This window comes from Streptomyces sp. NPDC020958, assembly GCF_055562175.1.
The window spans coordinates 286187-400437 of sequence record NZ_JBVHFU010000002.1 but is presented as its reverse complement, the minus strand read 5'-3'; the positions used below and the strand labels follow the sequence as shown (position 1 = coordinate 400437).

General features: G+C 71.4%; 96 protein-coding genes, 2 pseudogenes and 2 riboswitches (2 of these 100 running past the window's edge). Of the genes and pseudogenes, 52 read left to right on the top strand and 46 right to left on the bottom strand.

The window, feature by feature from the left end; translation table 11 throughout:
- From atpD to ACZ3KP_RS07635, 3 genes are all read left to right on the top strand, one after another.
- On the top strand, positions 1-208 hold the 3' portion of the coding sequence (atpD, locus tag ACZ3KP_RS07645) for a F0F1 ATP synthase subunit beta (RefSeq protein WP_467497255.1). 1229 nt of this gene lie to the left of the window's left edge; 208 of the gene's 1437 nt are visible here — the last part of the coding sequence; its start codon lies beyond the left edge, outside the window; the stop codon is at positions 206-208.
- A gap of 111 nt (positions 209-319) precedes the next feature.
- On the top strand, positions 320-694 hold the full coding sequence (locus ACZ3KP_RS07640; RefSeq protein WP_132888912.1) for a F0F1 ATP synthase subunit epsilon: 375 nt from the start codon (positions 320-322) through the stop codon (positions 692-694).
- A 122-nt stretch (positions 695-816) separates the two neighbouring features.
- Positions 817-1263 carry a DUF2550 domain-containing protein gene (locus tag ACZ3KP_RS07635; RefSeq protein WP_467497252.1) on the top strand — a complete coding sequence of 149 codons (447 nt, stop codon included), beginning with the start codon at positions 817-819 and terminating at the stop codon, positions 1261-1263.
- 8 nt (positions 1264-1271) lie between these two features.
- On the opposite strand, the gene ACZ3KP_RS07630 is transcribed toward ACZ3KP_RS07635, so the two are convergent.
- The 4 genes from ACZ3KP_RS07630 to ACZ3KP_RS07615 form a co-directional block, all read right to left on the bottom strand.
- Positions 1272-3098, bottom strand: coding sequence for a glycosyl hydrolase family 18 protein (locus tag ACZ3KP_RS07630; RefSeq protein WP_467497250.1), 1827 nt, complete (start codon positions 3096-3098; stop codon positions 1272-1274).
- Between the two features lie 155 nt (positions 3099-3253).
- Positions 3254-3826: a cob(I)yrinic acid a,c-diamide adenosyltransferase gene (locus tag ACZ3KP_RS07625; RefSeq protein WP_366893424.1), complete on the bottom strand. Its 573-nt coding sequence runs from the start codon at positions 3824-3826 to the stop codon at positions 3254-3256.
- 13 nt (positions 3827-3839) lie between these two features.
- Positions 3840-4589 carry an ABC transporter permease gene (locus ACZ3KP_RS07620; protein ID WP_467497247.1) on the bottom strand — a complete coding sequence of 250 codons (750 nt, stop codon included), beginning with the start codon at positions 4587-4589 and terminating at the stop codon, positions 3840-3842.
- A 13-nt stretch (positions 4590-4602) separates the two neighbouring features.
- Positions 4603-5388 (bottom strand): ABC transporter ATP-binding protein, encoded by a 786-nt coding sequence (locus tag ACZ3KP_RS07615; protein ID WP_467497245.1) that lies wholly within the window; start codon positions 5386-5388, stop codon positions 4603-4605.
- A gap of 81 nt (positions 5389-5469) precedes the next feature.
- Here ACZ3KP_RS07615 and ACZ3KP_RS07610 point away from each other — a divergent pair, with 81 nt between their 5' ends.
- The 4 genes from ACZ3KP_RS07610 to ACZ3KP_RS07595 all read left to right on the top strand — a co-directional run bounded on the left by ACZ3KP_RS07610 (position 5470) and on the right by ACZ3KP_RS07595 (position 10316).
- The gene (locus tag ACZ3KP_RS07610; protein ID WP_467497243.1) at positions 5470-6111 is read left to right on the top strand and encodes a TetR/AcrR family transcriptional regulator; all 642 of its coding nucleotides are present in this window, start codon (positions 5470-5472) and stop codon (positions 6109-6111) included.
- 147 nt (positions 6112-6258) lie between these two features.
- On the top strand, positions 6259-7107 hold the full coding sequence (locus ACZ3KP_RS07605) for a 3-hydroxyacyl-CoA dehydrogenase family protein (RefSeq protein WP_132888919.1): 849 nt from the start codon (positions 6259-6261) through the stop codon (positions 7105-7107).
- A 150-nt stretch (positions 7108-7257) separates the two neighbouring features.
- Positions 7258-7581: an STAS domain-containing protein gene (locus tag ACZ3KP_RS07600; RefSeq protein WP_053753244.1), complete on the top strand. Its 324-nt coding sequence runs from the start codon at positions 7258-7260 to the stop codon at positions 7579-7581.
- A gap of 245 nt (positions 7582-7826) precedes the next feature.
- Positions 7827-10316, top strand: a complete 2490-nt coding sequence (locus ACZ3KP_RS07595) for an ATP-binding protein (RefSeq protein WP_467497240.1) — start codon at positions 7827-7829, stop codon at positions 10314-10316.
- Between the two features lie 205 nt (positions 10317-10521).
- On the opposite strand, the gene nucS is transcribed toward ACZ3KP_RS07595, so the two are convergent.
- Entirely contained in the window at positions 10522-11193 is a 672-nt protein-coding gene (gene nucS, locus ACZ3KP_RS07590; RefSeq protein WP_358987176.1) for an endonuclease NucS, read from the bottom strand.
- A gap of 278 nt (positions 11194-11471) precedes the next feature.
- Between nucS and ACZ3KP_RS07585 the strand changes: the two genes are divergently transcribed.
- Positions 11472-11864, top strand: a complete 393-nt coding sequence (locus ACZ3KP_RS07585) for an SCO5389 family protein (protein ID WP_046734776.1) — start codon at positions 11472-11474, stop codon at positions 11862-11864.
- 105 nt (positions 11865-11969) lie between these two features.
- On the opposite strand, the gene ACZ3KP_RS07580 is transcribed toward ACZ3KP_RS07585, so the two are convergent.
- Complete coding sequence (locus ACZ3KP_RS07580) at positions 11970-13010, bottom strand: LLM class flavin-dependent oxidoreductase (RefSeq protein WP_467497237.1); 1041 nt, start codon at positions 13008-13010, stop codon at positions 11970-11972.
- A 221-nt stretch (positions 13011-13231) separates the two neighbouring features.
- On the opposite strand from ACZ3KP_RS07580, the gene ACZ3KP_RS07575 reads away from it, so the two are divergent.
- A complete protein-coding gene (locus tag ACZ3KP_RS07575) occupies positions 13232-13573 on the top strand; it encodes an ATP/GTP-binding protein (protein WP_467497235.1) in 342 nt (113 codons plus the stop codon).
- Positions 13574-13593: 20 nt separating this feature from the next.
- On the opposite strand, the gene ACZ3KP_RS07570 is transcribed toward ACZ3KP_RS07575, so the two are convergent.
- The 7 genes from ACZ3KP_RS07570 to mce all read right to left on the bottom strand — a co-directional run bounded on the left by ACZ3KP_RS07570 (position 13594) and on the right by mce (position 23509).
- Positions 13594-14478, bottom strand: a complete 885-nt coding sequence (locus ACZ3KP_RS07570; protein WP_467497233.1) for an ABC transporter permease — start codon at positions 14476-14478, stop codon at positions 13594-13596.
- Positions 14475-15731, bottom strand: coding sequence for an ABC transporter ATP-binding protein (locus tag ACZ3KP_RS07565; RefSeq protein ID WP_467497231.1), 1257 nt, complete (start codon positions 15729-15731; stop codon positions 14475-14477). Before ACZ3KP_RS07565 ends, ACZ3KP_RS07570 begins: the two co-directional genes overlap by 4 nt.
- Before the next feature lie 119 nt (positions 15732-15850).
- The gene (locus ACZ3KP_RS07560) at positions 15851-16627 is read right to left on the bottom strand and encodes an ABC transporter permease (protein ID WP_467497229.1); all 777 of its coding nucleotides are present in this window, start codon (positions 16625-16627) and stop codon (positions 15851-15853) included.
- Position 16628: 1 nt separating this feature from the next.
- Complete coding sequence (locus ACZ3KP_RS07555; RefSeq protein ID WP_467497227.1) at positions 16629-17585, bottom strand: ATP-binding cassette domain-containing protein; 957 nt, start codon at positions 17583-17585, stop codon at positions 16629-16631.
- 281 nt (positions 17586-17866) lie between these two features.
- Complete coding sequence (locus tag ACZ3KP_RS07550) at positions 17867-18802, bottom strand: coiled-coil domain-containing protein (RefSeq protein ID WP_132888928.1); 936 nt, start codon at positions 18800-18802, stop codon at positions 17867-17869.
- Between the two features lie 195 nt (positions 18803-18997).
- Positions 18998-22846 carry a polarized growth protein Scy gene (gene scy, locus ACZ3KP_RS07545; protein ID WP_467497225.1) on the bottom strand — a complete coding sequence of 1283 codons (3849 nt, stop codon included), beginning with the start codon at positions 22844-22846 and terminating at the stop codon, positions 18998-19000.
- 222 nt (positions 22847-23068) lie between these two features.
- Entirely contained in the window at positions 23069-23509 is a 441-nt protein-coding gene (gene mce, locus ACZ3KP_RS07540; RefSeq protein ID WP_132888930.1) for a methylmalonyl-CoA epimerase, read from the bottom strand.
- Positions 23510-23658: 149 nt separating this feature from the next.
- Here mce and ACZ3KP_RS07535 point away from each other — a divergent pair, with 149 nt between their 5' ends.
- Positions 23659-24867, top strand: coding sequence for an acetyl-CoA C-acetyltransferase (locus ACZ3KP_RS07535; protein ID WP_467497222.1), 1209 nt, complete (start codon positions 23659-23661; stop codon positions 24865-24867).
- A gap of 28 nt (positions 24868-24895) precedes the next feature.
- Positions 24896-25852 carry a methylmalonyl Co-A mutase-associated GTPase MeaB gene (gene meaB / locus ACZ3KP_RS07530; RefSeq protein WP_360524074.1) on the top strand — a complete coding sequence of 319 codons (957 nt, stop codon included), beginning with the start codon at positions 24896-24898 and terminating at the stop codon, positions 25850-25852.
- A 78-nt stretch (positions 25853-25930) separates the two neighbouring features.
- On the opposite strand, the gene ACZ3KP_RS07525 is transcribed toward meaB, so the two are convergent.
- The 5 genes from ACZ3KP_RS07525 to ACZ3KP_RS07505 form a co-directional block, all read right to left on the bottom strand.
- Positions 25931-26407 (bottom strand): MarR family winged helix-turn-helix transcriptional regulator, encoded by a 477-nt coding sequence (locus ACZ3KP_RS07525; RefSeq protein WP_358985269.1) that lies wholly within the window; start codon positions 26405-26407, stop codon positions 25931-25933.
- Positions 26408-26499: 92 nt separating this feature from the next.
- Positions 26500-27297, bottom strand: coding sequence for an AIM24 family protein (locus tag ACZ3KP_RS07520; protein WP_467497219.1), 798 nt, complete (start codon positions 27295-27297; stop codon positions 26500-26502).
- Positions 27294-27944 carry an AIM24 family protein gene (locus tag ACZ3KP_RS07515; protein WP_360567336.1) on the bottom strand — a complete coding sequence of 217 codons (651 nt, stop codon included), beginning with the start codon at positions 27942-27944 and terminating at the stop codon, positions 27294-27296. The genes ACZ3KP_RS07520 and ACZ3KP_RS07515 overlap by 4 nt, the downstream gene beginning before the upstream one ends.
- A 1-nt stretch (position 27945) precedes the next feature.
- Entirely contained in the window at positions 27946-28578 is a 633-nt protein-coding gene (locus ACZ3KP_RS07510) for an AIM24 family protein (RefSeq protein WP_358985359.1), read from the bottom strand.
- A 76-nt stretch (positions 28579-28654) separates the two neighbouring features.
- Entirely contained in the window at positions 28655-28981 is a 327-nt protein-coding gene (locus tag ACZ3KP_RS07505; RefSeq protein ID WP_467498059.1) for a DUF6191 domain-containing protein, read from the bottom strand.
- A 134-nt stretch (positions 28982-29115) separates the two neighbouring features.
- On the opposite strand from ACZ3KP_RS07505, the gene ACZ3KP_RS07500 reads away from it, so the two are divergent.
- A complete protein-coding gene (locus ACZ3KP_RS07500; RefSeq protein WP_360524086.1) occupies positions 29116-29460 on the top strand; it encodes a DUF3817 domain-containing protein in 345 nt (114 codons plus the stop codon).
- Positions 29457-29750 carry an MTH1187 family thiamine-binding protein gene (locus tag ACZ3KP_RS07495; protein ID WP_358985281.1) on the top strand — a complete coding sequence of 98 codons (294 nt, stop codon included), beginning with the start codon at positions 29457-29459 and terminating at the stop codon, positions 29748-29750. The genes ACZ3KP_RS07500 and ACZ3KP_RS07495 overlap by 4 nt, the downstream gene beginning before the upstream one ends.
- A 46-nt stretch (positions 29751-29796) precedes the next feature.
- Here ACZ3KP_RS07495 and ACZ3KP_RS07490 read toward each other — a convergent pair.
- A pseudogene (locus ACZ3KP_RS07490) lies at positions 29797-30366 on the bottom strand (ArsR/SmtB family transcription factor); the annotation flags it as partial.
- Positions 30367-30388: 22 nt separating this feature from the next.
- Here ACZ3KP_RS07490 and ACZ3KP_RS07485 point away from each other — a divergent pair.
- From ACZ3KP_RS07485 to ACZ3KP_RS07470, 4 genes and pseudogenes are all read left to right on the top strand, one after another.
- A pseudogene (locus ACZ3KP_RS07485) lies at positions 30389-30948 on the top strand (MFS transporter); the annotation flags it as partial.
- A 10-nt stretch (positions 30949-30958) separates the two neighbouring features.
- Positions 30959-31468 carry a MarR family winged helix-turn-helix transcriptional regulator gene (locus ACZ3KP_RS07480; RefSeq protein ID WP_132888941.1) on the top strand — a complete coding sequence of 170 codons (510 nt, stop codon included), beginning with the start codon at positions 30959-30961 and terminating at the stop codon, positions 31466-31468.
- Positions 31469-31534: 66 nt separating this feature from the next.
- A complete protein-coding gene (locus tag ACZ3KP_RS07475) occupies positions 31535-31873 on the top strand; it encodes a DUF3817 domain-containing protein (protein ID WP_358985293.1) in 339 nt (112 codons plus the stop codon).
- Positions 31874-31956: 83 nt separating this feature from the next.
- A complete protein-coding gene (locus ACZ3KP_RS07470) occupies positions 31957-33657 on the top strand; it encodes an acyl-CoA mutase large subunit family protein (protein WP_467497214.1) in 1701 nt (566 codons plus the stop codon).
- A 70-nt stretch (positions 33658-33727) separates the two neighbouring features.
- Here the strand turns inward: ACZ3KP_RS07470 and ACZ3KP_RS07465 are convergent, their stop codons facing one another.
- Positions 33728-34360, bottom strand: coding sequence for a TetR/AcrR family transcriptional regulator (locus ACZ3KP_RS07465; RefSeq protein ID WP_358985299.1), 633 nt, complete (start codon positions 34358-34360; stop codon positions 33728-33730).
- Positions 34361-34545: 185 nt separating this feature from the next.
- On the opposite strand from ACZ3KP_RS07465, the gene ACZ3KP_RS07460 reads away from it, so the two are divergent.
- The 10 genes from ACZ3KP_RS07460 to ACZ3KP_RS07415 all read left to right on the top strand — a co-directional run bounded on the left by ACZ3KP_RS07460 (position 34546) and on the right by ACZ3KP_RS07415 (position 50040).
- Positions 34546-35517 (top strand): tetratricopeptide repeat protein, encoded by a 972-nt coding sequence (locus ACZ3KP_RS07460; RefSeq protein WP_132888945.1) that lies wholly within the window; start codon positions 34546-34548, stop codon positions 35515-35517.
- Between the two features lie 635 nt (positions 35518-36152).
- On the top strand, positions 36153-36800 hold the full coding sequence (locus ACZ3KP_RS07455; protein ID WP_467497211.1) for a DUF6230 family protein: 648 nt from the start codon (positions 36153-36155) through the stop codon (positions 36798-36800).
- Between the two features lie 148 nt (positions 36801-36948).
- On the top strand, positions 36949-37500 hold the full coding sequence (locus ACZ3KP_RS07450; protein ID WP_467497209.1) for a DUF6114 domain-containing protein: 552 nt from the start codon (positions 36949-36951) through the stop codon (positions 37498-37500).
- A complete protein-coding gene (locus ACZ3KP_RS07445) occupies positions 37490-38875 on the top strand; it encodes a hypothetical protein (protein ID WP_467497207.1) in 1386 nt (461 codons plus the stop codon). Before ACZ3KP_RS07450 ends, ACZ3KP_RS07445 begins: the two co-directional genes overlap by 11 nt.
- Before the next feature lie 277 nt (positions 38876-39152).
- Positions 39153-40088: an FG-GAP repeat domain-containing protein gene (locus tag ACZ3KP_RS07440; protein ID WP_467497205.1), complete on the top strand. Its 936-nt coding sequence runs from the start codon at positions 39153-39155 to the stop codon at positions 40086-40088.
- Between the two features lie 146 nt (positions 40089-40234).
- A complete protein-coding gene (locus ACZ3KP_RS07435; protein ID WP_467497203.1) occupies positions 40235-44677 on the top strand; it encodes a polymorphic toxin type 27 domain-containing protein in 4443 nt (1480 codons plus the stop codon).
- A 17-nt stretch (positions 44678-44694) separates the two neighbouring features.
- On the top strand, positions 44695-45108 hold the full coding sequence (locus ACZ3KP_RS07430; protein WP_467497201.1) for a hypothetical protein: 414 nt from the start codon (positions 44695-44697) through the stop codon (positions 45106-45108).
- A gap of 247 nt (positions 45109-45355) precedes the next feature.
- Positions 45356-49246, top strand: a complete 3891-nt coding sequence (locus ACZ3KP_RS07425; RefSeq protein WP_467497199.1) for a hypothetical protein — start codon at positions 45356-45358, stop codon at positions 49244-49246.
- 18 nt (positions 49247-49264) lie between these two features.
- Entirely contained in the window at positions 49265-49657 is a 393-nt protein-coding gene (locus tag ACZ3KP_RS07420) for a hypothetical protein (protein ID WP_467497197.1), read from the top strand.
- A complete protein-coding gene (locus ACZ3KP_RS07415; protein WP_467497195.1) occupies positions 49654-50040 on the top strand; it encodes a hypothetical protein in 387 nt (128 codons plus the stop codon). Before ACZ3KP_RS07420 ends, ACZ3KP_RS07415 begins: the two co-directional genes overlap by 4 nt.
- A gap of 80 nt (positions 50041-50120) precedes the next feature.
- On the opposite strand, the gene pyk is transcribed toward ACZ3KP_RS07415, so the two are convergent.
- The 3 genes from pyk to pta all read right to left on the bottom strand — a co-directional run bounded on the left by pyk (position 50121) and on the right by pta (position 54942).
- On the bottom strand, positions 50121-51548 hold the full coding sequence (pyk, locus tag ACZ3KP_RS07410; RefSeq protein ID WP_467497193.1) for a pyruvate kinase: 1428 nt from the start codon (positions 51546-51548) through the stop codon (positions 50121-50123).
- An 80-nt stretch (positions 51549-51628) separates the two neighbouring features.
- Positions 51629-52858, bottom strand: coding sequence for an acetate kinase (locus ACZ3KP_RS07405; protein ID WP_467497191.1), 1230 nt, complete (start codon positions 52856-52858; stop codon positions 51629-51631).
- Positions 52855-54942: a phosphate acetyltransferase gene (pta, locus tag ACZ3KP_RS07400; protein ID WP_467497189.1), complete on the bottom strand. Its 2088-nt coding sequence runs from the start codon at positions 54940-54942 to the stop codon at positions 52855-52857. Before pta ends, ACZ3KP_RS07405 begins: the two co-directional genes overlap by 4 nt.
- Positions 54943-55132: 190 nt before the next feature.
- Here pta and ACZ3KP_RS07395 point away from each other — a divergent pair, with 190 nt between their 5' ends.
- A complete protein-coding gene (locus tag ACZ3KP_RS07395) occupies positions 55133-56158 on the top strand; it encodes an ATP-dependent 6-phosphofructokinase (RefSeq protein WP_358985329.1) in 1026 nt (341 codons plus the stop codon).
- A 37-nt stretch (positions 56159-56195) separates the two neighbouring features.
- On the opposite strand, the gene ACZ3KP_RS07390 is transcribed toward ACZ3KP_RS07395, so the two are convergent.
- From ACZ3KP_RS07390 to ACZ3KP_RS07380, 3 genes are all read right to left on the bottom strand, one after another.
- A complete protein-coding gene (locus tag ACZ3KP_RS07390) occupies positions 56196-56909 on the bottom strand; it encodes a helix-turn-helix domain-containing protein (RefSeq protein WP_467497187.1) in 714 nt (237 codons plus the stop codon).
- Positions 56910-57008: 99 nt separating this feature from the next.
- Complete coding sequence (locus ACZ3KP_RS07385) at positions 57009-57692, bottom strand: response regulator (RefSeq protein ID WP_467497185.1); 684 nt, start codon at positions 57690-57692, stop codon at positions 57009-57011.
- A complete protein-coding gene (locus tag ACZ3KP_RS07380; protein WP_467497183.1) occupies positions 57689-59314 on the bottom strand; it encodes a sensor histidine kinase in 1626 nt (541 codons plus the stop codon). Before ACZ3KP_RS07380 ends, ACZ3KP_RS07385 begins: the two co-directional genes overlap by 4 nt.
- A 130-nt stretch (positions 59315-59444) precedes the next feature.
- Here ACZ3KP_RS07380 and ACZ3KP_RS07375 point away from each other — a divergent pair, with 130 nt between their 5' ends.
- The 5 genes from ACZ3KP_RS07375 to ACZ3KP_RS07355 all read left to right on the top strand — a co-directional run bounded on the left by ACZ3KP_RS07375 (position 59445) and on the right by ACZ3KP_RS07355 (position 65033).
- Positions 59445-60845: a cation:dicarboxylate symporter family transporter gene (locus ACZ3KP_RS07375; protein WP_467497181.1), complete on the top strand. Its 1401-nt coding sequence runs from the start codon at positions 59445-59447 to the stop codon at positions 60843-60845.
- Positions 60846-61049: 204 nt separating this feature from the next.
- Positions 61050-61823, top strand: a complete 774-nt coding sequence (locus ACZ3KP_RS07370; RefSeq protein WP_132888960.1) for a DUF2127 domain-containing protein — start codon at positions 61050-61052, stop codon at positions 61821-61823.
- A gap of 29 nt (positions 61824-61852) precedes the next feature.
- Entirely contained in the window at positions 61853-62281 is a 429-nt protein-coding gene (locus ACZ3KP_RS07365; protein WP_467497178.1) for a MerR family transcriptional regulator, read from the top strand.
- Positions 62278-62613: a thioredoxin family protein gene (locus ACZ3KP_RS07360; protein ID WP_467497176.1), complete on the top strand. Its 336-nt coding sequence runs from the start codon at positions 62278-62280 to the stop codon at positions 62611-62613. Before ACZ3KP_RS07365 ends, ACZ3KP_RS07360 begins: the two co-directional genes overlap by 4 nt.
- A 179-nt stretch (positions 62614-62792) precedes the next feature.
- On the top strand, positions 62793-65033 hold the full coding sequence (locus tag ACZ3KP_RS07355; RefSeq protein WP_467497174.1) for a HelD family protein: 2241 nt from the start codon (positions 62793-62795) through the stop codon (positions 65031-65033).
- On the opposite strand, the gene ACZ3KP_RS07350 is transcribed toward ACZ3KP_RS07355, so the two are convergent.
- From ACZ3KP_RS07350 to ACZ3KP_RS07330, 5 genes are all read right to left on the bottom strand, one after another.
- Complete coding sequence (locus ACZ3KP_RS07350) at positions 65030-66025, bottom strand: hypothetical protein (RefSeq protein ID WP_467497172.1); 996 nt, start codon at positions 66023-66025, stop codon at positions 65030-65032. The two genes, ACZ3KP_RS07355 and ACZ3KP_RS07350, sit on opposite strands and share 4 nt — an antisense overlap.
- A gap of 51 nt (positions 66026-66076) precedes the next feature.
- Entirely contained in the window at positions 66077-68263 is a 2187-nt protein-coding gene (gene glgB / locus ACZ3KP_RS07345; RefSeq protein WP_467497170.1) for a 1,4-alpha-glucan branching enzyme, read from the bottom strand.
- A 17-nt stretch (positions 68264-68280) separates the two neighbouring features.
- Positions 68281-69651 (bottom strand): maltokinase N-terminal cap-like domain-containing protein, encoded by a 1371-nt coding sequence (locus ACZ3KP_RS07340; RefSeq protein WP_467497168.1) that lies wholly within the window; start codon positions 69649-69651, stop codon positions 68281-68283.
- 89 nt (positions 69652-69740) lie between these two features.
- A complete protein-coding gene (treS, locus tag ACZ3KP_RS07335; RefSeq protein WP_358985357.1) occupies positions 69741-71444 on the bottom strand; it encodes a maltose alpha-D-glucosyltransferase in 1704 nt (567 codons plus the stop codon).
- Entirely contained in the window at positions 71441-73519 is a 2079-nt protein-coding gene (locus ACZ3KP_RS07330; protein ID WP_467497166.1) for an alpha-1,4-glucan--maltose-1-phosphate maltosyltransferase, read from the bottom strand. Before ACZ3KP_RS07330 ends, treS begins: the two co-directional genes overlap by 4 nt.
- Positions 73520-73947: 428 nt before the next feature.
- On the opposite strand from ACZ3KP_RS07330, the gene ACZ3KP_RS07325 reads away from it, so the two are divergent.
- Positions 73948-76572: a glycosyltransferase family 1 protein gene (locus tag ACZ3KP_RS07325; protein ID WP_467497164.1), complete on the top strand. Its 2625-nt coding sequence runs from the start codon at positions 73948-73950 to the stop codon at positions 76570-76572.
- Between the two features lie 91 nt (positions 76573-76663).
- Here ACZ3KP_RS07325 and ACZ3KP_RS07320 read toward each other — a convergent pair whose 3' ends face one another.
- The 7 genes from ACZ3KP_RS07320 to ACZ3KP_RS07290 form a co-directional block, all read right to left on the bottom strand.
- Complete coding sequence (locus ACZ3KP_RS07320; RefSeq protein WP_358974707.1) at positions 76664-77179, bottom strand: DUF1990 family protein; 516 nt, start codon at positions 77177-77179, stop codon at positions 76664-76666.
- Positions 77180-77249: 70 nt separating this feature from the next.
- The gene (locus tag ACZ3KP_RS07315) at positions 77250-78893 is read right to left on the bottom strand and encodes a M4 family metallopeptidase (RefSeq protein ID WP_467497161.1); all 1644 of its coding nucleotides are present in this window, start codon (positions 78891-78893) and stop codon (positions 77250-77252) included.
- 251 nt (positions 78894-79144) lie between these two features.
- A complete protein-coding gene (locus ACZ3KP_RS07310; RefSeq protein WP_467497159.1) occupies positions 79145-81178 on the bottom strand; it encodes a M4 family metallopeptidase in 2034 nt (677 codons plus the stop codon).
- A 296-nt stretch (positions 81179-81474) separates the two neighbouring features.
- Complete coding sequence (locus tag ACZ3KP_RS07305; RefSeq protein ID WP_467497157.1) at positions 81475-83217, bottom strand: ABC transporter ATP-binding protein; 1743 nt, start codon at positions 83215-83217, stop codon at positions 81475-81477.
- Positions 83214-84962, bottom strand: coding sequence for an ABC transporter ATP-binding protein (locus ACZ3KP_RS07300; RefSeq protein ID WP_467497155.1), 1749 nt, complete (start codon positions 84960-84962; stop codon positions 83214-83216). Before ACZ3KP_RS07300 ends, ACZ3KP_RS07305 begins: the two co-directional genes overlap by 4 nt.
- Before the next feature lie 22 nt (positions 84963-84984).
- Positions 84985-86844 carry an ABC transporter ATP-binding protein gene (locus tag ACZ3KP_RS07295; RefSeq protein ID WP_467497153.1) on the bottom strand — a complete coding sequence of 620 codons (1860 nt, stop codon included), beginning with the start codon at positions 86842-86844 and terminating at the stop codon, positions 84985-84987.
- The gene (locus tag ACZ3KP_RS07290; RefSeq protein ID WP_467497151.1) at positions 86841-88667 is read right to left on the bottom strand and encodes an ABC transporter ATP-binding protein; all 1827 of its coding nucleotides are present in this window, start codon (positions 88665-88667) and stop codon (positions 86841-86843) included. Before ACZ3KP_RS07290 ends, ACZ3KP_RS07295 begins: the two co-directional genes overlap by 4 nt.
- 192 nt (positions 88668-88859) lie before the next feature.
- Between ACZ3KP_RS07290 and ACZ3KP_RS07285 the strand changes: the two genes are divergently transcribed.
- From ACZ3KP_RS07285 to ACZ3KP_RS07270, 4 genes are read left to right on the top strand one after another with little or no spacing between them, the layout of a single operon-like run.
- Positions 88860-89768, top strand: a complete 909-nt coding sequence (locus ACZ3KP_RS07285) for an ABC transporter ATP-binding protein (protein WP_467497149.1) — start codon at positions 88860-88862, stop codon at positions 89766-89768.
- Positions 89765-90499: an ABC transporter permease gene (locus ACZ3KP_RS07280; protein ID WP_467497147.1), complete on the top strand. Its 735-nt coding sequence runs from the start codon at positions 89765-89767 to the stop codon at positions 90497-90499. Before ACZ3KP_RS07285 ends, ACZ3KP_RS07280 begins: the two co-directional genes overlap by 4 nt.
- 26 nt (positions 90500-90525) lie before the next feature.
- On the top strand, positions 90526-91791 hold the full coding sequence (locus ACZ3KP_RS07275; RefSeq protein WP_467497145.1) for a sensor histidine kinase: 1266 nt from the start codon (positions 90526-90528) through the stop codon (positions 91789-91791).
- Positions 91781-92425 carry a response regulator transcription factor gene (locus ACZ3KP_RS07270; protein ID WP_358974735.1) on the top strand — a complete coding sequence of 215 codons (645 nt, stop codon included), beginning with the start codon at positions 91781-91783 and terminating at the stop codon, positions 92423-92425. The genes ACZ3KP_RS07275 and ACZ3KP_RS07270 overlap by 11 nt, the downstream gene beginning before the upstream one ends.
- Positions 92426-92454: 29 nt before the next feature.
- On the opposite strand, the gene glgX is transcribed toward ACZ3KP_RS07270, so the two are convergent.
- Positions 92455-94686, bottom strand: coding sequence for a glycogen debranching protein GlgX (gene glgX, locus ACZ3KP_RS07265; RefSeq protein ID WP_467497142.1), 2232 nt, complete (start codon positions 94684-94686; stop codon positions 92455-92457).
- 242 nt (positions 94687-94928) lie between these two features.
- Here glgX and ACZ3KP_RS07260 point away from each other — a divergent pair, with 242 nt between their 5' ends.
- From ACZ3KP_RS07260 to ACZ3KP_RS07230, 7 genes are all read left to right on the top strand, one after another.
- Positions 94929-96164 carry a L,D-transpeptidase gene (locus ACZ3KP_RS07260; protein ID WP_467497140.1) on the top strand — a complete coding sequence of 412 codons (1236 nt, stop codon included), beginning with the start codon at positions 94929-94931 and terminating at the stop codon, positions 96162-96164.
- A gap of 157 nt (positions 96165-96321) precedes the next feature.
- A complete protein-coding gene (locus ACZ3KP_RS07255) occupies positions 96322-97560 on the top strand; it encodes a L,D-transpeptidase (protein WP_467498057.1) in 1239 nt (412 codons plus the stop codon).
- A 43-nt stretch (positions 97561-97603) separates the two neighbouring features.
- Positions 97604-98371 (top strand): enoyl-CoA hydratase/isomerase family protein, encoded by a 768-nt coding sequence (locus ACZ3KP_RS07250; RefSeq protein WP_358974741.1) that lies wholly within the window; start codon positions 97604-97606, stop codon positions 98369-98371.
- 289 nt (positions 98372-98660) lie between these two features.
- The gene (locus tag ACZ3KP_RS07245) at positions 98661-99164 is read left to right on the top strand and encodes an ATP-binding protein (RefSeq protein WP_165939398.1); all 504 of its coding nucleotides are present in this window, start codon (positions 98661-98663) and stop codon (positions 99162-99164) included.
- 48 nt (positions 99165-99212) lie between these two features.
- Complete coding sequence (locus ACZ3KP_RS07240; protein WP_358974746.1) at positions 99213-99974, top strand: polysaccharide deacetylase family protein; 762 nt, start codon at positions 99213-99215, stop codon at positions 99972-99974.
- A complete protein-coding gene (locus tag ACZ3KP_RS07235; protein WP_358974749.1) occupies positions 99974-101161 on the top strand; it encodes a YncE family protein in 1188 nt (395 codons plus the stop codon). Before ACZ3KP_RS07240 ends, ACZ3KP_RS07235 begins: the two co-directional genes overlap by 1 nt.
- A gap of 76 nt (positions 101162-101237) precedes the next feature.
- On the top strand, positions 101238-101843 hold the full coding sequence (locus ACZ3KP_RS07230; protein WP_467497135.1) for an ADP-ribosyltransferase: 606 nt from the start codon (positions 101238-101240) through the stop codon (positions 101841-101843).
- 58 nt (positions 101844-101901) lie between these two features.
- On the opposite strand, the gene ACZ3KP_RS07225 is transcribed toward ACZ3KP_RS07230, so the two are convergent.
- The gene (locus ACZ3KP_RS07225) at positions 101902-102582 is read right to left on the bottom strand and encodes a GNAT family N-acetyltransferase (RefSeq protein ID WP_467497133.1); all 681 of its coding nucleotides are present in this window, start codon (positions 102580-102582) and stop codon (positions 101902-101904) included.
- On the opposite strand from ACZ3KP_RS07225, the gene ACZ3KP_RS07220 reads away from it, so the two are divergent.
- The 3 genes from ACZ3KP_RS07220 to ACZ3KP_RS07210 all read left to right on the top strand — a co-directional run bounded on the left by ACZ3KP_RS07220 (position 102581) and on the right by ACZ3KP_RS07210 (position 104566).
- A complete protein-coding gene (locus ACZ3KP_RS07220) occupies positions 102581-103492 on the top strand; it encodes a helix-turn-helix domain-containing protein (RefSeq protein ID WP_467497131.1) in 912 nt (303 codons plus the stop codon). The genes ACZ3KP_RS07225 and ACZ3KP_RS07220 overlap by 2 nt on opposite strands.
- A 71-nt stretch (positions 103493-103563) precedes the next feature.
- Positions 103564-103776: an EF-hand domain-containing protein gene (locus tag ACZ3KP_RS07215; RefSeq protein WP_132889692.1), complete on the top strand. Its 213-nt coding sequence runs from the start codon at positions 103564-103566 to the stop codon at positions 103774-103776.
- A gap of 127 nt (positions 103777-103903) precedes the next feature.
- Positions 103904-104566, top strand: a complete 663-nt coding sequence (locus ACZ3KP_RS07210; protein ID WP_467497129.1) for an NADPH-dependent F420 reductase — start codon at positions 103904-103906, stop codon at positions 104564-104566.
- A 25-nt stretch (positions 104567-104591) separates the two neighbouring features.
- Here the strand turns inward: ACZ3KP_RS07210 and ACZ3KP_RS07205 are convergent, their stop codons facing one another.
- The 6 genes from ACZ3KP_RS07205 to gcvT form a co-directional block, all read right to left on the bottom strand.
- Positions 104592-105149 (bottom strand): glycoside hydrolase family 25 protein, encoded by a 558-nt coding sequence (locus tag ACZ3KP_RS07205; RefSeq protein WP_358974762.1) that lies wholly within the window; start codon positions 105147-105149, stop codon positions 104592-104594.
- Between the two features lie 194 nt (positions 105150-105343).
- Complete coding sequence (locus ACZ3KP_RS07200; RefSeq protein WP_358974764.1) at positions 105344-106177, bottom strand: PIG-L family deacetylase; 834 nt, start codon at positions 106175-106177, stop codon at positions 105344-105346.
- 225 nt (positions 106178-106402) lie between these two features.
- A complete protein-coding gene (locus tag ACZ3KP_RS07195) occupies positions 106403-107770 on the bottom strand; it encodes an L-serine ammonia-lyase (protein WP_467497126.1) in 1368 nt (455 codons plus the stop codon).
- A gap of 56 nt (positions 107771-107826) precedes the next feature.
- Positions 107827-109089, bottom strand: coding sequence for a serine hydroxymethyltransferase (gene glyA / locus ACZ3KP_RS07190; protein WP_467497124.1), 1263 nt, complete (start codon positions 109087-109089; stop codon positions 107827-107829).
- Positions 109090-109156: 67 nt separating this feature from the next.
- On the bottom strand, positions 109157-109534 hold the full coding sequence (gene gcvH, locus ACZ3KP_RS07185; RefSeq protein WP_358974777.1) for a glycine cleavage system protein GcvH: 378 nt from the start codon (positions 109532-109534) through the stop codon (positions 109157-109159).
- A 98-nt stretch (positions 109535-109632) separates the two neighbouring features.
- Positions 109633-110760: a glycine cleavage system aminomethyltransferase GcvT gene (gcvT, locus tag ACZ3KP_RS07180; RefSeq protein WP_467497122.1), complete on the bottom strand. Its 1128-nt coding sequence runs from the start codon at positions 110758-110760 to the stop codon at positions 109633-109635.
- A 60-nt stretch (positions 110761-110820) separates the two neighbouring features.
- A riboswitch (glycine riboswitch) is annotated at positions 110821-110929 on the bottom strand.
- Positions 110930-111029, bottom strand: a riboswitch (glycine riboswitch).
- A 183-nt stretch (positions 111030-111212) separates the two neighbouring features.
- Between gcvT and ACZ3KP_RS07175 the strand changes: the two genes are divergently transcribed.
- From ACZ3KP_RS07175 to ACZ3KP_RS07160, 4 genes are all read left to right on the top strand, one after another.
- On the top strand, positions 111213-111890 hold the full coding sequence (locus tag ACZ3KP_RS07175; protein ID WP_467498055.1) for an AAA family ATPase: 678 nt from the start codon (positions 111213-111215) through the stop codon (positions 111888-111890).
- 154 nt (positions 111891-112044) lie between these two features.
- The gene (locus tag ACZ3KP_RS07170; protein ID WP_467497120.1) at positions 112045-112836 is read left to right on the top strand and encodes an enhanced serine sensitivity protein SseB; all 792 of its coding nucleotides are present in this window, start codon (positions 112045-112047) and stop codon (positions 112834-112836) included.
- 132 nt (positions 112837-112968) lie between these two features.
- The gene (locus ACZ3KP_RS07165; RefSeq protein WP_132889702.1) at positions 112969-113766 is read left to right on the top strand and encodes an enhanced serine sensitivity protein SseB C-terminal domain-containing protein; all 798 of its coding nucleotides are present in this window, start codon (positions 112969-112971) and stop codon (positions 113764-113766) included.
- Between the two features lie 324 nt (positions 113767-114090).
- Positions 114091-114251: the 5' end (the start) of an ABC transporter permease gene (locus ACZ3KP_RS07160; RefSeq protein WP_132889703.1), read on the top strand. It continues 847 nt past the right edge of the window; only the first 161 of its 1008 coding nucleotides appear in the window; the start codon lies at positions 114091-114093; the stop codon falls past the right edge of the window.

Here is a 114251-nt window from a genome sequence, read left to right as displayed (position 1 = left end):
TCGCGTGGAGCGCTTCCTGTCCCAGAACACCCACGTCGCCAAGCAGTTCACCGGCGTCGACGGGTCGGACGTCCCGCTGGACGAGTCGATCGCCGCGTTCAACGCGATCATCGACGGCGAGTACGACCACTTCCCGGAGCAGGCGTTCTTCCTGTGCGGTGGCATCGAGGACCTCAAGGCCAACGCCAAGGAGCTGGGCGTCTCCTGAGCCCCGTGCTCTGACGGAGGGGGCGGGCGCGTCCCGCCCCCTCTCTCACGCCCCTTAGAATTGACCCCAACACCCGGCACCCCCTGCCGGGTGGTGACCCGAGGAGCCACCTTGGCTGCTGAGCTGCACGTCGCGCTGGTCGCGGCCGACCGAGAGGTCTGGTCCGGCGAGGCCACCCTGGTCGTCGCGCGCACCACGTCCGGCGACATCGGCGTCATGCCCGGTCACCAGCCGCTGCTCGGTGTGCTGGAGTCGGGCCCGGTGACCATCCGTACGAGTGAAGGCACCACGGTCGTCGCCGCGGTGCACGGCGGTTTCATCTCGTTCGCGGACAACAAGCTGTCGCTGCTGGCCGAGATCGCCGAGCTGTCGGACGAGATCGACGTCCAGCGCGTCGAGCGGGAGCTGGAGCGTGCGAAGGCGGAGGGCGACGCCACCGCCGAGCGGCGCGCCGACGTCCGCCTGCGGGCGGCGACCGCACGCTGACACCGCACGCTGTGCAATGACGTCATCCAGCCGCGGCTGGGACCTTCGGGTCCCAGCCGCGGCTGAGGTAGATCTGGGTCTTTTTACGTTCCATTACCTAGGAGACGGGGAGGTCGGTGCCGATGGTCCTCGCTCTGACTGTGGCTGGAATCGTGGTCGCGCTGGTGGTGGCGGGACTGTTCCTCTTCGGTCTGCGCCGCAGACTGATCCAGCGCTCCGGCGGCACCTTCGACTGTTCGCTCCGCTGGGACATCCCTGAGAAACCCGACGCCAACGGCAAGGGCTGGAGCTACGGCGTCGCCCGCTACAACGGCGACAGCGTCGAGTGGTACCGGGTCTTCTCCTACGCCTACCGCCCCCGCCGGGTCCTGGAGCGCGCCCAGATCGAGGTGGCCGGCCGCCGGCTTCCCGAGGGGGAGGAGGAACTGGCGCTGCTCTCCGACGCCGTGATCCTCTCCTGTACCCATCGGGGCACCCGCCTCGAACTCGCGATGAGCGAAGACGCGCTGACCGGATTCCTCGCGTGGCTGGAAGCAGCCCCGCCCGGTCAGCGCGTGAATGTTGCTTAGTGGTTCTTCTATGACAGCCCGGAGCTGATGGCGCTCACCAGTTCGCCGTTGCTGGTGTCGCCGCTGAACTCCCAGAAGAACGCGCCGCCGAGGCCCTGGGACTTCGCCCAGCTCATCTTCCCGGCGATCGTCGACGGGGTGTCGTACGACCACCAGTTGCTGCCGCAGTGGGCGTACGCCGTGCCTGCGACCGTGCCGGTGGCCGGGCAGGACGTCTTGAGGACCTTGTAGTCCTCGATGCCCTGCTCGTAGGTGCCCGCCGCGGGTCCGGTGGCCGTGCCGCCCGGGGCGTCCTGGGTGACACCGGTCCAGCCGCGTCCGTAGAACCCGATCCCGATCAGCAGCTTGCTCGCGGGCACCCCGATCGCCTTGAACTTGGCCATCGCGTCGGCGGTGGTGTAGCCCGCCTTCGGGATGCCGGTGTACGAGGTGAGCGGGGAGTGCGGGGCGGTCGGGCCGGAGGCGTCCCAGGCGCCGAAGAAGTCGTACGTCATCACGTTGTACCAGTTGACGTACTGTGCGGCGCCCGCGTAGTCGGCGGCCTCGATCTTGCCGCCGGCCGAGCCGTCGGCGGTGGTGGCCGCGGTGACCAGGGCACTGGAGCCGAACTTGGCGCGCAGCGCGGCCATCACGTTCCTGAAGGCCGCCGAGCCGCTGGTGTCGCAGCTCAGTCCACAGGCGTTCGGGTACTCCCAGTCGATGTCGATGCCGTCGAAGACGTCGGCCCAGCGGGGGTCCTTGACCAGGTTGTAGCAGGAGTCCGCGAACGCGGTCGGGTTGGCCGCCGCCTGCGCGAAGCCGCCGGACCAGGTCCAGCCGCCGAAGGACCACAGGATCTTGAGGTTCGGGTACTTGGCCTTCAGCTCGCGCAGCTGGTTGAAGTTGCCGGCCAGCGGCTGGTCCCAGGTGTCGGCGACGCCGCTGACCGACTGGTCGGCGGTGAACGTCTTCTGGTAGTCCGCGTAGGCGTCGCCGATCGCGCACTGGCCGTTGGTGACGTTGCCGAAGGCGTAGTTGATGTGTGTGATCTTCGCGGCGGAACCGGACGTCACCAGGTTCTTGACGTTGTAGTTGCGGCCGTAGATGCCCCACTCGGTGAAGTAGCCGAGCTTGACCTTGTCACCGGTGGTCGGGGGAGTGGTCGTGCCGCCCGTGGTGTGCACCGCGACCGCGCCGCTGACCGGGCCGGTCTGGTTCGCGGTGTCCCGGGCCTGGACGGCGTACGAGTAGTCGGTGCCGGCCGTGAGACCCGTGTCGGTGTACGAGGTGGTGGTGACCGTGGAGACGACCTTGCCGTCGCGCAGCACGTCGTAGTTCTTGACGCCCTTGTCGTCGGTGGCCGCCGACCAGTTCAGCTTCACCGAGGTGTCGGTGATGCCCGAGGCGGTGGGGGTGCCGGGTGCGGACGGGGCCGAGTCGCCGGGGTTGGTGCTGCCCCCGTCACAACTTCCGCCGTTGACCAGGCAGTTGCTGGGCGATCCGGAGCCGGCCCCGTTGAAGCCGAAGGAGACGGAGGCACCGGGGGCGAGGGTGCCGTCGTAGGACTTGTTCTTGGCGGTCCAGTGGGTGCCGGAGGAGGTGACGTCGGCGTCCCAGGCGGAGGTCACCGAGGTCCCGGACGGGAAGTCCCATTCGACGGTCCAGGAACTGATCGCGGCGGTCCCGGTGTTCTTGACGGTCCACTGGCCGCCGAAGCCGGTGCCCCAGTCCGAGGTCTTGGTGAAGGTCGCGGTCGCGGTCGTCGCGGCCTGGGCGGGGCTCGCGAGGCCGACCAGACCGGCCAGCGGGAGCAACAGGGTCGCGAACCCTGCCGCGGCTCTGTGTCTGAAGCGCATGCTGCGCCTCCCTCTTCGTCGGGGTGACGTGGGCATGACTGAGCCTTCATGCCCATGGTGCCGCGAGAATAGAAAGGTCTGGACCACCGGTCAATAGGTCTGGACCACCTTCGCGACACCGAGGCCGCTCCCCAACTCCCCTGCGGGGACGGGGACTACCGCTCCCCGCCCGGTACCCACAGCACGTCACCGGTGTCCTTGTTGGCCGTGCGGGCCAGGATGAACAGCAGGTCCGACAGCCGGTTGAGATAGGTCGCCGTCAGCGGGTTCATCGTCTCGCCGTGCGCCTCCAGGGCGGCCCACGTCGATCGCTCGGCCCGCCGTACCACCGTGCAGGCCTGGTGCAGCAGGGCCGCGCCCGGGGTGCCGCCCGGCAGGATGAAGGAGCGCAGTTTCTCCAGGCGCTCGTTGAAGCGGTCGCAGTCCGCCTCCAGCCGGTCGACGTAGAACTGCTCCACCCGCAGCGGCGGGAACTGCGGGTTCTCCACCACCGGCGTCGACAGGTCGGCGCCCACGTCGAACAGGTCGTTCTGCACCCGGGTGAGGACGGCGACCAGTTCCTCGTCCAGCCCGCCCAGCGCGATCGCCGTCCCGATCACCGCGTTCGCCTCGTTGGCGTCCGCGTAGGCCGAGATCCGGAGATCGGTCTTGGCGACCCGGCTCATGTCCCCGAGGGCGGTGGTGCCCTGGTCGCCGGTCCTGGTGTAGATGCGCGTCAGATTGACCATGTGACCAGCCTAGTTACGCTCCGGCCGTGCGGAAGACGCGTGTGCCCACCGTCACGGCGAGTGCCGAGAAGCCGAGGGCCACCAGCGCGCCGTACAGCATGTGGGCGGTCGTGTACGAGCCGACGTACGCGTCCCGTACCGCGTCCACCAGGTAGCGGAACGGCACGAAGTGGGACAGGACGTCCAGCCAGTCCGGCGCCAGCGTCATCGGGAGCATCAGGCCGGACAGCAGCATGGACGGCATGGTCAGGGCATTGATCATCGGCCCGAACTCCTGCGGCGTGCGGACCTTGAAGGCCAGCGCGTACGACAGCGACGCCAGCGAGACGGTCAGCAGGGCCACGAAGGCGAATCCGATCAGGATGCCGGGCAGCGGGGCGCGCAGGCCCATCAGTACCGCAGCGAGCACGAGCAGCACTGCCTGGAAGACGAAGACCGTCGCGTCGCGCAGGACCCGGCCCAGCAGCAGCGCGAGACGGCTGACGGGCGTCACGCGCATCCGCTCCACCACGCCCTGGCCGTTCTCGATGATGACCGCGAATCCGGCGAACGAGGCCCCGAACAGGCCCAGTTGCAGCAGCAGGCCCGGGACGAGCACCTGCCAGCTGGTGCCGCGGGAGCCCAACGGCAGACGCGTCAGCAGCGGCCCGAAGAACAGCAGGTACAGCAACGGCATCAGCACGCCGAAGAGCAGGGCGAAGCGGGAGCGCAGGGACTGGCGCAGGTAGCGGCCGTAGATGAGGCCGGTGTCGTGGAGCAGCATGTCTTCCGGGTTCCTATACGGCTACGGGGGTCGCGTCGGCCGGGGAGGGCCCGCGGCCGGTGATGGCGAGGAAGGTGTCCTGGAGGCTCGCGTCGATCGAGCCGCCGTACCGGAGCTTGAGGGCGCTCGGCGTGCCCTCGGCCACGACCACGCCCTGGTCGACGACGACCAGGCGGTCGGCGAGGGCGTCGGCCTCGTCCAGGTAGTGGGTGGTCAGGAAGACGGTGGTGCCGTGCTCGGCGCGCAGCCGGCGGACCACGTCCCACAGGTCGGCCCGGCTGCCCGGGTCCAGGCCGGTCGTCGGCTCGTCGAGGAAGAGCACGTCCGGGCGGTGGGTGAGGGCCATCGCGATGTCGAGGCGCCGCCGCTGACCGCCGGAGAGCGCGCCGCACTTGCGGTCGAGCAGGTCGGCGAAGCCCAGGTCGTCCGCCAGTTCCCGGGCCCGGGCGGCCGCCCGGGCCTTGGTCAGGCGGTAGAGGCGGCCCTGGGTGACGAGTTCCTCCCGGACGCCGATGTTCGTGTCGACCCCGCCCGACTGTGCCACGTATCCGCACGCGCGCCGCACTCCGGCCGGATCGGTCGCCAGGTCGCAGCCGGCCACCGAGGCGGTGCCCCCGGTCGGCGCGAGCAGGGTCGTGAGCATGCGCAGGGTGGTGGTCTTGCCGGCGCCGTTCGGGCCGAGGAAGCCGAGGATCTCGCCCTCGCGGACGGTGAGGTCGACCCCGCGCACGGCCTCCACCGGGCCGCTTCTGGTCTGGAAGGTGCGGGCCAGTCCGGCCGCGCTGATGACTGCTGTCATGCCGCCCAGAAAAACAGAGTCTCTGAAAATTTGCAATGTCCCCAAAATTTGAGGGAGCCCAGGTACGGTTACGATGCGGGCATGACGGAAGGGCTCAGGGAGCGGAAGAAGCGGCAGACCCGGCAGTACATCTCCGATGTCGCCACGGGCCTGTTCGTCGAGCGCGGCTTCGACGCCGTGACGGTCGCGGAGATCGCCGCGACCGCCGATGTCTCCGTCAACACCGTCTACAACTACTTCCCGGCGAAGGAGGACCTCTTCTTCGACCGTTCCGCCGGGGTGGTCGACCGGCTGGCCCGCTGGGTGCGCGGACGGCACCAAGGCGAGTCCGCCGCCGCCGCCGTCCTGCGGGAGTTGCGCGAGGAGGTCGAGGCGGTGTCGCCCCGGGTCGGCCTGATCCCCGGGTACTCCGCCTTCATGCGCGTCATCGAGGACGCGCCCGCGCTGCGCTCCCGGCTGTGGGCGATCGGGCAGGAGGTCCAGGCCAACCTCGAAGGCGCCCTGCGCGAGGAGACCGGCGCCGCGGCCGACGACCCGATGCCCGAGCTGATCGCCGGTCAGCTCGGCTGGGTGCACAGTACGGTCATGGCGGTCATCGGACGCGAAATGGTCAAGGCGCGCGATCCACGCGAAGTCTCCCGGGAGGTACTGGTCCTCCTCGACGACATGGAGGACCTGTTGAGCGAGCGGGTCCTCAACTACGCCGTGCGGGACGCTGAATGACCCGTGCCGACGCGGTCGCCTGACGGGACGTGACGGTTGTCTCACCCCCTGAGACCGTGACACGCATTACTTACCGGCTCTCCCGGGCGCTCCCGGCGCTAGGGTCCGGCCAAGAGGCATACCTAAACAGCGTGTAAGGGGAGCGGAGTGGCACGGAAGCTTGCCGTCATCGGTGCCGGCCTGATGGGTTCGGGCATCGCCCAGGTCGCCGCCCAGGCCGGCTGGGACGTGGTCCTGCGGGACGTCACCGACGAGGCGCTGGACCGTGCCGTCGGCGGTATCCAGGCCTCCTACGACAAGTTCGTGAGCAAGGGGAAGCTGGAGGCGCACGACGCCGACACCGCCCTGGCCCGCATCACCACGACCACCGACCTGGACGCGGCCGCCGACGCGGACATCGTGGTCGAGGCCGTCTTCGAGAAGCTGGAAGTCAAGCACGAGATCTTCCGTGCGCTCGACAAGATCGTGCGCCCGGAGACCGTCCTCGCCTCCAACACCTCCGCCATCCCGATCACCAAGATCGCGGCGGCCACCGAGCACCCCGAGCGGGTCGTCGGTGTCCACTTCTTCTCGCCGGTGCCGATGATGCAGCTCGTCGAGCTGGTCCGCGGCTACAAGACGAGCGACGAAACCCTCGCCACCGCGCGGGAGTTCGCCGAGTCCACCGGCAAGACCTGCATCGTCGTCAACCGGGACGTCGCCGGCTTCGTGACGACCCGGCTGATCTCGGCGCTCGTCGTCGAGGCCACCAAGCTCTACGAGTCGGGCGTCGCCACGGCCGAGGACATCGACCTGGCCTGCAAGCTGGGCTTCGGTCACGCCATGGGCCCGCTGGCCACGGCCGACCTCACCGGCGTCGACATCCTGCTGCACGCCACCGGCAACATCTACACCGAGTCCCAGGACGAGAAGTTCGCCCCGCCGGAGCTGATGCGCCGGATGGTTGACGCCGGTGACATCGGACGCAAGAGCGGGCAGGGCTTCTACACGTACTGATCCATCGGCCCCCGGATGCTTCACCCGCTGGGGTGAATTCGGTATCGGTTCGCTTACAGATGGCAACCTCTGACCGGTGAACGCCGTCAGAGGTTGCATCAACGGACAGCACTTTTCACGGAGTAGGACACGCACTCTCGGGGAGCGCATATGTACATCAGGGGCGACCACGCCGAGCTGGTCGTCGGGGGCCGCCTCGACGTCCGCAGCGCGGCGGACGCCCGCACGGTCCTGCACACGGCCGTCGACGACGGAGTCGGCGACCTGGTGCTGGACCTGTCCGAGCTGGACTCCTGGGACGCCACCGGACTCGGCGTGATCATGGGGGCTCACCGGCGGGCCGGCCGCTGCGGCCGCCGCCTGGTGCTGCGCGGGGTACCCCCGCAGATGCAGCGCCTGCTGGTGGCCACCCGGCTGCACCGGATCCTGGCGATCGAGGGGGGCATCGGAGTGGAGTCGCTGCCCCGCGTGTGACACCGCCCCCTGCGGGTATCGGGTCATCGGCCCACGTCAGGTGCAATCCTCATGAGACTGTGACGTCTCGGACGGCACGGCACCCCGGACTGTCGTAGATACTGTGCGAAGGTTTAAGGTTCGGTCGCCCGCTGCCTTGCCACCCTTCGAGCGCGGGCCCGGACCAGAAGCGACAGCGCAGTGTGCAACAGGCCGGGAGGGGCCGGTATGCACGGCACACGACGCTTTTGGGGGGCTAGGAACCTATGGACCCGATCAACACGGGACCCGAGGCGTACGGCCATGACAGCGACGGCACCACGCCGCGCCAGCGCCCGCCCAGGGAATCCCTGACCAACGACTTCGGCCAGAGCGCGCCGCCGCTCGCCCGCACGGCGCGGCTGGTCACCGGCGACTTCCTGCTCACGGTGAACCCGGTCGACGGCAGCGAGATAGAACCCTGCCCGCCGACCGAACGCCCCGGACGACCGGAGAAGCGCACCGCCGCCGAGCGCGCCGAGTACGAGCGCGCCGCCCTGCCGCCGGTACCGCCCGGCCCCGCCCGGCCCGTCCTGCCGCTCCTGGAGCGCCAGGACGACCGCGAGCGGCTCGTCCGACTCCTCGCCCGCGGCCGCTCCGTACGCCTCACCGGCCCCGCGGGCTCCGGCCGCACCGCGCTCCTCGACCTGGTCGCCGACGACTGCTCCGACCTCGCCCCCGACGGCGTGGTACGCCTCACGGGCTTCCACCGGGCACCCGAGGACCTCCTGCGCGACCTCTTCCACGCCGTCCACAAGGCGCCCGAGTACCGCCCGGACCACGAGGAGCTCCGCGAACTGGTCCGGGACATCGGCGCGGTCGTCGTCGTCGACGACCTCGAGTTCGGCGGCGCCGGGCTCGACGAGCTGATCGACGCCACCCCCGAGTGCGCCTTCCTGCTCGGCGCCACCCCGGACGTGCCGGCGCCGTCCGCCGACTCCGCCGTCGAGGAGGTCGTCCTCGGCGGCCTGGACCGGGCCGGGGGAGTGGACATCCTGGAGCGCACGGTCGGCCGGGTGCTCAGCGAGGAGGAGGCCAACTGGGCGGGCGACCTCTGGTTCGAGTCCGAGGGCCTGCCCCTGCGGTTCGTCCAGGCCGGCGCGCTGCTGCGGCAGCGCGACCAGCGGCGCGCCAGCACCGGCGCCGTCGACGAGTTCGGCGTCTTCGAGGACGCCCTGCCGGCCGACGCGCCCCTCGACACCGATGCCGTCGACGAGGCACCGCTGCCCTCCCTCGGCGAGGCCGCCGCGCCCGCCCCGCTGCTCGCCGCCCGCCTCAGCGCCTCCGCCCGTGCCACCCTGCGCTTCGCGGTCGCCCTCGGCGGCGAGGTGCCGCACCAGGCGCATCTGCCGGCCCTCGTCGGCGACACCCACGCGGACGCGGCCCTCGGCGAACTGGCGGGCTGCGGCCTGGTGTCCCCGGTGGGCTCCCGCTACCGCCTCGCCGCGGGCGTCCAGCAGCAGCTGGAGGCCGCGGGATACGCCGACGACATCGAGGCCCAGGCGCTCGCCGCCGCCCGGCACTACTCCTGGTGGGCCGGGCACCCGTCCGTCACCCCCGAGCGGGTCTGCGCCGAGGCCGACGCGATCCTCGCCGCCCTGGCGGTCGTGGTCCCGGCCGCGGTGCCGCCCGCGGAGGGCGAGGAGTCCACGCCGGTACGACTGGCCCGTACGGCCGCCCCCGCGTTCGCCGCGGGGCTGCACTGGAGCGCCTGGGAGCGCGCCCTGCGGGCCGGGGCCGAGGCCTCCCGGCTCGCCGGTGAGGTCGGCGACCAGGCCTACTTCCACCACGAGCTGGGCATACTCGCGCTCTGTGGCGGCCTGCTCGACCGGGCCCGCGCGGAACTGGAGGCGTCGATCGGGCTGCGCGGCGCGCTGTCCGACAAGCGGGGTACGACGGCCGGGCGGCGTGCGCTGGCCCTGGTCGCCGACCGCTCGGGCGAGGTGCTTCCCGTCCTCGCGGCGATGTCGGGCGACGAGGTCCCCGACGCCCGGCACGAGGAGTCCATATCCCCGGCGGGCGGGGTCACCAGGCCCTTCCCCGCCGTGCACTCCCCGACCTCGAACACGATCGTCACCCAACGCGTCGCGCAGGAGCCGGTAGGCCGGGGCGGTGTCGCGGGGCTCGGCCGGATGGCCCGCCGCAACCTGGTGGCGGTCGGCTCGGGCGTCCTGCTCACGGCGGTCCTCGGCACCGTGGTCGGCCTCGGCATGACCTCCCACGACAACGCCGACAACCCGTCCAACAACGTCAGCGTCAACCCTTCGGCGAGCGAGGGCACGGGCGACGGGGGCCCGGGGGCGGACCCGGGGCAGACCTCCGGCACGTCGAACCAGGGCGCCCCGACGACCAGGCCGACGAACCCCGGCCCGGACGGCTCCCTGGGCACCTCGGACGACCCGACGGCCCCGACGGACTCGGTGAGCCCTTCGGACACGCCTACGGGGACGAAGGGGTCGGGCTCCGGCGGTACGACCCACTCGCCGTCCACGTCGCCGTCGCCGACGAGGTCGACCTCGCACTCGCCGTCACCGACCCCGACGAAGTCCTCCGAGTCGCCTTCGGCGAGCCCGTCGGGCTCGCCCTCACCGGAGCCGTCCGACACCCCGTCCACCACGGACAGCGCCAGCGGCCCCGTCTCCGGCTCCCCGTCGGTCGCCACGTCCAGCCCCTCCGACAGCGTCACCCCGGGCACCTCCACCGGCACGGTCATCTGACCCACGCCCGAGGGCCGGTCTCCACGGGAGACCGGCCCTCGGGCGTACCCGCCGCCCCTCCGAACCGCCGCGACGGCGCTCAGCCGCCTCGGCGGTGCTCGGCGGTGCCGGACCGGCCCGAAGCTGTTCGGCACCGCCGGTCCGCACCGCCGTGGTGGAGCGCCGTCGCGGCGGACTCGAAGTGGGGCACCGGCGTCGTGGCGGGTCAGAACAGGCGCAGTTTGTCGTCCTCGATGCCTCGGAGGGCGTCGTAGTCGAGGATCGTGCAGCCGATGCCCCGGTCGGTCGCCAGGACCTTCGCCTGGGGCTTGATCTCCTGGGCCGCGAAGATGCCGCGGACCGGGGCCAGGTGGGGGTCGCGGTTGAGGAGTTCCAGGTACCGGGTGAGCTGTTCCACGCCGTCGATCTCACCCCGGCGCTTGATCTCGATCGCCACCGTCTGCCCCTCGGCGTCGCGGCAGAGGATGTCCACCGGGCCGATCGCGGTCATGTACTCGCGCCGGATGAGCGTGTAACCGTCGCCGAGCGTTTCGATGCGGTCGGCCAGCAGCTCCTGGAGGTGCGCTTCCACGCCGTCCTTGATCAGCCCCGGGTCCACGCCGAGTTCGTGCGACGAGTCGTGCAGGACCTCCTCCATGGTGATGATGAGCTTCTCGCCCGCCTTGTTCACGACGGTCCAGACGCCTTCCTCGTCACCGGTCCCCTCCTTCAGCGTGCACGGCGGCGACATCCAGTTGAGGGGCTTGTAGGCCCGGTCGTCGGCGTGGATCGAGACGCTGCCGTCCGCCTTGACCAGGATCAGACGGGGAGCCGAGGGGAGGTGGGCGGTGAGCCGGCCGGCGTAGTCGACGGAGCACCGGGCGATGACGAGACGCATGGTCGGCAACGCTACTCGACGCCCCGCCCTCCACGCGATTCGCTCGGGCAGCGCCGCGACCGGAGCCTGACGGGGCGCCTGCACACCTGTGTTCAAGTCTGGCCGATTGTGTGCCTAAAGGGACCGTCGCATATACGCAATCTCCTGGTGGGGTCACCGTCCGTTGCCTACCGTAGGGAACGGGAGGTCGCGGTGCGTGTACTCAGCGTGTTCGGTATCGCGAACCCCCTTTATCTGTCCGGCAACCCCTGCTGTTCGGGGGTGCGAGAGGAGAACCCATGTCGCTCGACGTCTCACCGGCCCTACTCGAACAGGCCGAGCGAGGCGAGGTCGACGAAGCAGAATTCGTCGACTGCGTCCGGACCTCCCTGCCCTACGCGTGGGAGATGATCAGCTCCCTGGTGGCCCAGCTGAAGGTGGACGGCGGACAGTTCGCCGACAACCAGACGCCCCCGCCGGACGAGCAGGCACGCGGTCAGCTGTTGCGTGCGCTCGCGAGTGACGCCATACGCGGCGCCCTGCAGCGGCACTTCGGTGTGCGGCTGGCCTTCCAGAACTGCCACCGGGTTGCGGTGTTCCCGCTGGACGCCTCGGTCGACGAGACGCTGGCCCGCTTCACCTCGGTGCGCAGTCAGCTGCTCAACCAGTCACCGGAACTCCGGGACTGCTGACGCGGTGTTTCACCACTGCTGAGGCAGTGAGCCGCTTGCTTGCCGCTCCGGACGCGGGAGGTGCATCACAGTCACTGGAGCGGCAAGCTCCCCGCGGCGGCCGGGTCACCTGAGGTGGGGGAGTACCTCGGTGCCCAGCCGCCGTACGTTCTCCTCCGTGGCCGCGAGATCCCCGGAGCCCTCGGTCAGCAGGGCGAAGCGGGAGATGCCGGTCCGCTCGGAGGTCGCGGCGAGCCGGTCGGCGCAGAGCCGGGGAGTGCCCACCGGGTGCAGTCCGCAGAGCAGTTCGGTGTACGCGAGCGGGTCGCGCATCGAGCGAATCCGGCCGTCCACCGTCACATGGGCCTCCAGCCCTTGCTTCAGCCAGCCGGGCATCGCCTTGGTCAGCGTCTCGGCGGCGTCGGCGCGGCTGTCCGCGATCTGGCAGACGCCGGCCGACACGTGGGCAGCCCCCGCGATCTCGTCGCCGGGCCGTCCGGCCGCCCGAGCGTGCTGCTTCCACAGCGCGACCATCTCGGCCTTCTCCTCGTCCCCCACGTGCATGCCGAGCAGCATCGGCAGCCCGCGTTCGGCGGCCAGCCGGACACTCGACGGCGAGGTGCAGGCGACCACGACCTCGGGGCCGGGAGCCTCCGCCAGGTCCTCCGTGAGCGCCTCGGACGGGCGGGGTACGACGGGGACCTCACGGAAGGAGAAGCGCGGTCCGTCGGCCGACACGGCCGGCTCGCGCAGCCAGCGCGTCAGCAGATCGAGTGATTCGGGGAAGCCGTGCTCGTACGCCTCCAGTCCGGAGCCGAACACCTCCAGGTCCACCCACGGTCCGCCCCGCCCCACGCCGAGCGTGAAGCGGCCGCCGCTCGTCACGTGGAGCAGCGCGGTCTGTTCGCCGAGGGCGACCGGGTGCACGGTGGGCAGCACACTGACCGCCGTGCCGACCCGCAGCCGCCGGGTGCGGCCCAGCAGCAGGGCCGCCAGCGTGATGGCCGAGGGGCACGTGCCGTACGGCACGAAGTGGTGCTCGGCCAGCCAGACCGCGTCCAGACCGGCCTCCTCGGACACCTCCGCCGTCCGCACCGCCCGGTGCAGGGCCTCCCCCTGGCCCTGGCCCGGGAACTGGGCGGCCAGCACAAAACTTCCTACGCGCATCGCTTTCCTGCTTTCCTGGCTCCTACCCGGAGCTCCCCCACCGGGCATAACCGTCCGACACGTGCCGAGGACACGGTCTGGCGGAAAGATTTCCGGATTGTCGGGAGAATCGGTCGCCCTGAAGGGGGACTTGTGCGGGTTGGCGCCCTACGCGTACCCCTGTGCGTGCGTCGTAGGCTGGACACAGCCCGTGCTTCCTGTATAGCCCCGAGAGGTGTCCTGTGTCCCCGCGTCGCAACCGACCCAAGGGCCCGAACGCAGCGGCCTCGTCCGGCCGGAGCGCCGAGGACGACCGCGCGGACCGCTACGGCGGCTGGCAGTCCACGGAGAGCTGGCAGGGCGAGGAGTGGAGCGTACGGCATGTGGCGGGCGCCAGCGCGGTCGGCAAGACGTACCGCTGTCCGGGCTGCGACCAGGTGATTTCCTCCGGGGTGCCGCACGTGGTGGCCTGGCCGGAGCACTCGGGCGTCGACGAGCGCCGGCACTGGCACAAGGCCTGCTGGAACGCGAAGGACCGCCGCACCACCCGGGTGCAGCGGTCCCGCAACGCGCCGAAGTTCTGAAGCCTGTCGCCGAAGTCCCGTTACACGTCCCGCTTCTCGAGCAGCAGGCAGGCGCCGCCGAAGGCCACGGCGGTCACCACCAGCATGATCCACAGCGGGTCCCAGCCCGACGGGCCGTCCTGGCCGAGCGAGTTGGAGTAGAAGACGCTCAGCTGGTTCGGGATCGAGTACTCGAACAGGGCCGTACGCACCTTCTCCAGCGACTGCGAGAACATGAACAGCGCGATCACCAGCGGGGCGAGCAGCACGCCGATCATGATCGTGATGGCCCCCGCGGAGTGCCGGATGATCGAGCCGACGAGCAGGGAGACCAGGCCCAGCAGCGCCATGTAGAAGCTGACACCCACGGTCGCCTTCAGCCAGTCCGTGTTCGTCGGGGTCCGCGCGCCGGTGTCGCTCAGCATCGAGGCCTGGGCCATGGCGACGAACGCGCTGGCCGCGAGCGTGACCACGAAGGCGACCGCGAAGAAGACGATCGCCTTCGCGGCGAGCACCCGGATCCGCGACGGACAGGCGACCGTCGTCGTACGGATCATGCCGGTGCCGTACTCGGAGGCGGTGGTCAGCACGCCCAGCGTCATGATGCACATGCTGCCGATCAGCAGTCCGAAGAAGCCGAGCGACAGCGGGTTCTCCCCGCTCATGTCGGAGGACGACGAGGCATTGCTGACCACGGCGCCGGCCAGCAGGCCGATGCCGACCACCAGGACCACGAAGACACCCAGCGTCCAGATCGTCGAACGCACCGACCTGATCTTCGTCCACTCGGAACCGATCGCGTGCCCGAGGTGGGTGCGCACCACCGGGATCGGCGAGGTGTAGCCGGGCTGCGGGCCGCCGGGTGCCGCCTGCCACTCGGGCGCGGCCGGGACCGTCTGCGGCGTCGCGGGCTGGTGGGTGCTCATCGGGCGTCCTCGGGCTTGGTCAGGTCGGCGGGGGCGGAGGAGGGAGCGGGCGCGGCCGGGGGAGCGGGTGCCGGGGCGGCCGGCGACGCGGGTGCCGGGACCGGCCCGGGTGCGGGGGCCGCGTAGGGGTTCTGGGTGCCGTAGGGGCCCTGGAGGACCTCGGGGGCGCCGTACGGACCCGCGGGTGCCGCCGGGGCGCCGTACGCGCCGGGGAAGGGCCGGCCGCCCTGCTGGGGCGGCGGCGGGGCGTACCAGCCCGGCTGCCCCTGCCCGGGCACCGGCATCGGCGGCTGCGCGCCCGGCGGCAGCGGCGGCTGGAAGCCCGCCAGCTCGTCGGTGGTGGACCGGTAGTCGACGGCACCCTGCGTCATCCGCATGTACGCCTCCTCCAGGGAGGCCTGGTGCGGGGACAGCTCCCACAGCCGTACGTCCGCCCCGTGCGCGAGGTCGGCGATGCGCGGCAGCGGCAGGCCGGTCACCCGCAGCGCGCCGTCCTGCTCGGGCAGCACGTGGCCGCCGGCCTCGGTCAGTGCCGAGGTGAGCTTCTCGCGCAGCTGCGGCTCGGTGTCCGGGGTGCGGACCCTCGCGAAGTCGGCGGAGTTGGCGGAGATGAAGTCGGTCACACTCATGTCCGCGAGCAGCTGGCCGCGCCCGATGACGATGAGGTGGTCTGCGGTCAGCGCCATCTCGCTCATCAGGTGGGAGGAGACGAAGACCGTACGGCCCTCGGCCGCCAGGGACTTCATCAGGTTGCGCACCCACAGGATGCCCTCGGGGTCGAGGCCGTTGACCGGCTCGTCGAAGAGCAGCACCTGGGGGTCGCCGAGCAGCGCGGCGGCGATGCCCAGGCGCTGGCCCATGCCCAGCGAGAAACCCTTGGAACGCTTGCCGGCCACGTCCTGCAGGCCCACCACGCCGAGCACCTCGTCCACCCGGCGGGCCGGGATCGCGGACAGCTGGGCCAGCGAGAGCAGGTGGTTGCGGGCGGACCGGCCGCCGTGCACGGCCTTGGCGTCGAGCAGCGCGCCGACCTGACGGGCGGCGCTCGGCAGTTTGCGGTACGGGTAGCCGCCGATGGTGACCGAGCCGGCGGTCGGGTTGTCCAGACCCAGGATCATCCGCATGGTCGTCGACTTGCCCGAGCCGTTGGGCCCGAGGAAGCCGGTGACGGCCCCGGGCCGTACCTGGAAGGAAAGGTTGTACACGGCGGTCTTGTCGCCGTATCGCTTGGTCAGGCCGACAGCCTCGATCATGCTCCGCACCCATCGGAAGGTCAGGACAGCAGGGCACACGCCCCCGTAAGGGTTAGGAGGATATCGGGGCGTTGACGGTTCCCACCAAGATCTGGCAAAGCCGGACGGTCACCGGACGGTCACTGGGCATCGCGCTTCCTCAGCAGGAGGTACCCGCCGGCCAGTGCGGCGGCCACCCACAGCGCCATGATCCCGAGCCCGCCCCAGGGGCCGTAGGGGACGTCGTCGCCGACCCTCGGCACCACCTGCATGACGTGGCTGCCGGCCTGGTCCGGCAGGAACCGGCCGATCTTCTTGGTGGCGTCGACGTTGCCGAGGATGTTGGAGATCAGGAAGAAGAACGGCATCAGGATGCCCAGCGACAGCATCGGCGAGCGCAGCATCGTGGCCATGCCCATGGAGAACACCGCGATGAGCGTCATGTAGAGCCCGCCGCCGACGACGGCGCGCAGCACCCCCGGGTCACCGAGGTACGCCCGGTGCGAGCCGAGCACCGCCTGCCCGAGGAAGAACGCGGCGAAGCTGGTCACCGTGCCGACCGCCAGCACCAGGGCCGCCGCCACCCCGATCTTGCTGAACAGGAAGATGCCGCGGCGCGGCACGGCGGCCAGCGAGGTGCGGATCATGCCGGTGCTGTACTCGTTGGACACCACCAGCACGCCGAAGACGATCATCGCGAGCTGGCCGAGGGTCATCCCCGCGAAGCTGATGTTCGTCGGGTCGAAGGAGAGCCGCTCACGCGCGGGCATGCTGCCGAACTGACTGTTCGCCAGCGCGGAGAGCAGGGTCCCGAGCGCCACCGTGACCACGAGGGCCAGGGACAGCGTCCACACCGTGGACGCGACCGACCGGATCTTGGTCCACTCGGACCGCACGACCTGGCTCACGACCGCCATCTCACGCCCCCCTGTCCCAGCCGGCACCCCAGCCCCGCGGCGCCGGGGGCGAGTCGGCGTGCGCGTGGTACTCCACGGTCTCCGCGGTCAGTCGCATGAACGCCTCCTCCAGCGAGGCCTGCTGAACACTCAGCTCGTGCAGGACGATCCCGTGCTGTGCGGCCAGTTCCCCGATCGGTTCGGCCTTCCCGCCCTCGGCCTCCAGCGCTCCGGTGCCCGTCTGCACGACGGTGATCCCCGCCTGGTGCAGCACGTCGAGCAGCCGCTCGCGCTGCGGGGAGCGGACCCGGACGTACGACCGTGAGTTGGCCCGGATGAAATCCGCCATGGAGGTGTCGGCGAGCAGCCTGCCCTGCCCGATGACGACGAGGTGCTCGGCGGTCAGCGCCATCTCGCTCATCAGGTGGGAGGAGACGAACACGGTCCGTCCCTGGGCGGCCAGCGATTTCATCAGGGTCCGGATCCAGTGGATCCCCTCCGGGTCGAGGCCGTTCACCGGCTCGTCGAACATCAGGATCCGGGGGTCCCCGAGCAGTGCCGCGGCGATCCCGAGCCGCTGCCCCATCCCGAGCGAGAACCCCTTGGCCTTCTTCCTCGCCACGGCCGTGAGCCCCACGGTGTCCAGCACCTCGGCGACGCGCGTCTTCGGGATGCCGTTGCTCTGCGCGAGGCACAGCAGGTGGTGGTAGGCGCTCCGGCCGCCGTGCACACCCTTGGCGTCGAGCAGCGCCCCCAGGTACGTCAGCGGGTCCTTGAGCTCCTCGTACCGTCTGCCGTCGATCCGCACCCGGCCGGACGTGGGGTGGTCGAGTCCGAGGATCATCCGCATGGTGGTGGACTTCCCGGCGCCGTTCGGTCCGAGGAAGCCGGTCACTATGCCGGGCCGCACGGTGCAGGTGAGGTCGTCGACCGCCGTCTTGTCACCGTAGCGCTTGGTCAGGCCCACCAGCTCGATCATGCGGTCACGCTATGACCGGGGTGCGGGGGCTGCCACTTGGAGGGCTCCCTGAGGGTGTGCGGGTGGAAATCGGGGGAGTGGCGCCGCGGGGGCGGGCAGCGTGGTCGGGTGCGGGTTGTGGGTGGTTGCTCGCGCAGTTCCCCGCGCCCCTGAAGGGGCGCCAGGTGGACGCCCCTTCAGGGGCGCGGGGACCTGCGCGACCAGCCCCCACCGGGCCTGCGGATCTCACGACGGAGGCCCGCACCCCCGGAGGGAATGCGGGCCTTCGTTGTCGCTGGGGATTACCGGGACTGCTGGGCCGGAACCCCGCGGGAGATCGGCTCGTCCTCGGTCGGCGAGCCGGCCGCGGCCACCGCGGCGCCCGTCAGCGTGGCCAGCATCTCGCGGACGTTGGTCAGCTGGGCGTTGATGCTGTCGCGACGGTTCGTCAGCGCGGCGAGCTCGCGCTCCGATTCCGAACGGATGCGGTCGGCCTTGGCGTTCGCGTCCGCGACGATGTCCTCGGCCTGACGCTGCGCCGTCTCGACGGTCTGGCGCGCCCGGCGCTCGGCGTCCGTGCGCAGCTTCTCGGCCTCCAGGCGGAGCTGCTCCGCGCGGTGCTCGATCTCGGCGAGGCGCTTCTCGGCCTTCTGCTGACGGGACGCCAGGTCACGCTCGGACTGCTCACGGCGCTTCGCGAGGTTCGTCTCGAAGTCGGCGGCGGCCTGCGCGGCCTTCGCGCGGGTCTCCTCGAAGAGGGCGTCCGCCTCCTCGCGCTTGGACTGCGCGTCCTTCTGGGCCTCGGCACGCAGCTGCGACGCGTCGCTCTTGGCCTTCTCGACGATCCGGACGCCCTCGTCCTCGGCCTTGGACTTGCGCTCCGCAGCGAACGATTCTGCGTCGTTGCGCACCTGCTGGGCCGCCGACTCGGCGAGCTCACGGTGCTGCTCGGCGGCCCGTCGGGCCTCCTCGCGCAGGTCCTTCGCCTCCTCCTCGGCGAGGCGGAGGATCTTCTCGACACGCGCGCCGAGACCCGCGTACGACGGCTCGGCGTCGGTCACGGCGGCCTGGGCGTTCTGCGTCTCGAGGTGGAGCTCCTCGATGCGCTTTTCCAGAGCGGTGATGCGGGCGAGAGCGCTGTCACGGTCGGAGACGAGCTTGGAGATCCGTTCGTCCACCTGAGCGCGGTCGTACCCACGCCGCACAAGCTCGAAGCCGTAGGGGGAAGTGTCGCTCATGGGTTTCCTGTCGAGTGAGACCGGTGAGGTGATAGGTGGAATCCTAGGGGCGAAAGCGGTGTGTCATCGAGCGGATGCGTGTTTGATCTGGAGAATGACACCCCTTTTGGGTGGCTAGCTATGAGATCGCTTGCCAAAGCTTCTGCGGACAAACCGGTCAAATACCACAGAAGACTACAGAATCAACCCTGGTCGCTAGCCATCTGACGACTTGCCACCCGATCGAGGGGCACCCACCGAACTGCCCGCCTTGACTCCGCCCTCCTTGTTGGCCGACGGGGCCTCGAAGGACTCCAACGCCTCCAGGACGTCCTGGACACGGGAGATCTCGCCGTTGATGTTCTCCCGCCGGCGTTCCAGGATCTCCAGCTCGCGCCGGCCCTCCTCGACGGTGCGCCGGGCCTCGCGGATCGCCTCGGCCTTGAGCTCCTCGGCCTCGCGGATCAGCGTGGCCTTCTTCTGCTCGGCCTCCTTGAGCAGCCCCTCGGCCTTCTTGACGGCGGCGATCCGGACCTTGCCCGCCTCGGAGTTGGCCTCCGAGACCAGGTCCTTGGCCTTGGCCTGGGCCTTGGCGAGCTGCTCCTCGGCGGCCTTGATGAGCGCGTCGCAGCGGTCGCCGGTCGACTTCATGGTCTCGGCGGCCTCCCGGCGGGCCCGCTCGTGCAGCTCCTCGATCTCGTTCGTGATGCGCTCGCGCAGCTCCTCGGCCCGCTCCCTTATGGCGGTGGCGTCCCGGCGGGCGCCGACGAGCAGCTCGTCCGCGTCCGTGCGGGCCCGCTCGACCCGCGTGTTGCCCTCGACCGTGGCCTCGGACACCAGCCGGTCGGCCTCCTTGCGGGCCGCGCCCACCATCGTGTCGGCCTGCGCCTCGGCGTCCGCGGTGGTCTTGAGCGCCTGCGCCTGCGCCTCGGTGAGCAGCTTGTCGGCCTCGGCGGTCGTCTCGTTGATGAGCGTGTCGACCTGCTCGGCCACGTCCTGGCGCCGCTTGTTGGCCTCCTTGCGGGCCTCGTCGAGCGTCCGGTCGGCCTCCTCGCGGGCGGCGTTGACCATGCGCTCGGCCTCCGCCTCCGCCTCCGCCTTGAGCCGTTCGGCGTCGCTGCGGGTGCGGTCGGCGTGCAGCTGGGCCGAGCCGACCGTCTCCGCGGCCTCGGCGCGCAGCCGCTCCGCGTCCCCGGTGGCGTCCGCGATGAGCTTCTCCGCCTTCGCGATGGCGTCCGCGCGGACGCGGTCGGCCTCCGCGATGGTCTCGTTCTGGAGGAGCTCGGCCTCGTTACGGGCCTCCGTGATGAGGGTGTCGGCCTGGGTCGCCGCGTCCGACCGGATCCGGTTGGCGTCCTCGCGGGCCTCCGCCCGGGTGCGGCCGGCGTCCTGGTCGGCCTGGGCGATGGTGTCGGAGGCCTCCGTGCGCACCCGCTGGGCGTGCGCGGACGCCTCCGAACGCAGCCGCTCCGACTCCGCCATGGCGTCCGCGACCGTGCGCTCGGCGAGCGCCTTCGCGGCTTCCGACGCCTCGTTGGCCTCGCGCCGGATCCGGGTCGCGTCCTCGCTGGCCCGCTCCCGCTCGGCATAGGCGTCGGCGCGGACCCGGTCCGCCTCCTCCTCGGCCTCCCGCCGGGTGCGGTCTGCGGCGTGCTCGGCGGCCGAGCGCAGCCCGGTGATCTCCTCCTGCGCCTGCTCGTGCAGCCCGGCGACCGAGTCCCGTACCTGTTGGGCGTGGAGTTCGGCGGCCGACACCATCTCGGTGGCCCGCCGGTCCGCCTCCTCGACCAGCCGTACCGCCTCGGCCTGCGCCTCCTCGACCCGCTTGCGGGCGGAGGCGAGCAGGTCCTCGCTCTGCTCGCGGGCCCGCTCCCGCTCCTGGTCGGCCTCCTGGCGGGCGGCACCGAGCAGGTCCTCGGCCTCGCGGCGGCGCCGGGCGGCCTCCTCCTGGGCAGCGGCCAGCGTCTCGGACGCCTCGGTGGACAGCCGCTCGGCGGCCGCCTGCGCCTCGGCGCGGACCCGGTCGGCGGTGTCCTGGGCCTCCTGCTTGAGCCGCTCCGCCTCGGCCGCGGCCTCGGACCGCAGCCGTACGGCGACGTTCTCGCCCTCCGCGCGGGACGCGGAGGCGTCCGCGGCGGCCTCGTCGCGCAGCCGCTCGGCCTCGGTCTCGGCCTGCTGCTGGAGGGTACGGATGCGCTCGGCGGCCTCGGAACGCAGCCGCTCCGTCTCCTCGGCGGCCTCCCGGCGGATCCGGCCGGCCTCCTCGCGGGCGTCGGTCAGCGACTGCTCGGCGCTCGCCAGCCGGTCCTCGGCCTCGCCGTGCAGCCGGGCCAGCTCCGCGGCGGCCTCCGCGCGCCGGGCCGCCACGCCCCGCTCGGTCTCCTCGCGCAGCTCGGCCGCCGCCCGTTCGGCGTCCGCCTTGAGCGCCTCGGACTGCTCCTCGGCCTCGGCGCGGAGCCGGTCGGCCTCCTGCCGGGTCCGCTCCAGGGTCTCCTCGGCCTGCCGGCGCAGCGCGGTGGCGCGCTCGATGGCCTCGGTGCGGACCTTCTCGCTGTCGGCGGTCGCGGCCCCCCGCAGCTCGTCGGCGTCCGCCTTGGCCTTGGCGAGCAGCTCCTCGGCGGACTTGGCCGCCTCCTCGATCTGCTGCACGGCCTCGCGCCGGGCCTCGGCGCGGATCGACTCGCCCTCGGCGACCGCGTCGGCGCGCAGCTGCTCGGCCTCGCCGCGCAGCCGGCGGGCCTCCTCCTGCAGCTCGACCGTCTTGGCGCGGTACTCCTTGGTGTCGTCCTTCGCCGTGCCCTTGAGCTGCTCGGCGATGTCGTGGGCCTCGGCACGCAGCCGGTCGGCCTCGGTCTCCGCCTCGGTGCGGATCCGCTCGGCCTCCTCGGCGGCGGCCCTGGTGGTCCGCTTGGCCTCCTCGGCCGCCTTGTTCAGGACGTCCTCGGCGGTCTTGGCGGCCTTGGACAGCTGGGAGGCGCTCTCCTCGGCGGTGAGGGTGCGGGCCTTCTCGGAGGCCTCCGCGATGATCTTCTCGGCCTCGGCCTTGGCGTCCGTGACGATCTGCTCGGCGTCCGCCCTGGTGACCTCGGCGTCCTTGGTGGCCTCGGTGACCAGCCGGGCGACCTGCTCCTTCGCCGTCCGGGTGCGCTGCTCGTTGGTGGCCTCCGCGCTCGCCAGCGCCTTGGCGGCGGTCGCCTCGGCCTCCGCGACCAGCTTCTCGGCCTCCGACTGCGCCTTGCGCAGCGCCTCCTCGGCCTCGGCCATCCGCTGCTCGGCGGCCCGGCTCAGCTCCCCGGCCTGCCGACGGGCCGCGTCCGACTCCGCCGCGGTGGAGTCGCGCAGCTGCTCCGCGTGGTCGGTGGCCTCCTGGGCCTGGGTGGAGGCGGCGTTGAGCAGCCGCTCGGCGTCCCGGCGGGCCCGCAGCAGGATCTGCTCGGCCTCCGCGCGCGCCGCCTCGGTGTCGCTGGTCAGCCGCTGCCGGGCCTCGTTCGTCAGGCGCTCGGCCTCGGCGCGGGCCGCCGCCATGGCCTGCTCGGCCTCGGCGCGCGACTCGTCGAGCAGCCGGCGGGCCTGCGACTCGGTGCGCGCCCGCAGCTGCTCGGCCCACGCCACGTTCTCGTTGACGTGCGACTCGACGGTCTGCCGGCGCTCCGCCAGCTCCTGGTCCAGCTGCTGGCGGCGGGTCACCGCCTCCTGGTGCAGCTCGGACTGGAGCCGCGCGGCCTGCTCGGCGTGCTCCTGGAGGATCCGCTGGGTCTGCGCCCGCGCCTCCGCGGCCACCCGCTCCGCCTCCTGGCGGATCTGGTCGGCCTGCATCTGGGCGTTGCGGAGCATCTGTTCGGCCTGGTAGCCGATGTCACCGCCGTCGAACGCGGGCCGGGACATGATGGTGCGCCGCGCCTCGTGCAGCTTGGCGCGCAGCACCTCGACCTGGTAGCCGAGGTCCTCGGCATGCTGGATCGCCTTTTCCCGCTCGGTCTTCAGCCGCTTCATCTCGGCTTCGAAACGAGTGAGGTGGTCGACGTCAGCCGCCGGCTCTCGCTCCTGGCTCTCGTAGCCCCGCACTGCGCGGTCCCATCCGTCCCCTGGTCGCAACCTTCTCCGTACGAGCCCCGTCCATCCGCCGAACGGGGCCCCCGGGGAATGGTGTCAGATCAACGGCGGAGCACGGGCTGCTGCCCCGACGCTCGTCCCCCGAAACCCGGACCCCGGCATGCGGCCGCCCCGGCCCTGCGAACCTGCGAAGGGGCGACCGCCCCCAACCCTACCGGCCCATATGTACGAGGGTCAGTGCTCAGGTGACTCAACAGCCGCCGAAGTGACCAGTTCTGTCAGTACTCCGTGGCAATCCTTCGGATGCAGGAAGGTGATCCGCGACCCCATGGAGCCGCGCCGTGGCTCGTCGTACAGAACGCGTACGCCCTTGGAACGGATGTCCGCGGCGTCGGTGTCGACGTCCGCCGTACCGAAGGCGATGTGGTGGACGCCCTCGCCGTTCTTCGCGAGCCACTTCCCGACCGCCGAGTCCTCCCGGGTCGGCTCCAGGAGCTGCAGGTAGGAGGCGCCTCCGTCGGACGTCTCGTTGATCTTGAGCATGGCCTCCCGCACGCCCTGCTCCTCGTTGACCTCGGTGTGGAACACCTCGAAGCCGTACGTGGCCCGGTAGAACTCGACGGTCGCGTCGAGGTCGTGGCAGGCGATCCCGATGTGGTCGATTCGCGTCAGCATGGATTCAGTGCAGCGCCACGGCGATGGTTACGCAACGTGCCAGCGATCACACTGACGGCCCGATGACGGCACGGAGTGCCACGCAATACATTCGAAGTAAACCCTCGTTCACTCCTCGGCAGTGCAGCCGGTAAGGGGAATCACCGCTCATGACTTCTGAAACTCCCGGCAGGCCCACCTCGGTGATCGTCGCGGGCGCCCGGACGCCCATGGGACGACTGCTCGGCTCGCTGAAGTCCTTCTCCGGAGCCGACCTCGGCGGCTTCGCGATCAAGGCCGCCCTCGACCGTGCGGGGATCGGGGGCGACCAGGTGCAGTACGTGATCATGGGCCAGGTGCTCCAGGCGGGTGCCGGCCAGATCCCCGCCCGGCAGGCCGCCGTGAAGGCCGGCATCCCGATGAACGTCCCGGCGCTCACCATCAACAAGGTGTGCCTCTCCGGCCTCGACGCCATCGCCCTCGCCGACCAGCTCATCCGCGCGGGTGAGTTCGACATCGTGGTCGCGGGCGGCCAGGAGTCCATGACCAACGCCCCGCACCTGCTCCCGAAGTCCCGCGAGGGCTTCAAGTACGGCGCCATCGAGATGCTCGACGCGATGGCCTACGACGGCCTCACGGACGCCTTCGAGAACATCGCCATGGGTGAGTCCACGGAGAAGCACAACACGCGCCTCGGCATCGGGCGCCCCGAGCAGGACGAGATCGCCGCCCTGTCCCACCAGCGGGCCGCCGCCGCGCAGAAGAACGGCATCTTCGAGGCGGAGATCACCCCGGTGGAGATCCCGCAGCGCAAGGGCGAGCCGGTCGTCTTCAGCAAGGACGAGGGCATCCGCGGCGACACCACCGTCGAGTCGCTGGGCAAGCTCCGTCCGGCCTTCACCCGCGACGGCACCATCACCGCCGGTTCCTCCTCGCAGATCTCCGACGGTGCTGCGGCCGTGGTCGTGATGAGCAAGGCCAAGGCCGAGGAGCTGGGCCTGCAGTGGCTCGCCGAGATCGGCGCCCACGGCAACGTGGCCGGACCGGACAACTCGCTGCAGTCCCAGCCGTCCAACGCCATCGCCCACGCCCTGAAGAAGGAGGGGCTGGGCGTCGGCGACCTGGACCTCATCGAGATCAACGAGGCCTTCGCCGCGGTCGCCGTGCAGTCAATGAAGGACCTCGGCGTGTCCACGGAAAGGGTGAACGTCAACGGTGGCGCCATCGCCCTGGGCCACCCCATCGGCATGTCCGGCGCGCGGCTCGTGCTGCACCTGGCCCTGGAGCTCAAGCGCCGGGGCGGCGGGGTCGGCGCGGCGGCGCTGTGTGGTGGCGGCGGACAGGGTGACGCGCTGATCGTGCGGGTACCGAAGGCCTGAGTACGTTTCTTCAGCGAACGGAGCTGTGATGCAGGACGTCGCCACCCTGGTGGCCCAGGCCAGGGAGGGCCGACCGCGTGCGGTGGCCCGGCTGATCTCACTGGTGGAGGGGGCGTCACCGCAGCTCAGGGAGGTCATGGCGGCGCTCGCGCCGCTGACGGGCAACGCGTATGTGGTGGGCCTGACCGGTTCGCCCGGTGTCGGCAAGTCGACCTCCACCTCGGCACTGGTCAGTGCCTATCGCAAACAGGGGAAGCGGGTCGGTGTCCTGGCCGTCGACCCGTCCTCGCCCTTCTCGGGCGGCGCCCTCCTCGGTGACCGCGTCCGGATGTCCGACCACGCCTCGGACCCGGGCGTCTACATCCGCTCGATGGCCACCCGGGGCCACCTCGGCGGCCTCGCCTGGGCGGCCCCGCAGGCCATCCGGGTGCTGGACGCGGCGGGCTGCGACGTGATCCTGGTGGAGACGGTGGGCGTCGGCCAGTCGGAGGTCGAGATCGCCTCCCAGGCCGACACCTCGGTCGTCCTGCTGGCCCCCGGCATGGGCGACGGCATCCAGGCGGCCAAGGCCGGAATCCTGGAGATCGGCGACGTGTACGTCGTCAACAAGGCGGACCGCGACGGCGCGGACGCCACGGCCCGCGAACTGAACCACATGCTGGGCCTCGGCGAGTCCCGCGGTCCCGGCGACTGGCGCCCGAGCGTCGTCAGGACGGTCGCCGCGCGCGCCGAGGGCATCGACGAGCTCGTGGCGGCCCTGGAGAAGCACCGCGCGTGGATGGAGGAGCGGGGCGTCCTGGCGGAACGCCGGCTGGCCCGCGCCTCCCGCGAGGTCGAGACGATCGCGGTGACGGCGCTGCGCGAACGCATCGGCGACCTGCACGGGGACCGTCACCTGGGTGCGCTGGCGGAACGCATCGTGGCCGGCGACCTCGACCCCTACCGCGCGGCGGACGAACTGGTGGCGGGGCTGACCGAGGGCTAGCCGGCCGCCGGGCGGCACCACGGCAAGCGGCGGACGGGAGTCGAACTCCCGTCCGCCGCTTTCAGCTGCCGTTCCCCGTCACGGGCGCCCGCGCTGCCCCCGCAGGTGTTCCGCGATGGGCTTCAGGCCCTTGTCCAGCTCCATCAGTGCCTCCGGCGACAGCAGGTCGATGAAGTGCCGCCGCACGGAGGCGACATGATGTGGCGCCACCTTCTTCATGGTCTCCATGCCGTGCTCGGTGAGGACGGCGTACAGTCCGCGGCGGTCCGACTCGCAGTTCTCCCTGCGGACCAGGTTCGCGTTCTCCATGCGGGTGATCTGGTGCGAGAGCCGGCTCTTGGACTGGAGCGTGGCGGACGCGAGGTCGCTCATGCGCATCCGGTAGTCGTCCGACTCGGACAGGTTCACCAGGATCTCGTAGTCGTTCATCGTCAGGCCGAAGGGCTGCAGATCCTTTTCGAGCTGGTACGTCAACAGCCTGTTGACCTCCAGGTGGGTGCGCCAGGCGCACTGCTCCGCATCGGTCAGCCAGCGCGTGGCCGTCTCGGTCTCCATGAATGAAGTCTACCTAAAATGTTGAAAGGCGAACTAGTGAGGGTGGTGTGACTGTGCGCACGCGTTCGAGGTCACACTCCGCAGACTACCGCTCACAGCCCGAAGCGACGCTGGAGGTCCCCCAGCTGTCCGGGAAGGCGCGGTGTGCCCTGCTGCTGTGGCGGCCCTGTGAAAGGGCCTCCCCCACCGGGTACCCCGGGCTCGTGCGGAACCGCTCCCGTGGCCTGCTCCGCCATCAGGATTTCGGTGGACTGGAGCAGGACCGTGCCGGCCCCCACGAACTCGAACTGGTGCTCCTCCCCGGACGCCCCGCCGAGGCCCGTCATCGCACGTAGACCGCCCATCACGCCGGTCAGGTAGGCGTGGTCGTAGTGGTGGCAGGGGGAGGGGCAGTCGGCCCACCCCACCAGTGCCTGCGGGTCCACCCGGATCGGCGGTTCCATGAACACCACCGGACCGTTGGACGCGGCCACAAACTTTCCGGTTCCGATAAGGGTCAGAAAACCGGGAACGATGGACTGCTTGAGTGCAAGACTTGGCTGAAAAGCGAGCAGATTGCCGGAGCGAATGGTCAGGTTGCCGTCGTCCAGGTCATACGAATTGACGTCGAAGGCCCGGTCGGCGAGGAGCATCCGGCCCGAGCCCTCCGCCACCACCCAGTCGCTCGCGTGCAGAGGCGAATGGAAGGAAGAGCGGACCAGACGGTCGAGACGGCCGTGTCCCACGCCGTTGAAGTCGATCGAGCCGTAGTAGGCGATCATCTTCCCCTTCTGCAGGAACCACTGGCTCCCCTTGAGCTCCACGCAGAAGGTGTACTTGTTGACGTTGTCGTCGACGGGCAGCGTCAGGGGGTCGTGCACGACCGGTCCGGCGGCACCGTATGCGCTCACAGTTTCTCCTCCGAGGCCTGCACGTAGACCGTCCCGTTGCCGCTGAGCTCCAGTTGGAACGCCTCGCCGGAGCCGCGGCCCACCATGTCCCGCCAGCCGAGCGCCGTCGACAGCTTGTTGCGGACGTCGCCGTGGTGGGCGACGTACGCCTGGGGATCGACGTGGACCGGGCGCTGCGGGGTGACCGGGATCTCGAAGACCCCGCCGTGGGCCATCACGGCCACCGCGCCGTGGCCCTTCAGGGTGGTGGTGAACAGGCCCTGACCTGTGACCTGGCCGCGCACCATGCCCATCACCCCGCCCTGCGAGCCCATGAACATCGTGCCCTGCTGGAGCGTCCCCTCGAAGGCCAGCAGCCGGTCCGCCTCGACGTAGAGCGTGTCGCCGGTGAGGGTGATGACCTGGACGTGATGGCCGCCGTGCCCGAAGAAGACCGTGCCGCTGCCCTCGACCGTCATGAGCGGGGTCGCCTCGCCCGCGACCCGGCGGCCGAGCATCGACATCACCCCGCCCTGGCCGCCCTGGATGTTGGGGGTGAAGGACACGTCGCCCTTGTACGCGAGCATCGCCCCGCGCTGACTGAACAGCCGCTGCCCGGGGACGACGGTCGCCTCGACCATCTTGGAGTTCACCTCGCGCAGGGCCATCTCAGACGTCCCCCGCGATCGTGTTCCGCTCGCTCGGCTGTACGTACACCAGGCCGTCCCCCTCGAACCGGATCTGGAAGGCCTCGCCGCCGCCCTCCCCGAGGAAGGTGCGGAACGTCACACCCGACTGGAAGGACTGGCGGAGGTTGCCCTGGTGGGCGATGTACGCGCCCGGGTCGACGGTCAGCGGGTACTGCGCGCTCACCCGGAGCACCACCGCCGGGCCGTCCGACATGATGGCGGCCTGGCCGTGGCCCTCGACCGTCGTCGTGAACAGGCCGTTGCCCTGGGAGGCGCCGCGCAGGCCGGTGAACGTCGTGCCGGTGCGCAGGCCGGCATCGGTCGCCAGCAGGTTGCTGGACTCGACGTACAGCTTGTCGCCCTGGAGGCCGACCAGGTTGATCTCGGACGCCCGGTCCGCGAACCAGCACGTCCCGTGCCCCTTCACCTCCATCACCGTCATCTGCTCGCCGGTGAGCCGCCGGGTCACCATCCCCCGCAGCCCCTCACCACCGCCCGTCATCTTCTTGAACGTCATCTGCCCGTCGTACGCCACCATCGAGCCGTTCTTCGCCTTCACGGCGTCCCCGGTCATCTCGACGGCGAGCACCTTGCTGCCCTGGAGTCGGAACATCGCCACGCAGCGAAGGTAGCCGCAGCCCGACGCCGACGACAGATCCCTCGGGTGGACATCACCCCGGATCCGCCCCCTAGGGGGCCGGCCGTCGCTCCCCGGGCAGTCGGACGACCGCCGTGCCGGCCGCCAGGTCGACGGCGGACCTCGGGGGCGCGCCGTCCTCCTCGTCGTCGCGCAGCACCAGCGGGCCCTGCCGCTCCTTGAGCTCGTGCTGCTTGCCCGGCGAGAGCGCCGCGTGCAGCTGCCCGAAGCCGGTCGCGGAGATCTGGCCCTGCCGTGCCGCGTTCCGCCAGGGCAGCATCCCGGCCCGCCCGGCCCGCAGCAGCAACCGGTCCGCGAAGGCCAGGACCGTGAGCACCACCACCAGCCCCGGCAAGGTCATGAAGAAGACGAACCGCATCGCCCGGCACCCCTCCGTGTCGGGATCCACCTGCCCACCCCCGCGCCGGGTCCGCGAGGCTCCTTTGCCACAATGGAGGGACGTTTGTGCTCGCGTTCACAAAGAGTGGACGTCTCTCCCACCGAAGGTGACCCGTGGACATCAAGACCGCCACCGCCATCCGCCGCCTGCGCCTGGTCTCCGCCCCGGAGGCCGTCTCCTTCCTGATCCTCCTCGTCTGCTCGGTGCTGAAGCGGACCACGGACTTCAACGCGGTGCCCGTGATGGGCGCGGTCCACGGTGTCCTGTTCATCCTGTACGTGGTCTTCTGGGCCGACGCCTGGAACCGCACCAAGTGGTCCGCGAAGACCGCGGCCTTCTACTTCGTCCTCTCCGTGCTGCCGACCGGCGGCTTCTTCGCGGAGCGCAAGCTGCGCCGCGAGGCCGAGGACGCGGTCATCGCCGCCCGCGCGCGCAACGAGGGAGTGGTGAACGCATGATCGTCGCCTTCTCCGTGACGCCGCTGGGCGTCGGCGAGGACGTGGGGGAGTACGTGGCCGACGCCGTCCGGGTCGTACGCGAGTCCGGACTGCCGCACCGCACCGACGCCATGTTCACCTCGATCGAGGGCGAGTGGGACGAGGTGATGGACGTCGTCAGGCGCGCCGTCGCCGCCGTGGAGGCGCGCGCCCCGCGGGTCTCCCTGGTCCTCAAGGCGGACATCCGGCCCGGCGTCACCGACGGGCTCACCAGCAAGGTGGCGACGGTCGAGCGGTACCTCGCCGAATAGCCGACGGCACGCACCGAGCACCCCGGGCCGGGACGGGCCGGGGTGCTCAGCCGTCCCCGGGGGCCGTCGCGCCCGACGCCAGGGCGATGCCCAGCGGGGTCCGCTCGTACAGCACCTGGTGGCCGTAGCGGCGGGAGGTCAGCAGGCCCGCGTCGCGCAGCGCCGTCAGGTGCGCGGAGACCGAGGAGGGGGCCGGCCGGATCCGGTGGGCGAGGGCGGTGGTGCTCGCGGAGTCGGTGAGCGCACCGAGCACGGCGCCGGCCCAGGAGTCGTACCAGCGCGTCCGGTGTGGTGGCCGCGGGCTCCGTCCACAGGCCGCCGATGCCCCGGGCGGGGTAGACCAGCGTCGGGCGCGCGGGCGGGTCGAAGGTGCTGATCAGGTCCGGCCAGGTGAACACGCTCGGCATCAGCACCAGGCCCTGTCCGCCGAGGCGCCGCTCGCACAGGCCTGCCGACCGCACGGTCGGCGTCCCGCTGCGCCATGCGCAGTCGCGGTGGATCTCCGGCAGCAGGCCGCCCAGCCGACCTCGGCGAGCCGCCGGGAGTGGAAGGCGATGTCCGCCTCCAGCAGGGCGCGCAGCCGGGGCCGGTCCGGGGCCACCAGGACCTCCCAGGCCGCCCCTCGCCGCCCCTACGCCGCCGCCCCCTACGCCGCCGCCCTCGGCACCGGCTCCCCGGGGCTCGGGCTGCTGATGTGCGCGCTGCCGGTCGGCACGGTCGCGGGGGAGCTGTACGCGGGGGCCCGGCTCGCCCCGGCCGCCCGGGAGCGGGTCGCCCTCCCGCCGGTCTGCCTCACCCTGCTGCCGTACCTGGGCTACGCGCTGCACCCCTCCCTCGCCGTCTCGTCGCTGCTCCTGGCACTGGCCGGCGCCGGGTCGGCGTACACGCTGGGCCTGGACCGGTGGTTCGTGCGCGCCGTGCCGCAGGAGCTGCGCGGCCGGGCCATGACGGTGCTCGGCGCGGGGCTGGTGACCATCCAGGGCGTGGGGATGACGCCGGCCGGGGTGGCGGCGGAGGCGGTGGGGGTACGGGCCACGTGGCGGGCGTCGGTGCGGTGGGCGCGGTGTGCTGCTGCGCCCTCGCGGCGGCGGCCCGGCGGACGGCGCCCACGGGCTCGTGGCAGGGCCGGGATCTCGCGGTCGTCACCGGGGTGACCGAAAGCCGAGACAGGGCTGACCGCTATATGACCGGCCGGTAGGGTCGGGGGCGTGCCCAAGCCACTCAGTCTTCCCTTCGACCCCATCGCCCGTGCCGACGACCTCTGGAAGCAGCGCTGGGGGAGCGTCCCGTCGATGGCCGCGATCACGTCGATCATGCGGGCCCAGCAGATCCTGCTGGCCGAGGTCGACGCCGTGGTCAAGCCGTACGGGCTGACGTTCGCGCGCTACGAGGCGCTGGTCCTGCTCACCTTCTCCAAGGCCGGCGAACTGCCGATGTCGAAGATCGGTGAGCGTCTGATGGTGCATCCCACCTCGGTGACGAACACGGTCGACCGGCTGGTCAAGTCGGGTCTGGTCGCCCGGCGGCCCAACCCCAACGACGGCCGCGGCACGCTCGCCACGATCACCGAGAAGGGCCGCGAGGTCGTCGAGGCGGCCACCCGCGACCTGATGGCGATGGACTTCGGGCTCGGCGTGTACGACGCCGAGGAGTGCGGCGAGATCTTCGCGATGCTGCGGCCGCTCAGGGTTGCCGCGCACGACTTCGACGAGGACTGAACGCGCCCTGCGCCGAGCGGTGCCCCGGGGCAAGATCTCCCGGAACGGGTGGTTACGCTCGTCCCCATGAAAAAGAGCGTGCTGACCCGCTACCGCGTCCTGGCCTATGTCACCGGTGTGCTGCTGGTGCTGCTGTGCCTGAGCATGATCGCCAAGTACGGGCTGGACATCTCCGGTGCGGCCGACGTCACCCGGGTCGTCGCCATCGCGCACGGCTGGCTCTACGTCGTCTACCTGGTCTTCGCCTTCGACCTTGGCTCCAAGGCGAAGTGGCCGGTCGGCAAGCAGCTGTGGGTGCTGCTGGCGGGCACCATCCCGACGGCCGCCTTCTTCGTGGAGCGCAAGGTCACCCGTGAGCTCGACGCCAAGGTGACCGAGCCCTCGCCGGTCGCGGCCAAGGCCTGAGAGCCGGGACACACCGCCGCACGGACACCCGTGCGGCGGTTCTCCATCGACATTTACTTGGACGTCCTAGTAAATTCGGGGGTATGGACGCTGACGCCATCGAGGAGGGCCGCCGACGCTGGCAGGCCCGCTACGACGCGGCCCGCAAGCGGGACGCCGACTTCACCACGCTCTCCGGTGACCCCGTGGAGCCTGCCTACGGGCCCCGCCCGGGTGACACGTACGAGGGATTCGAGCGGATCGGCTGGCCGGGTGAATACCCCTTCACGCGCGGGCTGTATCCCACCGGCTACCGCGGGCGGACCTGGACCATCCGCCAGTTCGCCGGGTTCGGCAACGCCGAGCAGACCAACGAGCGCTACAAGATGATCCTCGGCAACGGCGGCGGCGGTCTGTCCGTCGCCTTCGACATGCCGACCCTCATGGGACGCGACTCGGACGACCCGCGCTCGCTCGGCGAGGTGGGCCACTGCGGGGTGGCCATCGACTCCGCCGCCGACATGGAGGTCCTCTTCAAGGACATCCCGCTGGGCGACGTGACGACGTCCATGACCATCAGCGGGCCCGCGGTCCCCGTCTTCTGCATGTACCTGGTCGCCGCCGAACGGCAGGGCGTCGACCCGTCGGTCCTCAACGGCACGCTCCAGACCGACATCTTCAAGGAGTACATCGCCCAGAAGGAGTGGCTCTTCCAGCCCGAGCCCCATCTGCGCCTCATCGGCGACCTGATGGAGCACTGCGCGGCCGGCATCCCCGCGTACAAGCCGCTCTCGGTGTCCGGCTACCACATCCGCGAGGCGGGTGCGACGGCCGCGCAGGAGCTGGCCTACACGCTCGCCGACGGCTTCGGCTACGTCGAACTGGGCCTCAGCCGCGGCCTCGACGTCGACGTCTTCGCGCCCGGCCTGTCCTTCTTCTTCGACGCGCACGTCGACTTCTTCGAGGAGATCGCCAAGTTCCGCGCCGCGCGCCGGATCTGGGCCCGGTGGCTGCGGGACGTCTACGGCGCCCGGTCCGAGAAGTCGCAGTGGCTGCGCTTCCACACCCAGACCGCGGGGGTCTCGCTGACCGCCCAGCAGCCGTACAACAACGTGGTGCGTACGGCGGTGGAGGCGCTCGCCGCGGTGCTCGGCGGGACCAACTCGCTGCACACCAACGCCCTCGACGAGACCCTCGCGCTGCCCAGCGAGCAGGCCGCCGAGATCGCCCTGCGCACCCAGCAGGTGCTCATGGAGGAGACCGGGGTCGCCAACGTGGCCGACCCGCTGGGCGGTTCCTGGTACGTCGAGCAGCTCACCGACCGGATCGAGGCCGACGCCGAGAAGATCTTCGACCAGATCAAGGAGCGCGGGCTGCGCGCCCACCCGGACGGCCGGCACCCGATCGGGCCGGTCACCTCCGGGATCCTGCGGGGCATCGAGGACGGCTGGTTCACCGGAGAGATCGCCGAGTCGGCCTTCCGTTACCAGCAGGCGCTGGAGAAGGGTGACAAGCGGGTCGTCGGCGTCAACGTGCACACCGGTTCCGTCACCGGGGACCTGGAGATCCTGCGGGTCTCGCACGAGGTGGAGCGGGAGCAGGTGCGGGTGCTGGGCGAGCGGAAGGCCGCGCGGGACGACGGCGCGGTGCGCAGCGCCCTGGACGCCGTCCTGGCCGCCGCCCGCTCCGGCGCCAACATGATCCCCCCGATGCTCGACGCGGTACGCGCGGAGGCGACCCTGGGCGAGATCTGCGGGACGCTGCGCGACGAGTGGGGGGTGTACACGGAGCCGCCGGGTTTCTAGGCGATCGGTGGCGGGCGGCGGCCGCGAGCCGGTACCGGCGTCCCCGCTCGCGGCGGGACCGGCACGGTGGTCACCGTGCGGCGTCCCGTGCCGCGCCCGCCAGGCCCAGCAGCAGGACCCTGGTCAGGCCGCGCACCCATTCCTCGTCCGCCGGTTTGCCGCTCACCAGGGCGCGGTGCACCACCGAACCGGCCACCACGTCGAAGATCAGGTCCGCCGTGCGGGCGGCCGCGTCGGGGTCCGCTTCCGCGGGGAGTTCGCCGCGCCGCTGGGCGCGCTCCCGGCCCTCCAGGACCAGCCGTTTCTGGCGGTCCACGATCGAGGTGCGGATGCGTTCCCGCAGTGCCTCGTCCCGGGTCGACTCGGCCACCGCCGCCATCAGCCCGCTCTTCGCCTCCGGGCGGTCCAGGATGGCCGCGAACTGGAGCACCACGCCCTCGATGTCCTCCGCGAGGCTGCCGCGGTCGGGCAGTTCGAGTTCGTCGAAGAGCTCCGCCACCGCGTCCACGACCAGCTCGTTCTTGCCCGCCCAGCGACGGTAGAGCGTGGTCTTCGCGACCCCGGCCCGGGTCGCCACGTCCCCCAGGGTGAGCTTGGAACAGCCCAGTTCCACCAGTGCCTGCCGCGTCGCCGCCAGGATGGCCGCGTCCGCGGCGGCGCTGCGCGGGCGGCCGGTACGGCTGGCGGGGGTGCGACTGTGCATCCCACGACCATAACCGGCGGTTCGGGTGGGGTCGTGAGGGAGATCACCGGGAATCGGTGTCGCGCGAGGGTCCGATGGCATTACGCTACGGGTCGTAGCGAAAGCGGTGCCCGCCTGGAGCGTGCCGCGGGCCCGGCTTTCACGACGCTTTTCACACACACGCGGGAACGGGGGAGGATAGACGCATGCAGCCACGGAACATGTCCATGAGCGGCGTCGTCGACCTCGCCGCGGTGAAGGCGGCCCAGGAGGCCAAGGCCAAGGCCGAGCAGACGCGCGCCGAAGCGGCCCGGCAGGGTGGTACCGGTGCCGTCGCCCCGGCCGACCTGGTCATCGACGTCGACGAAGCAGGCTTCGAGCGCGATGTCCTCCAGCGGTCCGCCGAAGTCCCCGTCGTCATCGACTTCTGGGCCGAGTGGTGTCAGCCCTGCAAGCAGCTGAGCCCGGTCCTGGAGCGCCTCGCCGTCGAGTACAACGGCCGCTTCCTGCTGGCCAAGATCGACGTCGACGCCAACCAGATGCTGATGCAGCAGTTCGGGATCCAGGGCATCCCTGCCGTCTTCGCGGTCGTCGCCGGGCAGGCGCTGCCGCTCTTCCAGGGAGCGGCGGGCGAGGAGCAGATCCGGGGCACCCTCGACCAGTTGATCCAGGTCGCCGAGCAGCGGTTCGGGCTCACCGGACTCGTCGTCGACGCCGACGCGCAGCCGGGCGCCCAGCCGCCGGCCGCGGCGCCGGCCGGGCCGTACGACGCGCTCCTCGAAGCCGCCGTGCAGGCGCTGGACGCCGGTGACTTCGGCGGTGCGGTCCGGGCGTACCAGAACGTGCTGAGCGACGACCCGGCCAACAGCGAGGCCAAGCTGGGGCTCGCGCAGGCCGAGTTGCTCCAGCGGGTGCAGGGGATGGACCCCCAGCAGGTGCGCAGGGACGCGGCCGAGAAGCCGGCCGACGCCGCGGCGCAGATCGCGGCCGCCGACCTGGACCTGGTGGGCGGGCACGTGGAGGACGCCTTCGGGCGGCTGATCGAGACCGTGCAGCGGACCGCGGGGGACGACCGGGACGCCGTACGGCGGCGGCTGCTGGAACTCTTCGAGGTGGTCGGCACCGACGACCCGCGCGTCGTGGGCGCGCGCCGGGCCTTGGCGCGGGCGCTGTTCTGAACCGGGTTCTGACCAGTCGCTAAACGTCACGCCTTGTGATGCCCGAGTGAAAGATTGGCCGAGAAGGGGTCACAGCGGCTGCTCTTTACCAAATCTTGGTAATCGCAGCCGCTGTTACTCGCAGTAAAACAAGGGCGTTGGCCTGTCTGGTTCCGTCCATGTATCAACAATTTTGTTCCGCCCCCCGACGACACCCAGCGTCGCGCTCCGAGACCGGCGGGTCGTCCATCGGTTATCGCGCCGTTACTACCGAGTAACGAAGCCCCTTGTGCGGGCGCCGAGAATGCACCACGATCGGCGACGCTCGGTCCATTCCCGTACCCCGACAGCCGGTCGGGCCCACGGGTTCATCTGGGTCCCCACCGAGCAGAGTCGGCGGCAGTGACGCCGGCTCTTGGGCAGGGGGGTCTTCGCCTTCTGGGTGAAGCCTGTCCGGCAGGGTTGTGCGTGATGCGTGTCAGGCGCGACCAGTGGTTGTCGCTCGGGGGTGATCGCCGGTGATCGAGGTGCGGTTCGCGCCTCCGAGCGCGGGCGCTCCCCTTCCGAGGACGTAGCACTTCTCCCATCCCTGCCCGGCTGAGCCGCCGTCGGTGGCGATTCCGGGCCAGGAGATGTACGTCCGAGAAGGAGGAAATATGGAGTCCCAGGTGCGTGGCGGGACCAGATGGAAGCGGTTCGCTGTGGTCATGGTGCCCAGCGTCGCCGCCACGGCGTGTATAGGTGTCGCCCTCGCGCAGGGCGCTCTGGCCGCGTCGTTCAGTGTGTCGGGCCAGCAGTTCAAGGTCGCGGCCGACTCGCTCGAGGGCGACGGCTTCGAGCAGTACGGTGCGGTCGACATGGGGAGCACCGTCTCCAAGGAGAATGTTCACCCGGTGGCGGTCTCGGCGTTCAACACCGCGACCATCACCAACCTGTGCCAGTCCGTGGTCACGCCCAAGGTGCCGTTCTTCGGGAACGTCAGCCTGATCCTGCGGGCGGGCACCGACCCGAACCACCCGGTCCAGGCCAGCAAGCTGTACATCGACCTCGACGACCTGCAGACCGAAAACGCGACGTTCAAGAACATCAACATTGGTGTCGCTGCGGGAAGCATGACCAAGGGTCCGGGTATCAACCAGGACGAGGTCAAGGCCGGCAAGGCGAACCCGAACGGGTTCGGGCAGGAAGCGGACCACGCTTCGCTGACGAAGGTGCGGCAGACGGCGTGGGCCACCACCGCCGCGACCTTCCAGCTGAGCGGTCTGCACATGTCGATCTCGACGACGGGTGAGGAGTGCTACTAAGCACTCCGTGACGGGCGGGGGAGCCGACGGCGCTCCCGCCCGGCCCCTTCCGCCCACTCTTCGTAGGCGATACACGCGGTACCACGCACCACCGCCGCACCACACAGCACCACCACCACAGCAACGCCGCACCAGGGAGCTGTTTTCCATGAGCGCCGAGACCCCTGCCGCCACACCCGGCCAGTTCACCCGCCGGAGGCTGCAGTTCCGCGCCTGGCGGGGCACGCGGCCGTTCTGGGCCGGTCTGTACATCCTGCTCGCCGGTTTCCCGATCATGTACTTCCCGTACGCGCACCTTCAGCTCGGCAGCCTGACGGTCGCGATGGCGACCACCGCGGGCGCCGGGTCCCTGATCATCGGCGTGCTGCTCGTCGTCCTGGGCATCAGCCTCTGGTTCCAGAAGCACATCCGCACGTTCGCGGGGGTCGCCGCGATCCTGCTGGCGCTGGTGTCCCTTCCGGTGTCCAACTTCGGCGGCTTCATCATGGGCTTCCTGCTCGCCCTGATCGGCGGAGCGATGGCCGTGGCCTGGTCCCCGGGTGCGCCCCCGAAGCCGCAGCCGGAGGGCGAGATCCCGGCGGCCGGGGACGACGCCCCGCAGGAGGCCGCCTACTACCCGGGCCCGGACGGCGTGGAGTCGAACGACCTGTCAGGAACGAGCCCGGTGAACGGGGCGAACGGGAGGCACAGTGCCGGCTGACGAGGTGACCCACGGGACCGAGGTGGACGAGTCCCGTGTGAGAACCGGGCCGCGCCACGCGGCACCCAAGAGGCCGCTGTTCACCAGGTTCCAGATGCCGGCCGGCAAGGCGATAGCCACCGTGGCGATGCCGACGGCCGTCATCATGGGCATGGGCTTCACCTCGACGCTCGCCATCGCGGACACGAACAACACGTCGTCGGCGGCGTCGAAGAGCCTCGCCGAGGACTACAAGAACTGTGTCTCCGCCCTGGACTCCGCCTCGCCCTCCGCCTCGGCGAGCGCGAGCGGCAAGGCCACGGACTCGGCGACCCCTTCGGCCAGCGCGTCGTCCGGCACCAAGGACTCGACGTCGTCGTCCGGCGCGTCGTCCTCGTCGGATTCAGGTTCCGACGAGGCGGCGAAGCCGACGCCGTCCGCGTCCAAGTCGTCCTCCGCGTCGGACGGTTCGGGCTCGTCCTCGGGTTCGTCCGGCTCCGGGGCGACGGCCACCCCCGCGCCGTCGGCCTCCGCGAGCAGCGGCGGCGGCGGTCTGCTGGGCTCGATCGGGGACGCCATCACCGGCATCCTCGGCGGCGGCAGCACGAGTTCGTCCTCGTCGGACTCCGCGGCCAGCGCCACCCCGTCGCCGTCGGCCTCGGCGTCCGCCGGCTCGTCGTCGTCCAAGTCCTCCGGGTCCTCCTCGTCCTCCTCGTCCTCCTCGTCGAGCAAGGACAGCGGCTCCGACACCGTGTCCAAGACCGTCAAGAAGGTCACGGACACCGTGAAGGACACCACCGGCACGGCCACCAAGGCGGCCGGCGAGGTCACCAAGGACGCCACCAAGGCGGCCGGCGACGCCACCTCCAGTGCCTCGCCGAGCCCGTCCGCGAGTTCCAGTGCGTCGGCGGACGACTGCAAGGCCGCCACCGACGACGTGAGCGGCGTCGACAACAAGGTGGCGGTGGCGGACGACCCCTGGTACCTCAGTGCCAGCTCGCTGACCCTGAAGAGCGCCGACTACCAGGGCATCGTCGAGGTGCGGACGGCGAGCGGCAAGACGAAGAAGGTCCTGAAGTACGTCATCTCGGGCGGTACCGATATCGGTGACCTGCACCAGACGGTCAAGGACAAGAAGATCGACAAGACCTACCACGTCCAGGCGGCCTCCGGTTCGACGTCCACGATCCGCGACGGTGACACGACGATGTACACGGAGTCGATCTCCGGCAACCTCTTCGGCCTGATTCCGATCACGTTCAGCCCGGACAACCCGCCGCCGCTGAACATCCCGCTGATCTACTTCACCAACGTGAAGGTCGTCCAGGCGGGCCAGTTCGGAGGCACCCTGACCGTGCCCGGCATGCACGTGTACACCACCGACGGCACCGGCTGAGCACCACCAGAGACCCGTTCGGGAGCCGCACAACCGGTCGTGGCCCGGCCCGTCCCGCAAGGGGGCCGGGCCACGACCGTGCCGGGGGCGCGGTCACCGCCCGGACGGGCGGGGGAAATCCCTTTACATCTTTCACACCCACCTCATAGGGTCCTCTTGCCGTGAGCATGACCAGCCGCGGCGCGGGGGACACGGGGGAACACGACGCGGGCGCGAGGCCCCGCCGTGCCCTCGTGCGCTCGTCCCCCGCCGACCTCGGAGGGGGACCTCGCACTCCATGTTCCGTCTCGTCAGACGCCCGCTGCGCCGAGCGGCGGTCGCGTCCGTACTCGCCGCGGCCGCCGTACTCGCGGTGACCACGGTGCGGACCGCGCCGTCCGGGCCCGCCGCACCCGATCCCGCCCGCGCCGCAGGCACCGACCGGGCGCCCCTGCTCCAGCAGGCCGCCGGCACCGGCACCGGGATGTTCCCGCTCCTCGCCCGCACCAAGGACGGGCACCTCCTGGACTGGGAGCCCACCGGCACCGGCGGGTTCAAGCCCAGATTCGACCTCGGCGGCGGCTACAACGACACGACCGCCCTGGCCCAGGCCAACATCTCCCGCAACCTCAGCGGCACCGACCTGTACGCCGTCATCGACGGCACGCTCTACTACACGGCCGAGCGCGGCACCGACACCAAGGTGCTCGGCACCGGCTGGGACGCCTACGACCTGCTCGTCTGCGCCGACAACCTGGGCGGCACCGCGCAGCCCGACCTGCTGGCCCGCGACAAGAACGGCGCGCTCTGGCTCTACCAGGGCAAGTCCGACGGCACCCTGTCCGCCAAGGTCCGGGCGGGCACGTCCGGTTGGGACGGGATGAACGAGATCACCGGCCGGGGTGACTACACCGGTGACGGCAAGGCCGACATCATCGCGCGCAGCACCAGCGGCACGCTCTACCTCTACCCGGGCACCGGCAACGCCACCGCCGACGCGGTACTCGGCAGCCGTGTCACGGTCGCGGCGGTCGGCGGCACGGCCTGGACCGCCTACGCCGATCTGGTCTCCGTGGGCGACAACGACGGGGACGGCAAGCCGGACCTGATCGCCGTGGACAAGGCGGGCGCGCTGTGGCTCCTCAAGGGCACCGGGAAGTCCTCGGCGCCCTTCGCCGCGCGCGCCCAGATCGGCCAGCCCGACCCGTGGTCCGGGATCAACCTGTTCTTCTGAGGGGCCGTCGCGTCCCTCCCCGTCCTCTCCCTTTCCTCTTCAGCTTCCCCTTCAGCAGATCGGCTGATCTCCGCATGCGCTCACACGCGTCTCCCACCCGGCGCGGACGCCGGAACGGGACCAGGCCTCCGGGCCTCTGGAGCGGTGTGCTCACCACGGCCACCGCGCTGGGTACCGCCGCCGTCATCGCCGTCACCGGCGGCCACCTCCCCGACATCGCCGAGCCGGCCGCCGCCGTCTCCGCCACCACGGGCGACACCGGTACCGCCGTCGACCTCAAACAGGCCGCACAGCTCCGCAAGGACCAGTGCCGCCTCGACTACGTCCTGCGCAAGGGCGGCCCGGCGATGAAGGAGGTGGCACGGACGGGCCTCGCCGGTACCCCGGACCAGGTGCACGCCGCCGCCGACGACGAGTACTGGAACACCACCCCGCTCTCCACCGCCTACGACAAGGACAAGGCGGCCGCCGACGCCAAGCAGACCGAGCTGACCGGCCGGCACACCGTCTGGGAGAAGTCCCTGGCGGTCGCGTCCCCGCCGCCGCCGTACACGTACTCCGGCTTCCAGTGGGTCCAGCCGCCGACCCCGTTCGACAAGATCGGTCTCAACGGCTGGATCTCCGACCAGTTCTGGCAGCAGGAGGGCGACTTCTACGTCGACCTGCAGCCCCTGGCCGGCAAGGACTCCGTCGACGCGGCCACCGCCGTCTACACGTCCCGGTACACGCAGGACGGTTCGGGCGACTACGACGACCGTCAGGCGTGGGACTCCATGCAGTTCATGCATGGCATGTACGCCGATGACGCGCGGCTGTTCCTCCAGTACGGCGGCTTCCCGACGAGCGCGCCCGCCCCGGACTCGATGGAGTTCCGGATCGACGTCGAGAACCTCAAGGCGCGCTTCGCCTCCTGCGCCTGGAGCAACCCGCCCGACCCGCACGGTGTGCTGAGCGAGGAACTGGGGGTCGCGGCCACCGAGTGGCAGAGCGAACTGGACGGGCAGAAGTCCCAGCGCAACGCCATCCTGGTGTCCGAGGCGCAGGCGTCCACGGACCTGAAGGCCGCCTCGCAGGCGCTCGGTGAGGCGCTCGGGCAGTCCCTGATCGCCGCCCGGCTCACCGACTGGCAGGCGTACTGGACCAAGCAGAAGGCCGCCGACCACCCGAACGACTACCCTTCCAAGGCGGAGTTCGACCAGGTCAAAAAGTGGATCACGGACGCGCAGGGCCGCGCCTCCGGCCGCCTCTTCGTCGCCTCCCGCGCCGCCCTGGACGCCCAGAACGCCGCCGCCGACGTCACCAAGGCGCAGAACGAGGCGTACGACACGGCCGACAAGGCCGGTCTGCCACGCGGCCGCGGCCTGCTCTACGGCCAGCAGGCCGCGCAGGTCACCAAGGCGTCCGCGGCGGCCGCGCAGGCCGCCGCGAAGGCGACCGAGACCGCCTTCCAGGCCACCCGCGCCTCGGCCGGCGACAGCAAGACGCTGGACGACCTGGCCAACACCCAGGCGCACGCCACGAAGGCCGAGTTCCGGCGCAAGGCCGCACAGGAGGCCGAGGCCCAGGCCAAGGCCGCCGCCGAGGGCGCCGCCGCCCAGGCCAAGGAGGCCGCCCAGCACGCCTCCGAGGCCAAGGCCGCCGAGAACAAGGCCGCGGCCGCCGAGCAGACGGCGAAGGACGCCGCCGACGACGCCGCGGCCAAGCGGCAGAAGGCCGAGTCGGAACGCGACTACGCCAAGGCGCAGAAGGACCTCGCCGCCGCCGAGCGGCAGAAGGCCAAGGACGCCGACGCCCGGGCCCAGTCGCAGCGCGACGTCGCGGCCGACAAGCTCTCCGACGCGCAGGCCGCGGGCAGGACCGCCGCCGACAAGAAGGACGCGGCGGTCGCCGCCGAGGGCCGGGCGGCGGACGCGCGCGCCGACGCGCACCGGGCCGACCAGCGCCGCGACAGCCTGGTGGCGAAGGCCGAGGCCGCGGAGGCCCTGCTGGCCGCCGTGGACGGCACCGCGGACGCCATCGAGGCCCGCACGGCGGCCACCAAGGCGCGCAAGGCGGCCGACGACGCCACCAGCGCGGCGACCGAGGCGCGCGCGGCGGCCGACGACGCCACCGAGGCGGCCACCAGCGCCCGCGAAGCGGCCACCAGGGCCGAGGGCGCGGCACGGCGGGCCCAGGCCGCGGCGGACGACGCCAAGGCGGACGTCAAGGTGACCGAGGCGGCGGTGAAGAAGGCGCACTCGGCCGCCGCCGACGCCATCGCCGCCTCCGCCGCCGCCAAGTGGAACGCCATCACCGCCAAGGCGGAGGCGGAGACCGCGCAGAAGGCGGCCACAAAGGCCCGCGGCGACGCCACGGTGGCCCGCTCCGAGGCCGGCCTCGCGGGCGCCGACTCGATCCGCGCCGCAGGCCACGCCTACGCCACCGCCCGGGCCGCCGCGGCCGCCCGTGACTCGGCGGCCCAGGTGGTCAAGCCCGCGAACGACGCCGTCGAACTCGGCTCCCCGTACGCGGAGACCGACGCGTCGGCGGGCCTCGCCGTGCTGACCGGTCAGGCCGCGAAGACGGCCGCCCAGCAGCAGGCGGCGCTGGCCAAGGCCAAGGCCGCCCAGGCGGCCAAGGCCGCGGCGGACGCCAAGGCGCTGGCCGCCGAGGCCGACGCCGACGCCAAGGCCGCCGCCGAGGCCGCGGCGAACGCGGCCGACTACGCCGCGCAGGCCGCCGGCTCCGCGGCGGATGCCCAGGCGTCGGCCGACGCGGCGGACGCCTCCGCGAAGGCGGCGCAGAAGTCCGAGGCGAACACCGTCGCGTACGACAAGCAGGCACAGGCGGACGCGGCGGCCGCACAGACGGCCGCCACCTCCGCCGACGGGTACGCCACCCAGGCCGACGCGGAGGCCGACGACGCCGAGCGGGACGCGGCGAGCGCCCGCAGCGCCGCGAGCGACGCGGAGAACGACGCGTCCACCGCGCGGGGCGTCGCCGACCAGGCCGAGAAGGACGCGGCCACCGCGGAGGCCGCCGCGGCCCACGCCCGCGAACTCGCCGTCGACGCGGCGAAGGACGCCATCCACGCCCAGCAGGCCGACTTCGACGACGCGGAGGAGCAGAGCCGTACCGCCGACGGCGGCGGCACGGGCGTCGAGGGCGTCGTCATGCGGCCCAGCGGCGACACCCTGGTCGACATCGACCCCCTGAGCGACTGCGTGGGCACCCACTCCGGCGCCCAGGCGGGCTGCGAGATCGACCTCAAGTACCACGTGTACGGCGAGATGGACTTCTACCTGGAGACCTGCTCGCTGCCCGGGGTCGAGCGCAGCAAGTGCGGGGCCGGCCTGAAGCGGGACTACCTGACGAGCATGCCGCTCGACGTGACCTTCGAGGAGAAGAAGGTCCACATCAACGGCTACACGCTCACCGAGCAGATCCTCAAGTCCGTGGCGCTGGCGGCGATCAGCGACATCGTCGGCTGCTCGAAGGGCCGGATCAGCAGCTGTGCGTGGCTCGTCGGGAGCATCGTCATCCCCGGCCTGCTCGGGAAGATGGCCGAGGCCGCGATCGCGATCCGCACGGCGGTGCGGGACGGCACGCGGATCAGCACGGCGCTGTGGGGTCTGCGCGGTTCGGGGTTGGCCGCGTCCGCCATGGCGCAGCTGGAACGGCTCGCCGGCAAGGCCCTGCTGACCAAGTGCTTCCCCGCGGGGACCCGGGTCGCCACGGCCGACGGGCCCAAGCCCATCGAGGACGTCAAGGTCGGCGACCGCGTCTGGTCCCAGGACCAGGCCACCGGCGGGAAGTCCCTGAAGCCGGTCCTGCAGCTGTTCCACCGTACCGTCGGCTCGCTGACGCGGATCACGACCGCCGACGGCGAGGTCGAGGCCACGGACTCGCACCGGTTCTGGGTGCGCGAACGCGGCTGGGTCGAGGCGGCGCAGCTACGGGCCGGAGACACCTTCGAGACCCGGGACGGCGGCTCCACACGGGTCCTCGGTACGTCGGTGGTCCAAGGACCGGTCCAGGTCTTCAACTTCGAGGTCGCCGAGAACCACACGTACTACGTGTACGCGGGGTCGCGGCCGGTCCTGGTGCACAACGACTGCCTCGAGGCGGTCCTCAAGGACCTGGTGAACGACGGGGATCACGTCATCCTCGGGATCAACCCCTTCGGCGACGACCTCGCCGAGAGTCTGGGCGGCCGCACGTTCAACGGTGATGCCTTCGCCCCCGAGCTTCCCGCCGAGATGGGCATGGGGCAACGCCCGGTCTGGACGGTCGGCGTGGAGAGGGCGGTGCGGAACCCGAACGTGGAGATCTCGGTGACCCTGGACGGTGTCAAGGGCGCCAGGACAGCCGACGAAGCGCTCGACGCGCTGCTCAAACGCGGGGAGTCGATCACTCCCGGAGACTGGGGGACCGTTCGCAGCAGCGGTTACGGGACCGCCTGGGAGATGGACCAACTGCGCAGGGCGGTCAGACTGGAGAACCGCAGTTGGTCGTCGATCAAGTGGTACATGACCAACGAGGAGGGCCAGGTCGTGCGGGTCTTTCCCGAGCGGTTCAAGTACCCCAACGGCGAGCCGGTTCCGGAGTAGAGGCGAGGATTGCGCGCATGGCAGATTTCATCCGCGAGGGTCGGTTGTTCCGGTTCGTCGGTTTCAATCCCTCGCACCGGCAGTTGTACCTCGCCAGTGAGGCACTCGCCGTGGACCGGACCACGACGCAGGTCGAGGTGTACATCGGGCACGTGCGGTTGATGCTCCTCAAGCCGTACTACCGCGACGGCCTGCACATCAGGCGTGCTTCGGAGGAGGAGTTCGCCGTACTCAGGGAACGGCACAAGCTCGAACCGGGGGACGCCGAGTACACCTGGATGCTGGAGCCCGACGGCGACAGCTTCGTCGTCGGTGGCAGACCGAGCTGGCGCGAGGCCGAGTACGAGCTGATGGGCGACCGTGAGGCCCTGTACGACGCGTCCAAGCCCTGGCCCCCGGACTTCCCCGCGCAGTGGGGCTCGATCGGCTGACGCCGACGGAAACCGTGGGCGCCCCCTGCCGTGGCAGGGGGCGCCCAAAAGGGGAACTAAAGAGAGGATATTGCTTTCGTAATATTCCCTGGTCTGACAGGATGATCGCGTCCCTGGGGGAGGGGGCGGGGTGGCGTGTCGACCGCACGCCGGAGGGGGATCTGTTCCTTTTTCATCCTTTGCTGCGTCCTGCCCGCTTTCTATGCGGACCGACTGACGGACTGACCATCCAGAGGAAGGAACGGACGTGCGAACAGCACAAAGGACCAGATACAGACGCACCGGGGGAAGGCGGCTCCGGCGGAGCATCGCCGGCACGGCGCTCGTCACCGCCGCAGCGGTGCTCGGCGGACTCTTCCACGCGGTCCCCGCCGCCGCTGACGAGCCGGGCGACAACCCGGCCAACCCCTACCAGCGCACCCTGCGCATCAGCCTGGGCGCCCAGGCGCGCGCGGACCGTTGCCAGGCGGGACAGGCCGTGCACTTCGGCGGCCCCGACCTCAAGGCGGCCGCAGCGGCCAAACTCACCGGCACGGACGCCGCACTGCGCGCCTTCGTGACGCCGGACGCGTCGCTCGGCGAGTGGGGCCAGGCCGCCGTCCGCGACCGGGACGCGGGAATCGCCGCCCTGAACGCGTTCCGGGACCGCCAGACCAAGCTGGACGAGACCAACAAGCCGTACCGCTCGGTGAACTCCTCGAACGGCCGGGACTTCTGGGCCCCCGAGTTCGGCGCGGACATCGTCACCTTCACCCTCGGCACGCAGCAGAAGCTGTACGACAAGGCCAAGGACGACCCCACCCCGCACCCCGGCCAGGCCTCCCTGGAGCAGGCCAAGAAGGTGCTCGACGCGTTCGACACCGGCGGGGACGCCTGGGCTGCCGCCTACAAGGACGTCGCCGGCAGGGATCTGCTCGACACGACCAACCTGGGCTATTCCTCGGCCAACGACATCGCCACCTTCCTGCGCTTCGGTGGCTTCGCGACCAAGGCCCCCGAGCCGGACTCGCTGGAGTTCCGTACCGAGGTCGAGGCACTGAAGCAGGCCTGGGCGGCGTGTGACAGCGACAACCCCATCGACCACTACCGGGTGCTGACCGCAGCCGTCACCACCGCCTACACGGAGTGGGAGTCGGAATACGCCGGCCAGGCCGATCAGCGCAAGCAGATCGTCGCCGCCGAGGCCGCCGCGGCGAAGGAGACGCGGGCCGCCACCGAGGCCATGACCGAGGCGGTCCGCCAGGCGTGGCTCGCGGACCAGATCCTGTACTGGCAGAAGTACTGGGCCGCCCACAAGGACTCCATCAATTACCCCAAGGCCGCCGACTTCACCAAGGCGACGGCCGACCTGAACGCGGCGAAGGCCGCCGCGGCCAAGCAGGTGACCGTGGCGGACGCGGCCGTCGCACGGGCGAAGACGGCCGCCGACACCGTGACCACCCAGCAGCAGAAGGCCTGGCAGATAGCCGACGCGGCGAAGCTGCCCCGCGGCCGGGGCCTCCTGTACGCCCAGCAGTCGGTGCAGGTGACCAAGGCCTCGTACGCCGCCGCCCAAGCCGCGGCGAAGGCCACGCTGACCGCCTCGAACGCGGCGAAGGCCACCGTGGCCGACTCCCAGACGCTTCTGGCACTGGCCAAGACCCAGACGCACGCGCTGAACACCGAGTTCCGCAAGACGGCCGCACTGGAGGCCAAGGCCCAGGCGAAGGCCGCCGCCGAGTCCGCGGCCAAACTGGCCGCCGAGGCCGCGGCCGACGCCACCACCGCGAAGAACGCCCGCGCGACGGCCGAGAAGGCGGAGCAGGACGCCAGGACCGGTGCCGCCGAGGCGAAGCGGCAGCGGGAGGTCGCGGAGGCCGAGAAGGCGAACGCCGAGCGGGAGCGGGACAAGGCGGCCGCCGAGCGGAAGAACGCCCAGGCGGCCGAGGCCCGGGCGCGCACCGAGGAGAGCAACGCCCAGCAGGCCCTCTCGGACGCGAGCGCGGCCGGCGCCACGGCGTCCGAGAAGCGGGCCGCGGCCGAGGAGGCGGACCGCCTCGCTTTCCAGAAACGCAACGAGGCGGTGAAGGCGGAGCACGAGCGGGACGCCACCGCGTCCCGGGCAGCCGCTCTCGAATCCGCGGCCGCGGCGGCCGCGGGAACCGATGCCGCCACCGAGACCCGGCAGGCGGCCACCGAGGCGCGGGGTGCGGCTACCGCGGCCGCCGGGGCGGCAAGCCGGGCCAGGGCCGCGGCGAACGACGCGTCGGCGGCCGCGGTGAGCGCCCGCGCGGCGGCCACCCGCGCAGAGGCAGCAGCCTCACGTGCCCGTTCGGCGGCCGACGCCGCCCAAGCCGCTCACCGGAAGACCACCGCGGCCGCGGCCACCGCGCACGCGGCGGCGGCCGAGGCGATCGACGCGGCGGCAGCGGCGAAGGAGAAGGCGAGAAAGGCCGACGGCGAGGCCAAGAAGGCCCAGGCCGCCGCCATTGCCGCGCGCAAGGAGGCCACCGCCGCACAGGCCGAGGCGGTCAAGACGGCAGCATGGTCGGCGAAGACCGCCGGGTACGCCACCGCCACGGCCCAGTACGCGCAGGCCGCCCGGGACGCGGCCACCGCGACCACCAAGACGGCCGACGAAGCGATCAGCCTCGGCTCCCCCTACCAGGAGTCTGACTCTTCCGCCGCGTTCGCGGTACTGGTCGGCCAGAGCTCCAAGACCCTTGCTCAGCAGCAGGCCGCCGCGGCCAAGGCCAAGTCGGACGAGGCGAGGAAGGCGGCGGCGCAGGCCAAGGCGCTGGCCGACAAGGCGGCCGGCGACGCCAAGATCGCTCTTCAGGCAGCGTCCGACGCGGCCGCCTACGCGGTGCAGGCGGTCGACTCCGCCGCCGCCGCGAACGCCTCGGCCGCCGCCGCGTCCGCAGACGCGGCGGCGGCGAAGAAGGCCGACGCGAGCGCTCAGAAATACGACGAGCAGGCGGGTACCGACGCCTTCTACGCCAACTTCGCGGCGAACGAGGCGGAGTCGGCGTCCACGCAGGCCGACCGTGATGCCACCGAGGCCGAACGGGACGCCGTGAGCGCCCGCTCCTCGGCCGACTCCGCCGAGAGCGCCTCCGCGCAGGCCGACCGGGTCGCCTCGGCTGCCGAAACGGACGCCGTCAAGGCCGAGAAGGCGGCCGCCGACGCACAGGGGCACGCCGAGGAGGCGGACGCCGCAGCGGACCGTGCCGAGAAGGCCCAGCGCGAGCAGGTGGAGGCCCTCCGCAAGCAGCGTGCCGACCAGCCGTACGACGCCCCCGCGCTGAGCAGTGACCTGGAGGCCGCCCTGCTGCGCGTCTGCGGTCAGGAGTGCCTGGACCAGTACCGCGCGGCCCAGGCGCTCGCCTCGATGGACCTGCTGGCCTGGGTCAAGCAGAACGGCGGTCAGATCCTCCTCGACTACATCGGCTGGACCGACCTGAAGAACTGCTTCACCAAGGGTGACGTCGAGAGCTGCCTGTGGACGCTGGTCAACGTGATCGGCGTGGCCATCCCGCTGACGAAGATTCCCGCCGTCGGCAAGGCGATCATCAAGGTCTCCAAGGGGGTCACCGAGTTCTTCGAGGGGTCGGCCAAGGCGAAGCGCACCCTCGACAAGCTGCGCAAGCTGGCCGAGAAGGCGAAGAAGGAGCCCGGCCTCCCGGCGTGTGTGCGCAGGCCGTCGGCGCGGACCGCGGTGTTCTCGTCGGCGAAGTCGTCCTCACCGGTGCCGGTGGCCGCTGCCGCCGCCTCGGACGACGACGAACCGGACCTCTGCAACCTCGACGAGCTGGCCGACCTGTCGTACGAAATCCTGGACTTCTTCGACGAGAAGTACGGGCCCGACGTGGCCGACGGCATCGAGTACCAGTGGAAGCGGATGATGGGAGACAGCAAGGAGGCTGCGGACCACAGCATCCCGGGCATCGGCCGGGACCTGAAGGCCATGGCCGAGTACTTCAAGGGCTGGCGCGGAAAGGGCACGCACCGGGACTCCCGGACCGGCAATCCCGTCGCCTACGACGAGGACAAGGGCGTGATCGTCATCATCACGTCCCGGTTCATCCACGGCTACAAGCTGCCCAAGGCCGACTTCCTGAAAGGCGGACGCTATGTCCCGAACGTGCCCAACCAGTAGTGCGGCGGCGGTGACGGCGTGAGGACCGAGGTCGCACTCCGGCGGAACGGCGCGGAGTTCGTCGTACGGCTCACCCGTTCCCAGGCGCTCGCCATGCGTGAGGCCCTGGCCTTCCTGCGCAACCGGGACCTGGGTGAGCACGTCCTGGCGCTGCAACTGGGCGCGACCGCGAACGAGGTCGACGACCTGGTCGAACGGCTGGCCGTCGACGCCGCGGAGCCGGTCGAGGTCCGGTTCCGGTGGGAGGAACTGCACACCGTGCACGCCGCTCTCACCTCGGTGGCGACCATGTTCCTGTCGGGCGGAAGGCTCTCGCAGGAGGCGTTCCGGACCAGGCTGGGCTTTTTCCGCGAGAACCTCGACGCCCTGGCGCTCGGCATCGCCGACGCCGTCCGCGAGGTGACGGGATGAGGGCGCGCCTGCGGCTCACCCGTGAGGGCGACGCGTTCGTCGCGCGCGTCACCCCGGCCCAGGCCGAGGCGTTCCACCGGGCGCTGACGTTCCTGCGGGCGCGGGTTCCGGGTGACGCGGCGCTGGTCGTGCGGCTCGGTGCGGGGCCCGAGACCGTCGACGCCCTCGCCGGGCGGTTCGCCCACCGGCCCGAGACCTCCTTCGAACTCCAACTGTCTCTTGCGGAATTGCACGTCCTGCACAGTGCCATGACCGCGTCGGCCGTCGTGCTGCTGGAGCGGGGCATGTTCTCGGAGGAGGCGTTCCACCGTGAACTGGCCTTCTACCGGGAGAATTTCGATGCCCTGGCACAGGGCATCGCGGAGGCGGTCGCCGAGGCGTGAGCCGGCGGTGGTGAAACGGCTGAGGGCGCCCCCTGCCGCAGGGGGCGCCCTCAGTGCCGTGAACGGCCCCTAGCGGGGCGTCACTTGTTGATGCCGCCGATGTGGTGGACGCGGAGCATGTTGGTGGTGCCGGGGACGCCGGGGGGCGAGCCGGCCGTGATGATCACGGTGTCGCCGGGGTGGAAGCGCTTGATCTTCGCGAGCTCCTGGTCGACCATGTCGACCATCTCGTCCGTGCTGTTCACGAACGGCACCACGTGCGACTCCACGCCCCAGCTGAGGGTGAGCTGGTTGCGGGTGTTCTCGTCGGTGGTGAAGGCGATGATCGGCTGCTGGGCGCGGTAGCGGGACAGACGGCGGGCCGTGTCACCGGACTGCGTGAAGGCGACCAGGCCGCGGCCGCCGAGGAAGTCGGCGATCTCGCAGGCCGCACGGGCCACCGAGCCACCCTGCGTACGCGGCTTCTTGCCGGGGACGAGCGGCTGCAGCCCCTTGCTCAGCAGCTCCTGCTCGGCCGCCGCGACGATCTTCGACATCGTCTTGACGGTCTCGACCGGGTAGGCGCCCACCGAGGACTCCGCCGACAGCATGACCGCGTCGGCGCCGTCCAGGATCGCGTTGGCCACGTCGGAGGCCTCGGCGCGGGTCGGCCGGGAGTTGGTGATCATCGACTCCATCATCTGGGTCGCCACGATCACCGGCTTGGCGTTGCGCCGGCACAGCTCGATGAGCCGCTTCTGCACCATGGGGACCTTCTCGAGCGGGTACTCGACGGCCAGGTCGCCACGGGCCACCATGACGGCGTCGAACGCCATCACGACGCCCTCCATGTTCTCCACCGCCTGCGGCTTCTCCACCTTGGCGATGACGGGGACCCGGCGGCCCTCCTCGTCCATCACCTTGTGGACGTCGTCGACGTCCTTGGCGTCCCGCACGAAGGACAGCGCGACCATGTCGCAGCCCATGCGCAGCGCGAACCGCAGGTCCTCGACGTCCTTCTCGGACAGCGCGGGCACGTTGACGGCCGCACCGGGCAGGTTGATGCCCTTGTGGTCGGAGACGACACCGCCCTCGATGACGATCGTCTTCACCCGCGGGCCCTCGACGTCCAGGACCTTCAGCTCGACGTTGCCGTCGTTGATGAGGATCTGGTCGCCGCGCGAGACGTCGCCCGGCAGGCCCTTGTAGGTCGTACCGCAGATGGTCTTGTCGCCCGGGACGTCCTCGGTCGTGATGACGAACTCGTCACCGCGCTCCAGCTCCACCGGTCCCTCGGCGAAGGTCTCCAGGCGGATCTTCGGACCCTGCAGGTCGGCGAGGACGCCGATGGCGCGCCCGGTCTCCTTGGCGGCGGCCCGGACGCGGTCGTACCGCCCCTGGTGCTCGGCGTGGGAGCCGTGGCTGAAGTTGAACCGGGCCACGTTCATACCCGCCTCGATCATGGCGACGAGCATCTCGTGGGAGTCGACCGCGGGGCCGAGAGTACAGACGATTTTCGAACGGCGCATGGGGCGATCCTATCGGTTTGTTTCGCTGCGGAATATTCCGTCTGGCGGAAGATACAAATGGGCGCCTATATGCTCAGCTGTTATTCACCGTCGCTGTTACTTGCGGGTTTACTTCCGACCAGCGCGTACGTCTGCTCGGCGATCTCCAGTTCCTCGTCCGTCGGCACCACGGCGACGGCCACCCGCGCATCCGCCGGGGATATCAGCCGCGGCCCGTCCGTCCGGGCCGCGTTCGCCTCCGGATCGACGACCAGCCCCAGCCCGTCGAGCCCGGCCAGGGCGGCCTCCCGCACGGGCGCCGCGTTCTCCCCGACCCCCGCCGTGAACGCCACCGCGTCCACCCGGCCGAGCACCGCGTAGTAGGCGCCGATGTACTTCTTCAGACGGTGGATGTAGATGTCGAAGGCGAGCTTCGCCTGTTCGTCGCCCTCGTCGATCCGGCGCCGGATCTCCCGCATGTCGTTGTCACCGCACAGTCCGAACAGACCGCTCCCCTTGTTGAGAAGAGTGTCGATCTCGTCCATGGACATTCCGCCAACACGCGCCAAATGGAAAATGACGGCCGGGTCCAGATCGCCGGAACGGGTTCCCATCACGAGACCCTCCAAAGGCGTCATCCCCATGGAGGTGTCCACGCACCGCCCGCCGCGGACCGCCGAGGCGGACGCCCCGTTGCCCAGATGCAGCACGATCACGTTCACCTCTTCCGGTGCCTTCCCCAGCAGCCGTGCGGTCGCCCGCGACACGTACGCGTGCGAGGTGCCGTGGAAGCCGTAGCGGCGGACCCGGTGCCGGTCGGCGATCTTCGGGTCGATGGCGTAGCGGGCCGCCGCCTCCGGCATGGTCGTGTGGAACGCCGTGTCGAAGACGGCGACCTGCGGCAGGTCCGGACGGAGCGCCTGCGCGGTGCGGATGCCGGTCAGGTTGGCCGGGTTGTGCAGCGGGGCGACCGGGATCAGCCGCTCGATCTCGGTGAGCACGGCGTCGTCGATCACCGTCGGCTCGGTGAAGAACATCCCGCCGTGCACCACCCGGTGCCCGATCGCGGCCAGCTCCGGCGAGTCGAGCCCGAGCCCGTCCTTCGCCAGCTCCTCCGCCACCGCCTTCAGGGCGGCCTCGTGGTCCGCGATCGGTCCGTTCTGCTCCCGGGTACCGCCGCCGATCAGGCAGCTGTGCTTCAGCCGCGAGGTCTGCTCGCCGATCCGCTCGACCAGGCCCGTCGCCAGCCGGTCGCCGCCGCGCATGTCCAGCAGTTGGTACTTCACCGACGAGGAGCCGGAGTTGAGGACGAGGACACGACTGGGGCTCACTGGGCTGCCTTCTCGCTCGGGTTCTGGGCCTGGATCGCCGTGATGGCGACGGTGTTGACGATGTCCTGGACGAGGGCGCCCCGGGACAGGTCGTTGACGGGCTTGCGCAGTCCCTGGAGCACCGGTCCCACGGCGATGGCGCCGGCCGACCGCTGCACCGCCTTGTAGGTGTTGTTGCCGGTGTTCAGGTCCGGGAAGATCAGCACGCTGGCCTGCCCGGCGACCTCGGAGTCCGGCAGCTTGGTGGCGGCCACGGACGGCTCCACGGCCGCGTCGTACTGGATCGGGCCCTCGATCAGCAGGTCGGGCCGCCGCGAGCGCGCCAGCTCGGTCGCCTCCCGCACCTTGTCGACGTCGGCGCCCGAACCCGACGTGCCCGTCGAGTACGACAGCATCGCGATCCGCGGCGCCACCCCGAACTGGGCCGCGGTGGCGGCCGACTGGATGGCGATGTCGGCGAGCTGCTCGGCGTTCGGGTCCGGGTTGACCGCGCAGTCGCCGTACACCAGCACCTTGTCGGCGAGGCACATGAAGAACACGGAGGACACGATCGACGACCCGGGCTCGGTCTTGATGATCTCGAACGCCGGCCGGATGGTCGCCGCCGTGGAGTGCACCGAACCCGACACCATGCCGTCGGCCAGACCCTCCTGGACCATCAGGGTGCCGAAGTAGTTGACGTCGGAGACCACGTCGTAGGCCAGCTCCACGGTCACGCCCTTGTGGGCGCGCAGCAGCGCGTACTGCTCGGCGAAGGAGTCCCGCAGTTCGGAGGTGGCCGGGTCGATCAGCTGGGCGCCGCCGAGGTCGATACCGAGGTCGGCGGCCTTCTTGCGGATCTGGTCGGCCGGGCCGAGCAGGGTCAGGTCGCACACGCCCCGGCGCAGCAGCACCTCCGCCGCGTGCAGCACCCGGGTCTCGGTGCCCTCCGGCAGCACGACCCGCCGCCTGTCGGAGCGGGCCTGCTCCAGGAGCTTGTGCTCGAACATCATCGGGGTGAGGCGGCCGGTGCTCGGCGCCGAGACCCGCTTGTCGAGGCCGGCGGTGTCGACATGTCGCTCGAACAGGCCGAGCGCCGTCTCCGCCTTGCGCGGGGTGGCCGCGTTCAGCTTGCCCTCCAGGGCGAACAGCTGGGCGGCGGTCGGGAAGCTGTTGCCGGGCACGGAGATCACCGGGGTGCCCGGGGCGAGCCGGGCGGCGAGGGTCAGGATCTCGTCGGTGGGCCGCTCGCCCAGGGTGAGCAGCACACCGGCTATCGGCGGGGTGCCGGCGCTGTGCGCGGCCAGCGCGCCCACGACCAGGTCGGCGCGGTCGCCCGGGGTCACGACCAGGCAGCCCGGGGTCAGGGCGGGCAGGAAGCTCGGCAGCATCGCCCCGCCGAACACGAAGTCCAGCACGTCGCGGGCCAGCCCGGAGTCGTCGCCGAGCAGCACCTTCGCGTCCAGCGCCTGCGTGATCTGGGCGACCGTCGGCGCGGAGAGCGCGGGCTCGTCGGGCAGCACGTACACCGGCACCGGCAGCCGGCCGGCGATCCGCTCGGCTATCTCGTCGCGGTCCGCGCGGGCCACCCGGTTGGCGACCATCGCCAGCACGTCGCAGCCGAGGCCGTCGTACGCCCGGAACGCGTTGCGGGTCTCCGCGAGCACCGACTCCGCCTGCTGGCCGCGGCCGCCGACCACCGGGATCACCGAGGCGCCGAACTCGTTGGCCAGCCGGGCGTTGAGGGACAGCTCGTCGGGGAACTGGGTGTCGGCGTAGTCGGTGCCGAGGACCAGGACCACGTCGTACTCACGGGCCACCAGGTGGAAGCGGTCCAGGAGCGTGGAGACCAGTTCGTCGACGCCCTGCTCGGCCTGGAGGGCGGACGCCTCGTGGTAGTCCATGCCGTACACCGTGGCCGGGTCCTGCGAGAGGCGGTACCGCGCACGCAGCAGCTCGAACAGCCGGTCGGGACCGTCGTGGACCAACGGCCGGAAGACCCCGACCCGGTCGACCTGCCGGGTCAGCAGCTCCATCACGCCCAGCTCGACGACCTGCCGGCCGTCGCCGCGGTCGATCCCGGTCACGTACACGCTGCGCGTCACGTGTGCACACTCCGTTCCCTGCGTATCGGCATACAACTCGGCATAAAAATCGCCCACCAAGGTGAGCAGATCCCTCTTGACAATACCCCCGCTGCCGGATAAGGCGCCCGTCAGGATTTCATCGCCCTGTACGCCATGAAACAATCGGATCGGCTCATCGGTCACGACAGCGAGCAGGAGACACACCACCATGCGTATCGGAGTTCTCACCGCAGGCGGCGACTGCCCCGGCCTGAACGCCGTCATCCGATCGGTGGTGCACCGCGCGGTCGCCCAGTACGGCGACGAGGTCATCGGTTTCGAGGACGGCTTCCGGGGTCTGCTCGACAGCCACTACCGCCCCCTCGACCTGGACGACGTCGGCGGCATCCTGGCCCTCGGCGGCACGATCCTGGGCTCGTCGCGACTGGAGCGGGACCGGCTGCGCGAGGCGTGCGACCGGGCCACCGACATGGTGGCCGAGTTCGGCATCGACGCGCTGATCCCGATCGGCGGCGAGGGCACCCTGACGGCGGCGCGCATGCTGTCCGACGCCGGCCTGCCCGTGGTGGGCGTCCCGAAGACCATCGACAACGACATCTCCTCCACCGACCGCACCTTCGGCTTCGACACCGCGGTGGGCGTGGCCACGGAGGCGATGGACCGGCTCAAGACCACCGCCGAGTCGCACCAGCGGGTGATGGTGGTCGAGGTGATGGGCCGGCACGCCGGCTGGATCGCCCTGGAGTCCGGGATGGCGGCGGGCGCGCACGGCATCTGCCTCCCCGAGCGGCCCTTCGACCCCGCCGACCTGGTGAAGATGGTCGAGGAGCGGTTCGCCCGCGGCAAGAAGTTCGCGGTGGTCTGCGTGGCGGAGGGCGCCCATCCCGCCGAGGGCACGATGGACTACGGCAAGGGCGCGATCGACCAGTACGGCCACGAGCGGTTCCAGGGCATCGGTACGGCACTGGCGTACGAGCTGGAGCGGCGGCTCGGCAAGGAGGCCAAGCCGGTCATCCTCGGGCACGTCCAGCGGGGTGGGACGCCCACGGCGTACGACCGGGTGCTCGCGACACGGTTCGGGTGGCACGCGGTGGAGGCGGCGCACCGGGGGGAGTTCGGGAGGATGACCGCGTTGCGCGGGACCGACATCGTGATGGTGCCGCTGGCGGAGGCGGTGACCGAGTTGAAGACGGTGCCGAAGGACCGGATGGACGAGGCGGAGTCCGTCTTCTGAGGGGCGCGTTCAGTCGGGGGCGTTCAGTCGGGGGCGTTCAGGGAGAGCCCTTCGCCATCGCGTTCCAGAAGTGCGTCACTATCCGTGCCAGGAAGTCCTCGCCCAGCTGCTGGGCCCGGGTGGACGCGGGTGTGTCGCCCCAGGGCAGCGTGGCCGTCATGCGGCCCTGGTACTCCTCGTGGAGTGCGCGCAGGGTGGTCTCGAGCAGGTGTCTGTCCAGGGGGACCAGCTTGCTCAGCTGGCGGACGTGGGCCTGCCAGCGGGTGGTGACCGCGCCGCGCAGCAGGTCGGCCAGCTTCTCCTCCTTCCCGGTGACGGTGACGAAGTCCGGCAGGGACAGGTGCAGGAGGTCGGCGAGGACCGCGGACTGCCGCTCGGTGCCCCGCCAGTTTCCGGCCTCCTCCATCTCCAGGTAGGGGAGGAGGTCGAGACCGACGGCCATCGCCACGTCCTCCGGAGCGACGCCCCGGGCGATCCGGTGCTCGCGCAGCGTCCGCGGCCGGCCGATCAGGTCACCCGGGGAGCACCACAACGCCCCCGCGAGGGCGGTGAGTTCGGGGCTGGTCGGGGTCACCGCCCCCTGCTCCCAGGCCCGCACGAGATCGGGCGTCGCGTACGGCATCCCGTACGACACACGCAGGTCGTGGGCCACGTGCTCGGGCCCCATGCCGAGCGCGGACCGCAGTCTGCGGGCGGCGGGGGCGTCGAAGGGGGGACCTGGCTGGTTCGGCAGAGCTGGGGGTCGGCGCACAGCCGACAAGCTAGGGGTGCGCGGGCGGCGTGACTACGGTCCGTTCGGCCAGGAACACGGATTGTGGGAACGTACGGTTTCGAGCGCGGTTTCGGCCCGTCATCTGCCCCGCCCCCACCGGTACACCAGCTCCGGCCTTCCCACCTGCCCGTACAGCGGGCTCCGCCCGGCCCGGCCCGCCTCGACCAGGTGCTCCAGGTACCGCCGGGCCGTGATCCGGGAGATCCCCACGCCCTCCGCCAGAGCCGCGGCCGTCAGGCCCTCCTCCGCCTCCCGCAACGCGACCGTCACCCGCTCCAGCGTCGGCGCGCTCAGCCCCTTGGGGAGCGCCGCGGGCGTCGGCGCGCGCAGCGCCGCCAGGGCCCGGTCCACCTCGTCCTGCCCGCTGGCCTCGCCCGCCGCCGCCCGGAACTCCGAGTACCGGGTCAGCCGGTCGCGGAGGGTCGCGAAGGTGAACGGCTTCAGGACGTACTGGACCACGCCCAGTGAGACGCCCTCCCGGACCACCGCCAGGTCCCGGGCCGACGTCACCGCTATGACGTCCGCCTGATGCCCCGCCGCCCGGAGCGAGCGCGCGAACTGCAGGCCGTGCACGTCCGGCAGGTGCAGGTCGAGGAGGAGGAGGTCCACCGGCGTGCGGTCCAGGATCCGCCGCGCCTCCGCTCCCGTGTGCGCCTTGCCCACCGCCACGAACCCCGGCACTCGGCCCACGTACATGACATGCGCGTCCGCGGCCACCGGGTCGTCCTCGACGACCAGGACTCTGATCGGCTCCCCGGTCATCCGGCCCTGCCTCCCGTCACCGACGCCCGCAACGGCAGCCGTACCTCGAACACCGCTCCACCCTCGGGAGCCTCCGTCACGGTCATGGTGCCGTCCAGCCGTACGACCGCCTGCCGTACCAGGGCCAGGCCCAGCCCCCGCCCGCCCGGTCCCGCCGGCTTGGTCGTGAAACCGCGCTGGAAGACCAGCTCCGCGTGGGCGGGGTCCACCCCCGACCCCGTGTCCGTCACCCTCATCACCAGCTCGGCGTCCTCCGCGTAAGCGGTCACTGTCACGCGCGCCCCCACCGACCCCTGGGCCGCGTCCACCGCGTTGTCGATCAGGTTGCCGAGGATGGTCACCAGATCGCGTGCCGACAGGCTCTCCGGTAGCAAACCGTCATCCAGCCGGCTCTCGTCCGAGACCACCAGCTCCACGCCCCGCTCGTTGGCCTGGGCGGTCTTGCCCAGCAGCAGCGCGGCCAGGACGGGTTCGGCGACCGCCGCCACCACCTGGTCGGTCAGCGCCTGCGCCAGCTCCAGCTCGGCCGTCGCGAAGTCCACCGCCTCCTCGGCCCGGCCCAGTTCGATCAGCGAGACGACCGTGTGCAGCCGGTTCGCCGCCTCGTGGGCCTGCGAGCGCAACGCCTGCGTGAAGCCCCGCTCCGAGTCCAGCTCGCCCATCAGCGACTGGAGTTCCGTGACGTCCCGGAGGGTCACGACGGTGCCGCGGCGTTCGCCGCCCGACACCGGGGAGGTGTTCACCACGAGGACGCGGTCCGCCGTCAGGTGCACCTCGTCCATGCGCGGCTCGGAGGACAGCAGCGCGCCCGTGAGCGGCGCCGGGAGCCCCAGCTCGGCCACCGAGCTGCCCACCACCTCCCCTTCCGGGCCCACGCCCAGCAGTTCCCGGCCCCCGTCGTTGATCAGTGCCACCCGGTACTGCCCGTCCAGCATCAGCAGGCCCTCGCGCACCGCGTGCAGCGCCGCCTGGTGGTAGTCGTGCATGCGGCTCAGCTCCGCCGCGTTCATGCCGTGGGTGTGGCGGCGGAGCCGGGCGTTGACGACGTACGTCCCGACCGCGCCCAGCACCAGGGCCCCCGCCGCCGCCCCGAGCAGCGCCGTCACCTGCTCCTGGACCCGCCGGCTGATCGCCTCCACCCGGATGCCGGCGCTCACCAGGCCGATCACCCGGCCGTTCTCCGTCACGGGCGTCACCGTGCGCACCGACGCGCCGAGCGTGCCCTTGTAGGTCTCGCTGTAGGTGTGGCCGTGCTGGGCCGCGTCGATGTGGCCGAGGTACCGCCTGCCGATCTGGCCGGGGTCGGGGTGGGTCCAGCGGATGCCGTCCGGGGTCATGATCGTGACGAAGTCGACCTCGGTGTCCCGCATGACCTGGAGGGCGTACGGCTGGAGCTGCGCGGAGGGATCCCGCGTGTGGATCGCCGTACGCACCGACGGCGAGTCCGCCACCGACCGGGCCACCGCCGTCGCCTGCCGGGTCGCCGCCTCCTGCGCCTGGTGGCGGTCGCTGACGTAGCTGAACAGCGCGTACCCGGCGACCAGCACCGCTATCAGCACGGCCTGCATCGCGAACAGCTGGCCGGCGAGGCTGCGGGGCCGGGGGACGGACGGGAAGCGCATGTCAGCAGTGTGCCCCCGGGGTGAACCGAGAACTAAATGAACGGAAGGGTGACCGCCCTCACAGACCGGGAGATAGTCACGGCATCCCCCCGCAAGCCCGGACGTGAGCCGCACGCCGGTCGTACCGACGATGACGTCAAGGAGGCGAGCCGTGACGACGACGCCAATGGCACCAGCCGCACCCGCCAGGAGAGACCGCACCCACTACCTCTACATCGCGGTGATCGTCGCCGTGGCGCTCGGTATCGCGGTGGGCCTGATCTGGCCCGACGCCGGAGTCGAGCTCAAGCCCCTCGGAACCGGCTTCGTCAACCTGATCAAGATGATGATCTCGCCGATCATCTTCTGCACGATCGTGCTCGGGATCGGGTCCGTGCGGAAGGCCGCCAAAGTCGGCGCCGTCGGCGGTATCGCCCTCGGCTACTTCCTGGTGATGTCCTTGGTCGCGCTGGCCATCGGCCTGGTCGTCGGCAACGTCCTGCACCCCGGCGACGGCCTGCACCTGACCAACGCCCTCAAGGCCTCCGGGCACAGCCAGGTCGACTCCGAGGCGCTCGGCCCCGTCGACTTCGTCCTGTCGATCATCCCGACGACCTTCGTGTCCGCCTTCACCGAGGGCCAGGTGCTGCAGACCCTGCTCATCGCGCTGCTCGCCGGGTTCGCGCTGCAGGCCATGGGCCCGGTCGGACAGCCGGTGCTGCGCGGTGTCGAGCACATCCAGCGGCTCGTCTTCCGCATCCTGGGCATGATCATGTGGGCCGCGCCGATCGGTGCCTTCGGCGCCATCGCGGCCGTCGTCGGCTCCGCCGGGATCGACGCCCTCAAGAGCCTCGCCGTGCTGATGCTCGGCTTCTACGTGACCTGTGTGCTCTTCGTCTTCGTCGTGCTCGGCGCCCTGCTGCGGCTGGTCGCGGGGCTGAACATCTTCACGCTGTTCAAGTACCTCGCCCGCGAGTTCCTGCTCATCCTGTCCACCTCCTCCTCCGAGTCCGCGCTGCCGCGGCTCATCGCGAAGATGGAGCACCTGGGTGTCAGCAAGGCCGTGGTCGGCATCACCGTCCCCACCGGCTACTCCTTCAACCTCGACGGCACCATGATCTACATGACCATGGCGTCCCTCTACATCGCCGACGCCCTCGGTACGCCGATGTCCGTCAGTGAGCAGATCCCGCTGCTGCTCTTCCTGCTGCTGGCCTCCAAGGGCGCGGCGGGCGTCAGCGGCGCCGGCCTCGCCACGCTGGCCGGCGGTCTGCAGTCGCACAAGCCCGCGCTGGTCGACGGCGTCGGACTGATCGTCGGCATCGACCGCTTCATGAGTGAGGCCCGCGCCCTGACGAACTTCGCGGGCAACTCGGTCGCCACCGTCCTGATCGGCACCTGGACCAAGGACATCGACAAGGCCCGGATGCAGCGGGTGCTCGCCGGTGACCTGCCGTTCGACGAGAAGACGCTGCTGGACGAGGGCGGCGAGACCGGCACGCCCGAGCCGCCGGAGCTTCCCGAGCAGCGCGAGGAACTGGCCAAGGCCTGACGCCTGCGACCGGACCCCGGGCGTCCGGCCCGGCCTGAACCCGGGCCGGCCGCCCGGCCACCGCCCTCCGGGCGGCTGGGACTCCCCCCCGTCGCTCAGCCGCCCGGAGGCCGGCCCACCCCTCGCCCCCGCTTGTCACCCGTATCCACTAACGTGCCGTTCCTGTTCAACGGGAACGGCACGCGGCATGTGGAGGCTCGGGGGATGAAGATCGACTGGGATCGGCGGCACTGTGCGCGCAAGGGGCATGTCACCTACGCACCCGACGACCCGCGACTGCGGGTGCGGCTGCACGCCCAGACCGCGGTCGGGGACGTGTGGCGCTGCCTGCGCTGCGGGGACTTCGTCCTCGGCGAGCCGCACGGCTCGGGGCCGGCCGCCGACGCCCCGCTGGTGCCGCGCGGAAAGGTGCTGCGGGACCTGTTCATCCTGCGCTTCCTCGCGGTCGAGCGGGCGGTGCGCGGGGTGTTCATCGTGCTGGTCGCGGTGGCGGTGTGGAAATTCTCCAACAGCCAGGACGCGGTGCGCCGGCTGTTCAACGAGTACCTGAACACCTTCCGGCCGGTCTTCCGGCACTTCCACTACGACCTCGACCATTCACCGGTCGTCGGTTCCATCCAGAAGGCCTTCGGTTACCGGCATTCCACCCTGCTGCTGGTCGCGGGACTGCTGTTGGCCTATGCACTGATCGAACTCGTCGAGGCGGTCGGCCTCTGGTACGCCAAGCGCTGGGCCGAATACCTGACCGTGGTCGCCACCGCCGCGTTCCTGCCGCTGGAGATCTGGGAGCTCACCGAGAAGGTCAGCTACCTGAAGATCGCCACGCTGGTGCTGAACATCCTCGCCGTGCTCTACATCGCCCTCGCCAAGCGGCTGTTCGGGCTGCGTGGCGGGCGCCGGGCCTTCGACGAGGAACGGCACAGCGCCTCGCTGCTGGAGGTCGAGGAGTCCGCCGGTCTGCAGCCGACCTTGCCTTGACGCCGACGTCAACGCCTACGGTCGTACCCATGCGAATCGGCGAGCTGGCCGCACGTGCCGGGACCACCACGCGCACCCTGCGGTACTACGAGGCGCGCGGGCTGCTGCCCGCGCGGCGCTCCGGGAACGGTCACCGGACGTACGACGAGAGCGACCTGTTGCTGCTCAGGCAGATCCGGACGCTGCGGGACTTCGGGTTCGAGCTGGAGGAGACCCGGCCGTTCGTGGAGTGTCTGCGGGCCGGGCACCCGGAGGGCGACACGTGCCCCGCCTCGCTCGCGGTCTACCGGCGCAAGCTCGCGGAGCTGGACTCGCTGATCGGCGAGTTGCAGGCCGTGCGGGCGACGGTGGGGGCTCAGTTGGAGCGGGCCGAGCGGGTGCGGGACGAACTGGCCGCCGACGCGGGGGTTCCGGGTGGTCCGGAACCGGTGTGCGAGCTGGGAGGGGTATTTCCATGATCAGGGCGGCGGGCGTGGCCGAGGTGACGGACGCGGACTTCGCGGCGGAGGTGATCGAATCCGAGGTGCCGGTACTGGTGGAGTTCACCGCCGACTGGTGTCCGCCGTGCCGGCAGATGGGACCGGTTCTCACGGCGCTGGCGGCGGAGGAGGGCGAGCGGCTGAAAGTGGTCCAGCTGGACGTGGACACCAGTCCGGAGACGACCAACGCCTACCGGGTGCTGTCGATGCCGACCTTCATGGTGTTCCGGGGCGGTGAGCCGGTGCGCTCGATGGTGGGCGCGCGGCCGAAGCGGCGGCTGGTCGAGGAGCTGAACGACGCACTGGGCTGAACCGCTTGGCCATACGAAGAATCCCCCGGCAATTGCGCCCGGGGGATTTCTTTGCGTATATTCAAGAGTTCGCGACTTCGTATCGACGGCCAAGTCGATCGGAACGCGAAGAAGTTCAGTGAGCACAGTATATCCGGGCGGGAGCGGAATTGTCAAACACCGACTTTCCAGATGATGAATTGCGGCACGAGCAGGAATTCATCGACGGACTGTACGAACGGGTGGACGCGCTGCGCGGCGACACCGAGGGCTCGGTCGCGGACGCCCTCGCCCTCGGCGACAAGCCGATGCAGGCCCGCCTGGAGCGGGACATCCTGGTCGCCGAACGCTCCGGGCTGCTCGCCGCGCTGAACGCCGTCGACGGCTCCCTCTGCTTCGGCCGGATCGACCTGACCTCCGGCACCAGGCACCACATCGGCCGGATCGGGCTGCGCCTGGACGACGCCGAGCGCACCCCGGTCCTCATCGACTGGCGGGCCGAGGTCGCCCGCCCCTTCTACCTGGCCACCGGCCACACCCCGATGGGCCTGCGCCGCCGCCGGCACATCGGCACCGACGGCCGCCGGGTCACCTCCCTGCACGACGAGATCCTCGACCTCGGCGACCGCGAGCGCACCGGGCACGAGGACCCGTCCGGCGACGCCGTGCTGCTCGCCGCCCTCACCTCGGCCCGCACCGGCCGGATGAACGACATCGTGCAGACCATCCAGGCCGAGCAGGACGAGATCATCCGGGCACCCCACCGGGGAGTGCTGGTGGTCGAGGGCGGCCCGGGGACCGGAAAGACGGCGGTCGCGCTGCACCGGGCCGCCTACCTCCTCTACGAACACCGGGAGCTGCTCGCCAAGCGGGCGGTCCTGATCGTCGGCCCGAACCCCGCCTTCCTCGGCTACATCGGCGAGGTGCTGCCCTCGCTCGGCGAGACCGGGGTGCTGCTCGCGACGGTCGGGGAGCTGTTCCCCGGCGTGCGGGCGACGGCCGCGGACACCCCGGCGGCCGCCGCGGTGAAGGGGCGCGCGGACATGGCCGACGTGCTGGCCGCCGTCGTACGCGACCGGCAGGCGCTGCCCGACCCGGTCATCACCGTCGAACACGACCGGGAGGTGCTGATGCTCGACGACGGCCTGGTCAACATGGCCCGCGAGCGCACCCGGGCCGCCCGGCTCCCGCACAACGTGGCCCGGGAGTACTTCGAGGGCCACATCCTCAACACCCTCACCGAGCTGTACGCGGAACGGGTCGGGACCGACCCCTTCGACGGCAGCAGTCTCCTGGACGCCTCCGACATCACCCAGATCCGCGACGAGCTCGCCGAGAACCCCGAGGTCTGGGCCGCCGTCGACCGGCTGTGGCCGCTGCTGACCCCGAGGCGCCTGGTCGCCGACTTCCTCGCCGAACCGGAGCGGTACCTCGGCGCCGAGGACGCGGCCGCGATCCGCCGCCCCGTCACCCGGGCCTGGACCGTCTCGGACGTCCCGCTCCTCGACGAGGCGGCCGAACTGCTGGGCGTCGACGAACGCGCCGCCCGCGCCCGCGCCGAACGCGAACGCGAGACGCAGATCGCCTACGCGCAGGGCGTCCTCGACGTCTCCTACGCCTCGCGCACCTACGAGTTCGACGACAAGGAGGAGGACGACCCCGACGCCTCGGAGGTCCTCTCCGCGCACGACATCATCGACGCCGAGCGGTTCGCCGAACGCCAGGAGGAGGAGGACTTCCGCAGCGCGGCCGAGCGGGCCGCGGCCGACCGCACCTGGGCCTTCGGGCACATCATCGTCGACGAGGCCCAGGAGCTCTCCCCGATGGCCTGGCGCCTGCTCATGCGGCGCAGCCCGACCCGCTCCATGACCCTGGTCGGCGACCCGGCCCAGACCGCGGAGGCGGCGGGCGTCGGCTCCTGGTCGGAGATCCTCGAACCGTACGTGGCGGACCGCTGGGAGCACACCCGGCTCGGGGTCAACTACCGCACCCCGTCCGAGATCATGGACCTCGCCGCGGCCGTGGTCCGCGCCGAGCACCCGGACTTCGAACCACCGAGCTCGGTCCGGTCGACGGGTGTCCGGCCCTGGATCCGCCGGGCCGACGGCGACCTGCCCGAGACGGTGGCCAAGGCGGTCGCCGAACTCACCCCGGCCGAGGGCCGGCTGGCCGTCGTCGCCCCGCGTGACCTGCACCGCGCGCTGGCCGCCCGGCTGGACGGCGTCACGGCGGGCGCCGAGCCGGATCTGACCCGCACGGTCGTCCTGCTCGACCCCCGCCAGGCCAAGGGCCTCGAGTTCGACTCGGTCCTGGTGGTGGAGCCGGGCCGCTACGGCACCAGCGACCTCTACGTCGCCCTGACCCGGGCCACCCAGCGGCTGGGCGTGCTGTACACGCACGGGCTGCCGGAGGCACTGGCCACCGCGGTCACCGCGCCTTAGGCCCTGTCGTCACATTCCCGCCTGCCCTGCGACGCCATGCACGCTCCCCAGCCTTCGGCCGGGGGGACCCCCAGAGCACGCACCTGACGCCGCAGGGCCGCCCTCCGGGCGACGATGGGAATGTGACGACAGAACCTAGCGGGGCTCCCGCCGGGCGACGGCGGCGGGTAGCTCGGGTGCAGCGCGGCGGACAGGGGCGCGAGCGACGCGCACAGCGCGGTCGGGAAGGCCGGTTCGCGGTGCCGCACCGCCGCGCAGCCCCCGGTCGCGGTCTCGAAGAACGGCTGCCAGCCGGCGCGTTCGGCGCGGAAGAAGAACCGGTCGCCGAGACGGGACGTGCAGGCGGCGTCGGTGGTGTCGTCACCGCAGGCCGGTCCCGTGCGCCAGGAGAAGTCCAGGACCAGCCACCTGCCGTCGCAGTGCTCGGCGTCCCGGTAGGCGTGCAGGGGCGCGTCGGCGGCGATCATCGCCTGGTCGTAGGAGGCCGGGGTACAGCCGGTGGCCGGCGGGTGGCAGCCGAGCCGCCCGCACAGCCGCAGCGCGGGCGGCTTCGCGCCGTCGGCGGTGAAGAGGGCGGAGTTGTCGACCACCAGCGTCCGCGTGCCCAACGGCTCGGGCAGCCGCACCCGCGCCGTGGCCGTCTTCTCCTTGGTGCACCCGGAACTCGTGTCACCGTAGGTGGTGCTGTAGGTGATCTGCACATGGACGGCGCCCGGCACGGCGCCGTACTCGGCGTCGGTGTCCACCGCCTTCAGGTCCCGGTAACACGGGTGCGGGCCGACGGGCACCTTGGTGTCAAGGCTCAGCGTGCGGTGGTCGGCGGCGAGCCGGGCACCGGTGACCGCCGAGGGCGACACGTCGGTCCACGGTACCGGCCCGGTCTTCGTGGGAGCGGCCCCTCCACCCTGTCCCGCCACCACCGTGCCGCAGCCGCCCAGGAGCAGGACGGCGACGGCACACAGCAGGGCGGCCGGTGATCCCCCAGGTCTCACGTGCCTCGATCCCCCCGTGTAGCACGTCTGTCGACCCGGTCACTGTACGCGCTAGGCGGGCCGCAGCCACACCGTGGCCAGCGGGGGCAGGGTCAGGCGGATGCTGGCGGGGCGGCCGTGGGCAGGATGGTGCTCCGGTTTCACCGGGTCCGGGTTGGTGACGCCGCTGCCGCCGTAGGGGGCCGCGTCCGTGTTGAGGGCCTCGTGCCAGGCGGGGATCTCGTCCGGGACGCCCAGGCGGTAGTCGTGGCGGACCACGGGAGAGAAGTGGCAGACCGCGAGCAGCGGGGTGCCGTCCGCGTCGTACCTGAGGAACGCGAGGACGTTGTCCTCGGCCGCGTCGCCCGCTATCCACCGGAAACCGGCGGGGGAGGTGTCCCGCTGCCACAGCGCCGGGGTCGCCCGGTACACCGCGTTGAGGTCACGGACCAGGTCCCGCACGCCCCGGTGGTCCGCCTCGGCGCCGTACGCCGGGTCCAGCAGCCACCAGTCCGGGCCGCGCGCCTCCGACCACTCCGCGCCCTGCGCGAACTCCTGCCCCATGAAGAGCAGTTGCTTGCCCGGGTGGGCCCACATGAAGCCCAGGTAGGCGCGTTCGCTCGCGCGTTGCTGCCACCAGTCTCCCGGCATCTTCGAGACCAGCGACCGCTTGCCGTGCACCACCTCGTCGTGGGATATGGGCAGCACGTAGTTCTCGCTGTACGCGTAGACCATCGAGAAGGTCATCTCGTGGTGGTGGAACCTGCGGTGCACCGGCTCGTGCGCCATGTACTCCAGCGAGTCGTGCATCCAGCCCATGTTCCACTTCAGGCCGAAGCCGAGACCGCCGCCGTCCGTGGCGCGGGTGACGCCCTCCCAGGCCGTCGACTCCTCGGCGATGGTGACGACACCCGGGGCCCGGCGGTAGACCGTGGCGTTCATCTCCTGGAGGAACGCCACCGCGTCCAGGTTCTCCCGGCCGCCGTGCTCGTTCGGCGTCCACTGGCCCGGCTCGCGCGAGTAGTCGAGGTAGAGCATCGAGGCGACCGCGTCCACCCGCAGTCCGTCGATGTGGAACTCCTCGCACCAGTACACGGCGTTCGCCACCAGGAAGTTGCGCACCTCACGGCGGCCGAAGTCGAACTCCAGGGTGCCCCAGTCCGGGTGCGCGGCCCGCAGCGGATCGGAGTGCTCGTACAGCGGGCGGCCGTCGAACTCCGCCAGCGCCCACTCGTCCCGCGGGAAGTGCGCCGGAACCCAGTCCATCAGGACGCCGATGCCCGCCCGGTGCAGCGCGTCGACCAGGTACTTGAAGTCGTCGGGGGTGCCGAGGCGGGCCGTCGGCGCGTAGAAGCCGGTGACCTGGTAGCCCCAGGAGCCGCCGAAGGGATGCTCGGCGACCGGCATCAGCTCGACGTGCGTGAAGCCCAGTTCGGCCACGTAGGCGGGCAGTTGCTCCGCGAGGTCGCGGTAGGTCAGGCCGGGGCGCCAGGACGGCAGGTGCACCTCGTAGACGGAGAAGGGGGCCTCGTGGACGGGGGTGTCGGCCCGGTGCGCCATCCACTGCCCGTCCGTCCACTCGTGGTGGGAGGCGTGCACGATCGACGAGGTGGCCGGCGGCGTCTCCGTACGGCGGGCCATGGGGTCGGCCCGCAGGGTGTGCGAACCGTCCGGGCGGGTGATGTCGAACTTGTACAGCTCGCCCTCGCCGATCCCGGGCACGAACAGCTCCCAGACCCCGGAGGAGCCGAGCGAGCGCATCGGGAACCCGGCGCCGTCCCAGAAGTTGAAGCCGCCGGCCACCCGCACCCCGCGGGCGTTCGGCGCCCACACCGCGAACCGGGTGCCCGCCACGCCCTGGTGGACCGTCGGACGCGCGCCGAGCGCCTCCCACAGCCGCTCGTGCCGGCCCTCCCCGATCAGATGCAGGTCCAGATCGCCGAGCGTGGGCAGGAAACGGTACGCGTCCTCGGTCTCCAGGACCGTCCCGTCGTACTCCACCAGCAGCCGGTACACCGGTACGTCGGACAGGGGGAGCAGGACGGAGAAGAAGCCGGCGCCGTCGTCGTGCAGCTCGGCCCGCAGATCCCGGCCGGCGACGACCGTCACCGCACGGGCGAACGGCCGGAACACGCGCACGGCCGTCCCGCCGCCCGGCACCGGGTGCGCGCCCAGCACGGAGTGCGGGTCGTGGTGCGTGCCGAGCAGCAGCCGATCGCGGTCGTCGGGGGATACGGGTGCGGGCTTCTTGGAGGTCACGGACGGGTCTCCCGGGATCAGATCAGGTCGGAGGTGGCGAGGCGGCGGACGGCCGACAGGGGCACGGGAAGCCAGTCGGGGCGGTGCCTGGCCTCGTAGACGACCTCGTAGACGGCCTTGTCGGTCTCGTAGGCCCGCAGCAGGACGGGGTCGGTGCGTGGGTCGGCGCCGGTGATCTCCGCGTAGCCGGAGCAGTAGGCGGCCCGGCACGCGGCCGCCCAGCCGGCGACCGGCGGGGTCACCGAGTGGGCCGCGTAGTCGAAGGAGCGCAGCATCCCGGCCACGTCCCGCACCGGCGGCTGCGGCATCCGGCGTTCGGCCAGCGGACGGGCCGGCTCGCCCTCGAAGTCGATCAGCGACCACTCCCCGGACGGCGCGCGCAGGCACTGCCCCAGGTGCAGATCGCCGTGCACCCGCTGAGCCGTCCAGGTACGGCCCTCGGCCGCCAGGTCCGCCAGCGCCGTGTAGGCGGACCGCAGCCCGTCCTCGTACGGCCGCAGCGCCGGGACCGCCTGCGCGGCCGCCGCGAGACGCTCCAGCATGCCGTCGACCATCGGCTCCAGCTGGCTGTGGCCGAGGGTGACGGTCGGCAGCGCGTGCGCCAGCGCCGTGTGCACCTCGGCGGTGGCCCGGCCCAGCGCCCGTGCCTCGGCGGTGAAGTCCTCGCCCTTGGCCAGCTCGCGCAGCGCCAGCTCCCAGCCGTCGGTCGCACCGTGCACGAAGGGCTGCAGGACGGCCAGGACGTACGGTTCACCGCCCAGCTCCGCCCGCAGCCACGCGGTCGGGGCGGGCACCCGGGCGCAGCCCTCACGGGCCAGCGCCAGGGGTATCTCCAGATCGGGGTTGACGCCGGGCACCACCCGGCGCAGCAACTTCAGGATGAACGTATCTCCGTAGACGACCGAGGAGTTGGACTGCTCGGCGGTCAGGAGGCGGGCCACCAGCCCGTCGCGTATCTCCTGGCCGGGGTCCCGTTCGAAGCGCAGGGCGCCGATGCGGGCCCGCGAGCGCAGTGCCTCCAGGAGGACCTCGGCGGGCCGGGGGTCGTACAGGGCGTCGTACACCGTGTGCCCGGCCAGCGGGCCGTCGGGTACGTGGCCGATCAGCGCGGGCGCCAGATGGGGTGGCAGCGCCTCACGCACGCCTATGAGGAGCTGGTAGCAGTCGCCGGCCTCGGCGGGCACCGGCGGCTGCTCGGCGCGGACCAGCAGGTGGTACAGGCCCACCCTGCCGTCCGGCGGCAGCAGTTCCGTCTCGGCCACCAAGGAGAAACCGGCGACCGGGCGCCCCTTGCCGGCGAACCAGCGCTGCCGGGGCAGCCACTCGCGCAGCAGGGGGTCGAGCGAGGCGAGGAGAGCGGATGTGGAGGGGGTGACCGTTTCCGCCATGCGGCACGTCCTTTCCCCGGGTCGTCGGGGGGCTTTACTGCTGCGTGCCCCGGGCGGGCCGGAGGAAACCGGCCCACCCGGGCTCTCGTCTATTGAGCCGTGTCGGTGCGCAGGCGGAACCAGTAGAAGCCGTGCCCGGCCAGGGTCAGCAGGTACGGCAGCTCGCCGATCGCCGGGAACCGCACCCCGCCGAACAGCTCCACCGGGTGCCGGCCGTTGAACTGCCGCAGGTCGAGTTCGGTGGGCTGGGCGAACCTGGAGAAGTTGTGCACGCACAGGACCAGGTCGTCCTCGTACTCCCGCAGGAACGCGATCACCGCCGGGTTCGACGACTGGAGTTCGGTGTAGGACCCCAGTCCGAAGGCAGGATTCTGCTTGCGGATCTCGATCATCCGCCGGGTCCAGTGCAGCAGGGAGGACGGCGAGGACATGGAGGCCTCGACGTTGGTGACCTGGTAGCCGTAGACCGGGTCCATGATCGTGGGCAGGTACAGCCGCCCGGGATCGGAGGACGAGAAGCCGGCGTTGCGGTCGGGGGTCCACTGCATGGGGGTGCGCACCGCGTCGCGGTCGCCGAGCCAGATGTTGTCGCCCATGCCGATCTCGTCGCCGTAGTAGAGGATCGGCGAGCCGGGCAGGGAGAGCAGCAGTGCGGTGAAGAGTTCGATCTGGTTGCGGTCGTTGTCGAGGAGGGGGGCGAGGCGGCGGCGGATGCCGATGTTGGCGCGCATCCGTGGGTCCTTGGCGTACTCGGCCCACATGTAGTCGCGCTCCTCGTCGGTGACCATCTCCAGGGTCAGCTCGTCGTGGTTGCGCAGGAAGATGCCCCACTGGCAGCCGGACGGGATGGCGGGGGTCTTGGCGAGGATCTCGGAGACGGGGTAGCGGGACTCGCGGCGCACGGCCATGAAGATCCGCGGCATGACCGGGAAGTGGAACGCCATGTGGCACTCGTCCCCACCGCTGCGGTAGTCGCCGAAGTAGTCGACGACGTCCTCCGGCCACTGGTTGGCCTCCGCGAGGAGCACCTTGTCCGCGTACTGGGCGTCGATCTCCTTGCGCACCCGCTTCAGGAACTCGTGGGTCGCGGGCAGGTTCTCGCAGTTGGTGCCCTCGTGCTGGTAGAGGTACGGCACCGCGTCCAGGCGGAAGCCGTCGATGCCGAGGTCGAGCCAGAACCGGAGCGCGGAGATGATCTCCTCCTGCACCGCCGGGTTCTCGTAGTTGAGGTCCGGCTGGTGGGAGAAGAAGCGGTGCCAGTAGTACTGCTTGCGGACCGGGTCGTAGGTCCAGTTGGACGCCTCGGTGTCGACGAAGATGATCCGCGCGTCCTGGTACTGCTTGTCGTCGTCCGCCCAGACGTAGTAGTCGCCGTAGGGGCCGTCCGGGTCCCTTCTCGACTCCTGGAACCACGGGTGCTGGTCGCTGGTGTGGTTCATGACGAAGTCGATGATGACGCGCATTCCGCGCTGGTGGGCCGCGTCGACGAACTCCACGAAGTCGGCCAGGTCGCCGAACTCGGGGAGGACCGCGGTGTAGTCGGAGACGTCGTAACCGCCGTCCCGCAGCGGGGACTTGAAGAAGGGCGGCAGCCAGAGGCAGTCGACGCCGAGCCACTGGAGGTAGTCGAGCTTGGCGGTCAGGCCCTTGAGGTCGCCGATGCCGTCGCCGTTGCTGTCCTGGAAGGAGCGCACCAGGACCTCGTAGAAGACCGCGCGTTTGAACCAGTCGGGGTCCCGGTCCTTGGCGGGAGTGTCCTCGAAGGTGTCCGGGACGGGTTCGTTGACGATCATATTGTGGGTGACCCTCCGATCGGCGGGGACGGTCGCAGGACGGTGAGGATGTGCGCGGCCCGGTACCCCGGGTCGAGGCGCACGTAGTTGGTCCTGCCCCAGTTGAAGGTTTCGCCGGTGAGCTCGTCGCGCACCGGCACCGACTCGTGCCAGTTCAGGCCGAGTTGCGGCATGTCCAACGAGACCGTGGCCTCCTGGGTGTGGTGGGGGTCGAGGTTGACGACCACCAGAACCGTGTTCGAACCGCTCCGCTTGCTGTAGACGATCACCGCTTCCTTGTCGGCGTGGTGGAAGTGGAGGTCGCGCAGTTGCCGCAGCGCCGGGCTGGCGCGCCGGACGGCGTTGAGGCGGGTGATGAGGGGCGCGATGCCCTCCGTCTCCGCGCGCTCCCAGTCCCTGGGCCTGAGCTGGTACTTCTCCGAGTCGAGGTACTCCTCGCTGCCCTCTGTGAGGGGGGTGTTCTCGCAGAGTTCGTAGCCGCTGTAGATGCCCCAGGTGGGGGAGAGGGTGGCGGCGAGCACGGCACGGGCCTCGAAGGCGGGGCGGCCGCCGTGCTGGAGGTAGGCGTGCAGGATGTCGGGGGTGTTGACGAAGAAGTTCGGCCGCATGTACGCGGCGCTCTCCTGGGCGAGTTCGGTGGCGTACTCGGTGAGTTCCTGCTTGGTGGTGCGCCAGGTGAAGTAGGTGTAGGACTGCTGGAAACCGATCTGCGCGAGGGTGCGCATCATCGCGGGGCGGGTGAAGGCCTCGGCGAGGAAGACGACGTCCGGATCGGCCGCGTTGATCTCGGCGATCACGCGTTCCCAGAACACCACGGGCTTGGTGTGGGGGTTGTCGACGCGGAAGATCCGCACCCCGCAGTCCATCCAGTGCCGCAGCACCCGGACCGTCTCGGCGATCAGGCCGTCCATGTCGGCGTCGAACGCGATGGGGTAGATGTCCTGGTACTTCTTCGGCGGGTTCTCGGCGTAGGCGATGGTGCCGTCCGGCCGGTGCTGGAACCACTCCGGGTGTTTCTCCACCCAGGGGTGGTCCGGGGAGCACTGCAACGCGAAGTCCAGCGCGATCTCCAGGCCGTGGCGGCCGGCCTCGGCCACGAACCACCGGAAGTCCTCGATCGTGCCCAGCTGCGGGTGCACCGCGTCATGGCCGCCCTCGGGCGAACCGATCGCCCACGGCACCCCCACGTCCTCGGGGGTCGGCGTGAGGGTGTTGTTGCGGCCCTTGCGGAAAGTGGTCCCGATCGGGTGGATCGGCGGGAGGTAGACGACGTCGAAGCCCATCGCCGCGATGGCCGGCAGCCGGCGGGCGGCCGTCCTGAACGTGCCGTGCGGCTGCTCGGGGGTGCCCTCGGAACGCGGGAAGAACTCGTACCACGAGCCGTACAGGGCCCGTTCGCGCTCGACGAGCAGCGGCAGCGGCTCGGAGGCGGTCACCAGCTCCCGCAGCGGGAAGCGGGCCAGCACCTTGTCGACCTCGGGGGTGAGGGCGGCGGCCAGCCGCCACGGCGCGGGCCGTTCCTCGTCGCGCAGGGCGGCCGCGGCGGCGAGCAGCACCTCCCGTTTCCGGGCCTTCGGCACCCCGGCGGCGGCGCGTTCGTGGAGCGCGGCGCCCTCCGCCAGGACCAGCTCGGTGTCGATGCCCGCCGGGATCTTGATCCGGGCGTGCCGGCGCCAGGTGGCGACCGGGTCCCCCCACGCCTCGACCTGGTAGGTCCAACGGCCCGGTTTCCCCTCGACGGTGACGGTGGCGCCCCAGCGGTCGGTGCCGGGGGCGAGCTCCCGCATCGGGGTCCAGGGGCCCGGGCGGCCCTTCGGGTCCTTCAGTACGACGTTCGCGGCGACCGCGTCATGGCCCTCGCGGAAGACGGTCGCGGTGACCTCGAACGACTCCCCGACGACCGCCTTGGCGGGCCGGCGCCCCTGCTGGACCAGCGGACGCACGTCGAGGACGGGTATGCGGCCGACGGCGGTGACCGCGTCCGCGGGGGGTGGCGCGCCGGAGGACGTGCGGGGTGCCGAGGGCGCCGACGTGCGGGAACCGACGGGTACTGGCGAGTGGTGCTTGGCGGGCATGACCGCTCCTGTCCGCGGCAACGTGCTGGTGTGGGCGGATGGGTGGTGGGGAGGTGGGTCCTGCGTGTACCTGAAGGGTCTACCTGTGCTGGGTATCCGTCCTGTGTCCGTGGGGTGTACCGGAGGAGCCTTCCCACCCTATTCGGGTGGGCAATCCGGCACTTTGTTAACTACTCAGCCGTATGTCTACGCACAGGAACCCTCCTGTTCCGGACACCTGCCCGCTCGCCGCTCCCGCAATCAGCCCTAGCCGCCGGACCGTTCGGCACACTGCCGAAGTATGGCTCGATTCCGCCCCGTACCGGGCGTGGACGCCGCTCACACCGCGGTACGGGTCCGGGGCGGCGGCCCCCGGCACCGGTACCGTCGTGACAGACGCGAGCCGCACAGCGCCGTACGGCTCTCACCGCGAACGCACGAGGTGGAATGTGAAGGCGATCCGTCGGTTCACCGTCCGTCCCGTTCTCCCCGAACCCCTGCGCCCCCTCAGCGACCTGGCCCGCAACCTGCGCTGGTCCTGGCACGCCGAGACACGTGATCTCTTCCAGTCCGTCGACCCCGAGCGCTGGGCCGCCTCGGAGGGCGACCCGGTGCGGCTGCTCGGCAGCGTGCCCCCCGCACGCCTCGCCGAACTGGCCGCTGACCGCCGCTTCCTGCGCCGGCTGACCGCCGTCGCCGACGATCTGGGCGACTACCTGACCGGCGACCGCTGGTACCAGTCGCGACCCGAGTCCGCCGGACTCCCGGCCGCCGTCGCCTACTTCTCACCCGAGTTCGGCATCACGGCGGCCCTGCCCCAGTACTCCGGCGGCCTCGGCATCCTGGCGGGCGACCACCTCAAGTCGGCCAGCGACCTGGGTGTGCCGCTGATCGGCGTCGGCCTGCTGTACCGGCACGGCTACTTCCGGCAGACCCTGTCCCGGGACGGCTGGCAGCAGGAGCACTATCCCGTCCTCGACCCCAACGAACTGCCCGTGGCGCTGCTCAAGGAGGCCGACGGCACCCCGGCGCACGTCTCCCTCGCGCTGCCCGGCGGCCGGCTGCTGCGGGCCCGGACCTGGCTGGCCCAGGTGGGCAGGGTGCCGCTGCTGATGCTGGACTCCGACGTCGAGGAGAACGACCTCGGCGAACGCGGGGTCACCGACCGGCTCTACGGCGGCGGCAGCGAACACCGGCTGCTCCAGGAGATGCTGCTCGGCATAGGAGGCGTCCGCGCCGTACGCACGTACTGCCGGCTCACCGGGCACGCCGAGCCGGAGGTCTTCCACACCAACGAGGGGCACGCCGGTTTCCTCGGCCTGGAGCGCATCGCCGAGCTCGTCGCCTCCGGACTGGACTTCGACGCGGCACTGGAAGCGGTCCGGGCCGGCACCGTCTTCACCACCCACACCCCCGTCCCGGCCGGCATCGACCGCTTCGACCGGGAGCTGGTCGCCCGCCACTTCGGCGCCGACGCCGAACTCCCCGGCATCGACGTCGAGCACGTCCTGCGGCTCGGCATGGAGACCTACCCCGGCGGCGAGCCCAACCTGTTCAACATGGCCGTGATGGGGCTGCGGCTCGCCCAGCGGGCCAACGGGGTCTCGCTGCTGCACGGCAACGTCAGCCGGGAGATGTTCGCCGGACTCTGGCCGGGATTCGACCCCGACGAGGTGCCGATCACCTCGGTGACGAACGGGGTGCACGCCCCGACCTGGGTGGCCCCCGAGGTGGTGCGGCTGGGTGCCCGGCAGCTCGGTGACCGGCGGACCGAGGAGGCGCTGACCGTGGGCGGCCCGGAACGCTGGGACGCCGTCGCCGACATCGCCGACCAGGAGATCTGGGAGCTGCGCCGCACGCTGCGGGAGCAACTGGTGCTGGAGGTGCGGGAGCGGCTGCGGGCCTCCTGGCGGCAGCGCGGGGCCGGCACCGCCGAGCTGGGCTGGATCGACCAGGCCCTCGACCCGGACGTCCTCACCATCGGGTTCGCGCGCCGCGTCCCGTCGTACAAGCGGCTCACGCTCATGCTGCGCGACCGGGACCGGCTGATGGACCTGCTGCTGCACCCGGAGCGCCCGATCCAGATCGTGGTGGCCGGGAAGGCGCACCCGGCGGACGACGGCGGCAAGCGGCTGGTGCAGGAGCTGGTCCGGTTCACCGACGACCCGCGGGTGCGCCGCCGGATCGTCTTCCTGCCCGACTACGGCATGGCCATGGCCCAGAAGCTGCTGCCGGGGTGCGACATCTGGCTCAACAACCCGCTGCGCCCCCTGGAGGCGTGCGGGACGAGCGGGATGAAGGCGGCCCTCAACGGCGGCCTGAACCTCTCGGTCCTGGACGGCTGGTGGGACGAATGGTTCCAGCCGGACTTCGGCTGGGCGATCCCGACCGCGGACGGCGCCGGCACCGACCCCGAGCGCCGCGACGACATCGAGGCGGACGCCCTCTACGACCTCCTGGAGCAGCGCGTCACCCCGCGGTTCTACGAGCGTGGCCGCACCGGTCTGCCCGACCGCTGGATCGAGATGGTCCGCCAGACCCTCACCCTCCTCGGCCCCAAGGTGCTGGCCGGCCGGATGGTCCGCGAGTACGTGGACCGTCTGTACACCCCGGCGGCCCACGCCCACCGGTCCATGACCGCGGACGCGGCCCGCGAGCTGTCCGCCTGGAAGGACCGGGTGCGGGCGGCCTGGCACGGGGTGACGGTCGACCACGTGGCGACCACCGCGGCCCCGGCCACCGCCGAACTGGGCACCACCCTCGCGCTGCGCGTCCGTGTCCGGCTGGGGGAGCTCACCCCCGACGACGTGGAGGTCCAGGCCGTCTCCGGCCGCGTCGACCCCGAGGACCGCATCACGGACGCGGCGACGGTCCCGCTGAAGCCGACCGGGGGGCCCGACCTGGAGGGGAACTGGACCTACGAGGGCCCGTTGTCCCTGGACCGCACCGGCCCCTACGGCTACACGGTCCGCATCCTCCCGTCCCACCGGCTGCTCGCCTCCGGCGCCGAGCTGGGCCTGGTGACGGCTCCTTCGGAGAGCGCCGCGGAGGGGGCCGGGGTACTGATGCGCTGACCGCGCTCCCGACACGCCAAGGGCGGACGAAGCCCGCCGGCTTCCCGGGCCTTCCCCCGGGCCGCCGTCCGGGCCTTCCCGCCCTTGGCCGTCAGAACTCCGCTTGCGGGTCCGCGCACAGGCGGCGCAGGACCGCTCCGCACCTGCGCGCGTACGCGTGCTGCAGTCCCCGGGCCGCCGGGCCGGCCGCCCTGGTGTACCACTTGGCCGGTCTGCTGAAGGCCGCGACCGTCAGCCACACCGTGCCGTCGCCGGTGCGGTCGACCACGAAGGCCTCCTCGCCGGACTCGGGGTGGCCGGTGAGGGTGCCGTAGGCCCAGCCCGCGCGGCGGGACTCGTCCAGGGTCCAGACGATCCGGCAGGGCGCCCTGACGAGGCCGGCCAGGGTGACCGTGACGTCCGCGCCGGGGGCCGCCCGGTCGGCGGCGGTGTCGATGCCGACGCCCAGCGCGCGGTGGAGTTCCCAGGTGAGGACGGCCTCGGCGGCGCGCTGGAAGACTTCGCGCCCCTCGCCTATGCGCGTGCGCACGTGAAGCGGGTGGAAGCCCGGCGGGCAGGCGGCGAGGTTCTCACGGGTCGCGCCCACCGCGTCGTAGGTGAAGGACATGGGAGACAAGGGTAGGGCGGGCCCCGGGGACGCCTGGGTCCCGGGGCCCGCCCGATGCACAACTATCCGGTCACGACACGTTGACGGCCGTCCAGGCCGCCGCCACCGCGTTGTACTCGGTGCTGCCCGAGCCGTACAGGGCGGCCGCCGCGGAGAGCGTGCCGGTGCGCGCCGACTTGTAGTTGGTGGTCGACGTGAAGTACGTCGTCAGCGCCTTGTACCAGATCTGCAGCGCCTTGGCCCGGCCGATGCCGGTGACCGTGGAGCCGTTGTACGTCGGGGAGTTGTACGACACCCCGTTGATCGTCTTCGAGCCGCTGCCCTCGGACAGCAGGTAGAAGAAGTGGTTCGCGACGCCGGACGAGTAGTGCACGTCCAGGTTCTTGACCGAGGACGACCAGTAGTCGGCCGAACCGCCGTCCTTGCTGGGCTTGTCCATGTAGCGCAGCGGGGTGCCGTCGCCGTTGATGTCGAGCTTCTCGCCGATGAGGTAGTCGCCCGGGTCGGAGGCGTTGTTGGCGTAGAACTCGACACCGGTGCCGAAGATGTCCGAGGTGGCCTCGTTCAGGCCGCCGGACTCGCCGCTGTAGTTGAGGCCGGCGGTGTTCGAGGTGACACCGTGGCTCATCTCGTGGCCGGCCACGTCCAGCGAGGTCAGCGGGTGCGTGTTGCCGTCACCGTCGCCGTAGGTCATGCAGAAGCAGCTGTCGTCCCAGAAGGCGTTGACGTAGTTGCTGCTGTAGTGGACGCGGGAGTAGGCGCCGACGCCGTTGTTCTTGATGCCGCTGCGCCCGAAGGTGTCCTTGTAGAAGTCCCAGGTCTCCTGCGCGCCGTAGGCGGCGTCGGCGGCCGCGGTCACGTCGGTGCTGGAGCTGGAGGCGGTGCCGGTGCCCCACGTGTTGGTGGTGTTGGTGAACAGGGTGCCGGTGCCCGAGGTGCCGTGCTTCAGGTTGTACGTCTTGTGGCTGCCGCGCGAGGCGTCGGTCAGCGAGTACGTCGAACCCGACAGCGTGGTGGTGAGGCTGACCGTGCCCGAGTACAGGGTCTTGCCGGTGCCCGTGGCGTTCTCGATGCCCTGGTACTCGAAGAGCTTCTTGCCGGTGGCCGCGTCGGTGATGACGTGCAGCTGGTTCGGGGTGCCGTCGTCCTGGAAGCCGCCGACGACCGTCTCGTAGGCGAGGACGGGGGTGCCGGAGCCGGCCCAGATCACCTTGCGGGCGCCGTCGGCCGCGGGCTTGGCGGAGCCCAGCGACTTGGCGACGGTGAGCGCGGCCTTCTCCGCCTTGGTGGTGGAGATCCCCGGCTTGAGCGAGGCCACCTTGATGGCCGCCTTGGTCGCCCGGGTGACGCCTTCGGACTTGCCGGTCTTCGAGGTGTGCACGACCAGGTCGCCGCCGAGCACGGGCAGGCCCGCGTAGGTGCGCTCGTAGCGCGTGTGGACGGTGCCGTCGACGTCCTTCACGACGTCCTTGACGACCAGCTTCTCCTTGGCGCCGAGACCTATCTCCTGCGCGGTCTCGGCGACGTTCGCCTGCGCCTTCTGGATCAGGGCGGTGCGGGCGGAGTTGGAGAGGAGGGTGGGCGCGGCGGCCAGCGGCTGCCTGGCGGCGGCGGTGGCGTTGGTGGTCAGGCCCGTGGTGAGCAGGGCGCCGGCGGCGACAGCGGTGGCGACGGCCAGAGTGGTGCGCTTGCGACGCGCGTAGAGGGGGCTCACTCAAGCTCCTTCATGATGTGGGGAGTCCGGGCCGGAGTGGGGTCGCCGGCCCGACTGTGGGGTGTGAAGTTGCTGTGCTGTGCGGCGGGTGAAGGAAGAGTGACATCCGGGTCGCGTACATGTCAGGACCCTGAAGTGATGTTGGCCGAAAAGCAGGTGTTCGGTGAACGTTGCGGGCATGTAACCGGGGTGCCGTCGAACGGAGTCGAACCCTCCGGCGGCACCCCGTACTCACACCTGTGTCCTGCGGTTTACGGGAAGGTCAGCTTCCAGCTGTTGATCTTCCCGGTGTCCTGTGCGGCCTGGTCCTGGACCTTCAGTTGCCAGGTCCCATTGGCCGATTCCGATGAGGCGTTCACCGTGTAGGTGTCCGTCACGTCGTCCGCCGAGTCGGACGAGCTGAAGTTCTTCAGCCGGTACGACGTCCCGGACGGGCCGATGAGGTCGATCACCAGGTCACCGCGCCAGGTGTGGCTGATGTTCGGCGTCACCTGGAGGTTGCTCGGCGCGTTCCCGGTGCGGCCGGAGACCGTGATCGACGAGGTGACGGCGGGCCCGTTGTCCGGGATCGACACGACGGTGTTGCTCTCGTACGAGGTGCCGGTGCCACCCCCGCCGCCGGAGCGCGCGCCGACCGCGACGGCCGCCCAGGCGTCCTGCACCGCCTTGTACTCGGCGCTCGTGGTGCCGTACAGCTCACCGGCCGCCGCGAGGGTGCCGGTGCGGGCGCTCGCGTAGTTGGTGGTCGAGGTGAACTTGGTGGTGAGCGCGCGGTACCAGATCTGCAGCGCCTTGTCCCGGCCGATGCCGGTGACCGGGAGCCCGTCCGCGGTGGGCGAGTTGTAGCTGACGCCGTTGATGACCTTGGCGCCGCTGCCCTCGCTCAGCAGGTAGAAGAAGTGGTTCGCGGGACCGGAGGAGTAGTGCACGTCCAGGCCGCCGAGCCCCGAGTACCAGCTGTCCTTGGACGAGCCGTCCTTGCTCGGCTTGTCCATGTAGCGCAGCGGGGTGCCGTCGCCGTTGATGTCGATCTTCTCGCCGATGAGGTAGTCGCCGACGTCGGTGGAGTTGTTGGCGTAGAACTCGACGCCGGTGCCCATGATGTCGGAGGTGGCCTCGTTCAGGCCGCCGGACTCACCGCTGTAGTTGAGGCCCGCGGTGTTCGAGGTGACGCCGTGGCTCATCTCGTGGCCCGCCACGTCGAGGGCGGTCAGCGGGTCCGCGTTGCCGGAGCCGTCGCCGTAGGTCATGCAGAAGCAGCTGTCGTCCCAGAACGCGTTCACGTACGAGTTGCCGTAGTGCACGCGCGAGTAGGCGCCGACGCCGTTGTTCTTGATGCCGCTGCGCCCGAAGGTGTTCTTGTAGAAGTCCCAGGTCTCGGCGGCCCCGTAGTGCGCGTCGGCGCCCGCGGTGGCGGCGTTCGACGTCGTCCCGTTGCCCCAGGTGTTGCTCGACTGCGAGAACAGGGTGCCGGTGCCCGACGTCCCGTGGTTCAGGTTGTACGTCTTGTGGCCGCCGCGGTCGCCGTCGGTCAGGTTGTACGTCGAGCCCGACTGGGTCGTCGACAGCGACACCGTCCCGCTGTACTGGGTGTTGCCGGTGCCGGTGACGTTCTCGATGCCCTGGTACTCGAAGAGCTTCTTGCCGGTGGCCGCGTCGGTGATGACGTGCAGCCGGTTGGGCGTGCCGTCGTCCTGGAAGCCGCCGACGACCGTCTCGTAGGCGAGGACGGGGGTGCCGGAGCCGGCCCAGATCACCTTGCGGGCGCCGTCGGCGGCCGACTTGGTGGAGCCGAGGGCCCTGGCGGCCGCGAGGGCCGACTTCTCGGCGCTCGCCGCGCTCCTGGCCGGGGTGAGGTCGGCGACCTTGAGCGTGGCGTTGTTCGCCTTGACGACGCGCTCGGTGGCGCCCGACTTCGCGGTGTCGACGATCAGGTCGCCGCCGAGCACGGGCAGGCCCGCGTAGGTGCGCTCGTAACGGGTGTGCAGCGTGCCGTCGGCGTCCTTGACGACGTCCTTGACGATCAGCTTCTCCTGCGCGCCGAGGCCTATCGACCTGGCGGTGGCGGCCCGCTCGGTGCTCGCGTCGCGGAGCAGCTCGGCGCGCTGCGAGGGGGACAGCCTGACGGCCGCGTGGGCCGGATTGATCCGGCCGGGGTGCGGTGCGGCCGGGGCGGCGCTGGCCGCACCCGACTGGACGGCGGCGGCGATCAGGGCGCCGACGCCGGCGAGGGCCACTACTGCGGTGCGGTGGGGGGTGCGTCTGCGAGAGGAACTGCTTCTCAACACTGACTCCTTCTGCGTGGCCGCGGGTCGCGCGGCCAGGGGAGATCCGGGCCACGGGTGGGCGGTCCGGGCAGAACTCGGCGGAACGCGGAACCATGTGCGCGTGCAGTGCCGGACTCAGCAGCCTCGGAGGTGACGCTGTGGGGTTGCTGTGAGTCGGCCGTGGGAAGAGTGGCAGCAGAAAACGTCGTCTGTCAGGACCGCGTCAGGAAGTTGGCCGGAAATCGTCCGTTGACCGGATGTTCATGTTCGGTATGCGGAATGTTTGCGGCGGCCGACGGGAGGGGAGGCCGCGGCTACACCGTCCGCTCGCCGTGCCAGGTCGCCCACAGCGCGGCGTACGCGCCGCCCGCCGCCACCAGCTCGTCGTGCGTGCCCAGTTCGGTGAGCAGGCCGCCCTCCATCACGGCCACCCGGTCGGCGTCGTGCGCGGTGCCCAGCCGGTGGGCGATGGCGATGACCGTACGGCCCGTCAGCACGGCCGCCAGGGCGCGCTCGGTGTGCCGGGCGGTCGCGGGGTCGAGCAGCGCGGTCGCCTCGTCCAGGATCAGCGTGTGCGGGTCGGCCAGCACCACCCGGGCGAGGGCGAGCTGCTGGGCCTGGGACCCGTCGACGGCACGACCACCCGCGCCGAGCACGGTGTCCAGGCCTTCGGGGAGCGCACGGACCCAGCGGTCGGCGCCGACGGCCGTCAGCGCCGACCACAGGCCGGTGTCGTCCGCGCCGGGTTCGGCGATCAGGAGGTTGTCCCGGACCGTGCCGAGGAAGACATGGTGTTCCTGGGTGACGAGGACGACCTGGCGGCGCAGCAGCTCCGGTTCCAGACCGGCGATCGGCACCCCGCCCACGGTCACCGTGCCCGCGCCGGGCGCGTCCACGCCCGCCAGCAGCCGGCTCAGTGTCGTCTTCCCGGCCCCGGAAGGACCGACCACCGCGAGCCGCTCCCCGGGCCGCACCGTCAGGTCCACCCCGCGCAGCACCTCGCCGCCCCGCTCGTAGGCGTACCGCACCCCGCGCACGTCGATCCGGTCGTCCGCCGGGGCCCGCGCCCCGCCCTCCGCGACCGCCCGGGGAGCCTGCGCCAGCCCCTCCACCCGGGCGAACGAGGCGCTACTGGACTGGAGTTGCTCCACCCGCATCAGGATCTGGTCCAGCGGTTCCGTGAACTGCCGCAGATACAGCGCCGCCGACACCACCACCCCCACCCCCGCGTGCAGCAGCCCGCCGAGCAGCAGCACCCCCGCCACCGGCACGGTGTAGGACACCTCGACCGCGGGGAAGAACACCGACCGCAGGTACAAGGTGTAGAAGCGGGCCTTCCGGTTGGCCTCCAGCGCGTCGCGGCTCACCCTGATCCGCTGCTCCTGGAGCCGGAACGCCTCCACGGTACGGGCCCCCGCCACCGTCGCCGTGACGGTCTCCGCCACCCCCGAGGTGGTCGCGCCCTCGGCGAGGTAGCCGTCCCGGGCCCGGCGCAGGTACCAGCGCAGCGCGATCCACACCGGGGTCAGCCCGACCACCCCGAACAGCGCGAGCACCGGATCCAGGACGAAGACCGCGCCCATCACGAACAGCGCCTGCACCGAGCAGACCAGCAGTTCGGGTCCGACGTCCCGCAGGGTGGTGCCGACGGTGGCCACGTCGCCGGTGCCGCGCGCGGTCAGGTCGCCGGTGCCGGCCCGCTCCACGACCGACGCGGGCAGCGCCAGCGCCCGGTCCACGAACTCCTCGCGGACCCGGGCGAGGGTCCGCTCGCCGAACCGGTGGCCCAGGTAGCGGGCGGAACGGGCCAGCAGCAGCTGGGCGAGGGCGCAGAGCACGATCCAGCGGGCCAGCTGGTCCACGGCGCCGACCCCGCGGCCGGCCCGTACCGCGTCCACGATCCGGCCGACCAGCCAGGGGCCCGCGAGGCCGGTGGCGGCGGCCAGGGCGTTCAGCGCGATGGCGGCGGTGAAGGCCGCGCGGTCGGCCTTGACCAGACGGACGGTGGCACGGCGCACGGCGGCCCGGTCGGCGACCGGCAGCTGGGCGGACGTCATCGTACGACCTCGTCTTCCGTGTCCCTCGCGACGAGCGCGCGGTAGCCGGGTTCCCGGTCCAGCAGTTCCTCGTGGGTGCCGGTGGCGGCGACCTTGCCGTCGACCAGATGGATCACCTCGTCGGCGTGGGCCAGCAGCAGCGGGGAGGTGGTGGTGAGGAGGGTGGTGCGGCCGGCGCGGGCGGCGCGCAGGCGCTGCGCGACGAGGGACTCGGTGTGGGCGTCCAGGGCGGAGGTGGGCTCCACGGCGAGGAGGATCTCGGGGTCGGCCAGCAACGCCCGGGCCAGACGGACGCGTTGGCGTTGGCCGCCGGAGAGGTTGCGGGCCTGGGCGGTGAGGGGGGAGTCGAGGCCGTGGGGGAGGGACTGGACGATGTCGTCGGCCGCCGCGGTGTGGAGGGCTGTGGTGAGGGGTGCGGGTGCGTGGGGGCTTGTCGCGCAGTTCCCCGCGCCCCTGACGGGGCGCGTTGTGCCGGCGCCGATCGAGTTGCGCAGGGTGTCGGCGAACAAGTGGGCCTCGTTGTCGGCCACCAGGATGCGGGTGCGGACCTCCGGGAGGGGGACCGTGTCCAGACGGGTTCCTCCCCAGGTCACGTCGGATGGGGTGTACCTGCCCAGGCGGTCGATCACCGTCGTCGTCTCCATGGCGCTCGCGCCGACCAGGGCCGTCAGGCGGCCCGGGCGCACGCGTACCCCCGACTCCGGGTCGTGCAGGTCGGCCGGGCCGGCCGGGGCCGGTGCGGTGGCCTCGGTCCGCCCCGGCTCCAGGCGCAGCAGGCGTACGACCCGGCGGGCGGCCACCACGCCCCGGCTCAGCTGGTAGCCCATGTCCAGGAAGAACGCGACCGGACCGACCAGGACCGCGACATAGCCGTACACCGAGACCAGCTGACCCACGGTGATGTCACCCTGGGCGGTCATCCGGGCCGCGATCCAGGTGACCACCGCCAGGTACACCGTGGGCAGGCCGACGCCCAGCGCCTGGACCCAGCTGGCGACCGCGCCCACCCGGTACCCCTGGGCGCGCAGGTGCTGGGAGTCGCGGCGGAAGGCGTCCGCGAACAGGCCCTTGCCGCCCAGGCCGTTGAGGACGCGCAGGCCCCCCGCGAGGTCGCCGATGCGGGCCGTGAGGACGCTCTGGCGATCCCGGTACTCCGTCTCCCTGCCCTGGAGCCGCCGGGTCAGCGGGCCCGCGAGCAGGACCACCACCGGCACCCCGAGCAGCACCACGCCCGTCAGCAGCGGCGAGATCGTCATCAGCAGCCCCGCCACCACCGCGTACACCACGATCGCGCCCACCCCGGGGCCGACCATGGTGAGCGCCTGGGCGATGGTCCCCACGTCGCCGACGCCGATCGTGACGACCTCACCGGCCCCGGCCCGGCGCGGCAGTTCGGCCCCGAGCCGGACCGCGTGCCCGACGACCACCTTGACCGTGCGGAAGTTGGCGTCCATCCGCACCCGGGTCATCGTGCGGTGGCGCAGGATGCTGATCCACGCGTTCACCGCCCCGAGCAGGAAGATCGCCGCCGTCCAGCCGGCCAGCACCGCCGTCCGGCCGGGCACCAGGCCGTCGTCGACGGCGCGCGCCATCAGGTACGGCGTCCCGGCCATCAGCGTCAGCCAGACACTGCCCAGCAGCGCCCCGGCCAGCGACCGGCCCGGCTGGGCACGCACCAGCCACCACAGGTAGTACCAGCCGCCGCGCGTGTCGGGCGTGCCCGGATCCTCGTACGCGTCGATCACCTGCGAGCCCCCGATCCGTCGGTCAAGCCAGACTGTCCCGCCACGCCCGGTGCAGATCCGCGAACCTGCCGATCCCGGCCACGAGTTCGGCCGGGCGGCCGTCCTCGACGATCCGGCCGTGCTCCATCACCAGCACCCGGTCGGCGATCTCGACGGTCGACAGCCGGTGCGCGATCACCACCGCCGTACGGCCCTTGAGCACGGTCCCCATCGCCCGCTGCACGGCCCGCTCCCCGGGGACGTCCAGCGAACTGGTCGCCTCGTCGAGGATCAGCACCGCCGGGTCGGCGAGCAAGGCGCGTGCGAACGCGACCAGTTGGCGCTGCCCCGCCGAAATGCGCCCGCCGCGCTTGCGGACGTTCGTGTCGTAGCCGTCGGGCAGGGCCGCGATGAACTCGTGCGCGCCGATCGCCTTCGCCGCCTGCTCGATCTCCTCACGGGTGGCGTCCGGCCGGCCGATCGCGATGTTGTCGGCGACCGTGCCGGAGAAGAGGAACGCCTCCTGGGTGACCATCACCACCCCGCGCCGCAGTTCCGGCACGCTCAGTTCGCGCAGGTCCACGCCGTCCAGGAGGACCCGGCCCTCGGACGGGTCGTAGAAACGGGCGAGGAGCTTGGCGAGGGTCGACTTGCCGGCGCCGGTGGAGCCGACCACCGCGACCGTCTGCCCGGCGGGGAGGGTGAGGTCGAAGCGGGGGAGCACCTCGCCGCCGGTGCGGTAGGCGAACCGGACGCCGTCGAAGACGACCTCGCGACCCGGCAGATCGGTCGCCGGCGGGGGCAGTTCCCGCGGCACCGAGGGCTCCGGGACCGACGGGGTCTGGGCCAGCAGACCCGCGATCTTCTCCAGCGAGGCCGCCGCCGACTGGTACGAGTTGAGGAACATGCCGAGGCGGTCGATCGGGTCGTACAGCCGCCGCAGGTAGAGCACGGCGGCGGCCAGGACGCCCAGTTCCAGCGAACCGGACGCCACCCGGTAGGCGCCCCACAGCACGATCGCCGCGACCGCGGTGTTCGCGACCAGCCGGGAGCCGACCACGTAGCGGGCCATCTCCAGGAGCGCGTCGCCGTTGGTGCGCTCGTGGCGGTGGTTCAGCACGGCGAACTCGGCGTCGTTGGCGGCCTCCCGGCGGAACGCGCGCACCGGGCGGATGCCGTTCATCGTCTCCACGAACTTCACGATCACCGCCGCGATCGCCGTGGAGCGCTCCTTGTACACCCGCACGGCCCGCCGCTGGTAGAGCCGCACCAGCAGGTACAGCGGCACGAAGGAGGCGACGGCGACCGCGCCGAGGCCCGCGTCCAGCCAGAGCAGCATCGCCGAGATGTAGACGAAGGAGAGGATGACCGTGATCAGCTCCTGGAGCCCCTCGTTCAGCAGCTCGCGCAGCGACTCGACGTCCGTGGTGGAGCGGGAGATGAGCCGGCCGGACGTGTACCGCTCGTGGAAGTCGATGCTCAGCGCCTGCGCATGCCGGAAGATACGGCCCCGCAGGTCGAGCAGCACGTCCTGGTTGACCCGCGCGGACGCCTCGATGAACGCGAACTGGAGGCCGCCGGAGAGCAGCGCGCACAGGCCGTACCCGGCCGCGACCGCGATCAGCGGGCCGTGGTCGTGGTGCCGGAACGCCGGTACGGCCCGGTCGATGGCGTACGCCACCAGCAGCGGGCCGGCCTGCACCGCGGCCTGCTGGAGCAGCAGGAGCAGGGTGGTGACGGCGACCCGCGCCTTCATGGGGGCGAGGAGCGAGCGGAGCAGCTCGGACGTGGCGCCGGGCGGGGTGGGCAGGACGTCCCGGTCGAAGGGGTCGCCGCCCCGGGAGGACCGGCCGGGGAGTTCGTCGTCCTCGTCGGGGACGGGCGGGGAGGTGGCGGCGGTCATCGGCGGTGATCCTCCCCGGACATCAGGTGGGCGTACTCCGCGTTGTCGCGCAGCAGTTCGTGGTGGGTGCCGACGGCGGTGACACGGCCGCCGGAGAGCAGGGCGACGCGGTCGGCGAGCAGGACGGTGGAGGGACGGTGGGCGACGATCAGCGCGGTGGTGTCGGCGAGGACCTCGCGCAGGGCGGCCTCCACGGCGGCCTCCGTGTGGACGTCGAGGGCGGACAGCGGGTCGTCGAGGACGAGGAAGCGCGGGCGGCCGACGACCGCCCGCGCGAGCGCGAGGCGCTGGCGCTGGCCGCCGGAGAGACTGAGGCCCTGCTCGCCCACCTGGGTGCCGGTGCCCTGCGGGAGGGCGTGCACGAAGTCGGCCTGCGCGACGGCGAGGGCCCGTGCCAGCTCGGGTTCGCCCGCGCCGTCCCCGGCTCCCATCAGCACGTTCTCGCCGACGGAGGCGGAGAACAGGGTGGGTTCCTCGAAGGCCACGGCGACCAGGGAGCGGAGTTCCTCGCGGGGCATGGCGGTGATGTCCCGGCCGTCGAGGGTGATCCGCCCGGAAGTGACCTCGTGCAGGCGGGGGACGAGCGCGGTGAGCGTGGTCTTGCCGCTGCCGGTGGCGCCGACGAGGGCCATGGACTCGCCGGGGCGGATGTGGAGGTCGACGAGGTCGAGTGTGGGGGCGGAATCGGGGGCGGCGTCGGGGTAACGGAACCGCACGTTCTCGAAGCGGATGCCGTCGGGTTCGGGGACGGCGGGGCGGGGGCCGTGGTCGGGTGCGGCGCCGTTGTGGCCGGTCGCGCCGTTCCCCGCGCCCCTTTGGGGCGCCTCCACTTCCGTTGCCTCATCCATCGCCTCGAAGTACCGCTCCGTCGCCGTCGCCGCTTCCTGGCTCATCGCGAGCAGGAAGCCGATCGACTCCACCGGCCAGCGCAGTGCCAGTGCCGTCGACAGGAACGCCACCAGGGTCCCGGCGCTCAGGTCGCCCTCCGCGACCTGCACCGAACCCCACAGCAGGGCCGCCCCGACGGCCACCTCCGGCAGCGTCACGATGACACCCCAGATCGTCGCCAGCATCCGCGCCTTGCGCAGCTCCGTGCCCCGCAGGGTGCGGACCAGGTCGCGGAACGCGCGTGCCTGACTGCGGTGGCGGCCGAAGCCCTTGATGATGCGGATGCCGAGCACGCTCTCCTCGACCACCGTCGTCAGGTCGCCGACCTGGTCCTGGGCGAGCCGGGCCACCGTCGCGTACCGCTTCTCGAAGAGCACGCACGTCCAGATGACCGGGATCGTCGGAAGCAGGATGACCAGCCCCAGCGTCCAGTCCTGCATCAGCATGATCACCACGCCGACGAGGATGGTCACCCCGTTGACCAGCAGGAAGGTCAGAGGGAAGGCGAGGAACATACGGAGCAGCATGAGGTCGGTGGTGGCCCGGGAGAGCAACTGGCCGGAGGCCCAGCGGTCGTGGAAGGCGACCGGCAGCCGCTGGAGACGGGCGTAGAGGCCGGCCCGCATCGACGCCTCGACGTGGGAGAGGGGTCTGGCGACCAGCCAGCGGCGCAACCCGAAGAGCAGCGCCTCCGCCAGTCCGAGCAGCAGCAGGTACAGCGCGCCGAGCCACACCCCGGCCGGGTCGCCGTCGGCCACCGGGCCGTCCACGATCCACTTGAGCACGAGGGGGATCACCAGCCCCGTACAGGAGGCGACGATCGCCACGAAGGCGGCGGTGAACAGCCGCATCCGCACCGGCCGTACAAAGGGCCACAGGCGCAGCAGGGTACGGACGGCGGACCGGTCCTTGGTGGTTGCACGTGTCGGAGGCATCAGGGGCGAGCCTACGGATCGGCACTGACAACGCCCACCGAGTTTTGGCCGGACCGGACTCCGTCGCAGGACCTACGACCAGGGCGTTCGAGCGGTCGTACGACCGGAGGGGGCGCATCGGCCGATCGGTCGATGCCGGGTCGAGCGGGGCGGCCGATGCGGCGGACCCGGGCCGGACGGGACCCTCGGAGCATGCCAACCGTCATCGAAGTGACAGATCTGCGGAAGTCCTACGGCGGCCGGGTCGTCGTGGACGGGGTGGGATTCGCCGTCGAGGAGGGGGAGATCTTCGGGATCCTCGGTCCGAACGGTGCCGGCAAGACCACCACCGTCGAGTGCGTGGAGGGGCTGCGGGTGCCGGACGGCGGCCGGGTCCGGGTCGCCGGGCTCGATCCCGTCGCCGAGCACGAGGAGGTCACCCGGGTCCTGGGCGCCCAGCTCCAGCAGAGCGAACTCCAGCCGAAGCTCACCGTCCGCGAGGCCCTCGACCTGTACGCCTCCTTCTTCCCGGACCCCGCCGACTGGCGGCCGCTCGCCGAGCGCCTCGGGCTCACCCCGAAGCTCACCACCCGGTTCGGCAGGCTCTCCGGCGGCCAGCGGCAACGCCTTTTCATCGCCATGGCGTTGATCGGCAACCCGCGTGTCGTCGTCCTCGACGAGCTCACCACGGGACTCGACCCGCGCGCCCGGCGCGACACCTGGGCGCTGATCGAGGACGTCCGGGACCGCGGGGTCACCGTGCTGCTCGTCACCCACTTCATGGAGGAGGCACAGCGGCTCTGCGACCGGATCGCGGTGATCGACAAGGGCCGGGTGGCCGCCCTGGACACCCCGGCCGGCCTGATCCGCCGCAGCGCCGGCGCCACCGTCATCAGCTTCACCCCGTCCGCCCCGCTGGACGACCACGACCTCGCCGCCCTCCCGGCGCTCGCCTCCGTCGAACGCAAGGACGGCCGGATCACGCTGGCCGGCACCGACGAGACCGTGAACGCCGTCATCACCCTGCTCGCCCGCCACCGCGTCACCGCCCACCAGCTGCGCGTCGTGGACGCGACCCTCGACGACGCCTTCCTCGACCTGACGAAGGAGGAAACGGTATGAACACCGCCGTCCTGCGCACCGAGTTCCGCCTCTTCCGCCGGGAACCCGGCGCCGTCTTCTGGGTGTTCCTGTTCCCGACACTGCTCCTGGTGATCCTCGGCTCCGTCCCCTCGTTCCGGCGAGCCGACTCCTCGCTGGGCGGGCTGCGGCCCGTCGACGCGTACGTGCCCATCGCCGTACTGATCGCCCTGATCATGTCCGGGGTGCAGACCCTGCCGCAGGCGCTCACCGGCTACCGCGAGCGGGGCATCCTGCGCCGGATGCGCCTCACGCCCGTCCAGCCCTCGGCGCTGCTGTCCGCGCAGATGGCGGTGCAGGGCACGGTCGCGCTGGGCTCGGCGGTGCTCGCGCTCGTCGTCGGCCGGCTCGCCTTCGACGTACGGCTGCCGAAGCAGCCCGGCGGCTACCTGCTGGCGCTGCTGCTCGCGGCGGCGGCGGCCCTCGCCCTCGGCTCCGTCGTCTCGGCGCTGTCCCGCACCACGAAGATCGCGAGCGCGATCGGCTCGGCGGTGTTCTTCCCGATGATGTTCTGCGCAGGGGTGTGGATCCCGGTGCGGGAGATGCCGCACACCATGGCCCGGGTGGTCCAGCTGACCCCGTTCGGCGCGGCGGCCCGCGCCCTGGACCAGGCCGCCGCCGGACACTGGCCGGGCTGGGACCACCTGGGGGTGCTCGCGCTCTGGGCGGTGCTGCTCACGGCGGGGGCGGCTCGCTGGTTCCGCTGGGAGTAGGCGGACAAGCCGTGCAGACTGGCGACATGACCACGGTGGACGGCCAGATCGACCGGCGCTGGGACCAGTTGCACACCTGGGGGCCGTACGGGCTGCTCGGCGTCGGCGTCGTCCTGGGGGTGGCCTCCGCGGATCCGGGCACCGCGCCGGCCACGTGGTACACCGCCTGGTCCCTGATCGGTGCCGCGCTCGCGCTCCAGCTCTGGTGGCACGGCACCCGGGTGCGCCGTCCCGGTCGCGGCCGTACGCCGTCCCGGGCCGGGACGGCGTACTACACCGTGCGCTGGGCCCTCGCCTTCGTCCTCACCTGGCTCAACCCGTTCTTCGCGTTCTACGCCGCCGCCGGCTACATGGACGCCGACGAGACGCTGCCGCCCAGGTGGCAACGGCTCGGCCTGTTCGCCAGCGCGGTCACCGTGGCCGGCGCGCAGGCCGGCGGGCTGCCGCTGTCCGGCGTGGTCCAGTGGCTGCTCTTCATCCCGCTCCTGGTCGCCAACTCCGGCCTGCAACTGGTCGTCGCCCACCTCGACGAACAGGAGCGGCGGCGCTCGCGCGAGCGCACCGAGACCATCGCCGAACTGGAGCGCACCAACATCGCCCTGCAACAGGCCCTCGACGAGAACGCGGCGCTGCACGCCCAACTCCTCGTCCAGGCACGAGAGGCCGGCGTCGCCGACGAACGGCGGCGGCTGGCCGCCGAGATCCACGACACCATCGCCCAGGGCCTGGCCGGGATCATCGCCCAGCTCCAGGTCGTCCTCAACACCCCCGACCCGGAGGCGGCCGGGGACCACACGGCGCGCGCCCTGGCCCTCGCCCGGCACAGCCTGGGCGAGGCCCGCCGGTCCGTGCACAACCTCGCCCCGGTCGCCCTGGAGCACGACGGCCTGCCGGAGGCGTTGCGCAAGACGGTCGCCGAATGGGGCGAACGGACCGGCGTGCGAGCCGAGTTCACCCTCACCGGCACCGCCGAGCAGCTGCACGGCGAGGTCGCGGCCACCCTCCTGCGCATCGTCCAGGAGGCCCTGTCCAACGCGGCCCGGCACGCGGGCGCGGCCCGGGTCGGGGTCACCCTCTCCTACCTGGGCGGCGAGGTCATCCTCGACATCCGCGACGACGGCACCGGCTTCGACCTGCTCGCCGTGCCCGTGCGCAGCCGCGCCGGCGGCTTCGGCCTCGACGGGATGCGGGCCCGCGCCGAACGCATCGCGGGCACCCTGACCGTGGAGTCCGAACCGGGGCTCGGCACGGCCCTGTCGGCACGCGTACCGTTGGTCCGCCATGACAGCTGACCCCTCGATCTCCCTGCTGATCGTCGACGACCACCCCGTCGTCCGCGACGGCCTGCGCGGCATGTTCGAGTCCGCGCCCGGCTTCACGGTCCTCGGCGAGGCGTCGAACGGCGCCGAGGCCGTCGCCCTCACCACCGCCCTCGACCCGGACGTCGTCCTCATGGACCTGCGGATGCCGGGCGGCGGCGGGGTCGACGCCATCCGCGAACTGACCCGGCGCGGCGCCCGCGCCCGGGTCCTCGTCGTCACCACGTACGACACCGACACCGACACCCTGCCCGCGATCGAGGCGGGCGCGACCGGCTACCTCCTCAAGGACGCCCCGCGCGAGGAGCTGTTCACCGCCGTCCGGGCCGCCGCCCAGGGCCGTACCGTGCTCTCCCCGGCCGTCGCCTCCCGGCTGGTCTCCGCCGTCCGCGCCCCCGGCGCCCCCGGCAACGAACCGCTCTCCGCCCGCGAACGCGAGGTGCTGGCCCTGGTCGCCCGGGGCACCTCCAACCGTGAGATCGCCCGCGAACTCTTCATCAGCGAGGCCACGGTGAAGACCCACCTCACCCACCTGTACACCAAACTGGGCGTCAACGACCGCGCGGCCGCGGTCGCGACGGCCTACCAGCGGGGCATCCTCGGCTAGCGACACAGCCCTGAGAGGCCGGGGGCGGTTCAGCCGGCCACCCTGAGCAGCAGGACCGACCGGGCCGGCACCGTGATCGACGTCCCCGCCCGGTGCACCGCCCCGGGCGCCTCGCGCTGCTCCTCCCGTGCGGTGTCCACGAGCACCTCGTAGCGTTCCGCCCACGGCGGGCCCGGCAGCAGGAACTCCACCGGGCGGTCACCGGCGTGCAGGACGGTCAGGAAGCTGTCGTCCACGACCGGCGCCCCGCGCTCGTCCCGCCCGGGGATGTCCCGCCCGGAGAGGTACATGCCGAGCGTGGCGGCCGGCGCGTACCAGTCGCCCTCCGTCATCTCGGTGCCCCGGGCCGTGAACCAGGCCAGGTCGCGCAGGCCGTCCGCCGAGTGCGCGCGTCCGGAGAAGAAGGCGCGGCGGCGCAGCACCGGGTGGCGGTGGCGGAGCCGGATGAGGCGGGCGGTCAGGTCGAACAGCGGCCGCCACTCGGGATCGTCCAGCAGGCTCCAGTCCAGCCAGCTGATCTCGTTGTCCTGGCAGTAGGCGTTGTTGTTGCCGCGCTGGGTGCGGCCCAGCTCGTCACCGGCGACCAGCATCGGGACGCCCGTCGACAGCAGCAGCGTGGTCAGCAGGTTCCGCAACTGCCGCCTGCGCAGCGCCCGTACCCCCCGGTCCTCGGTCTCGCCCTCCACCCCGCAGTTCCAGGAGCGGTTGTCCCCCGAGCCGTCCCGGTTGTCCTCGCCGTTGGCCTCGTTGTGCTTGGACTCGTACGACACCAGGTCGCGCAGCGTGTACCCGTCGTGCGCGGTGACGAAGTTGACGGAGGCGTACGGGCGGCGCCCGCCCCAGGCGTAGAGGTCGCTGGAGCCGGACAGGCGGTAGCCGAGGTCGTGGACGTCGGGGAGGGCGCCGCGCCAGAAGTCCCGGACCGCGTCCCGGTAGCGGTCGTTCCACTCGGTCCACAACGGTGGGAAGGCGCCCACCTGGTAACCGCCGGAACCCACGTCCCAGGGTTCGGCGATCAGCTTCACCCGGCGCAGCACCGGGTCCTGGGCGATGACGGCGAGGAACGGGGAGAGCATGTCGACGTCGTGCATCGAGCGGGCCAGCGCCGCCGCCAGGTCGAAGCGGAAGCCGTCCACGCCCATCTCGGTGACCCAGTAGCGCAGCGAGTCGGTGATCAGACGCAGCACGTGCGGCCGCACCACGTGCAGGGTGTTGCCGCAGCCGGTGTAGTCGGCGAAACGGCGGGCGTCGTCCTGGAGACGGTAGTAACCCCGGTTGTCGATGCCCTTGAGGGACAGCGTCGGACCCAGCTCGCCCGCCTCCGCGGTGTGGTTGTAGACCACGTCGAGGACGACCTCGATGCCGGCCGCGTGCAGCGCCCGCACCATCCGCTTGAACTCGCCGACCTGCTGTCCCGTCGTACCGGAGGCCGCGTAGGCCGCGTGCGGGGCGAAGTAGCCGATGGAGTTGTAGCCCCAGTAGTTCCGCAGGCCGCGCCCGAGCAGGTGGTCCTCGTGGGCGAACTGGTGGACGGGCAGCAGTTCCACGGCCGTCACCCCCAGCTTCACGAGGTGCTCGACCGCCGCCGGGTGCGCGAGACCCGCGTAGGTGCCGCGCAGTTCCTCGGGTATGCCCGGGTGCAGTCGGGTGAAGCCGCGCACGTGCAGCTCGTAGATGACGGAGTCCGCCCACGGCGTCTTCGGGCGGCGGTCGTCGGACCAGTCGTCGTCATCGTGGACGACCACGCCCTTGGGGACGTACGGCGCCGAGTCCCGGTCGTCGCGGACCGTGTCGGCGACGTGCTGGTCGGGCCAGTCCCGGACGTGCCCGTACACCTCGGGCGGCAGCGCGAACTCGCCGTCCACCGCCCGCGCGTACGGGTCCAGGAGCAGCTTCGCCGGGTTCCACCGGGCGCCCGTCCACGGGTCCCAGCGGCCGTCCACCCGGTAGCCGTACCGCTGCCCCGGCAGGACACCGGGCACGAACCCGTGCCAGATCTCGTGCGTGAGTTCGGTCAGCCGGATCTGGGTCTCCCGCCCCCGCTCGTCGAAGAGGCACAGCCGGACCGCCTCCGCCCCGGCCGCCCACAGCGCGAAGTTGGTGCCCGCCACCCCGTCGGGACCGACCCGGAAGCGGGCGCCCAGCGGTGTCGAGGCCCCCGGCCACGCGGACGGGACGGGCAGCTGCGCCCCGTTCACCGCGGGGGCGTCCGCCCTCGGGGCCCGCGCCCGTGCTCCCTGCTGCTCGGCTGCGCTCGTCACGTGTCGGCCCCTTTTTTGTTTCGCGGCTCGCCGACCCCCCGGGCGCACCGAACCCGCGTCCGGGCGGCCGGCCGCACCCGGGCTCCCGGTCCCGGGCACGGCCGGCCGCTCGCCACGGACCCGCCCGCGGCGGCTCGTCCACGGGCCCGGCGGCTCCCCAGCTCGTCGTCCTTCCCTCTGTTCTGCCCAGTGCCGGCGTCGCACTCACGTTTCCCCGGGGCATGCCCGATCGTTAGCGGCACGTGACGCATGCACAAGGGCGCGCACGGCGCGCGGGGGCCGCGCTGGCCGCGGTACTGACATGGGCGGGACTGCTGGCGGGCGCCGCCGGCTGTTCCTTCGGCGACAAGGCCCCACTGGGCGTCGACCACGTCCTCGGGGGAGCGCCACCGGCCCCCGAGGACGTCATCCGGATCTCCCCGGACGACGGCACCAGGTCGGTACGCCCCGGCGCGGGGCTGACGGTACGGGTGCCCGGCGGCCGTCTGGAGTCGGTGAGCGTCGTCAGGTCCCAGGACGCCCAGGACTTCCCGGTGCCCGGGCACATCGCCGCCGACGGCACGACCTGGCGGCCGGACGACCCGAAGCTGGCGCTCGCCGCCAAGTACACGGTGGACGCGGTCGCCCTGGACGGCTCAGGACATCGCTCCGCCCGCCACACCACCTTCACCACGCTCGTCCCCGACGAACGCTTCATCGGGTACGTCACCCCGGAGAACCGCGCCACCGTGGGCACCGGGATGATCGTGTCGCTCGCCTTCAGCCGCGACATCGACAACCGCGCCGCCGTCGAACACGCCGTGCGGGTCACCGCCAGACCCGCCGTCGAGGTCCGCCCGCACTGGTTCGGCAAGAACCGCCTCGACTTCCGCCCCGAGCACTACTGGCAGCCCGGCACGGTCGTCACCGTCGACCTGAGGCTCCGTGACGTCGAGGCGGCCCGGGGCGTCTACGGCCTCCAGTACAAGACGTTCACCTTCACCGTCGGCCGCAGCCAGGTCTCCCTCGTCGACGCGGCCAGGCACACCATGGAGGTCCGCCGCGACGGCGAGCTGCTCGCCACCGTGCCGATCACCGCGGGCGCGCCCGCGCACACCACCTACAACGGGAAGATGGTGGTGATGGAGATGCACGAGGTCACCCGCATGAACAGCCGCACGGTCGGCTTCGGCGGCGAGTACGACATCCCCGACGTCCCGCACGCCCTCAAACTCACCGACTCCGGCACCTTCCTGCACGGCAACTACTGGGCGCCGGACGCCCCGGGGCACGTCAATGTCAGCCACGGCTGCGTGGGCCTGCGCGACGTGAAGGGCGGCAGCTCCCAGACGCCCGCGGGCTGGTTCTACGACCGCAGCCTGGTCGGGGACGTGGTCGAGGTCGTGAACAGCAACGACAGGACGGTCGCCGCCGACAACGGCCTCGGCGGGTGGAACATGGGCTGGAAGGAGTGGAAGGCGGGCGGCGCGGCCGGGTGACGGGGTGACACCGGGCCGGTGGTGGGGGCGGAAGTTGCGACGCAACGGTGACATTCGCCCGACACCAAGCTCAAAACCCTGCGGTTACTATGCGCAAATGCGCGCGCTGAACGCGCCGGGGTGGGCCTGTGACCAGGCCCTGGGAGGGGAGAACGACGTGAACGTGCGGCCGATATCGGGGGCATCGGTTCGGACTCGGAGGGCTCGGGGGACGCGGCTGGCGCTCATATCCTCGGTCCTGCTGGTGGCCGTCACCGCGTGCGGGGGCGGCTCCTCCGACAAGGGGGCCGGGGACGGCGACAAGCAGAAGGGCTCCACGACGCAGGCGAGCAAGCAGTCCCTCGCCACGGTCAGCATCACCCCCAGGTCCGGTGCGACCGGCGTGGACACCAGCGGGGCGCTCAAGGTCACCGCCGCCCGGGGCAAGCTGACCGATGTCGAGGTCAAGGACGCCAAGGGCGACAAGGTCGACGGCACCATAGCCGCGGACGGCGTCAGCTGGACGCCGTCCCTCCACCTCGCCAGCTCGACGAAGTACACCGTGCACGCGGTGGCCAAGGACGCCGAGGGCCGGGAGTCCGCGGAGGACTCCACGTTCACCACCCTCACCCCGAAGAACACGTTCGTCGGCTACTTCACGCCGGAGGACGGTTCCACGGTCGGGGTCGGGATGCCGTTCTCGATCCGCTTCACCCGGGGCATCACCGACGCGGACGCCGTCAAGAAGGCCATCACCGTCAAGACCGAACCGGCCGTCGACGTGCAGGGCCACTGGTTCGGCAACGACCGCCTCGACTTCCGCCCCGAGCACTACTGGAAGTCCGGTACGAAGGTCTCCGTCACCCTCGACCTCGACGGCGTCGAGGGCCGCGACGGGGTCTACGGCAAGCAGTCCAAGACCGTCCGGTTCACGATCGGCCGCAACCAGGTCTCCGTCGTCGACGCCAAGAAGCACACGATGAAGATCATGCAGGACGGCAAGGTCGTCAAAACCCTCGCGGTGACGACCGGGAAGCCGGGCTACGACACGTGGAACGGCCAGATGGTCATCAGCGAGAAGCTGCGCGTGACCCGGATGAACGGCGAGACGGTCGGCTACGGCGGCGAGTACGACATCAAGGACGTGCCGGACGCGATGCGGCTGACCACGTCGGGGACGTTCATCCACGGCAACTACTGGGGCGGGGACGCCTTCGGCAACTACAACGCCAGCCACGGGTGCGTCGGCCTGCGGGACATCCGCGGCGGCGGCGACCGGTCGGTGCCGGCCGCCTGGTTCTTCGACCACTCCATCGTCGGGGACGTGGTGACGGTGAAGAACTCCCACGACCGGACGGTGTCGCCGGACAACGGACTCAACGGGTGGAACATGTCGTGGGCGGACTGGACCAAGTAGTCCGTCGGGGCGGGCTCGGTGAACGCCCGCTAACCTGCGGGGCATGACTGTAACCCTCGAAGTCGCCGAAGGCGTCGGTACGATCCGCCTCGACCGGCCGCCCATGAACGCGCTGGACGTCGCCACCCAGGACCGGATCAGGGAGCTGGCGCAGGAGGCCACCCGTCGCGAGGACGTCCGTGCCGTCGTCGTCTACGGCGGCGAGAAGGTCTTCGCGGCGGGCGCCGACATCAAGGAAATGCAGAACATGGACCACGCGGCCATGGTCCTGCGCGCCCGTGACCTCCAGGACTCCTTCACCGCCGTCGCCCGGATCCCCAAGCCGGTCGTCGCCGCCGTCACCGGCTACGCGCTGGGCGGCGGTTGCGAACTCGCCCTGTGCGCCGACTACCGGATCGCCGCCGACAACGCCAAGCTCGGGCAGCCCGAGATCCTGCTCGGGCTGATCCCGGGGGCCGGCGGCACCCAGCGGCTGCCCCGGCTGGTCGGCCCCTCCAGGGCCAAGGACCTGATCTTCACCGGCCGGATGGTCAAGGCCGACGAAGCGCTCGCCATCGGCCTGGTCGACCGGGTCGTACCGGCCGCCGACGTCTACACCGAGGCACACGCCTGGGCCGCCAGGCTCGCCCAGGGGCCCGCGATCGCGCTCCGGGCCGCGAAGGAGGCGATCGACACCGGCGTCGAGACCGACCTGGAGACCGGCCTCGCCGTCGAACGGAACTGGTTCGCGGGCCTCTTCGCGACCGAGGACCGGGAGCGTGGCATGCGGAGCTTCGTGGAGGAAGGGCCCGGCAAGGCCAAGTTCCTGTGATCTTCGACCTGTTGTGAAGGGGCCGAAGCACTTGCAATTGACGTGATGTCTGATTCCGGGTCCCTCGATGGGGCGGTTTATGGGAGCCTTAAGGCACCCTTAATTCTGCCTTGCCGAGGGGGCCCGTCGCTTGCCCGGAGATGAGTCGTCGTCGCAGGTGGAGAGGGGTTTCAGAGACCCCGAAATGCCTTTGGCATATGCCGATCGACGGTCCCCGGGCCAGGCCTCCCCGGGGGCCTATTCCTCCGGAACGGCCCCGCGGTGTGCTCTGGACGGCCATGATGGGGGCATGGCGGGGCTGGAGGGCATCGAACAGCCGCGGGGACACAGCCGTGCGGCCGCGGCACGGTGGTCGCCTGCGGTCGAGGACGAGCAGGCGCTCAAGGCGATCGAACTGTTCGGCAACCCGACGGAGGCGGAGGTTCCGCTGCCGTCCCGCCCCGAGTCCGCCGCGACCGCCCGCCGGCTGGCCCAGGTGGTCATCCTCCGTCAGTGGCGCCTCACCCCCAAGATGACGGAGGACGCGGTCTTACTCGTCTCCGAACTGGTGGGCAACGCGGTGCGACACACCGGCGCCCGGGTCTTCGGCCTGCGGATGCGCCGCCGCCCCGGCTGGATCCGGGTGGAGGTGCGCGATCCGTCGCGCGGACTGCCGTGCCTGATGCCGGTTCAGGAGCTGGACATCAGCGGCCGGGGCCTGTTCCTGGTCGACAAGCTGTCCGACAGATGGGGAGTCGACCTGCTCCCGCGGGGCAAGACGACGTGGTTCGAGATGCGGGTGGCCGACCGCTAGGCACGTCAATGGCCACTTTTCTTACCTTATCCCCCTTAAATAGGGCAAGTGACCCCCACCAACCGACGTGACGTCCTCCGAGCAGGCGCCGGCCTGGTCGCCGGAGGCGCCATGGCCACCGGTTGCGGCAACACCGGTACGGCCAGCGCAGCACCGCCCACCGACACCCCCACCCCCGCCCCGACCTCCGCCCCGGCGTCCCCCGACCGTCTCCCCGCGCAAGTCACCCACGGCCCCCGCGACCGCGCGAACGTCGCGCTCACCTTCCACGGCCAGGGCGACCCCGCCCTCGCCACCCAGCTCCTCACCACCGCCGAGCAGCACGGCGCCCACCTGACCGTCCTGGCCGTCGGCAGCTGGCTCGACGCGTATCCCACCATCGCCCGCCGCATCCTCGACGGCGGTCACGAGCTGGGAAACCACACGCAACGACACATCTCCATCAACGCCATGGCGGAGGACGGCGCACGCAAGGAGATCACCGACTGCGCCGACCGCCTGCGACGGCTCACCGGCTCGATCGGCCGCTGGTTCCGCCCGTCCAGGGCGGCGACCGCCTCACCGCTGGTCGCCCGCCTCGCCGTCGCGGCCGGATACCCGCACGTGCTGTCGTACGACGTCGACTCGCTCGACTACACCAGCCCCGGCGCGCCGGCCATCACCCGCAAGGTGCTCGCGGAGGTCAGGGGCGGCTCCGTGGTGAGCATGCACCTCGGGTATCCCGACACGATCGCCGCCCTCCCCGTCGTACTCCAAGAACTCCACCGCCGTGGACTGCGCGCGGTGACCACCACGGAGCTGCTGAGCTGATGCGAACCAAGAAAGCCGCCCCTCTGCTGGCCGCGGGCGCCGCCCTCACCGCCCTCGCGCTGCTCTCCGCGTGCAGCGACGACTCCGACCGGCCCGCGGCCGCCGGCAGCACCGCTCCGGCTCGGCCACAGGCCAGGCAGGAGGAACCGGCCGTCGACGGACTGCCGGGCATGCCCCCGGTCCTCGACCCCAAGGACATGTACGCGGCCGACCGGCCCGGCCTGCTCTCCCCGGTCGTCAAGGGCTTCCCGTCCCTGGTCTACGTCCCCAACACCAACTCCGACACCGTCTCGGTGATCGACCCGAAGACGTACCGGGTGATCCGGACCATCCCCGTCGGCCGGCAGCCCCAGCACGTGGTGCCGTCCTGGGACCTGAAGACGCTGTGGGTCAACAACGACCTCGGCAACAGCCTCACCCCCATCGATCCGAGAACCGGTGAGGCCGGCCGGCCGGTCGCCGTGCACGACCCCTACAACCTGTACTTCACCCCCGACGGCAAGTACGCGATCGTGATGGCCTCCAACGACCGCGAGCTGGTCTTCCGCGACGCGCACACCATGAAGACCGTCAAGGCCCTCCCGGTCAGCTGCTACGGCGTCAACCACGCCGACTTCTCCATCGACGGCAAGTACTTCATCGTCTCCTGCGAGTTCAGCGGCGAACTGCTCAAGGTGGACACGGCGCGGATGGAGGTGCTCCGGCAGGAGAAGCTGCCGTTCCACGGCGCGATGCCGCAGGACGTCAAGGCCTCCCCGGACGGCAAGCGGTTCTACATCGCCGACATGATGGCCGACGGGCTGTGGGTCCTGAACGGCGACACCTTCGCCAAACCCACCTTCCTGGCCACCGGCAAGGGCGCCCACGGACTGTACGTCAGCCGGGACTCCCGCCGGATGTACATCTCCAACCGGGGCGAGGGCACCATCTCCGTCTTCGACTTCGCGCAGGACCGGCTGACCGACAAGTGGCGGCTGCCGGGCGGCGGCAGCCCGGACATGGGCGGGGTGTCGGCGGACGGCAAGGTCCTCTGGCTGTCCGGCCGGTACAACTCCGAGGTGTACGCCATCGACACCGGCACCGGCACCGAACTCGCCCGCATCCACGTCGGCAGCGGCCCGCACGGACTCGCCGTCTACCCGCAGCCGGGCCGCTACTCGCTCGGCCACACCGGGGTCTTCCGCTGACCGCGGGACAACAGGACACGCCGCTGAACGAGTGACGGTCCCCGAGGCGGCCCGGCCGGGCCGACATCGTGCTGCCATGTTCACCACTCGTCTGCGGCGGCGTGCCGCTGCCGCCGTCCTGTCCCTGGCCGCCGTCTTCGCGACCACGGCCGCCGTACCGTCGACCGCGACCGCCACCCCCGCCCGGGCCGCCGCGCCCGCCTGCCCCCAGTTCGAGGACAAGCTCGAGGCCGCCGCCGACCACGACGTCGACGTCGACCGGATCACCCCGGCCCCGGTCTGGCGCACCACCTGCGGCACCCTCTACCGCAGCGACAGCCGCTCGCCCGACAAGGTCTTCCCGGTCGGCTTCCTCCCCAAGGACGTCGCGACCGGCCAGTACGACATCGAGAAGTACGTCCTCGTCAACCAGCCCTCCCCGTACGTCTCGACGACCTACGACCACGACCTCTACAAGACCTGGTACAAGTCCGGCTGGAACTACTACATCGACGCCCCCGGCGGCGTCGACGTCAACAGGACCATCGGCGACACCCACCGCTGGGCCGACCAGGTCGAGGTGGCCTTCCCCGGCGGTGTCGCCCGGCAGTACATCATCGGCGTGTGCCCGGTCGACAAGGTCAGGAAGGTCGAGATCATGGACGACTGCCAGAGCAACCCGTACTACGAGCCCTGGCACTGATGCCGGGCACCGAGGCCCGGGTGCCGAGGTCCGGGTGCTCGGGTCCGGGTGCTGGGGCTCAGGTCCTGAGCAGCAGCGCCTCGGCGCCGACCGGGACGTAGCCGGCCGCCTGGAACGCCCGGGCACTGCGGGCGTTCCCCGGGGCGACCTGCGCCCACAGCGGCTCCCCGGCGAGCTGCCGGGCGGCCGTCACCAGGGCGCGGCCCAGCCCCCGCCGTGCCCCCTCGGCCACCTCCACCGAGACCTCCAGGCGCCCCGCCACACCACGGCCCAGCACGACCACCCCGCCGTCCCCCGCCCAGGCCCGCACCTCGTCGCGGCGGGTCCGGGCGTAGGCGACCCGGGAGTGGTCGGCGCCGGTGAGCTCGGTGAGGGGCAGGTCCGGGCGGCCGGGGAGCGGGGCGGCGACCAGCAGCGCGTCGATCGTCTCCTGCTCCCGTCCGGTGCGGTCCATCAGGGCGGTGAGGAACCGCGCGTTCATGCTCGCGCACAGGGGATCGCAGGGGACCGCGCGCAGGGCCTCGTACACCCACCGCGGGTCCTCGTCCACGAACACCACCGAGTGCGCGGTGAAGGAGAGCACCCCGGCGTCCCGCGGGGACGGCTGCGGTACGACCGTGGTGCCGCCGTCGGCGGGCGGGAAGACGCCGTCCGCCGCCGCGTCGAGAATGTCCCGCAGGGTCCCCGCCACCGTGCTCCTTGAGTCTCCACCCACTGGAAGGCCCACACTCGCAGACATGATCGAAGACGGCACCGGACTTTTCACCATCGGCGAGCTGGCGCGCGCCACCGGGCTGACCGTGCGCACCATCCGCTTCTGGTCCGACGAGGGCGTGCTCACCCCGGTGACCCGCTCCGCCGGCGGCTACCGGCTGTACGACGCCGAGTCCTTCGCCCGCCTCGAACTGATCCGCACCCTGCGCGAACTGGGGCTCGGCCTCGGGCACGTGCGCGAGGTGCTCTCCGGCGAGCGGACCGTGGCGGAGGTCGCCGAGACGCACGTGGCCGCCCTGGACGCGCAGATCCGGTCCCTGAAGGTGACCCGTGCGGTGCTGTCGACCGTGGCACGACGTGGTGCGAGTGCGAAGGAGACGACCCTGATGAACAGACTGGCACGGCTGTCGGCGGCCGAGCGGCGGCGGATCCTGGAGGAGTTCGTCGAGGAGACGCTGCACGGCCTGGACACCGTGGACCCGGAGATCCGCGAGCGGATGCTCGCCACCGTGGCCGACCTGCCCGAGGACCCGACCCCGGAGCAGGTCGACGCCTGGGTGGAACTGGCCGAGATGGTCCAGGATCCACGGTTCCGGGCGCAGATGCGCAGGGCGACGGAGTTCAACGCGGCCGACCGGACGCCCGAGGCGCCCGCCGGAGCCTCGATGTGGTTCGTGAAGCAGCTCGTCGAAGTGGTGGGCGACGCCCGGCGCCGGGGCGTCGTCCCGCAGGACCCGGAGGCCGACGAGGTGCTGCGCAAGGTGCTCGGCGACGCCGAACCCGCCGCCGTGCTGGCGCGGCTGGACGCGGCCTTCAATGACCGCGTGGCGCGCTACCGCGAACTGCTCTGCGTGCTCAAGGGACAGCCCCTCGCGGTGCACGCCGAGGAGTTCTCCTGGCTGTCCGCGGCACTGACGGCTCGCCTGGACCGTTAATCTGACCTGCGACAGTACGCCGGTACGGCACCGGTACGACAGCAGAGACACGGACACAGAGGGGCGGATCGGTGGCGGACATCGACGAAGCACGCCAGCAGTTCCAGCGGATCGACGCGGACGGTGACGGTTTCATCACCGCCGCCGAGTTCAAGTCCGCGCTCGCTCAGGGGGGTGACTGGAACGTCACCGACACGGTGGCCGAGGCCGTCATCAGGACCCGCGACCTCAACGGCGACAAGGTTCTGTCGTTCGACGAGTTCTGGGCCTACCTGAGCAAGTGAGGCGAGGGGAGGGGGCACCCGGCGAACGGGTGAGGGTGCCCCCTGCCCGGAATGAACCGGGCGGACCCGGGGTTGATGCCGGACAGCAGATTCGTATGCGTGTGCATCGACGTAGGGAAGGTCCCTCATGAAGATCGGCATCATCGGCGCGGGCAACATCGGCGGCAACCTCACCCGGCGGCTCACCGCCCTCGGCCACGAGGTGTCCGTGGCGAACTCACGCGGTCCCGAGACGCTCACCGCGCTCGTCGAGGAGACCGGAGCGAGGGCGGTACGGGCCGAGGAAGCGGCCCGGGGTGCGCAGGTCGTGGTCGTCACGGTCCCGCTGAAGGCGGTTCCCGACCTTCCCGCCGGCCTCCTGGACGGGGCGGCCGAAGGCGCTGCCGTGATCGACACCGGCAACTACTACCCGCAGCAGCGGGACGGCCGGATCGCCGAGATCGAGGACGACGGCCTGACCGAGAGCCGCTGGACCGAACGGCACCTCGGCCACCCGGTGATCAAGGCGTTCAACGGCACCTTCGCCCAGGACATCCTCGACCGCCACCGCCCCGCCGGGGACCCCGACCGCCAGGCCCTGCCGGTCTCCGGCGACGACGAGCAGGCCAAGCGGACCGTCATCGCCCTGATCGACGAACTCGGCTTCGACACGGTCGACAACGGCGGCATCGACGACTCCTGGCGCCAGCAGCCGGGCACCCCGGTCTACGGCCTGCGGGCGGGCGTCGAAGAGGTCCGCAAGGCCCTCTCCGAGGCGTCCAGGGAACGGCCGGCGGACTTCCGGGCCTGACGGGCTCCGTGCCGGAGACCGTCCGTCACGCGTCCCCGGCCCACTGCTTGAGCGCGTCCTTGGTCGCGAAGTTCGCGACGTTCTTGTCGTGCGGGTCGCTCGTGTACTGGTGGAACCGCCAGCCGGCCTTGATGCGGGGCTTGCCCGCCGTCACGTAGTCGGCGATCCACAGGCCGTCCCCCGCGTAGGAGGTCCTGTCGACGGTGAGCCAGTAGTTGCGGTTCGTGTAGAGGATCACGCGGTGGCCGGGGCGCAGCGTCTTCACCTTGCGGATGAAGGCGTCCTTCTCGGCGTTGCTCGCGTGGGTGCCGTCGCCGGTGGTCTCCCAGTCGACGGCGAGGATGTCGCCCGCCTTCTCGGGGGCGTGCGCGACGAAGTACTCGGCCTGCGCGGTGAGGTCGCCGGGCCACAGGAAGTGGTAGAAGCCGACGACCAGTCCGGCGTCCCGGCCCCGCTTCGTCTGGGCGGCGAGTTTCGGATTGACGTACGAACGCCCCTCCGTCGCCTTCACGAAGACGAAGGAGAGGCCGTCCGTGTCGTACGCGGACGACTGGTACGCGCTCACATCGATGCCGTGCAGCATGGGGGACTCCCTGGGTGCCGGTGGGGGGACAGGAGCTGGAATCTCGTGCTCCGTATTCCCCGCCCGGGGGGCCGCCGATCCTCATACTTCCCAGTCGCGGGTGCAGTTGATCCCGGGCGGCCATGTCGTCCGGACAGCTGCCCAGGTCCTGCGTACGGTTCTGGCTGTACGACCCGCCGGGTGTATCGGCGTATTCAGCGCAGGCCCGCGAAGAGGTCGTCCTCGGGCAGCGGGGCGCCGGTGGTGTCGTGGACGCGGACGAACGTCTCCACGCCCATGAGCTCGGTGAACCTCTCCTTGCCCATGCGCAGGAAGAAGATGTTCTCCCCCTGACTGGCGTGCGCGGCCAGCGAGTCGAACTTCCGGCCGCCGAACCCGGTGGTGTCCACCCACGTGGTGATCTCCTCGTCGGGCAGCCCGATCTCGGGCATCGCCGGGTCCTCGGACGGGTCCGGCTCCGGCAGGTCCTCGCCGAACTCGCGCATCACCCGCCCGAATTCCTTCATCATCGAGCGCGGTGCCGTCGTCCAGTACACCTTGGACGCCACGTCGGTCAGCGCCAGCGCGGCCATCGTGATCCGGTTCGCCTGGATGTGGTCGGGGTGGCCGTAGAACCCGTTCTCGTCGTAGGTCACGACGACATCGGGCCGGTGACGCAGCATCAGCTCGGCCAGCCGGGCGGCCGCCTCGTCCACGGGCGTGCTCCAGAACGATCCCGGCGCCGTGTTGGCGGGCCAGCCCATCATCCCGGAGTCGGCGTAGCCGAGGAGTTCGAGATGACCGATCCCCAGGACCTCGCAGCTCGCCTCCAGTTCGCGCCGGCGCAGCGCGGCGACGGCGGCCGGGTCGTGCCCGGGGTCGCCCGGCTTGACACCCCCCGGCCCGTCACCGCAGCCGCCGTCGGTACAGGTGACGAGCACCGTGCGGATGCCCTCCGCCGCACACCGCGCGAGGACACCCCCCGTGCTCGTGGCCTCGTCGTCCGGGTGGGCGTGCACTGCCATCAGCGTCAAGGGCCGCTCGGCCATGGAATCCATCCCCTGGGTCGGTCAACTGATCGACACCAGTCTGCGGCACACCGGCGCCCGCTTTCCCCGGGCTCAGCGGCCGAGGCGAACCGGGGCGCCGGGGCGTCTCCGCCGGCTCCTCGGGAAGGGCCGGCCGGTCGTCGTCCGGCGGCGACGGCTCGCCCCGGGCCTTCACGGGCAGGAACCGTGGTTCTTCGCATGCCGCGCTGGTCAGGGCCCGTCCCATCAGCACTCGATGATGTTCACCGCCAGCCCGCCGCGGGCCGTCTCCTTGTACTTGACGCTCATGTCGGCGCCCGTGTCCTTCATGGTCTTGATGACCTTGTCCAGGGACACCTTGTGGGAGCCGTCGCCGCGCATGGCCATGCGGGCCGCGGTGACCGCCTTGACCGCGGCCATGCCGTTGCGCTCGATGCAGGGGATCTGGACCAGGCCGCCGACCGGGTCGCAGGTGAGGCCGAGGTTGTGTTCCATGCCGATCTCGGCGGCGTTCTCGACCTGTTCCGGAGAGCCGCCGAGGACCTCGGCGAGGGCGCCCGCCGCCATCGAGCAGGCCGAGCCCACCTCGCCCTGGCAGCCGACCTCGGCGCCGGAGATGGACGCGTTCTCCTTGAAGAGCATGCCGATCGCGCCGGCGGCCAGCAGGAAGCGGACCACGCCGTCCTCGTCGGCGCCGGGCACGAAGTTGATGTAGTAGTGCAGGACCGCCGGGATGATGCCGGCCGCGCCGTTGGTGGGCGCGGTCACCACCCGGCCGCCGGCCGCGTTCTCCTCGTTCACGGCCATCGCGTAGAGCGTGATCCACTCCATCGCGTGGGCCAACGGGTCGCCCTCGGCGCGCAGTTGGCGGGCGGTCACGGCGGCCCGGCGCTTCACGCGCAGCCCGCCCGGCAGGATGCCCTCCCGGGACATCCCGCGCGAGACGCACGCCTGCATCACCCGCCAGATCTCCAGCAGCCCGGCGCGGATCTCGTCCTCCGTCCGCCAGGCCCGCTCGTTCTCCAGCATCAGCGCGGAGATCGACAGACCGGTCTCCTTCGTCAGGCGCAGCAGCTCGTCGCCCGTGCGGAAGGGGTACTTCAGGACGGTGTCGTCCAGCTTGATGCGGTCCGCGCCGACCGCCTCCTCGTCGACGACGAACCCGCCGCCGACCGAGTAGTAGGTCCGGGACAGCAGCTCCGCCCCGGAGGCGTCGTACGCCCAGAGGGTCATGCCGTTCGCGTGGTAGGGGAGCGCCTTGCGGCGGTGCAGCTTCAGGTCGTCGTCGAAGGAGAACGCGATCTCGTGCTCGCCCACGAGCGACAGCCGCCCCGAGGTCTTGATCGTCTCCAGCCGGTCGTCCGCCGTCTCCACGTCCACGGTGCGCGGCGAGGCGCCCTCCAGACCGAGCAGCACCGCCTTCGGGGTGCCGTGGCCGTGACCGGTGGCGCCGAGGGATCCGTACAGCTCGGCACGTATCCGCGCGACCGAGGGCAGCAGCTCCTCGTTGCGCAGGCGGCGCGCGAAGATCCGGGCCGCGCGCATCGGGCCGACGGTGTGGGAGCTCGACGGGCCGATGCCGATCGAGAACAGGTCGAAGACCGAGATGGCCACGGGAACTCCTTGGAAAAGGGCGGGGGCACACGCCGTCGGGCGCCCCCGCCGGGGAACTACTTGTTCAGACCGGGGTAGAGCGGGTGCTTCGCGGTCAGGGCCTCGACCCGGACCCTCAGCGCCTTCGCGTCGTGGGAAGGCTTCAGCGTCTCGGCGATCACGTCCGCGACCTCGGCGAAGTCCTCGGCCGTGAAGCCGCGGGTGGCCAGCGCCGGGGTGCCGATCCGCAGCCCCGAGGTGACCATCGGCGGGCGCGGGTCGTTCGGGACGGCGTTGCGGTTGACCGTGATGCCGACCTCGTGGAGCCGGTCCTCGGCCTGCTGTCCGTCCAGCTCGGACTCGCGCAGGTCGACGAGGATCAGGTGGACGTCCGTACCGCCGGACAGGACGTTCACACCGGCCTCGCGGGCGTCGGCGGCCGTCAGCCGCTCCGCCAGGATGCGCGCACCCTCCACCGTACGACGCTGGCGCTCCTTGAACTCCTCCGAGGCGGCGACCTTGAAGGAGACCGCCTTCGCCGCGATCACGTGCTCCAGGGGGCCGCCCTGGAAACCCGGGAAGACGGACGAGTTCAGCTTCTTCGCGAAGTCCTTCTTCGCCAGGATGATGCCGCCGCGCGGACCGCCCAGCGTCTTGTGGGTGGTGGAGGTGACCACGTCGGCGTACGGCACCGGGTTCTCGTGCAGCCCCGCCGCCACCAGGCCCGCGAAGTGGGCCATGTCGACCCACAGGTACGCCTCGACCTCGTCGGCGATCCGGCGGAACTCCGCGAAGTCCAGCTGGCGCGGGTACGCCGACCAGCCCGCGATGATCACCTTCGGCCGGTGCTCCTTGGCGAGCCGCTCGACCTCGGCCATGTCCACCAGACCGGAGTTGTCCACGTGGTAGGCGACCACGTCGAACTGCTTGCCGGAGAAGTTCAGGCGCATGCCGTGGGTCAGGTGACCGCCGTGGGCGAGGTCCAGACCGAGGATGGTGTCCCCGGGCTGGGCCAGCGCGAACAGGGCCGCCTGGTTGGCGGAGGCACCGGAGTGCGGCTGCACGTTGGCGTACTCGGCGCCGAACAGCTCCTTCACCCGGTCGATGGCGATCTGCTCGGTGACGTCGACGTGCTCGCAGCCGCCGTAGTAGCGGCGGCCCGGGTAGCCCTCGGCGTACTTGTTGGTGAGGACGGAACCCTGGGCCTCCATGACCGCGAGCGGAGCGAAGTTCTCCGAGGCGATCATCTCCAGGGTGGACTGCTGACGCACCAGCTCGGCGTCGACCGCGGCGGCGACCTCCGGGTCGAGCTCGTGCAGGGACGTGTTCAGGACGGACATCTGTTTCTACGACTCCTAAGCCGGTGTTCCTGCGGCCGTCGGCCGGCGATGGGGGCGTGGGCGGCCCTCAGCCGGCGGCGAAGGCGGTGTACTCGTCGGCGGAGAGCAGGTCGGCCGGCTCGTCCGCGAAGCGCACCTTGAACAGCCAGCCGCCCTCGAAGGGGGCCGAGTTCACCAGCGACGGGTCCTCCACGACGTCCTCGTTGACCTCGGTGACCTCGCCCGTGACCGGCGAGTACAGGTCGGACACCGACTTGGTCGACTCCAGCTCGCCGCAGGTCTCGCCCGCGGTCACCGTGTCGCCGACCGCCGGGAGCTGGACGAAGACGACGTCACCGAGCGCGTTGGCCGCGTGCTCCGTGATGCCGACCTTCGCCACGCCGTCCTCGGCGGCCGACAGCCACTCGTGCTCCTTGCTGTAACGCAGCTGCTGGGGGTTGCTCATGTCCTGAATTCTCCTGTACGCGGGGGAGTGCTGGTGAAGGGGGAACTGCGGAAGGCGTGCGCGAGCGGCGACGATGTGCTCGGCGTCACCTGCGGTGGCTACTTCTGGCGCTTGTAGAACGGCAGCGGCACGACCTCGTACGGCTCGTGACTGCCCCGGATGTCCACGCCGACCCCGGCCGTGCCGGGCGCCGAGTGCGCCGCGTCGACGTACGCCATCGCGATCGGCCTGCCCAGGGTGGGGGAGGGGGCACCGGAGGTGACCTCGCCGATCACCTTGCCGGCGGCGACCACCGGGTAACCGGCGCGCGGCACCCGGCGGCCCTCGGCGACCAGGCCGACGAGGACGCGCGGCGGGTCCGACTCCGCGCGGGCGGCCGCCTCGGTGAGCGCCTCGCGCCCCACGAAGTCGCCCTCCTTGTCGAACTTCACCACCCGGCCGAGCCCGGCGTCGAAGGGGGTCAGCGAGGCGGTGAGCTCATGGCCGTAGAGCGGCATGCCCGCTTCGAGCCGCAGGGTGTCCCGGCAGGACAGGCCGCAGGGCACCAGCCCCGCCGGCCTGCCCGCCTCGGTCAGGGCCTGCCACAGCTCCACCGCGTGCTCCGGCTTCACGAACAGCTCGAAGCCGTCCTCGCCGGTGTACCCGGTGCGGGCGATCAGCGCCGGGACCCCGGCGACGGTGCCGGGCAGCCCGGCGTAGTACTTGAGGCCGTCCAGGTCGGCGTCGGTGAGGGACTTCAGGATCCCGGGCGACTCGGGCCCCTGGACGGCGATCAGGGCGTACGCGTCCCGGTCGTCGCGCACCTCGGCGTCGAAGCCGGCGGAACGCTCCCGCAGCGCGTCGAGGACCACCTGGGCGTTGGAGGCGTTGGCGACCACCAGGTACTCGGTGTCGGCCGTGCGGTAGACGATCAGGTCGTCCAGGATGCCGCCGTCGGCCCGGCAGATCATGGTGTAGCGGGCGCGCCCCGGCCCGACGGAGGCGATGTTCCCGACCAGGGCGTGGTTCAGCAGCCCGGCCGCCTCGGGCCCGGTCACGGTGATCTCGCCCATGTGGGAGAGGTCGAAGAGGCCGGCCGCGGTGCGCACCGCGAGGTGCTCGTCGCGCTCCGAGCCGTAGCGCAGGGGCATGTCCCAGCCGGCGAAGTCGGTCATGGTCGCGCCGAGCGAGCGGTGCAGGGCATCGAGCGCGGTGCGGCGGGGTGCGGCGGAATCGGTACTGCTCATCGGTCGGTCGTCTCCCAAGGGTCCCAAAGGCGTGACAGGCGAGGGCGGTCCTCCCCGCTGTCCTCCCCATCTGTCATCGGAACCTGAGAGGTTCGCCCTGACCCACGCGGGGGCACGGCTTGCACCTTGGGTGGAGCCACTGACACAGCGGCCCGCTTTTCAGATGTGCCTCGCCCGCGCGGTAACGGGGCCTGAGAGATTCAAGGGAGGGACTTGCTCCTTCGGCGCCCCGGGCACCGTGGTGCCGGGGACTCTCCCGCGCGGATTCAAGCGGCCGGTATGCAGTTGGCGCGGACATCATTGCACGCCGTCCGCGGCCGCGGCAGGCCGGACGTGCCGCGCTCCTTTGTGACGGGCCTGTGGCAGGAAGCGAACGGAACCGCGAGACACCGTGCATTACCTTCTCTTTACATTATGTGGGGAAAACCTTTCCTGAACCCCCAGGGAGGACGATCACGGTGACAAGGACCACGGCGTACGCGACCACGACGGGCATCGCCCTGCCCGGACAGCCGACGGCCCCGGCCCGCGAGCGGTGCGGCGATCTCCCCGTCGCACCGGTCGTCCGCGACCTGCGCGACCGCGCCGGCCACAGCCCGCACGGCCTGCGCTTCGGCCCCCGTGACCTGGTCGTGGTCACCGGGCTGCCGGGCAGCGGGAAGTCCACGCTGATGCGGCGCACCGTCCAGGGCACACGGATCGACTCCCAGGACACCCGCGACCGCTGGGACGCCCGGCTGGCCCGCTTCCTGCCGTACGCCGTCTACCGGCCGCTGGTCCGCCTCGCCCACTACGCCACCCTGCGCCGCGCCCTGCGCACCGGCGAGGGCGTGGCCGTGCACGACTGCGGAACACAGGTCTGGGTGCGCGACTGGCTGGCCCGGGAGGCGCGCCGCCGCGGCGCCACCCTGCACCTGCTGCTGCTCGACGTCACGCCGGACACGGCCCTCGACGGCCAGCGCGAGCGCGGCCGGGGTGTCTCGCGGTACGCCTTCCTGCGCCACCGCCGGGCGGCGGCCCGGCTCATCCGCTCCGTCGAGAAGGGCGCACTGCCCCCGGGCTGCGGAGCGGCGCTCCTCCTCGACCGCGACGCGGCGGACGCGCTGCGCCGCATCGCCTTCACGACCTGACCGCGCCGGCCACCGCCTCCGCGTGCGCCGCGCTCGTGCGGGCTGTGCGGGCTGCGTGGGCAGAAACTGTGCGGCCCGATCGGCTGCTGGCTTTGTCGGTGTCACCCGCTAGCCTTTCCAGCCTCAGCAGTGGTTTCCAGCAGGCGGTAGGCAGATGGACTTCCCGGCGGACTTTCCCGCGGACTTCCCGGCACAGGCACACCCCCACCCGCACGGCGGTTGGCCCGGCAACGAACTGGAGGAGGTGCTGTCGGCCTCCCTCGGCGTGCCCGCGGCGGGGGGCCGACTCATCGAGGTGCTGGGCCGTAGCTTCCTGTGGGTCCCGCTGCCCGAGGGCGGCGGCCCGCACAGCGGCTCCCTCGACCTGCCCACCACGGAGATCGCCGGCCAGGTGTACGTCCCGGTCTTCAGCTCCGAGGAGCAGTTCCGCCTGGTGGTCGGCTCGCACCTGTCGTACACCATCGCCCCCGCCGTCGAGTTCGCCCGCGGCCTGCCCCCGCAGGTCGGCATCGCCGTGAACCCCGGGGGAGTGGTGGGCCTTCCGCTGCCGCCGGAGGGCGTCGCCGAGCTGTGCCGGGTCGGCCGCACCGAACTGGACGGACCCGCCTCGGGCGGCCGGGTGCGCCTCTTCGAGCCGGACTGGCAGGACGACCCGATGGACTTCCTGGGGGCGGCCTCGGCGGAGTTCGCGGCGATCGGCGTGGTCGCCACGGCCCGCCGCTGCCTGGCCGCGATCGAGACGGCCGACCCGGTGATGTTCGTCGGCGTCGAACTCACCCAGTGGGAGGGGGACCTGCGCGCCCTGCCCCTGGAGGCCCTGGGCAAGGCGCTGGGACGCGTCCCGGTGCCCTGGCCGGTCAACCTGGTCCTGCTGGACGTGGCGGACGACCCGGTCGCCCACTGGATGCGGGACCACGTGCGCCCCTTCTACCAGTACGGCCACTGAGGCTCCCTTTCCCGCGCGGCCGGACCCGTACCCGCGCACGGACCATCGGCCCCCACCCCCTGGACGCTTAAGCTGTCCCCAAACGCGGGGCAAGCTCCACACGCGGGGCGACGAACGAAGGGGCGGTAACACGTGAGCGCCAGCGGCACCGCGGCGACCGGACAGGTCGAGCACATGCTGCGCCAGGTAACCCCCGGGCGCTACGACGCCTACGAGGCACTCCTCCGCGCCCTCGCCACACCCGCCTCCGGCCAGATCTGGATGCTGCTCTGGCACGGCCAGTCCGGTTCCCCCGACGCCCAGTACGGGAACATGGAGGTGGAAGGGCACGGCTACGCCCCCTGCGTGACCTCCGCCCAGGAGCTGTCGGCCAGCGGCTGGAACCGCTCGTACGAGGTGGTCGACGGCCTCGACGTGGCCCGCACCCTGTACCCCGACCACTTCGGCCTCTGGCTCAACCCGCACGCCCCGGGCGGCGGGGTCGGCATCCCCTGGCTGGACCTGCGCCGCATCGCCACGGGCCTGGACCGGCAGCCGGCCGGTCCGCTGCGGCTGGCCGAACCGACCATCGAGATCCCGCAGTTCTACGCCCTGCTGTCGCAGAACGCCCACCGTACGCCCGCGGTCCGCTCGTTGCGCCGCGCCTGGGTGCAGCCCGCGCTCGGCGCACCGTACCTGGCGATCGGCCTCGACGTGTACGACACGTCGCCGCCGGCGGTGGACTCGGTGCGGGCGATGATGCAGCAGTCGATCGGCGCGGTCCCGGACGGCCTGCCGGTGTCCACCGTGGCGATGACCGACGAGTACGACCCGGTCGTACTCTGGATGAGAGCGGCGGCCCGCCCGTTCTACGACCGTGAGGCCCACGCGGCCCTCCCCCCGGCCCCGGCGGCCGGCTACGGCTATCCACCCGCGCCCGGCGGTTACTGACGCTTGCACCCGCCGGTCGCGAAGTGGGCGGGACGGTGTGATTCAGGTCATGCCCTCCTGTCGAATGTGGTGGTTTGACCACCTGTAGGACGACTTGTCGCCTCTGCCCCCGTCCGGCAGGCGTTACCCGGTGTTCGGATAACGAAACGCCTTGCTCGTATCACGGTTGCGCATCCATTCGCCGTCAACTCTGGCAACCAGTCGCCGGAGCGTTGAAGACTCGCGCTTCATGGGGTGTTCAACCCTGCCCAGGAGAGAGCGATCATGCCGCTACCAGCGGCAAGTGCAAGCCGGCTACAGCCGGTTGAGAGGGGTCCCTGCCAGATGACGGCACCATTGCACGAGCCGACCGCGGAAGCGGCCCCGAGTGCGGCCGAAGAAGCGGCGCTTGCCACCGCCGGTGAGAAGGCCGTGCAGGGGCGTTCCCTGGGCCGGATCGCCTGGGAGCGCCTGAAGCGGGACAAGCTCGCCCTGACGGGTGGCGT

Bases quoted from the DNA above. Each gene is read 5' to 3' on its own strand.
- ACZ3KP_RS07580 (WP_467497237.1), bottom strand. From the start codon at position 13,010: ATGCGCGTAGGAAGTTTTGTGCTGGCCGCCCAGTTCCCGGGCCAGGGC.
- ACZ3KP_RS07585 (WP_046734776.1), top strand. From the start codon at position 11,472: ATGTCGCTCGACGTCTCACCGGCCCTACTCGAACAGGCCGAGCGAGGC.
- ACZ3KP_RS07305 (WP_467497157.1), bottom strand. From the start codon at position 83,217: ATGACGTCCGCCCAGCTGCCGGTCGCCGACCGGGCCGCCGTGCGCCGT.
- ACZ3KP_RS07620 (WP_467497247.1), bottom strand. From the start codon at position 4,589: ATGCTGCTCCACGACACCGGCCTCATCTACGGCCGCTACCTGCGCCAG.
- gcvH (WP_358974777.1), bottom strand. From the start codon at position 109,534: ATGAGCAACCCCCAGCAGCTGCGTTACAGCAAGGAGCACGAGTGGCTG.
- ACZ3KP_RS07205 (WP_358974762.1), bottom strand. From the start codon at position 105,149: ATGCTGCACGGCATCGATGTGAGCGCGTACCAGTCGTCCGCGTACGAC.
- ACZ3KP_RS07225 (WP_467497133.1), bottom strand. From the start codon at position 102,582: ATGTCTGCGAGTGTGGGCCTTCCAGTGGGTGGAGACTCAAGGAGCACG.
- ACZ3KP_RS07370 (WP_132888960.1), top strand. From the start codon at position 61,050: ATGAAGATCGACTGGGATCGGCGGCACTGTGCGCGCAAGGGGCATGTC.
- ACZ3KP_RS07170 (WP_467497120.1), top strand. From the start codon at position 112,045: ATGGACTTCCCGGCGGACTTTCCCGCGGACTTCCCGGCACAGGCACAC.
- meaB (WP_360524074.1), top strand. From the start codon at position 24,896: ATGCAGGACGTCGCCACCCTGGTGGCCCAGGCCAGGGAGGGCCGACCG.
- ACZ3KP_RS07635 (WP_467497252.1), top strand. From the start codon at position 817: ATGGTCCTCGCTCTGACTGTGGCTGGAATCGTGGTCGCGCTGGTGGTG.
- ACZ3KP_RS07465 (WP_358985299.1), bottom strand. From the start codon at position 34,360: ATGCACAGTCGCACCCCCGCCAGCCGTACCGGCCGCCCGCGCAGCGCC.
- mce (WP_132888930.1), bottom strand. From the start codon at position 23,509: ATGCTGACGCGAATCGACCACATCGGGATCGCCTGCCACGACCTCGAC.
- ACZ3KP_RS07515 (WP_360567336.1), bottom strand. From the start codon at position 27,944: ATGGCCCTGCGCGAGGTGAACTCCAAGATGGTCGAGGCGACCGTCGTC.
- glyA (WP_467497124.1), bottom strand. From the start codon at position 109,089: ATGTCCGTCCTGAACACGTCCCTGCACGAGCTCGACCCGGAGGTCGCC.
- ACZ3KP_RS07295 (WP_467497153.1), bottom strand. From the start codon at position 86,844: ATGACCGCCGCCACCTCCCCGCCCGTCCCCGACGAGGACGACGAACTC.
- ACZ3KP_RS07460 (WP_132888945.1), top strand. From the start codon at position 34,546: ATGCAGCCACGGAACATGTCCATGAGCGGCGTCGTCGACCTCGCCGCG.
- ACZ3KP_RS07505 (WP_467498059.1), bottom strand. From the start codon at position 28,981: ATGCGGTTCGTCTTCTTCATGACCTTGCCGGGGCTGGTGGTGGTGCTC.
- ACZ3KP_RS07565 (WP_467497231.1), bottom strand. From the start codon at position 15,731: ATGATCGAGGCTGTCGGCCTGACCAAGCGATACGGCGACAAGACCGCC.
- ACZ3KP_RS07430 (WP_467497201.1), top strand. From the start codon at position 44,695: ATGGCAGATTTCATCCGCGAGGGTCGGTTGTTCCGGTTCGTCGGTTTC.
- nucS (WP_358987176.1), bottom strand. From the start codon at position 11,193: ATGCGTCTCGTCATCGCCCGGTGCTCCGTCGACTACGCCGGCCGGCTC.
- ACZ3KP_RS07630 (WP_467497250.1), bottom strand. From the start codon at position 3,098: ATGCGCTTCAGACACAGAGCCGCGGCAGGGTTCGCGACCCTGTTGCTC.
- ACZ3KP_RS07570 (WP_467497233.1), bottom strand. From the start codon at position 14,478: ATGAGCACCCACCAGCCCGCGACGCCGCAGACGGTCCCGGCCGCGCCC.
- ACZ3KP_RS07600 (WP_053753244.1), top strand. From the start codon at position 7,258: ATGTACATCAGGGGCGACCACGCCGAGCTGGTCGTCGGGGGCCGCCTC.
- ACZ3KP_RS07555 (WP_467497227.1), bottom strand. From the start codon at position 17,585: ATGATCGAGCTGGTGGGCCTGACCAAGCGCTACGGTGACAAGACGGCG.
- ACZ3KP_RS07210 (WP_467497129.1), top strand. From the start codon at position 103,904: ATGAAGATCGGCATCATCGGCGCGGGCAACATCGGCGGCAACCTCACC.
- ACZ3KP_RS07550 (WP_132888928.1), bottom strand. From the start codon at position 18,802: ATGAGCGACACTTCCCCCTACGGCTTCGAGCTTGTGCGGCGTGGGTAC.
- ACZ3KP_RS07610 (WP_467497243.1), top strand. From the start codon at position 5,470: ATGACGGAAGGGCTCAGGGAGCGGAAGAAGCGGCAGACCCGGCAGTAC.
- ACZ3KP_RS07495 (WP_358985281.1), top strand. From the start codon at position 29,457: ATGATCGTCGCCTTCTCCGTGACGCCGCTGGGCGTCGGCGAGGACGTG.
- ACZ3KP_RS07535 (WP_467497222.1), top strand. From the start codon at position 23,659: ATGACTTCTGAAACTCCCGGCAGGCCCACCTCGGTGATCGTCGCGGGC.
- ACZ3KP_RS07245 (WP_165939398.1), top strand. From the start codon at position 98,661: ATGGCGGGGCTGGAGGGCATCGAACAGCCGCGGGGACACAGCCGTGCG.
- ACZ3KP_RS07455 (WP_467497211.1), top strand. From the start codon at position 36,153: ATGGAGTCCCAGGTGCGTGGCGGGACCAGATGGAAGCGGTTCGCTGTG.
- ACZ3KP_RS07510 (WP_358985359.1), bottom strand. From the start codon at position 28,578: ATGTTCCGACTCCAGGGCAGCAAGGTGCTCGCCGTCGAGATGACCGGG.
- ACZ3KP_RS07270 (WP_358974735.1), top strand. From the start codon at position 91,781: ATGACAGCTGACCCCTCGATCTCCCTGCTGATCGTCGACGACCACCCC.
- ACZ3KP_RS07395 (WP_358985329.1), top strand. From the start codon at position 55,133: ATGCGTATCGGAGTTCTCACCGCAGGCGGCGACTGCCCCGGCCTGAAC.
- ACZ3KP_RS07280 (WP_467497147.1), top strand. From the start codon at position 89,765: ATGAACACCGCCGTCCTGCGCACCGAGTTCCGCCTCTTCCGCCGGGAA.
- ACZ3KP_RS07235 (WP_358974749.1), top strand. From the start codon at position 99,974: ATGCGAACCAAGAAAGCCGCCCCTCTGCTGGCCGCGGGCGCCGCCCTC.
- ACZ3KP_RS07525 (WP_358985269.1), bottom strand. From the start codon at position 26,407: ATGGAGACCGAGACGGCCACGCGCTGGCTGACCGATGCGGAGCAGTGC.
- ACZ3KP_RS07415 (WP_467497195.1), top strand. From the start codon at position 49,654: ATGAGGGCGCGCCTGCGGCTCACCCGTGAGGGCGACGCGTTCGTCGCG.
- ACZ3KP_RS07375 (WP_467497181.1), top strand. From the start codon at position 59,445: ATGACGTCAAGGAGGCGAGCCGTGACGACGACGCCAATGGCACCAGCC.
- ACZ3KP_RS07200 (WP_358974764.1), bottom strand. From the start codon at position 106,177: ATGGCCGAGCGGCCCTTGACGCTGATGGCAGTGCACGCCCACCCGGAC.
- treS (WP_358985357.1), bottom strand. From the start codon at position 71,444: ATGATCGTCAACGAACCCGTCCCGGACACCTTCGAGGACACTCCCGCC.
- ACZ3KP_RS07625 (WP_366893424.1), bottom strand. From the start codon at position 3,826: ATGGTCAATCTGACGCGCATCTACACCAGGACCGGCGACCAGGGCACC.
- ACZ3KP_RS07340 (WP_467497168.1), bottom strand. From the start codon at position 69,651: ATGGCGGAAACGGTCACCCCCTCCACATCCGCTCTCCTCGCCTCGCTC.
- ACZ3KP_RS07360 (WP_467497176.1), top strand. From the start codon at position 62,278: ATGATCAGGGCGGCGGGCGTGGCCGAGGTGACGGACGCGGACTTCGCG.
- ACZ3KP_RS07470 (WP_467497214.1), top strand. From the start codon at position 31,957: ATGGACGCTGACGCCATCGAGGAGGGCCGCCGACGCTGGCAGGCCCGC.
- ACZ3KP_RS07230 (WP_467497135.1), top strand. From the start codon at position 101,238: ATGTTCACCACTCGTCTGCGGCGGCGTGCCGCTGCCGCCGTCCTGTCC.
- ACZ3KP_RS07615 (WP_467497245.1), bottom strand. From the start codon at position 5,388: ATGACAGCAGTCATCAGCGCGGCCGGACTGGCCCGCACCTTCCAGACC.
- gcvT (WP_467497122.1), bottom strand. From the start codon at position 110,760: ATGAGCAGTACCGATTCCGCCGCACCCCGCCGCACCGCGCTCGATGCC.
- ACZ3KP_RS07385 (WP_467497185.1), bottom strand. From the start codon at position 57,692: ATGACCGGGGAGCCGATCAGAGTCCTGGTCGTCGAGGACGACCCGGTG.
- ACZ3KP_RS07365 (WP_467497178.1), top strand. From the start codon at position 61,853: ATGCGAATCGGCGAGCTGGCCGCACGTGCCGGGACCACCACGCGCACC.
- ACZ3KP_RS07320 (WP_358974707.1), bottom strand. From the start codon at position 77,179: ATGTCCTTCACCTACGACGCGGTGGGCGCGACCCGTGAGAACCTCGCC.
- ACZ3KP_RS07595 (WP_467497240.1), top strand. From the start codon at position 7,827: ATGGACCCGATCAACACGGGACCCGAGGCGTACGGCCATGACAGCGAC.
- ACZ3KP_RS07560 (WP_467497229.1), bottom strand. From the start codon at position 16,627: ATGGCGGTCGTGAGCCAGGTCGTGCGGTCCGAGTGGACCAAGATCCGG.
- ACZ3KP_RS07250 (WP_358974741.1), top strand. From the start codon at position 97,604: ATGACTGTAACCCTCGAAGTCGCCGAAGGCGTCGGTACGATCCGCCTC.
- ACZ3KP_RS07440 (WP_467497205.1), top strand. From the start codon at position 39,153: ATGTTCCGTCTCGTCAGACGCCCGCTGCGCCGAGCGGCGGTCGCGTCC.
- ACZ3KP_RS07275 (WP_467497145.1), top strand. From the start codon at position 90,526: ATGACCACGGTGGACGGCCAGATCGACCGGCGCTGGGACCAGTTGCAC.
- pyk (WP_467497193.1), bottom strand. From the start codon at position 51,548: ATGCGCCGTTCGAAAATCGTCTGTACTCTCGGCCCCGCGGTCGACTCC.
- ACZ3KP_RS07220 (WP_467497131.1), top strand. From the start codon at position 102,581: ATGATCGAAGACGGCACCGGACTTTTCACCATCGGCGAGCTGGCGCGC.
- ACZ3KP_RS07330 (WP_467497166.1), bottom strand. From the start codon at position 73,519: ATGCCCGCCAAGCACCACTCGCCAGTACCCGTCGGTTCCCGCACGTCG.
- ACZ3KP_RS07285 (WP_467497149.1), top strand. From the start codon at position 88,860: ATGCCAACCGTCATCGAAGTGACAGATCTGCGGAAGTCCTACGGCGGC.
- ACZ3KP_RS07380 (WP_467497183.1), bottom strand. From the start codon at position 59,314: ATGCGCTTCCCGTCCGTCCCCCGGCCCCGCAGCCTCGCCGGCCAGCTG.
- ACZ3KP_RS07290 (WP_467497151.1), bottom strand. From the start codon at position 88,667: ATGCCTCCGACACGTGCAACCACCAAGGACCGGTCCGCCGTCCGTACC.
- ACZ3KP_RS07450 (WP_467497209.1), top strand. From the start codon at position 36,949: ATGAGCGCCGAGACCCCTGCCGCCACACCCGGCCAGTTCACCCGCCGG.
- ACZ3KP_RS07475 (WP_358985293.1), top strand. From the start codon at position 31,535: ATGAAAAAGAGCGTGCTGACCCGCTACCGCGTCCTGGCCTATGTCACC.